Raw genomic sequence first — 115,343 nt, 5'->3', positions numbered from 1 at the left:
TAAACAGCACCGCAGAAACCGTCACCCATGCGGTATATCCAGTAGAAGAAAGCCGTAAAATTGAGCTGTTTGAGCAACTGTTAACAGAAGAGAACTGGTTTCAGGTATTGGTGTTTACCAGTACCAAAGAGCAGGCCGACCGTTTATTAGCAGGGTTGAAAAAGAGTAAAATTGACGCCGCTGTCTGCCATGGTGATAAAAGCCAAGGCTCGCGTCGCCGTGCTATTGCCGATTTTAAGTCTGCTAAAATACAGGTATTAATTGCCACCGAAGTGGCCGCTCGCGGTCTTGATATTCAAGGCCTTGATTATGTGGTGAACTTTAATTTGCCCTATTTGCCTGAAGATTATGTGCATCGTATTGGCCGTACCGGCCGGGCAGGTGCCAGAGGTACCGCCATCTCATTTGTAAGCCGCGAAGAAGAACAAGCTCTAGAGCGCATTCAAAAGTTAATTGGCAGCCAAGTTGAGCGTATTATTAAGCCGGGCTTTGAAGTGACTAGCCGAGGCTCGTTATTAAAAAGCTTGTCACGTAAGGTGATTACTGGGCGCTCAAACCGTGCCAGCGAAACCGTAATAGACTTAGATAACACGGGCGATAGACCCAAAGGTAAGCCGCGCCGAGCTAAAACGGCGGATGAGTCGAGCCATAGCACAACCGCCAGAGCGCCGCGCTTGAAAAAGACCAATAATACCAAAGCGGCAGGGCCGAAAAAGAAAACCTTACGGGGTAAACGCGCTAAGCAATATTCACGCTAACGCACTGATTTTTCTTATCCTATGACCCCATTTGGCGGGCTCGGTATTATGCCGAGCCCGCCTTAGTTTACGGGTAAGCTGATAGCGGCGAGAACCCAATAATATGACGATAAATTGTCAAATCTACTTAGCAGGTTACCTGTGAAAACACCTAAACGCTTACAGCCGCTCGTTGATGACGGCTTAATTGATGAAGTACTCAGCCGCCTTATGAGTGGCAAAGAGGCAGATGTATTTGTGGTGCGCTGCGGTGAACATATTCGCTGTGCCAAAGTTTATAAAGACGCAGTAAAACGCAGCTTTAAAAAGGCGGCGCAATATAATGAAGGCCGTAAAATGCGCAATGGTCGCCAAGCCAGAGCCATAGAAAAACGCTCTAATTATGGCCGCCAGCAACAAGAACAAATGTGGCAAAACGCCGAAGTGAATGCCCTAGCAAGTTTAGCGGCAGCAGGGGTACGGGTACCCAATACCTTTGGCTGTGTAGACGGTGTTTTGCTAATGGAGTTAGTCACCGACGACGAAGGTGATGTGGCACCACAACTGGGCGAAGTCTTAATGTCGTCTGAGCAGGCCATTGAAGATCATGCGCTTATGATGCACTACATTAAATTGATGCTGTGTGCCGGCATTATTCACGGTGATTTATCAGAATTTAATGTGTTGGTCGATGACGATGGCCCTGTGGTGATTGATCTGCCTCAAGCGGTGAATGCCGCGGCTAATAATAGTGCCCAAGCCATGCTGGCGCGCGATATCAACAATATGCGCCGTTATTATGGCAGCTTTGCCCCCGAGTTATTACAGACTCAATATGCCAAAGAAATGTGGGCGCTGTTTAAAGACGGCGAGCTAACACCACATTCTGTATTAACCGGGCAGTTTGCAGATGATAGCGCAGGAGCGGATGTCGACTCGGTATTAGACGAGATTAACGCCGCCATGGAAGAAGAATACGAGCGCCGCGAGCGTATTCGCGATGCCAATGACGGCGTTTAATGCCGTACACTATTTTAGCTTAGGGCTCTGTGCCTTCGTGACTTTCATCACTCACGCGGTGAGCCTTAGTAGCCGGTTGTACCCCAGGAAAACGAGCCGAGGCATAGCGCACCACCAATACGGCTAAGGCCAGCAATAAAATGGCACCAGAAATATATAATACGCCCATATCAGGGTCATTATGGTGAGAAATATCGGAGATCATCATGCGTGTGAGAGCGGTAATGGCCACATAAATCAAAAAACGCACCGGCATATGATTGGTTTTAAAGTAAATGCCCACCATGGCACCCAATTCTAAATAGATAAAAAGCAGCAAAATGTCATCAATAGATGCGGCTCCTTTTTCAAACATCTCTAACGCGGCGATGGTGCCAGCCCACACCGTCATGCCGCCAATCGCAAATAAAGCAAGATAGTGGAACACCTCTCCTAACAGGTTGCCGGTAGCCTCTGCGTGGTGATGTATACTGGTGCGCAATGTGCCCGTTTTACGTTTTTTCACTATCAATGCTCCTTTGAACGACGATTCGAGCATAGCAAAGCTTATTTTTAGAACAAGTCTGTGCTAATTTTTTTGGTGTTTATATCACAGGAACAATGATAGTTACTCTATTTAAATCAGAGGAGTTGCTTTATCAAGAGCAATATATTTAAAAACTTGCCTACTGACTTAACGGATGAGCATTTTCAAGATTTGCTGAAAACCCCTAATGTGCGTATCGAGCGAGTTGTATCCCACGGAAATAACTCACCCACTGTAGGTTGGTATGACCAAAATGAAGATGAATGGGTGATGGTGTTACAAGGTGAGGGGTGGCTAGAGTTTACCGGCGGCCGAGAAGTTCGCTTACAGGTAGGCGACTTTATACATATACCTGCGCATACCCAACATAAGGTGAGTCACACGCAAGCAGATGGTATAACAGTGTGGCTGGCGGTATTTTTCAGTTAGCCTTAAGTGCAGCCGTTACTATTTGCAGGGTGAATCCTGCTTGATGTGGGTGTTTATCAAGATACTATTAATGTAAAAACGTGATCGGGCTATTGGCTTGATTAACCACAGTCATTTAACACTACGAGGCCGCAACTGCTCTTAGTATTAGTACATTGAGTATGTTGGCGGGCATATAATGAAGACAAGCATAACCGCATTATTATTGATGACGCTGATGGGATGCAGCAACTATGCCCCACAAAACCAAGACTCAATAGAAACATCACCTTCCGTTTCTTCAGCAAACTCAACAGTTAAAGTGAAAACGGTCACGGTAGAACCAGAAAAAGTAGATTGTATTGGGGTAGGACCGATGCAGTGTTTAGTGGTAGACGGGAATTTATTTTATGATGGTATTCAAGGTTTTAACTTTGAGTCCGGCTACGAGTATCGGCTCACTATTGAACAGCGTAGACGTGTTAACGCACATACTACTCCAGCCGATGCCAACCTGTATGAGTATCATCTGGTAGAGGTTTTGAGTAAAACTAAGCACCAATAGTTAAGATAGGCAGGGCTATTAGGCTCTGTCTTTATATTGTGCCCAGAATAAACTGAGGTGTAAGCGTATTTTACGAAATCGTTTTTGAGGTGATTTATGGTTAAACATCTGTGAATAGGTAGTTATAAATGGATATTTTTTGGGAAGCACTAGTCTATGGCATACCCAGTGAGCGAGAGCTGGCGCATGTGTTAATGCGCTTATTAGCGGCGGCCGTGCTGGGGGCCATTATTGGCGTACAGCGAGAAAAAGCAGGTAAGCCCGCAGGGTTGCGTACGCATATTTTGGTGTGTATTGGCACGGCTGTATTTATTTTAGCCTGCTCTGGGGTGGGCATGACATTGGATGCACTGTCGCGGGTAATACAAGGTGTGGTCACGGGGATTGGCTTTATTGGTGCCGGCACTATTTTAAAGCTAGACAACCAACAAGCGGTAAAAGGCCTAACAACGGCTGCAAGTGTGTGGATGACAGCGGCCATTGGTGTTGCCGTGGGGCTAGGTAGCTTGGGGGTCGCTTTATTAGGCACGTTATTTACCCTAATTATTTTGGCACTAGCCGCCCCCTTTGAACGACGAGCAGAACAAAAGCGTAAAGTAAAAGAGGAGCGTACCTAAGCGCTATTAAAAAAGCCGAGATAAAATAAGCCGCATTCTTGTGCTACGAATGCGGCTTATGAGTGAGCTACATAACTGAGTGCTGCAAGACACCCTTAATGGTATGGTTTACGCATGCTCTTTAACGATGTGCGTGCCTGCAGTACCCGCTAATAACGCTAAGGCATCAGACAAGCGACCTATGGCACTAAAACCACCTGACTCGGCAAAGTTACACGCGGCATTTATTTTGGGGCCCATAGAGCCGGCAGGCAAATTCATGGCATGACTTTCTGCCACGGTTAAAGTGTGCAAAGGTTTTGCTTCTGGCGTGCCAAAGCCGTGGTATACCGCTTCAACATCGGTGAGCAACACCATGGCATCTGCGCCTAATTGCTTGGCTAAAAATGCAGTGGAAAGATCTTTATCAATTACAGCTTCAATGCCTTGCAAGTTATTATCACCATCGCGCACCACGGGAATACCGCCGCCACCGTTACAAATAACCACCACGTTTTGCTCAACGAGAGACTTAATGACTTGTAAGTCAGGTATTTCTGTCGGCTTGGGCGAAGCAACCACGCGACGCCATTTATCGCCGTCTTGTGCAATTTGCCAACCGGCTTTTTCTGCTTTTTCGTGGGCTTCTTCTTTGCTATAAACCGGGCCGATAAATTTAGTCGGGTTCTGAAAAGCAGTGTCTTCTTTATCTACCACAACCTGAGTAAGCAAAGTGGCAATGGGCAGCTCGTTTTTTAGAACATTTCCCAGCTCTTGCTCTACCAAGTAACCAATCATACCCGCTGTTTGCGAGCCCAATACATCCATAGGATGATGGTCGTTTGGACTAAAGGCGGCGCATTGTAAAGCCAATTGACCTACCTGAGGGCCATTACCATGGGTGATCACCAGCTGGTGTCCGGCTTTGACTATGTCGGCCAAAGCGCGGGCGGCAACTTTGACGTTGTCGCGCTGTACTTGTGCTGTTTGCGGTTCGCCGCGCTGTAATAAGGCATTTCCGCCTAATGCTGCTACAACTAACATAATTAAGCTCTTTACGTTGCGCGTAATACATCAAGGTATCACGCAGACGAATTTAGCTTGAGAAAGGCTGATTTACCGTTTCTCAAACGTCTTTTATGTAATTTTTAGTGCACCCGTATAGTGCTAATTTGGCTATTTATGATGACAGACGTGGGGATGGAAGTACGCAGAGCATCATAAATCAAGCAGCACATAGTACGCATTTACTGGCTAAAATACAGCAGTTAGTCTGCACTTTTATGAGAAAAATGTGCGCTGTATCGCCAGTCTAAGTGAGTTGTTCGTGGCTAACCCAATAGCGTCTTAAGATACATTTTTGGTAAGAAGTGGTTAATTTTTTTGATCTGTTATTGATGTTCAATACTTTGATTATCCACTTATTTTACGTTTAGCCGTGCCTGATGAAGCAAAATACGAGAATTATTTTTGTATAAATTGTGACTTTTAGCTCAACTTTTGGCTGAGCTGCCGATAAAGTGTCGTCTTTTTATGAGCCTCGTCGTCAGTCAGTGGCAGCCTCTTATTGTTGACATATACTTCTTGTTCATCTGCCATTTTTAGTGTTTTACATCATATTGGGTTTTGGGAGCTGCCATGCAGAGATTTAAATTAGGTACGGTTTTTATTGCGTTTGTCGCCTTGGCGCTGGCGTTACTCACCTTAGTGTCAACCCTTATCAATGTGAACCAATTTTCTAATTTGTACTACGGTCAAACAGAGCAAGAGTATTTGCCTAATAGCGTGGGTCTGACGGCCGAGCAAGTAAGAGCTGAGCTGATGCCTGCCATTACCTTGTCTGATGATATGTCAAAAAATAGCATGCTGCATGACTGGATGAACCGAGGTGAAGCGGCCAGTAGTCAGCATAATCAAGTATTGCGTTACTTTAAAAAGCAGCGCGAGAATACCGGGGCATCTACGCTATTTTGGGTATCGGGCTTAACCAACACCTACTATACCGATGAGGGTTTTTTTAAAGCCATCTCACCCACAGGTGAGCGTGATAATTGGTACTACAACTTTATTAAAAGCTCAGCGAAGCAAGCATTATCGATTGACCCCGATGAGCGTAGCGGTAAGCTCACGCTATTTGTGAATACGTTGGTCGAGATTAACGGCGAACGCGTGGGGGCGGCAGGCCTAGGTTATGATGTGTCTGCTGTGGTGGATTTAATCTCAAACTACAAGCTGGGTGAAAACGGCTTTATGTTTTTGGTGGATCAACATGGCATGGTGGCAGTGCACCCCGAGTTATCACTAACGCGCCAAAATGTGGATAGCATTGAGAAGTATGGTCCTGTTAACCAGTTATTGAATAAGCAGCAATCTGGTTTTTCTTTTGAAAGAACCGAGCTTGAAGGCGAGGATGTGTACCTTGCGGTGCAAGATGTGCGGGATACCGGCTTAAAGTTAGTCGCGGTATTGCCGTCTGATGAAATTAGTGGGGCTATTAACTCTGTGATCTCATCGTCCGTTTGGGTCAGCATTGCGCTAACGGCGGCCTTTATTGCACTCACCGTCTTATTTGCCAACTCACTCAGTAAGTCGATTCGCAAAGTAGGGGATGATTTGCTGAGCATGTCGAGTAATGGCGGGGACTTAACCACGCGCCTCGATGACAGCCATGACAACGAACTGGGTCATTTGGCCAAAGGTTTTAATGCCATTATTGGCAAGATTCGTGAATTAGTGGCCGAAATAAAAGAAACCGAAACCGCAATGAAAAACGGCATTGAACAACTCGCTCAATTAGCCAATGACACCTTTACCTCTACCGAGATGCAACGCGGCCAGACCGATCAAGTTGCCACGGCTATTACTGAAATGGGACAAACGGTGACCGAGGTGTCGGGTATTGCGCACCGCACCGCAGAAGATACCGAAAGTGCGGTACAAGATACCCACTCTACCAACGACAATATGGCGCTAACCGCACAAACCATGCAAGAGCTTAATTTGGTGATGACAGATATTGAAAAAACCATCATCAACTTTGCCGAACAAGCCGGTGATATTAACTCTGTGGTAGAAGTGATTAGCGGTATTTCGGAGCAAACCAACTTACTTGCACTCAACGCAGCCATTGAAGCAGCCCGCGCCGGTGAGCAAGGGCGAGGTTTTGCGGTGGTGGCCGATGAAGTGCGTAATTTGGCACAGCGGACTCAAGAGTCAACGTTAGAAATTCGCGACCAAATTACGCAATTACAACAAACCGCGGAAGAATCAACGAAAGCCATTCACCAAGGAACGATTAGCAGCCAGCAGGTGACGGCGAATACAGAGCAGTCTGCCGCGGCATTGCAAAGTATTAAGCAGAAGTTTGAGGCCATTAGCTCGGGTAACCATCAAGTGGCGGCGGCCACAGAAGAGCAAGGGGCGGTTGCTGAGCATATTAACCAGTCGGCACATTTAATTTCTGATAGTGCGGCCAGCATCCACCATAATGCAGAGCAACAGCTAGAAGCCATTCAGATGCTGCAACAGCGTGCCGAACACTTACGCGCCTTGGTGACTCAGTTTAAAGTGTAATAAAGGTACTCAATAATGTCTATTAAACACCCTCATGCGTTGTATGAGGGTGTTTTTTTATACAAAGATCTGTGCTCAGCAACTAAGCTTACCTAGTCGTGTTAATATAAGCCTACATCAGCTAGGACGCTGATATTCCCTTTGATAGCAGGAGTTGAGCTTGTATAACGAGTTTATTATTGGCGAAGGCGTGGAGTTTAACTCAGAATTAAATGTGCCCTTTGTACCCACTGATGAAGTGATAGTAGAAAGTATGCTTGATTTGGCAGGCGTAAATGCACAAGACTTACTCTACGACTTAGGCTCAGGTGACGGGCGTATTGTGGTAGGGGCTGCCATGGGGCGAGAAACGCGTGCGGTGGGGGTAGACATGGACCCGCAACGCTTAGAAGAGGGACAAGAATTTGCCACATCTATGGGCATGGATCATTTGGTTGAGTTTATTGAAGACGACTTTTTTGATGTAAACTTAAGCGATGCCACTGTGGTCACTATGTATTTATTACAAAGTATTAATTTGTTGCTTCGACCTAAACTGCTCACCGAGCTTAAGCCGGGCACGCGTATTGTTTCTCACTCGTTTGATATGGGGGAGTGGCAGCCCGATGATAAATGTTTTGCCGCCGGCTCAGATATTTTTAAGTGGGTGGTGCCGGCTAATGTGGCGGGAGTTTGGGCATGGCAGGCAGGGGGTGCGCACCGCTTTAAAATGGCATTAACCCAAAAGTTTCAACGACTAGGTGGGCGAGTGTGGTTGAATGAAGCCCCCATTAAAGTAACATCCGCTATCTTGTCCGGTACTCAGGTTACGCTTACGCTATTAGAAGACGATGGGGAAACCGAGCATCGTTTTAACTGGCGACTAAAAGACAACCAGTTACAAACATTAGACGATACCAAGGCGTATTCTCATGCGATCCGCGCCTGATCCCTCATTCATTATTTTCTGGCTTTACCAAACGTAACCAGTGCCACACCGGTACCAATCAGTAGGGCGCCGATTAGCAAGCCCTGAGGCGGCGCTTCACCTTGCAAGTAAACAGCAACAGGCACACCCACTACCGCACCCACGGCCCCCAGCAAGCTAAGCATGACGGGGCCACCGTGCTTTTGCAGAATAAATAACAATAAAAACTGCCCAGCAAAGACTAAAGCCTGAACGGCAATCAGTAACACGGGCAGAGTGCGGGTGGGAACCGTTAATGAGAAACCGGGCAGCAGACTGGCGCTGAATAACATTATAGCTGCTGCCACTAACATGCCTGGCGCCAATACATCAGCCGATACCCCTATTGGCCAGCGCAAGGTTCGATATAAATTACCAATCGCTAACAATACAGGCCCTAATAAGGCTAGTAAAATCCATAATATATTGGCATTAGGGGCGGCCAGTTTATTGGCTGCCAATACACCTGCGCCCATTAGCGCGGCAACAATCCCTAACGCGCGAGCGACATTAAACTTTTCAATACCAAGCAATAATGCTCCCCCATAGGTCAACAGAGGAGGCAAAGAGATAATAAGCGCCACAAATCCCGCGCCAACATGGGGCACGGCTGAAAAGAAAATTAAGTTTGAACCGGCAACACCTACTAACGCCGATACGCCATAGTATTCTAAGGTGCGACCGGTAATTGGTGGCCACTTACCGCGTATGCCAGCTAACACCAGTAATATAACGGCAGCACAGCCAATCGACCAGCTTAAAAAGGCCAAGGGAGATAATTGCAGCTCACCCGCCAACTTCGCTAAATTAGTAGATAAGCCCAAGAGTGCACCACCCAATATCAAGCATGTTAGTGCAATGAATCCTGTTTCATTGTTAGTTATTGCTTTATTTGTGTGTGCCATGAGCGCGCCAATATCGTTAATAAAAGTAAGCTTACCATGGCTTAATTAGCCAGGCCAAACTCTGTGCTTAACCTCGTTATACGGGGAATACGTCAGTAAAAATAAAACCGTTACGACGCACATTGTCACCAATTTTAATATCGATAGGCTGTTTAAATAAAGGGCAATCAAAGACAAAGGTATGAAACTCACCGTTTTCTCCGCAAGGGTCGACCTCACTTGGGAGGCGGGCTAACAGCTCGGGGGTAAGCTCTTTACCGGCACAGGCAATGGGCACTTTGTTAGGATCTAAACAGGTGATAATGGTGCGCAAGCCCTCAGCAAACATCTGGTTAGGAAGTTGCTTAGTGTCTGTGCCCCAAATAGGGAATATCGCCTCTATATTGACACTTTTAAGCTGATTTTCTCGATAAGTTCGCACATCTTCTAGCAGTAAATCACCAAACGCCATAGCGCTCACCCCTTGCGCTTTTGCTTGTTGGATAAATTGCGCCATGCGCTGGTTATACACTTCATTGGTACAGGGGTTAGGCAAACTAATGATGCTAAGCGGTAAGCCAATCGCCGCCGCTTGTTGGCGCAATAATGTGGTGCGCACCCCATGCATAGCAACCCTGTCAAACTCTTCACTGATGGTGGTAAATAACCCCACTACCTTATAGCGCGAGTCGGCCAACAATTGCTGCAATGCCCAAGCGCTGTCTTTGCCACTGCTCCACGACATTAAAACGTTTAACTTCATTTATCTTCTCTTTAGTCTGGTCTGTCCAGTGAAACTGGCTAAGGCTGTCAGTATTTATAAGGCAAGGGGTCAACAGCGAGCCGTATTGTGCTTATTAGGTTGACGCCACTGTCAAGAAACCTGCTTGATTTTATATGGTTAGCAACCATACTCAAAATATGTATCCCATATGAACAAATAGGATTCATTATGACGCCTACTATAGCACTTTTGCTTATTATTACGTTCTTGCTGTCAACTGTGGGCTTACTGTTATTGATTTGGTCTATTGCCACCAATCAATTCAGCCAAAGCCAAGCTGCGGCTCGTACTATTTTCTCGCCCGGTGAAGAAGGGCACAGTGAAGACCCCGCCCTAGAGGGAGCGCCCCCGTATGTGGTGGATAAAAAAATTGATGATGAGGCGGTTAATGCGCGCTGGCTGGCCGACCACTCCTCTAAACCTGCAGTATTAACCTGGCTAACGTCAGCCGTTATTTGGTTATTAATCGGCTCTATGTATGGGCTTTTTTCATCCATTAAAATGCACTATCCCGAGTTTTTAGCCGACAGTGCCTGGTGGACCTTTGGTCGTATTCGCCCCATGCACCTTAATGCGGTGACTTATGGCTGGGCGTCTATGGCAGGCATAGGGGTAATATTATTTTTAATTCCTCGGTTATTTAAAACCCCTTTATATGGCACTAAATATGCCATTACGGGGGCGGTAATCTGGAATATTGGCATGCTGTTTGGGCTAGGGGCCATTAATCTCGGGCTGTCGGATGGTCAAGAGTGGCTGGAGTTTCCTTGGCAAATAGACACCTTGTTTGTGGTGGCGGGGGCTTTGTGTGCCATACCTTTACTTATTACCTGCGCAAAACGTACCGAGCCCCATTTATATGTGTCTAGCTGGTACTTTTTAGCCGCGTTAGTTTGGTTTCCTTTTTTATTTTTTATTGCCAATGCGCCTTATCTTTTCCCCGGTGCCACTGGGGCCACGGTAAATTGGTGGTTTGCGCATAATGTGCTGGGCTTGTGGGTCACGCCCATTGGTATTGGTACCGCGTATTATTTGATTCCTAAAATATTGGGCCGGCCGATTATTTCTTATAAGTTATCACTGATTGGTTTTTGGTCGTTGGCTTTATTTTATAGCCAAGTGGGGATTCACCACATTATTGGTGGGCCCATTCCAACTTGGTTGGTCACGCTCTCTATTGTGCACAGTGTGATGATGTCGGTACCGGTTATTACAGTGGCCATTAACCACCACGGTACTATGTGGGGGCATTTTTCGATGCTAAAAGACTCACCGACTTTGCGCTTTGTTTGGATTGGTGCCTTGATGTATACCGCCTCTTCATTACAAGGTTCAATGGAAGCCTTGCGCAGTATTAACGTAATCACCCACTTTACCCACTACACAGTGGCTCATGCCCACTTAGGTATGTATGCCTTTTTAAGCTTTATTTTATTTGGGGCAGTGTACTTTATTATGCCGCGTTTAACCGATTGGGAATGGCCATGGCGTCGGATGATCAGCCTGCATTTTTGGTTAGTGGCCAGTGGTATTTTAATTTATTTTGTATCGCTCACCACCGCAGGCTGGTTGCAAGGGGTTGCCTTGCTTGATGCGAAAACGCCTTTTCTTGAAATTGTACAAATGACAATCCCGTATCTACAAGGTCGTACCTTAGGCGGCAGTTTAATGACCCTAGGTCACATTGTGTTTGCGGTGCACTTTATTGCCATGTTGAAACGTAGCGGTACGGCAAAAAATGAGCCCACCCTGTTCCGTGTTAGCGCCAAGGAGGTTTCATAATGAAACGTGCTCTCGCCATTATGGTAGGTGCTGCATTTATTTTGCTGCTTGCCACCTTAACGCTGGTTGTATTGCCTTATATCCAAATGTCGACCGAGGCGGTGCCACCGGATCTTAAACCTTATACCGAGCAAGAGCTGGCGGGTCGTCAATCTTATATTGCCAATGGATGTGTCTATTGCCACAGCCAGCAGCCCCGAGACCCAAGCTTTGCAACCGGTGACAGAGACCGCGGTTGGGGCCGCCCTGGGGTGCCGGGGGATTATGCCTATGATAAGCCGCATTTATTAGGCACCATGCGCACTGGGCCTGACTTGTTCAATATAGGGGCGCGTCAGCCCAGTGAAGATTGGCATTTAATTCACTTATATAACCCGCAAGCGGTAATGAAAGGCAGCATAATGCCGCCTTATCGCTTTTTGTTTAAAGAAGTGGATAAAGCCGGTGTCAATGATCGAGTGGTGAATATTCCGCCGCCTTATGGGCCTGAATCAGGGCAAGTGGTGGCCACCGATGAAGCTAAGGCCTTAGTGGCGTATTTATTGGCGCTCGATCATACCTACCCTGCGCCTACGCTACCCAAAGCAGAGCCCACCTCTGACACAGATAAGGAGTAAATGATGAGTCAAAATGAACATCGAGCGCAACGACGCGAAGCTCCAGAGCCAGAAGAAGGGGCTCGCGGAGTACCTAAAATTGTTATCGCTTGGATACTGGTGTTATTAGTATGGGGTGTTGGTTATTACAGCTGGCAGATAGGCAAGCCCATGTTAGGCGGCGACAGTCGCAGTGCGCCTGAGCAGGTGGTGGCTAACACTGAATCCGGTGGCAGCGGCATTGATGGTGGCGCTATTTACAATGCGCAGTGTAGTGCTTGTCACCAAGCTACGGGGCAGGGGATACCGGGGGCATTTCCGCCGTTGGCCGAAAGTGAATGGCTGTTAGCGGATCCTAAAATAGCGGTGTCTATTGTGCATGATGGCTTACAAGGCCCGATTGAAGTGCACGGCGCAACCTTTGCCGGTGTGATGCCGCCCTTTGGTGGTAACTTGTCTAATGCAGAAATTGCAGCGGTGCTCACTCATGTAAGAAGTGAATGGGGCAATGATGCCAGTAGCGTTGACGTTGACTTGGTTGAGGCCCATGAAGCCGAGTACGGGCAGCGTGGCCCTTGGACAGCTGAGGAGTTAACGGCAGAGTTTGGGGCGCCTTAATATGCAATCTAGCGCCACATGCCCAGACCTTATTGATGAGTGTGCCCAAGTTGAGTCGGGCACACCTGATAACAGCGCTGTTTTTATGGTGCAGGGAATGCGATGTGGTAGCTGTGCAATTGCCATAGAGGCGGTATTAAAAAAACAAGCCAATGTGAGTGATGCAGCGGTGAACTTTTCCGCCGACATCGCCATGATCCATTGGCAACAACATAAACCAGATATCACCTTACTTAAGCGTGCCGTGGCACGCTTAGGTTATGAGTTACACACCTCTACCAATCCAGAACGCAGTGCCCAACACGCCCACAAAATGCGCTTGCAGTTACAACTGCGCTTAGCCGTGGCTGTGGTGTTAGGCATGTGGAGCATGATGCCTGCTATTTTGCTGTATCTTGCCCCTTTTGGGGCGGTAGAGCCCGAATATCAATGGGCACTTGCTTTGGCCAATGGCCTGTTTGCTATCCCGGTTATTTTATATTCAGGTAGCCATTTTTATCGGGTGGGTTGGCGTACTTTATTGGCCGGCGCGCCCGGGCTTGATAGTTTAATTACGTTGGCGGTCATCGCCGCCTGCGGCATTTCAATATGGCAACTAAATGCCGGATCACATCATGTGTATTTTGACGCCGCGGTAATGCTAATTACCTTTCAACTGATTGCCCGATTGCTCGACAGTAGCGTACGCAGGCGCGCATCTGAGGTGGTGCACCGTTATTTTCAGGCCATACCAGACACTGTGACGGTGAAAAATGACGCGGGTGAATGGGTAGAGCAGTCTGCGGATATGATAAAGCCTGGGCAGAGTGTAGCCTTGCATGCAGGGCAACAGCTGGCGCTAGATGGCGTGGTTAAATCTGGCAGTGGCCAGGCTGATTTATCACTGTTAACCGGCGAGCATGCCCCACAAGTCATGACCGCAGGCGATGAACTGTTAGCCGGTTGCACTGTGTTAGAAGGTGAGCTCGAGCTGATTATTACGGCAAGTGTCGGAGAACGGCGCATTGACCGTTTATCGCACTCTATTAGTGATGTGTTGAGCCGCAAAACTGCCTTACAGCAGTTAACCGATCGTATTGCCCGCGCTTTAATCCCCATTATTATGGTCGCCGCAGTATTTGCTGTGTTGCTCGCGTTATGGCAAGGCATGCCGGTGGCCGAGTCTATTGCCCGTGGCGTGGCGGTGCTGATTGTTAGTTGCCCCTGCGCCTTAAGTTTGGCGATTCCGTTAGTGGTTACCATGGGACATAGCAGTATGTTGCAACAAGGCATAGTGCTGCGTGATCCGAGTGCATTAGAGTCGGCGGCCAATATTAAGGTGGTGGTGTTTGATAAAACCGGCACCCTCACCACAGCTGAGCCCAGTGTGCAGAGCGTGCAGCCTGCATCTGGGGTAAGTGAAAATGAGCTGTTGCAACTGGCAACTCATATTTTGCATGAGGCGGTGCACCCTACGGCAAAAGGATTGCAGGCCTTGCTGGGAGATAAGTTTGTATCTGAACTGCCAGGCATGCGAGAAAGCATTGTTGGTGAAGGCACGCGTTGGCACAGCGGCCAAGGTGTGGCATTAGCAGGGCGGGCGAGCTGGTTAATTGAACAAGGTGTCGCCTTGCCGCCACTCATTCATAGCGGCATGCAGTTACACCTAGCAAGCCAAGGGCACTATAAGGGCAGTATTTATTTTCACGAAACCGTCAGAGAGGGCGTGGCAGAGACCATTCATACTTTGCGCCAGCGAGGGGTAGCGGTATATCTTTTAAGTGGAGACACTCAGCAGGCGTGTTCTGAACTCGCCGCACGAGTAGGCATAGAGCCCAGTCAGGTATTGTTTGAGCGCACGCCTGAACAAAAGCACCGCTTTATTGAAGCACTAGAGAAAAAAGCTCAGGTGGCGTTTGTGGGTGATGGTCTTAACGATGGTCTGGCATTAGCCGGAGCAGGCTTAGGTATTGCTGTGGGACAGGCTTCATCTGCAACCGGTATGGCAGCGGCCATTTATTTGTCTGAAGGCGTTACTCGCGTACCAGTAACACTTGAGTTGGCATATCAGTCGCGCACCTTAATGTATCAAAACCTCTTTTGGGCGTTGGCCTATAATGCACTCGTGATCCCCCTAGCCCTATGGGGCTGGATACATCCGGTGATTGCCGCTATCGCCATGTCGTTAAGCAGCGTATGCGTATTATTTAATAGTGTAAGAGCGGCTAAGAAATAGCTTTCAGCTTTCAGCGTTCAGCTATCAGTTTAAACCCTGAACACGGTTTTGTTTTTTCGTAGGGTCGAATTCATTCGACCAAAAGAGCCGTCAGCTTTCAGTTTAAAAACTAACCCTAAACATCTATGTAGAGGCCGCTTCAGCTGGTCGATGGCGCGTAGCGGCATTTCTTAGCAGAGTTGTCAGCTTTCAGTTAAATAAAAAACCAACCTAAACACCCATGTAGAGGTGCACCACAATGCTACAAAAAGCTGTGTTTGTCTTTAACTGACAGCTTACGGCTGACAGCTATCAGCTAAAAACATCGGTTTTGTTTTTTCGTACAGCGGCCAGCGTAAGGCTTTCAGCTAAAAAAGAAACGGCCAACCCTAGGGTTGGCCGTTTATTGTGCTTATTGTAACTTGTCTATGTTAACCAGTCAGGCAACAATTAGAAGTTGTAACCCATACCTACTGTGTAGTCCCAGCTACCGTTAGAGGAGTTGTCTTTAGCGCTACTTCCGCTGTCAAACAAGAAGCTATATTCTGCACGGGCCTGTACGAAAGTTGAAGGCAACACATAGTACTTAGCACCTAATTCTAGGCCTGCAGTACCGGTGTTTTTTGCGTGGTTATAGTATTTAACGCCTAAGTTAGCACCAACAAATGGACGGAACTGGTTTTGACCAAACTGGTAGTCGATATAACCTTTAGTGGTACCTGCCCAGTCGTCACTGCCATTATCTACTGAACCCCAAGCTACACCTTGACGAACACCGGCGATGACTTGATCGGTTAAGTACCAGCCCATTTCACCTGATAGGCCCATGGCACCGTTATCGAATTCTTTGTCACTGGTACCCGCACCACTGATAGTGAACTCACGGTCGCCGGCTTGTGGGCCAAAAGTTTGATTGGCAGTTTGAGCGTGAGAAAGAGCGGGGAGCAATAAAGCGCTTGTGCATACTGCTAGTGATACTTTTTTGAATGCTTTCATGAAAAATCCCTCACATATATGTTTTGGTTTTTATCGTAAAAATAAGCTGTATAGCAGATTGAAAGAATCACAAAACTTAGTTCCTTAAGTTGTGATTCACCATACGCGCTGTGCTGAGCTCCATTCAAGTTAATTCACACTCTATGTTTAGCGATCGAGAGGGGCAATGTCAAATATCATTACAACAGAAACTTCAGTGTGAAAAAGTAGGTTGCTTTACACTGACTTTTTTGATGGGCGTTATCATGCAAATCGATTAATAAATAAGTAGTTAAGTTGAAAGATGAGCGTAATGCCGCTGTTTATGGGGGTTGTAGAGTATATGATGGGCTGAATGATCATCAGTACAGAACGATTTTAAGCATAAAATAGGATGGAAATTAGGACTCAAATGGTATCTTGGTTGGTTGTTAAATACTCAGCTTAGTCGCGACGCAAAATGACGCGCTCTTTTTTTAGTAGCCAAAATACAACTAAAAAATTGTAAACTCTGAGCAAATAAAATTCACTTTTTGTTGTAAAGCAACGATAAAAAGAGCACATCAACCACTGGTAGATCAAATAATGAGCAACAAAGTAATGAAGAAAAGAGTGGTTCATAAAGTAATGGGCATACTGTTAGTAATCCCTTTAGTGGTGTGGGCATTCAGTGGGGCGATTTTTTTTATAAAACCGGGCTATCAAGCCGCTTTTGCTCCGTTAATGGTAAAAACTTATCCACTTGACGCCGACTTATCAATTACGCCAGATCCGCAGTGGCAAGAATTACGACTGCTAAAAACGGTATTGGGCGAGCATTTGTTGGTAACAACAGCAAGCGGGCCTTTGCATGTAAATGCTCATACTCTTTTACCTATGCCCGTTCCCAGTTTAGAGCAGTTACACTTATTATTAAGTGATGCTATTGCCCAACGCCCGATGCGTTATGGTGAGCTAACCACGCTTGAAGGTGGTGAAACCAGCCACGGCTATACCAGTACCGGCGTTAAACTGACGCTTAATTGGCCGCGTTTACAGTTACAACAAGCGGGCACAGACACACGAGTGATTAATGGGGTGTATCGGCTGCATTACTTACAATGGACACCCTATGAAAGGGTTAATCAGATACTGGGGTTTGTGGGGCTGGCGCTGTTATTGGGACTGGCCTTGAGCGGTGTTGTCTTGTTATTGCGATCGTCACCAGAAAAATAACACAGGTCGCTATATTATTAGCGGTCGTCAACATACTAATATTGACGATAAAACAAGGATGTATTTATGGCGACATTAAGCGTTTCTCAATTATGGGAACAATTATGGACACAGTTTGAGCGAAGCATTGAAGAGACCACGCATGCCCTAGGGATGAAAGGGCTGCATTGGCAAGAGCTGTTGGTGGCCATGGTTGGCCAGCTGCTGGTGTCTGCAATGATACTGCTGTTATTTGTCGCCCTCTACTGGATGCTGGCTAATGTACTTAAATTGCTCTTAGGGCGCTGGCGTTATGGAGCAAAGCCCTTTATAGCGGCCAGAATGGTACTGCGCTACTTATTGGGGTTGGCTTTTATTGTTGGTCTATTTGCACAATACGGAGCCCCCGAAAATGTATTAAAAGGCAGTGCTCGTGCAGGGTTAATGGCGTTGTCGTTTTACGTGGTTTGGTTATTACTGTCTCGTGCGCTCACCTCTAATTTATCACGTCATCATATTGATTCTTCACTTGAGCAGTTATGTAAAAACACCTTATCGGTGGCGCTTATTGCCATGGGAAGCATTACGGTATTGGCTCAGTTTGGGTTTGATGTGTTGTCAATTATTGCCGGCTTAGGCATTGTGGGTATTGCCGTTGGCTTTGCTGCGCAGTCGACCTTGGCAAACTTTATTGCGGGCATTACCCTGCTTATCGAGCGGCCATTTCGTATAGGTGACTGGGTTAAAATTCACGGGGAAGAAGGCCGCGTGGTACGGATTGCATTTCGTACGACTTGGCTGCGCACCCGCGATAATATTTTTACCATGATCCCGAATGAAAGTGTGGCTACATCAGATATCGTTAACTTTAGTGTTGAGGGCTCAACACGTATTCGTATTCCGCTAGGTATTGGCTATAAAGAATCGGTTGCCGAGGTACGTGCCCTTATTATGCCTATTCTGAAGGCGCACCCTTTAGTGGTGTGTAACCAAGAGCTAAAACCCCGTGTGCAAATGCGTGAAATTGGCGAGTCGGCGTTAATCTTGAGTGCGCAAGTGTGGGTACAGGCTAAAGATGTAGAAATAAAAGGCCGAATTTCGTGTGAGCTGCTCGAAAGTCTACAACAAGCGTTAGAAGATGCAGGCATTGAGCTGCCTTATCAGAATGTTCAATTGCATTTAGATGAAGCCAAAGCGCTGGCTCCTTGGCTTGAGCCCAAAGAGACGCAAGAGCCTGATGTTAAAAACAACCCCAAAGATTAGCGCGGATAAAGATGAGAGCTTAGTTAAAGAGTGTGCTTCGCCTGCATATATTGCTGTAGGCGAGCGATTTGTTGCTCATTAAAGCTGAGCCCTAGTTTAGTTCGACGCCATAAAATATCGTTTGCGTTATAGGCCCACTCTTGGCGCATTAAATAATCCACTTCTGCTTGATATAAACCACAACCAAAATGTTCCCCCAATGCTTGATAGCCTGGTTTAGTGTGATTTGAGTGTTGAGTTTTTGGCAAAAACTCAACACATAAGCGGCCATAGCTGCGCACCCAGCGTTGCAACTCTGAGTGATTTAACCAAGGGTAATGCTGGCGCAACTGGGCAATTAATGCCGGCTGCGAGCTAAAGTCTCCGCCTGGCAGAGTGGCGTCTTTTGTCCAAGGCGCGCTTATGTGTGCAAAATAAGGGCTAATAGCATTAACTGCGTCTTCGCTCAGTAAACGATAAGTGGTGAGCTTACCCCCAAATACCGACAATAAAGGCGCGCCGCCTTGGGGAGCATCGACAGTAAAGCGGTAATCTCGTGAGGCCGTTTGGGCTTGTTGGCCTGCAGCTTGGCCGGCTTCAATAAGAGGGCGCACCCCCGCATAACTCCATACCACGTCTTTGGCACTAATCTGTTGGCTAAAATGATCGTTGGCAACCTGACACAAATAGTCTATTTCGTCGGTACTAATGGCCACTTGAGCCGGATCACCTTGGTAGTCTACATCTGTTGTGCCAATCAGAGAAAAGTGCTGTTCATAGGGGATCACAAACACAATACGATGATCGATGTGTTGCAAAATATACGCCTGAGGCTGACTGTGTAACTGAGGTACCACTATATGACTGCCTTTTACTAATCTCAGCTGTTGCGGCGCGGCCTGTTCAATCACCTTATCAAATACAGAGCTTGCCCACGGGCCGGCGGCATTAATCAGTACTTTAGCGCGATAATGTTGCTGGGTGTGGGTATCGGCATTTTCCAATATGACCTGCCATACGCCTTGTGTTCGTTGTGCGCTAATGCAGGCGGTTCTGGGTTTAATTTCGGCTCCGTGCTGCTGTGCCGCCATGGCACACAACACCACCAAACGGGCGTCATCTACCCAGCCATCTGAATATTCAAAGCCTTTGGTAAAACTGCTTTTTAATGGGCTATTGGTACTAAAGCGTACACTGTGTGACGAGGGTAATTGGCTGCGTTTGGCAAGATGATCGTACAAATATAAGCCAAGGCGCAGCATCCAAGCTGGGCGAAGTGCGCCTTGGTGGGGCAGACGAAAGCGCAGTGGCCACATAATATGCGGAGCATTGGCTAATAAAACTTCACGCTCAGCAAGGGCTTTTTTGACTAAGGCAAATTCATAGTGCTCTAAATAGCGCAGCCCGCCATGAATAAGCTTGCTGCTATTAGAAGAAGTGGCAGAGGCTAAATCGTGCATTTCACATAAGGCGACCTTAAGCCCACGGCCTGCGCCATCCATGGCAATGCCCACGCCATTGACGCCGCCACCAATTACCAATACATCTACATCAGTCACGTTTGTAGGCATTATGTTTCCTCGGGTCTGTCAGCGGTATTTTCCCAGTGTTGAGAGCGAGTTACGGCTTTTTTCCAGCCTTGATAGAGCGTCTCGCGTTGCGATTGACGCATGGCAGGGGTAAAGCGTTGACCTTGGATTAACATTTGGCTGAGTTGTTCAGTATTTTGCCATATCCCCACGGCTAAACCGGCTAAAAAAGCAGCTCCTAAGGCGGTGGTTTCAAGCAGCGTTGGGCGAACCACGTCAATATCACTGATATCTGCTTGAAACTGCATCAATATATCGTTGGCCACGGCACCGCCATCTACTTTTAATGCCGATAAAGCAATGCCTGCATCTTGTTGCATGGCGTGTAATACATCTTGGCTTTGATAAGCAATGGCCTCGAGGGCTGCCCGAATAATATGATTGCGATTGGCTCCTCGACTCAAGCCCATTAAGGTGCCGCGAGCATAAGGGTCCCAGTAGGGCGCGCCTAAGCCAACAAAGGCCGGCACTAAATAGACACCATTAGTGTGACTGACCTTGCCGGCAAAATACTCGGTATCTTCTGCAGAGCGTATTAAGCCCAGTTCATCGCGCAGCCATTGAATAATAGCGCCGCCCATAAATACCGAACCTTCTAAGGCGTAATTAACCTCGCCCTGTGCGCCAATGGCTAAGGTGGTGAGCAGGCCAAACTGTGAACGTACCTTTTGCAGCCCTGTATTCATTAATAAAAAGCAGCCAGTGCCATAGGTATTTTTAGCCATGCCTTTATTTACGCATAGTTGACCAAACAGCGCGGCTTGTTGATCCCCTGCCACACCGGCAATGGCGACTTTGCCGCCGTTATTGCTTATCTCTTTATCGGCTAAGCCAATGCCACTGCCGCCTAAATAGGCATAGCCAAATATCTCCCCTGAGGCTTTTACCTCAGGCAAAAGTGAACGAGGAATAGCGAGCGCCTTTAGCAGTTTATCGTCCCAGGTAAGGGTGTTGATATTAAATAGCATGGTGCGTGATGCATTGGTGTAATCGGTTGCATGCACACGGCCTTCGGTTAGCTTCCAAATCAGCCAAGTGTCTATGGTGCCAAATAATAATTCACCACGCTCGGCTTGCTCGCGGGCACCTTCTACATTATCTAGTAGCCATTTTATCTTTGTGCCCGAAAAATAAGCATCAATCACTAAACCTGTTTGCTCTTGCACATAGTCACTGAGTCCGTCTGCTGTTAACTGCTCACATATCTCTGCCGTGCGCCGACATTGCCAGACAATGGCGTTATAAATAGGGCGCCCAGTATGCTTATTCCAAATAACCGTGGTTTCACGCTGATTGGTAATGCCGATGGCTGAAATATCGGTGGGCGACATGCCGGTTTTTGCTAATACCTCGGTTAGGGTTGCTCGTTGGCTGGCCCAAATTTCCATGGCGTCGTGCTCTACCCAACCCGTCTGAGGGTAAATTTGGGCAAACTCCCGCTGGGCACAGCCCTGTATTTGTGCTCGATCATCAAAAATAATGGCGCGCGACGAAGTCGTGCCTTGATCAAGGGCAATCACATATTGAGGGGAGGATGGCATAAGGGACTCCTTATTAAACAGCGCAGTATTAATACACTTTTAAGCATAACAAGATAAATCGGTCACTGTATTACTTGACCCAGCCTTGGCATTGTTTTGGTAGCGTAGGGCGATAAGGTTTGCGCTTTCCACCACTGCTTAAGCGTCCGTCTTTATCATTAATCCAACTGGCCAGCTCACTGCCGCACCCTGTGCCTGGGGTCACGGGTGCTTGTGGTTCGCAGTGGCTATCCCCCGTTGGGCAATGCAACCTCACATGAATATGTTTAGAGTGACCAAACCAAGGGCGTAAGCGACTTAACCAAGGGGCGTCACCATAGGCTTTGCACATGGCTTGTTTAATTAAAGGGTGAACAAAAATTCGGCTCACCTTTGGGTCTTGTGCGGCTAAAGCAATCAGTAAACGCTGCTGATCTTTAAAATGAGGGCTAAGAGTATAGTGGCTATGGTTGACCATATCTTGTGCTGACAGTGTTTCTAGTTGTCGGCTATCAATGGTGTGGGGCGGGGTACGCAGCCAAATATCGGCGTCTAGGCCCGACTGATGGCTACGGTGGCCATAAGCAAAAGGCCCACCGCGCTCTTTTGCCATATCGGCCACTAACATGGCAGGAAATTGCGCCTGATCGAGCTTATTGCCTAAATTTTGCAAATACTCAATTAAGGAGCTTTGACCGTAATACCGCTCGCGGCTGGCGCGAAGCACATAAAATCCGGGGCCAAACGGTGGCAAGGCTTGGGCGTTAAATTGGCATCCTGCAGCATAGCCACCCACGGCTTGTGCCACTACGGTATTGGGCAGTAAAGCAGAGAAAACGATTAAGCCTAACAGGCGGATCCATTGCTTCATTTGGCGCGCTCCTTGCTTATTTTGTTATTGAATTCTAAGTCTATTATCCGATTGTTTTGCTATGTTAGCACCGCCTTAGCGCTGTTATTTATAAAGAACGGTTTTTTTGTTAATCTAGGGCACTTTTTGGTTAATTGGAATACTCATGACAGTGCAACGCATGTCGTTAACGTCGCTGCTCGCACAGCCGTTAGACTTTGTATTAACCCCTCCTGCTTTTCGCTTTTATATGACCCACGGACTCGCGTTATTGGCAAGTCTTGGGGTGGTAATTTGGACCATATGGGATGCCCAAGGCGGTTTTGAGCTGATTCACTGGGTGGGGGTGCTATTTGGCGGTGCTGTGTTACTAATGAGCCTATGGCCGGCCAGTTGGAACCGCCAACGTTTTATTAACTTAGCCTTTGATGAACAGCATCTTTATTTAGTCAACGGGAACAATGATGAGGCGGTTGCTGTACCCAGAGAGCGGGTATGTGCGGTAAATAAAGATAAATTACCCGGCCACGATGGGGCCATTATTGCGTTTAGTATCGATTTATCATTAAACGAAGCTGAACTTGCGCAGGTGCAAGACACCCTAGATGCCAAAGTAGAAGAGCGCTTTCAATTAGGTGATGAGCGTTATCGCTTTGGTTTTGTTGCTAACTGGCAAAGGCGCCGTCAACTACTGACCGCTGTGTCAGTGTTGGCCCCCATAGTCGTCGAGCCTGAGGTAATTGAAGAAGATTGGGATTAAACCACCGCATTACAATAATGCGGTAGTGGGTTTTGGGCCTTACTTTTGTACTTTACTTTTGCACTACCTGTAAGGTGATATCATCAGCAAGCTGTTCCCAGCTCTGTCCTAGCGCACGTACTAGAGCAGGGTAGCCGTCTTTCTCTAGTGGGGTACTAATACTAAAACCTTGCTGGTTTAGTAGCTGACCGCTGCCGTTTAATAATTGCCACTGGCCGGTTAATAGCGCATCGCCTGCTGTTAGCCCTTGAAAACGGGTGACCTGTACTCGTACATCGCGCACGGGTAACTCGGCTTGTAAGGGCTGGCCTTTGCTTACTACTTGCGATTGCGGCAGGTTAAGCGCCAAACGTTGTTGCAGTTGTTGCTGTAGTTGCTGGCTAATACCCTCTGCCCATAAGTGCTGGCGTGCTTGATACACTTCAATATCATTTAACTGCATAACAATGCCGTCGCTGTCTAGGTGACCGGCAATACGCACCGGTGACACTGTAATGGCCATTTGCTGCTGATACTGCTGAGTAGGAGTACTACTGGGTAGCATATAAGTCGTAGGAGTAACCGTTTTGCTTGAACAGCCGCTTAGCCCCAGCAAGGCAGCCCCCACCAAGAGGGCACAGGCTGATTGACTAAAGCGCTGAGTGGGGTGCCATAGACGTGTGATCATTATTTAGCCCTCGGTTGTGGATCTTCGGTTAACTTTTTATCAAAAATAAGTGCATTGGGTTGGTCACTTAAGGTGCGCACTACAGGCTGTATGTCTCGCATGAGTTTTTCTAGGCGCGACAAGGTTTGAGTGAGTTCGTTATACCCCTGAGAGTCAGGCGCAAAGCCTTGTAGGGTATCGCGTAGCTGGCGCATAGTATTGTTAACGTTGGCCGGTAACTGCCCAGTAGCGGGATCGGCCATTAAGGCATCCACTGAGGCGGCAATATCATTGACCTTACGCATGGTCTGCTCGGTACTGGCCAAGGTGCTATTAAGTGTGTCTAACACAGGCTCAATTTTTAAGCCGTTAAGTTTATCAAGTAGGTTAGATACTTTTTGCTCTATTTGCGCAAAGCTGCCCGAGGTGGTGGGAAACACTGGCTTATTGGCAAAGGTCATCTCTTGGTGAGCAGGGGTGTCTTTATGAAAGTTTAAATCCACAAACAGCGCCCCCGTTAATAGGTTGCCGGCTTTAAGTGAGGCTCGTAGTCCGTGATTAAACATATTATTTAATCGAGTTTGCCACTGTTCAAGATCAACCTCGTCTTGGGTCTCGTCAAAACGTTGGGGCTCGATGCGGATCAGCACAGGTATAGCAAAGCGACTGAGTGAGTCGGGTTGTTGAGCACTAAAATTCCACGGCACACTCATGACGGTGCCAATGCGTACCCCTCTATATTCTACAGGTGCATTCGCGCTAAGGCCGCGTACTGTATCGTCTACAAGCAATACATATTCTAAATAATCGTTATAGCGGCCTTCTTTGGCGCTAGCTTCATCACTAAAGAGCACATAGGTGCTGTTTGCTACGGCTTGAGTGCCTTGGCCGGCATTATTAGGAATGCCAAAGGTAATGCCGCCCCCAACTAAGGATTCTAATGAGCCAACATTAACGCGAAAGCCTTCTGAGTCGAGGCGAATATCTAGGCCTGATACCGTCCAAAAACGCGAGGTGGTACTGACCAATACTTCAAAGGGAGATTGAATGTAGAGACGGTGGCGCATTTTACGCTGTTCGGGGTCAAAATCGCTGCTTTCTACACGGCCCACCGTATAGCCTTGATAAGTAATAGGATCACCAGTGGTAATGGCATTACCCACATCGCTTATCAAGGTAATACGCAACCCTGGGGCATCTGCTGGAGCGACGGGGGGTTGCTCCAGTACCTCAAATGTTTCTTGCGTTACTTCACTATTACCGGGCTGTAGTTGAATATAAGCCCCAGACAGTACTGTGCTTAAGCCGCTCACGCCTTCTCGGCCAATACGGGGTTTAACCACCCAAAACTGGGTGTCTTGGTTAAGCATATTGGCCGCTTGTGGGCTCATGCGCGCCACAATTTCAGCGTGGCTTCTGTCGTCTGATAAGCTAACTTTCTCAACTTTCCCCACTTCTACGTTGCGAGTTTTGATGAGGGTTTTACCGGCCTCTATGCCCTCGGCATTTTCCATTATCAGGGTTACAGAGGGGCCTAAACGGCTGATATTGTCATAAATCATCCAAGCACCAATAAGAAGGGCTACCAGCGGAACTATCCACACCGGAGATAAAGAGCGTTGCGTCCGGCGCGTGGCGTGTTGAGCTTCAGACATGGGGATCTTCCTTGGATAATGAGGTATGAAGAGAAGAGCTATTGACTGTTGTGGTGCGTGCCGATAACCAAATAGCCCTTGGGTCAAACATAATGGCCGCCAGCATGGTGAGTACCACCACCACAGTAAAGGATAAGGCCCCAGCACCGGGCTCAACCGACATAAGGGAGCCATTACGAATAAGCGCGACTAAAATGGCCACCACAAATACATCTACCATAGACCAGCGGCCAATAAATTCGGTAATGCGATATAAGCGCACCCGAGCCAATGGACTAAGAGCAGAGGCGGGCTGCTTTACTATATAGCACAGCCATAATAGCGCGAGCATTTTACTGACAGGCACAATAATACTGGCGGTTAAAATAATGATGGCAATGGGCCAATCCCCATTTTTAAAAAACAGTAATACCCCACCTAAAATAGTCGAGGCTTGGCTGTCCCCCAGAGAGGTAGTGATCATAATGGGATAGAGGTTAGCCGGAAAGTACATAATGGCGGCCGCGGCCAGTAGTGCCAGCGTGGTTTGATTATTGATGGTATTAAATGGATGCAGCGGTTCGTTGCAGCGTAAACAGCGATAAGGATGTTTGCGAACCGTACAAGTGGCCTCAGATAGACGGTTGACTAAGCCACAAGTGTGACAGCCCGCTAAGCCTTGCGCCGAGGCAGATTGACCTATTTGTACACTGTTAGGCGCTTTGGGTGCTGAGTTAAGCGCAAGCCATAACCAATCGCGATCAATAGATTGTGTGGTAAGCAGTAATAATAAGGCGTAGGTGCAAAAGGTCCAAAATGATAAGCCCAGCTCAATATCGGCCATGCCAACAATTTTAATTAAACTCACTAAGGTGCCAATAACAAAAACATCGGCCATCATCCAAGGGGTAACATAACCTAAAGTGCGGGCTATAAGCTGGCTATTGGGTAAAGGTTTGCCTCGGGTAATACCAATACATAGCCACAACAGGCTTAATAAGTACACTGTGGGCAAAATTATCACGGTTAGCAGTACCGATAAGGCCACCAGTGGTTGATGTAAGCTAATAAGAGTAGAGGCGGTTTCGGTGAGCTCTATACGATTACCAATGCCGCTAATATTAAAGCTTAGAAACGGAAAAGCCACCGAGAGCGCTAAGGCGATAAGAGTGGCCACCGCCAACGCCAGGCTGCGCTCGGCCGGATTAGATTGTCGGCGCACTAATGTGTGTTTGCAGCGCGGACATTCGGCTTTTTCACCGGTTTTTAAGGGGGGCAGGGCAAGCAATAAATCACACTCGCTGCAGACCCTTAGTCGCCTGCGAGACACGCGATTTATGGGCTTAGGTATAACGGTTTCAAACAATGAAAGCTCAACTATTAAGGCATTTGTTAGTAAATAATACCAATGAGTGCTTGATAATACGAACGTTTTAACTGAGCCTAAACTCATTCTGGGTTAGGCTAGCTAGATAGTAATGCGCGACAATTCTCATTTACCAACAAAGTTATTGCCAAACCATTTTAAAAGTTAACATTTTCTTTATAATAAACAGTTAAATCTCATTTGGAACTTAAACAATGACACAGGCGAATGCTATCACTTTGCTCTTGGTGGACGACAGCCGCGTGGCCCGTCTCAGTTTAATGCGTCAAATAAAAAGCTTAACGGCTGAATTTGATATTTTGCAGGCCGCCTCAGCAGATGAAGCTCAGCAACTACTTACTGAGCAAGATGCTGACATTGCGCTAATTGACTTTAATATGCCTGGGCGCGACGGGCTGGTACTGGCTGCTGAGTTACGTGAAAGCCATCCTAATATGAGAATGGCGCTGGTTACCGCGAACATTCAACAACCATTAGTTGAGCGCGCTAAAGAGTTAGGCATGGCTTTTATGGGTAAACCAACCAATGTCGATGACTTGGCCAGCTTTCTTAGGGTGACTCCATGAAAACCCTGTTGTCTAGTGATGAGCATGAGTTAGTGGTTGAGCTAATGAACATTGGCATTGGCCGTGCCGCTAATGCGCTCTCACAAATGGTGCAAGACGAGGTGCTATTATCGGTGCCTGATTTGCAGTTTTTGCATCCTACTGAAGCCAGTGGCAGTTTTTGTCATTATATGCCCGGTGCCTTGGCCGGTGTAATGCAAGATTTTAGCGGCTTTATGTCGGGCCGAGCGGCGCTGTTATTTCCTGAAGAACGCAGCCTTGAGTTAGTGCGCGCAATCTTAGGCGAAGACATGTCAGTGGGTGAAATTTCGGAGTTAGAGCAAGAGACACTCTCAGAGCTGGGTAACATTTTACTGAACAACTGTTTGGCCACTTTAGCGAATCTGCTTAATCAACAAGTGCAAACTGAAATTCCTCAAGTGTTTAATATTGAGACGCCGAATTTATTAAGTCAGTTAACCTTAGATGGCGAGCAAGATAGTGCATCTGTTATTATGTTGGTGCAGATTAAATTTAGTCTGCGTGAGCGAGATTTAGAAGGTTATCTCGCTTTTGTTATTGATGTGCACTCGGCAGATAAATTTATTGCCGCATTACAACAATATTTATCTGAGTTAATTGAATGACACAATGTCCTGCTAGACAAAGCGTATTACCTGAATTAAGCCAGAAAGCATTAGATGAAATAGAAAATGGTATTATACTGCTTGATAAGCAACAGAATGTACTGTTTTGGAATAAATGGTTAGAGCGATATAGTGGTGTTAGTGCGCAGTTAGCACTGGGTAAGCGGCTTGAGCTATTATTTGATCAAGCCTTACCAGAGGTATTACTAACGGCTGTTGAAGAGGCGTGTGAACAGCGCTTGTCTCGTTTGTTGTCTCATCAATTACACCCTAAGTTATTGCCGTTACTTAACCGCCATGCACCTGTGCATCAAACGGCCATACATCATTCTATTACCCTTAGGTCGCTACGCCATAAGGAAGTGGTGTTAGTACATATTAATAATATTACTACTGCTATTCATCGTGAACGCCATTTACGAGATAAAGAGCAGGCGCTGCGCAAGGTGCATCAGGCGCAGTCTGCAGAAAAAAAATTCATTGATACTATTTTAGAAACCATGAGTGCCTTGGTGGTGGTAACGGATCCCAGCGGTTGCATTGTCAATTTGAACCATAGTGTGGAGCTGCATACCGGTTTTACCCAGCAACAATTACAAGGCCAGCCGTTTAAAATGTTATTGGGGTTAGATGGCTTAAAGTATCTGCCCAGCGCTGAACAGTCGGCGACTAAGTTTAGTGTCTTTACTTGTCGTATGAGTAATGCCCATGGCGATCCGCTACATATTCGTTGGACGGTAAAACAAGTAAAAGAAGAAGGGCAGCCCACACGTTATCTGATTTACACTGGCCAAGATATAACGGTGCAAGACCGTGCCGATGCTTTGTTGCGTTTAGAGCGCGAAATGTTGGAAATGGCAACCAGTAATGAGTCGGCAGAGCGTATTTTTGATCATACCTGCTTGTCGTTAGAGCGCCAGCTAGAGTCTTGTCGCGTTGCTGTGGTAAAAATTAGTGCCGAGCAGCATTTACAGGTGTGCAATGGCCCCAGTTTGCCGGATTCATTTTGCCAGCAGTTGTATGCACTACAAACTGATCGCCTATTAAAAACCTTAAAGGCTAAACTAGAGCTAGGGGGCTTGCAGGCCTTTTCTGCAGAGTCAAAAGGTGAGCATTGGCATGAATGGCAGGCACTGGCCAAGCAATATAAAATGTTGGGCTGTTGGTTAATGCCGATTCAAGTAAACCCGCAAATATCGCAAAGTTTTTTAGCGATATTTCCGCGCTACCAAAGTATACCGAACGATCACGAACAAATGGTAGTAGAGCGTATTGGTCACTTGGCCGCGCTTATATTAGATCGCCAGCAGCAGCAAGAGCAAATTGCACATTTAGCCTTGTATGATTCATTAACTGGGCTGGCCAATCGTAGCTTATTGAATGAGCAGCTGGTGCGCAGCATTCACCGTGCTCAACGCGAGCCTCAGCATTTTGCATTATTGTTTATCGATTTAGATGGCTTTAAGGCGATTAACGATACTCATGGCCATAATGCAGGGGATGCATTTTTAAGAGAGCTGGGCTTGCGTTTACAGCAGCGCTTTCGCTCTACTGATTGCTGCGCCCGTATTGGCGGAGACGAGTTTGTTATTCTGTTAGAAGAGATTAGTGATGAAACAGCCGCGTTTAAGGTGGCTCAGTCCTTATTAACACTGATTGCCCAGCCTATTGAGTGGGGGGATTATCAATTGCAGGTTGGTGCTTCTATTGGGGTGGTGCTATATCCAGAAGACGGTGACAGCGCCGCTACCTTGTTAACTCGCGCCGATAATGCCATGTATCAAGCTAAGGCGAAAAGCAGAACAATAAACGATGGTAAAGGCCAAGTCGTTCGTTTAACAGACTAAAGAGCTTAGGCCATATAGCAAAAACACAGAGCCTTGGCTCTGTGTTTTTTATTGTGCGCTTAGCTATTGTTAGTATTAAATAACCGCGGCGATGGCGTCACATAAAGCATCGATGTTTGACTTGGTGATGCCTGCCACGCTAATGCGGCCAGAGCCGACAATGTAGATACCAAATTCGTCTTTTAGGCGTTCAACCTGTGGTTTAGTTAACCCCGAAAACGAAAACATACCGTTTTGGCGAGCAATAAAGCTAAAGTCTTTACTGACGCCACGGCTGGCCAGCTTTTCTACAAACAAGGTACGCATTTCTTGAATGCGATCACGCATTTCAGCCAACTCGACTAACCAGTCTGCATATAGCGCTTCGTCTTCGGCAATCATGGCGATAACGTTGGCACCGTGCGCTGGTGGGTTAGAGTAAATGGCACGAATAATGGTTTTAACTTGGCTGAACGAGGCATTGGCCGCATCGGCATTGTTGGCCACTAATGTGAAAGCACCCACACGCTCGTTATACATACCAAAGTTTTTCGAGAATGAGCTGGCAATCAGCAATTCGGTGTTGTGCTCTGCAAAAACACGCAGGCCATAGGCATCTTCATCTATGCCTTTACCAAAACCTTGATAAGCGAAGTCAAACAAAGGCAACCAGCCTTTTTCAGCAGAGAGTTTAGCCAATTGTTGCCATTGCTCAGGTGTAGGATCTATGCCGGTGGGGTTGTGGCAACAACCGTGTAATAACACCACGTCGCCAGCTTTGGCATGCGCTAAGTCAGCCAGCATGGCATCAAAGTCTAAGTCTTTGGTCTCGGCATTGTAGTAACCGTACTCTTTGATTTCTAAACCAGAAGCGGCAAACACAGCTTTGTGGTTGGCCCAGGTAGGGTTAGAAATCCAAATAGTATTGCTATTAAGTTGGCGCGCAATAAATTCACCGGCAATGCGCAGTGCGCCTGTACCACCCGGTGATTGTGCGGTGCGAGCGCGTTGCTCTTGAATAATGGCGGCATTGTCACCAAACAAGAGCTTTTGTACTACGCCGGCATAGGCGGCAACCCCTTCAATGGCGAGGTAGTTTTTGGTGGTTTGCTCTTCAACCAAGCGCGCTTCTGCTTTTTTAACACAACGCAAAACCGGGGTGTCGCCGGCTTCGTTTTTGTAGATGCCTACGCCCAAGTTTATTTTATTGGTACGAGGATCGTTACGAAAAGTGTCAGTCAGCCCTAGAATAGGGTCGGCCGGTGCAGCGGTGACTTTCTCAAACATAATATATTCAATCCTTGTGAGTAAGAGGGTTAAGTAACGCCTTTCGATAATAGCATAAAAAGTGCGTGATTCCGTTAGTTAAAATGCGGTGATCACTCAATGTATGCGGTGTTTTTTTAACGGATGAGCAGGCTAGGTGATAAATTAGCGTTTGCAATAAATATGTAGCCGAGGGATCAGCGGCTCGTCTTTGGTGGTGGCTGCGCGGCGCTTGCGTACCTGAGCTGGCGGGTAGCTTTCTAGTGCGGTAATGGCGGGTGGCTCATCTTGGCAGAGTAGCAATGGCAGGTGCGCTTTCACTTGCTGCTGGCGCGGGTGTATTTCTTCGCGCCAGCGCACATTCACCATAGGGTGCGTTTTAACCGGGCGGCGCAGTCGTAACTCGGCGGTGTTAGATACGCGTTTAACGTCGTAAATTTCTCTCTCTACCGACTGTAACCAGGTTTGTGCATCTACCAGAGCAGGAGGAGATAAGCGTGCATCGGTAAGTTGTTTAATGAGCGCGTCTTTATCTACCTTTTGAATAATTTGCTTATTTGCCCAAGTAAAGCCTAACCGAGACACCGCATGAGGTAAAAGTACTAAATGGCGATACACCTGCAAGGTGATTAAACCGGGTAGGGTATCGTGTACCAGTGCAAACTTTTGGTCTCGATTACCTGCCTCTTGTACTTGGGCTTTAAATTGGCTTTTTAGTTGATTAATGTGCTCAATTAGCTGATGCAATTGTGGCTTTACTGTGCTGGGTAAAATGAGGTAGCCAGGTAGACGAAAGCTGGCCTTCGTTGAACAATTTGGTTGCATAAACCATTGTTTAAAGCCACTTAGCGCCGCGGCTATGGCTGGGTCACCGTCTAGACTATTGACTGGTATATGCGACACCGTCTCATGTTCATCGCCGCTCGCCACCGCAGGCAGTGTAAAACAGGCAGCCTGAATAGACTGGGTTTGGCCAGTTTCGTTAATAAGCTGAGTCAATGCAGCCATGGCGGCTTCTAACTCACTAAAAGTTTGTGTTAAACGAGCAGCTGAAGTAAACATTTGTTATGCCAACATACATAAGAGTATTGGTAAACTAACAGCCAAGCCAAACAACCGCAAGTCTTCGTTTATAAAGAGCAGAACAGGCTTATTCTTGGTAGCCCTAATACGCCATCACATCACCTATTATTTTTAACCCCATGTACTCCCCCTTAGCATAAGTATGGGCACCGCTAACGCGTATATGTATATGGTGTGCACCGTATTGTGCATTGGTTTTAAGGTGTACTAATGTATTGTGGCCGTAATAGGTGGTGTCAATTACTTGCCCTGCAAGCTGTTGCTCGGTGTGGCAGCAGGGCACAAACTGCTCGGGGCGGATCATAATAATGGCATCTGTTTGCTCATTCGTGCAAACGGGCGCTAAAGGCAGCTTGCCAAAGCTGCAATCAGCTTGGCCCGCTTTAAGTGTGGCTGCTAGGGTTATGGCTTCCCCTACAAAATGAGCGACATCCAAATCTGCAGGGTATTGATAAAGAGTAACTGGATCCGCCACCTGTATGCACTGACCTTGACGCATTACTGCCACTGAGTCTGCCATGGATAAGGCTTCTTCTTGATCGTGTGTGACTAAAATTGCCGTGGCGCCAATTTGACGTAAAGTGGCTTTTACTTCTTCTCGTAGGCTGGCTCTTAATCCGGCATCTAAAGCGGAAAAAGGCTCATCCAGTAATACCAACGAGGGGGCAGGGGCCAATGCCCGTGCCAAGGCGATTCTTTGCTGTTGGCCGCCCGACAACTCATGGGGCATTCGATGCCCTAATCCGTCCATGCCCACCAGTTGTAGCATGTCGTTAACACGCGCCTCTTTTTTGGCTTTGTGTTGATAGTGAGTGTTAGGTAAGCCAAAAGCGATATTATTCGCCACCGTTAAGTGAGGAAATAACACCCCGTGTTGTGGTACATAGCCTATTTTTCTGTGCTCGGGCTTAATGTTGGTCTGCGGGCTAAATAGCGTCTGATCATTAATCATAATGCGCCCAGCATTGGGGGTTTCAAAGCCAGCGATAGAGCGCAGTAAGGTTGTTTTACCACAGCCAGAAGGGCCTAAAACGGCCAGCATTTTTCCTTCATCAAGCGCAAGGCTCACATTGTGTAAGGCGTGTACCTCGCCAAATTGCTTAGACACATTCTGGATGATTAGCTTTTTCATCAATATTGGCCTTGGTAATAGAAAGAGAGGGATTAAGTTGGCGTGGTTGGTTTTGGGTAAAGGTACGCATGGTTAATAAGTATACTGGCAGACCAGACACCAATATTAACAAAGCGGCATAAGGAGCTGAGGCGCCAAACTCGGCATTCGCCGTATGCTCCCACACCTTGGTTGCTAAGGTTTCTACGCCTGTTGGCCTAAGTAATAAAGTAGCAGTCAGCTCTTTCATGATTTGTAAAAACACCAAGGCTAACCCTGCTCCAACGCCTGGGGTGATCAGGGGTAAGGTGATGCGCATAAATACGGTGAGCGGGCCTTTACCTAATGAGCGCGCCACTTCTTCGAGTTGTTGTGAAACTTGCACCAGTGCTGCGCGAATAGAGGACTGTGCCAAGGGTAAATAGAGCATGGCGTAGCCAATTAATAAGAGCAGCGTCGTTTGATAAAACGGATAGGCATAACGAATAGCAAAAAAGACCAGCGTAAGGCCAATGACCAGCCCAGGTAAACTGTGAATAAAATAAGGTAATCGCTCTGCTAGCATGGCCAACTTACCTTGATAGCGCACCGTTAAAAATACCAATGGCAGCGCAAAGCTAATGGCCATTACAGCGCCACCCGCTCCTAGGGTGAGGGTGGTTGATAATGCATTCAGTACCTCACTGATAGACAAGGCGCTTGAGGTTCCCGTTATTAACCAGTAGCTAATAATGCCTAAGGGAACACCGGCGGCGAGCAATATCAGTAGCATTAAGCCAAACATTGCCACTGGCTGCATGGCGCCTAAGGGGATGCAGTCTAGCTGACCAGGGGCACCTTTGCGGGCAATGGCGTATTTCGCTTTGCCACGTACCAGTAGCTCTAATGCTAATAACCCTAAGCACAACAGCAGTAGTACCAAGGTCAGCATGGCAGCGGAGGAGCCGTCGAAGGCTACGTAGTATTGATCAAAAATGGCGGTGGTAAAGGTTTCGTAGTTTAAAAAGGATAAGGCACCAAACTCCCCCAACATATGCAAGGCAATAAGAATCGCGCCACCTAATAAAGACGGCCGTAGTTGGGGTAAAATGACTTTAAAGAAGGTGTGTCTGCGATTAAATCCTAACGAGCGCGAGGTTTCTTCTAATGCAGGATCCATGCCCCTTAGTGCGGCAGCGACCGGCAAATGCACCAGAGGATAATTACATAAAGTGAGAACTAAAATCGCGCCACCAAACCCTTCTAAGCTCGGAAAAATAGACACCCAGCTATAACTACTAATAAAGGCCGGCACGGCAAAGGGCAGGGTGATTAAGGCATTCCACAGCTGGCGCTTAGGCAAGTCGGTGCGCTCAATTAACCAAGCGGTGGTTACGCCAATGACACTGCTGAGCAGTGTGACCACAGTGACCAGCTTTAGGGTATTAAGTAATAAGTCATACACACGGGTGCGAAAGATCAAGCTCAGTGCGCTATCTAGTCCCGCCTCTTGTGCTCGCAAGGCAATATAGAGCAGCGGTAGGCTGGTGAGTAACACCAGCAAAACCACGGGAAAAATTAGGCCCAATGGAATAGCTTGAGTGCGCTTGTTATAAGCGATGGGGTGAGACATGACAGCTCTCAATGTTTATCGGATTTAAAAACCGGATGCTGGGCGTTAATAAACAAGCATGGCCAGAGGCTGCTTATTATACCTCTGGCCAATACGGTGCATTTGCGTAGCACGCTTTATAGCAGACCGACTTCTTGCAGAAGCTCAATGGCCGCTTTACCGTCGCTGTATTCGCCTAAGTCTAATGTATCATTAGGGGGCGTCAGCTCAGAGAAGGGCTTTAGACCATGGGTGTCTACGTCGGTATTCAACGGATATTGTGCACTTTTGTCCGTTAATATTTGCTGACCTTCTTTGCTTGTCGCAAACGCCATAAACTGCTGAGCTTCGTCTTTGTTTTGACTTGAGGCCACAATAGCGGCACCGGAAACCGTCACCAAATCACCTAGATCCTGCGTCCCCATAAAGTACAAGGCAGAATGTAGGTTATCGGCGCCTTTTTCACGGGCCATATTGTCCCAGTAGTAATTATTAATTAATGCAAACGCAATATCGCCGCGCTCTACCGCATCCAGTGCTGCTTTGTTATGGCGATACACCTTGCCGTTTTTACTTAACCCCTCTAACCAAGCGGTGGCTTTTTCTTTACCGTCGAGCTTAATCATGGCTGAAAGTTGTTTTTGAAATGCGCCGCTGGTTTTAACGAAGGCAAATTGATCTTTCCACTTGTCATTCGTTAAGTCGTGCACAGAGGTGGGGAGTTGATCTGGGCTAATATTATCTTTGTTATAGGCAATAACGCGCGACCGAGCAAGCAAGCCCACCCATTTGCCATCAGGATCACGATATTCGGCCGGTATATTGCTTAGCGCTTTGGCATCAATGCTGGTTAGTAAACCTTTATTGGCCAACATAATAAGCGGAGTCGACTCTTCGGTGTAAATAATATCTGCGGGCGAGCGATGTCCTTCTTCTACAATTTGGTGCGCTAACTCGTTGCTTGACCCTTGGCGTGATACCACTTCAATATCGGTTTTGGCACTAAAAGCATCAATTAAGGCAAGGGTGGCGGTTTTATGCTGGCCATTATAAATGGTTAAGGCGGCATTCGCGCTAAGCGGGCTTAGTAGCATCAGTGTGGAGAGAGCAATCGCACTGACTTTTGTGCGGCGAGAAATAGAATTAGGCATGAACAAACATCCTTACTGAGTAGGTAGGGAAGCGCAGGTGACTGTGGATATCAGCATAAATCAGTTAATAAGTGAGTTTTACTGTCGAGTTCCGTGCGGTGAGTTTGCGTCCATGGCAAAATATCGAGTCTTTGATGTGGCTTTACGCTTGCATAATTGGTGTTGATAATAACAATAGTTATCAACACCATAAAAATTTATCATAGTTCGCGCCTGTGTCAAGCATCTTGGGTACTGTTCTTTCGGCGTTATTACTTTTCAGTAGTAAGGGGAGTGCAGGGGTAGGGGATTGTTTGGCTTGTACTTAACATAATGCTGGGCTTGGCGAAGTGAGCCTTTTGTTCGGCCATCAGCCACTGAGTCGCCTGCTAACCCCGTTCACAGGCGGCTTCGCGGCATAGGGGACCATCACATGACAGGGATGTCATGTACTGAGCGCCACAGGGAGGAGCTTGCAGCGTGTCGGTGGAGTAGACCCTTTGTTCGACTTTTTATACAAATAAAAACAGACTAGTTACTTTTCCAGATTGGTATAAACCTGTGATATTTCAGGCTGGTATTACACCAAGCGACAAAAAGCCCCGATATACACGTTTGTATCTCGGGGCTTTTTAGTACTAGTTTGCTGCTGGGCGCTTACTTAACTGTATGTCGTGCTTGCAGCTTGGCAATGACATCACTGAGCTGCAGTTCTTCTTGCTGTAATAACACGGTAAGGTGATAGAGCAAGTCGGCGGACTCGTTGATTAGCTCATTGTGATCGTGCACGGTGGCGGCCAGCGCAGTTTCTACGCCTTCTTCGCCAACTTTTTGCGCAATACGCTTGGTGCCGCTGGCATACAAACTCGCGGTATAGCTTGATGTGGCATCCGCGCCTTTGCGATCAGCAATCACTTGCTCAAGCTCAGACAAAAACACCAAATCGGGCAGGGTTTGCTGGTTAAAGCACGAGGTGTGACCTAAATGGCAGGTTGGGCCTATGGGCTCAACCAATGCCAGCAAGGTGTCGTTATCGCAGTCGGTGCTAATATCGGTAAGCTGTAAGAAATGGCCCGAGCTTTCGCCTTTGGTCCACAAGCGATTTTTAGTGCGACTATAAAACGTGACCTGCTTGCTTGCTAACGTTTGGGCGAGGGCATCTTGATTCATATAACCCAGCATCAGTACACGGCCGCTATGGCAGTCTTGCACAACAACGGGCATCAGGCCGTCAACTTTTTCCCAATCTAGCTGCGCTGGGTTGAACTTGTTAGTGTGATCAGTCACGAATTACGATTCCTTGTTCTCTTAAATACTGCTTCAGTTCATCAATATTAATGATGTTCTTGTGAAATACCGAGGCGGCAAGGGCGCCGTCTACATCGGCTTTTAAGAAGGCATCGCTAAAGTGCAACATTTCGCCGGCACCGCCGGAGGCAATCAATGGCACTTTACAAATTGCGCGCACTTTTTGCAGTTGCTCTAAATCGTAACCCTGGCGTACACCGTCTTGGTTCATCACGTTGAGCACAATTTCACCGGCGCCGCGGCGCTGCACTTCTTCTACCCAGTCGAGGGTGCTCCACTTGGTCACCTGAGTACGGCTTTCGTCACCGGTAAACTGGTGTACTTGATATTGGCCAGTGGTTTCATCAAAGTAAGAGTCAATACCCACCACCACGCACTGCACGCCAAAGGTGTCGGCCAGCTCGGTGATTAAAGCCGGATTGCTGAGAGCGGGAGAGTTGATGGAAATTTTATCAGCACCAAATTCTAAAATTTGTGCCGCATCAGCCACCGACTTTATTCCACCTGCTACGCAAAAAGGAATGTCGATCACTTCTGCCACACGGCTCACCCAGCTTTTATCCACCACGCGGTCTTGGCTGCTGGCGGTAATATCATAAAATACCAGCTCGTCTGCGCCTTCTGCCGCATAACGTTGCGCCAGTGGCACTATGTCGCCAATGATCTCGTGATTGCGAAACTTAACGCCTTTTACCACTAACCCATCTTTAACGTCTAAACAGGGAATTATGCGCTTTGCCAGCATGCGATTGCCTCTTTTACAGTGAATTTACCCTCTAATAGCGAACGACCTAAGATAACACCTGCCACGCCGGTATTGGTGAGGGCCTGAATGTCATCTATATTGCCAATGCCGCCAGAAGCCTGCCACAAAATAGTGGGGTAGCGCGCGGCAAGCTCACGATAAAGCGCCACGTTTGAGCCAGTTAAGGTGCCGTCTTTAGAAATATCGGTACATAACACATGGCACAAACCAGCAGGCAAATAATGCTCAAGCAGGGCTTCTATGGTGATACCGCTGTCTTCTTGCCAACCGGCAATGGCGATTTTCTTTTCGCCGTCGGCAGTAATATTAATATCTAGTGCTAGCACAATGCGGTCGGGGCCGTATTGCTTGATCCAACTGGCCACTAATTCAGGATCTTTCACCGCCGTTGAACCAATCACGACTCGCTGCACGCCTATATCGAGTAGGTCTTTAACGTCTTGTTCGCTACGAATACCACCGCCAATTTGTACTGGAACGGCGGTGTTTTTCACTAAGTCTTTAATGATATCTAGTTGGCGTTGGCTACTGTCTTTGGCACCATCAAGATCAACCAAATGCAATTGAGTCGCGCCTTCTGCCACATACAGGTCAAATTGCTGCTGTGCCGAGGCGGTATACTCGGTTTTTTGCTGGTAATCGCCTTGATATAAGCGCACTACCTTACCGCCAATTAAGTCGATAGCAGGAATGATCATTTTTACAGCTCCAAGAAGTTTTTCAATAATTGTGCGCCCGCCGCCCCAGAGCGTTCGGGGTGAAATTGCACACCAAAGAAATTGGCTTGTGCAATGGCCGCACTAAAGGCTGTGCCGTGATGGCTGGTCGCTAGGGTGTAATCGCCCACGGGAACGGCATAAGAGTGCACAAAGTAGAAAAAGCTACCCTCGGGAATATCTTTAAATAAGGGATGATTAGGCATAGGAGTAATGCTGTTCCAGCCCATGTGTGGTAAACGAATCCCTTCGCTGGCTTCAAGGTGTTGGCATTGTGCGCCAATTAAGCCTAAGCCATCTACATCGCCTTCGTCAGAATGTTGCACCAGCATTTGCATGCCTAAGCAAATGCCCAATACTGGCTGGTGTAGCTGACCGATTAGCTCAATTAAGTTGCGCTCAGCCAGATTTTTCATGGCCTCGCGGGCGCTGCCGACACCGGGCAAGAGCAGTTTATCTGCGTCCAGTAATACCTGATGATCACGACTGACGGTCACCGAGTAGCCTAAGCGCTCTATTGCATAGCGCACCGAGGACAGATTGGCGCAGCCGGTATCAATAATGGCGACCTTTAAGGGGTTGCTCATAATACCCCCTTGCTGGAGGGCAGTTCATTGCCTTCCACTTTAAGCGCTTGGCGCAAGGCGCGGCCAAAGCTCTTAAAGGTGCTTTCTACCATATGGTGGGTATTTTGGCCGGTCACTTTTAGGTGAATATTGCAGGCTAAGCTGTCACTGAGTGAGCGAAAGAAGTGCGGCACCATCTCTACTGACATATCGCCAACCTTGTCTTGGCGAAATTCACCTTCAAAAGACATATAAGGGCGACCGGATAAGTCGAGTGTGACGGCGGCTTCACATTCATCCATGGGCAGCACAAAACCAAACCGACCTATGCCACGTTTATTGCCTAGGGCTTTGCGCATGGCTTCGCCCAGCGCGAGGGCGGTGTCTTCTACCGTGTGGTGATCGTCTATATGTAAATCGCCATCTACTTGCACATTTAGCTGAAAGCCGCCGTGAGTGGCAATTTGATCTAGCATATGATCAAAAAAGTGTAAGCCGGTATTAAGCTGGCTGCCACCTTGGGTATCGAGATCTAGAGAAATCTTAATATCGGTTTCTTTGGTGGTACGAATAACAGCGGCGGTGCGGCCACGGCTTAACAGTTGCGCCACTATTTGTGGCCAACCCAGCCCGTTGTGCCCGTAATGTAAGCCAGGTAAGCCCATGTTTTCGGCTAATTGAATATCGGTTTGCCGATCGCCAATCACCCAAGAGTCGGTAAAGTCGATGCGCCCAGCTTGTAAATAGTCTTTTACTAAGCCTAAGCGTGGCTTGCGACAGGCACAATCATCTTCTTGAAAGTGCGGGCACACTAATACATCTTGAAAGTTCACCCCTTGCGAGGTGAGAATTTGCATCATTAAATTATGCGGGGCATCAAAATCGGCTTGGGGGAAGCTGTTGGTGCCTAAGCCGTCTTGGTTGGTCACCATCACCAGCTTATAGCCACTTTCTTGTAGCTTAAGCAGGGCGGGGATCACGCCGGGTAAAAACGCTAACTTGTCGAGGCGGTCTAACTGCTTATCAACGGCGGGCTCTTCTACCATGGTGCCGTCGCGATCGATAAATAAAATACGTTCCTTAGTCACTTATTGCTCCTGTTGCAGTACCTCAAGTACCGCGTCCATCTCGGTTTGAGTGCCGATGGTGATCCGAATGCAGTCTGCCAAACCAGGTCTGTTGGCAAAGTCACGCAATATAATACCCGCCTTAGCCATGCGTGCAAATAATGCCGCGCCTTGGCTAAAGCGCACTAATAAATAGTTGCCATTAGCGGCAAACACATCTTGTACCTGTGGGTGGGCGCGCAAGTGCTCCCCCAGCGTGTGTTTAAGCTGATTAATTTCAGCCACGCGAGTGTGCATCAGCGCAAGCCCTTGCTCATTTAACGCTTGAGCAGCAATTTGTGCGACCGGCTCAGGAATAGGATAGGGCGGAATAACCTTTAACAATAAGCCAATCACTTCAGGCGTCGCCAAGGTAAAACCACAACGCAAGCCTGCTAAACCAAATGCTTTGGAAAGCGTGCGAATAATCACCAGCTGCGGGTAGTCTGCCAATAAGCGAGCTTGGCTAAACTCAGGGCAAAACTCAATATAAGCTTCATCCACCACCACTAAGGCGCGATCGCGTGCGGCGTCGAGTAAGCGGCATAAATCGCTGCTATCAACCAAGTCGCCGGTGGGGTTATTGGGTGAGCATAAGAAGATGAGCTTAGTGTTATCGAGCTTATCGATAATAGCGTCAACATCAGGTTGACGTTTAGCGTTAAGTGGCACATCAATAATGCCCACGCCATTGGTCTCGGCACTAATGGCGTACATGCCATAGGTGGGCGAGCAGATCACAATATTATCTTGGCCAGGCTCACAAAAGGTACGGATCAGCAGTTCAATCCCTTCATCTCCACCTCGAGTCACTAATAACTGCTCGGGGCTAACGCCGGCATACGCAGCATAAGCATTCACCACCTGTGGTGGCTGACACTCGGGGTAGCGATTAAGGCGTGTGCAATCAAGCTCATAGGTGCCGCACTCAGCAGCTTCGTTGGCATTTAGCCAAATATGACCTTGCCCGCCAATACGGCGAGCAGACTGATAAGGGGTGAGAGCTTGCACTTGTTTGCGAGCTAACAGTGTGATGCTCATGCTGTTGACTTCTCCAGTTTGGCGAGCCGCAGGCTAACCGCATTTTTGTGGGCATCCAGTGTTTCGGTTGCCGCTAATAACTCCACCGCCGAGCCAATGGCTTGTAATCCAGCTGGGGTCAGCTCTTGTACGGTGAAGCGACGTTGGTAATCGGCAATGCCCAAGCTTGAATAGGTACGAGAGTAGCCATAGGTTGGCAGGGTGTGATTTGTGCCACTGGCATAGTCGCCCACCGACTCTGGCGTCCATGCGCCTAAGAATACCGAGCCGGCATTTTTAAGGCGGGGTAATAAGGCGCGCGGATCGGCAGTTTGTACAATTAAGTGCTCGGGTGCATAGGCGTTAGAAATGATGGCCGCTTGCGCTAAGTCGGTACAAATAAAAGTACGGCTTTCAGCCAAGGCTTGGCGCGCAATATCTGAGCGTGATAATTGAGCTAACTGTGCCTCTAATGCCAGGTTCACTTTATCGGCCAGAGGCTGACTGGGGGTCACTAAAATGACTTGTGAGTCGGCACCGTGCTCGGCTTGAGAGAGCAAGTCGGCGGCCACAAAATCGGCGTCGGCATCGGCGTCGGCAATCACTAACACTTCAGAAGGCCCCGCAGGCATATCAATGGCGGCACCATCAACGCTTGATGACACTTGGCGTTTGGCCTCTGTTACCCAGGTATTACCGGGGCCAAAAATCTTATCAACCTTGGTAATGCTCTCGCTACCATAAGCCATGGCCGCCACCGCTTGGGCTCCGCCTAAGGTGTAAATGGCATCCACGCCACAGCGGCGGGCGGTGTAAACAATGGCGTCGTTAATGGGCGGTGGAGAGCAAAGCACAACGCGCTCGCAGCCGGCGAGTCGTGCTGGAATAGCCAGCATCATCACGGTGGAAACCAAAGGTGCTGTGCCACCGGGTACATATAAACCTACTTTTTCTAGGGGCTGAAAATGCAGCTCGCATTGCACCCCTGGGCTGGTTTCTTGGCTAATAGGCGTAGGTAACTGGGCGCGGTGAAAGGTGTCTATATTAGTGATTGCCAGCTCAATGGCCGCTTTTAGCTCGTCGCTAACGCGACTGGCGGCGTTGGCAATTTCTTGTTCCGATAATTGTAAGCTGCTGCGCTCGCATTTATCTAAATTGCGAGTAAGCTCTATTAGGGTGTTATCACCGCCGTGGCGTACTTTATCTATAATGTCTGCCACTTGACCTGCACGACCGCTGTCGGCAAGGGCAGGGCGGCGTAAGGCCGCCGTTTGTTCAGACTCGCTAAGCTGGTTCCAATCAAGAATATTCATGGCTTACTCCATCATCTTCTCGATAGGCAGCACCAAGATAGAGGATGCGCCTAACGCTTTTAAGCCTTCCATGGTTTCCCAGAACATGTCTTCGCTGCTTACCATGTGAATGGCTACCTGATTGCTTTCCCCTGCTAATGACATAATGGTGGGGCGCTCGGCACCGGGCAGTAAATCAATCACTTCTTCTAGGCGATCTTTAGGGGCGTGCAGCATAATATACTTGCTTTCGCGCGCTTGTTGTAAGCCTTGAATACGCGGCAATAGGGTGTCGACCACCGCTTGCTTGCTAGCAGGCAGCGCATTGGCGCTTTGAATAAGGGCGGCTTTAGAGCGGAAGATAACATCAGTTTCAACCAAGCCATTGGCTTCTAAGGTAGCACCGGTAGAAACAAGGTCACAAATGGCCTCGGCGACACCGGCGCGCGGCGCCACTTCAACCGAACCATTGAGCATAACGCTTTTAAATTTTACGCCTTGGCTGTCCATGTAGCGCTTTAATAACCAAGGGTAGGAGGTTGCAATGCGCTTGCCTTCTAAGCTTTTCACGCCTTGATAGTCCAACTCTTGCGCCACGGCTAAGGATAAGCGGCAACCGCCAAAATCGAGGCGTTTTAACACATTATATTCGGCCGCATCGCCTTGGGCTTGGCGTTCCATCACGGTTTCTTCTAGCACGTTTTCACCGACTACGCCCAAATCAACCACACCGTCCATCACTAAGCCAGGAATATCGTCATCACGCACTAATAATAAGTCGATGGGCATGTTTTCGGCGTGGGCAATCAGGCGCTGTTCGCGCAAGTTAAGCTTGACACCACAGCCTTTCAGCATCTTTTGGCACTCTTTACTTAAACGGCCAGATTTTTGAATTGCGATACGTAAACGAGTTTGATCCAGAGTCATGGTGCGATAGTCCTTGTGTGTTACGTGTTAATACAGATAGATAAAAATTTATAATGCCAATAATACGAAAAAACCCTCGGAGCAAAGCTTCCGAGGGTAATATCTTTTATCCTGCTGGAAGCCGCCAAGCGAAAGCCTTCCAGAATATTATTCTGAAAGTCTAATCAATATGATGATGGTGCTTGGTGCTTTGCAGGAAATTCATAAAATAGTGTGGCCTGTCTCTCTAATAGGTCTAGGTCCACATTAACAAGCCCAACCTTATTTGCCAACCCCAGAACCCAATAAAGTTAGTGCGAAGCAGCAGATAATGCTACTGGGATGGCAACTTGAGTGCGGGTTTCATGGTGCTATGTGTGGTTGGTGTTTTATTTTTTAGTGAATAGTCAATGAGTTTTGCTAGCGGGTAGATACTTATTCTTTATGTGAGGGCGCCTGTAGTGTGTTGTACAAGGCGCCTTTGTTTGACCTTTATCGCGAACAAAAATAAAAACAATAACACCTACTTGGTTTTATTGGCGTTTAATATCAGCAAAAGAGGATAAGTCGCCACGCTTGCGGGTGACGACTTGAAAGACCTCGGGATAAAGTTGGCCAATAAAAGCGATATTTTCAACAGCTTGCTCAGCAAAAGCGCCTTTGCCTTGTAGGGCGTTAACCGCAGATACATTCACCGTCATGCCAAGATCCATCTTGCCTTCTCTTAAACTATGCAGGTTTTCTATCGAGGCTTGGGTGGCCACATTGGTAAAGTTAACGCTAGGAAGTTGTTCATTCCAGCGGGTGGTTAATTCACCGCCCAGTGGATAATAGGTGCCTCCTTGGCTACCGGTACCAAAAATAAATTCTTGCTTTGCTCCTGCGGCACTTAATTGGGCAACGGGCAGAGTGACGGTTAACCCTTGCTCTTCATAAAAGCGTTTGGCACCGGGGTGAATCGGGAGGTGACTGCCACCATCAAGTGCATATTTTAAACTTAAAAAGTGAGATTGAGCATGGGGTAAGGGTGCCAAAGTGGCATTATACATAATACGTGCTAGCTGGTAGCCCATTTGGTCATTAATCGTCTGGGTGTTAGCCATTAATACCGCGTAGGCGGTTAATGTTGACACCTCTTTGGTTAAAAACTGATAGCTACTTGTGGGAATAGTAAAGCGTTGATAATCACTGTGTTGTTCAATATCGGCGATAACTTCCTCGGGTAAGCTGAGTAAAGTGACATCGCCAGTGGCGGCTTGTAAGCTTTTAATACCATTGGTGGGTAAGCCTAAAAATGACATAGATATGTCTATACTGCCATCTTGTAGCCCCTTTAAGGCCTTATCAAAGGGTAAAAAATGTGCATTATAGTCATCGTTATTTACCCCATAACTATTCAATACTTGCTGAGACAATTGTTGCGTGGTGCTCGCGTCAGGCCCAAGAGCAATATTGATATTGTTGTTCGGGGTATCGCAGCCACTGAGGCCTAACAGTATGAATATAAAAGCGCTCAGCCTGCGTTGTTGTGTGTTCAACATCTAACCTATCCCTATTTGTTGAAGCGAGTCGGCATGTAACCGACGGTAAGTTACCAACCATAAATGATAAGCCGCCATCACTTAGGCATGGGTGATGGCGGCACGGTTGCTTGTTAAGAATACAAGGTCCGGTATAAGCCATCTTGCGCTAATAGCTCATAATGGGTACCAGATTGGCTGATCTTACCGTCTTCAAATACCAATACCCGATCGGCTTGGCGCACCGAGCTTAAGCGATGTGCCACAATTAACGTGGTTCTCCCTTGGAGAAAGCGAGATAAAGCGACGTGTAATTTGCTTTCTGTGTCTGTATCGAGTGCTGAAGTGGCTTCATCTAAAATAACAATGGCCGGATTTTTAAGTACCATGCGCGCAATGGCCAACCGCTGTTTTTGCCCACCGGATAATTTAATGCCTCGTCGACCTACTTGGGTATTGAGCCCTTGGTCCATATTGGCGACGACATCATCTAATTGAGCCACGGTTAATGCTTGCCATAAGGCGGTGTCGTCATGTTCATCGCCCAAGCTTAAATTAGCCGCGATAGTGTCATTAAATAAAACGGGGTCTTGTAATACGCAGGAGATATGCTCACGTATGGTAGGAAAGCCAATTTCATGACTACTAATACCACCAAAGCGGATAATACCGTCATCAACGGGATACAAGCCCAGTAACAGTTGAATAAAAGTCGATTTGCCACCGCCACTGGCACCGACTAAGGCCACTTTTTCGCCTGCCTTAATGTGTAAACTCACATTATCCAAAATTTTGCGCTCACCGTTATAAGAAAAACTGACGTTTTCTACTGTGATCGGCAAGGTAGTCGCATCGACAAAAGGATCTCTCGTGCCTTGTTGTTCGGGCTCGTCACCTAGAGATAACATGGTGTTGACGCGTTTGAGCGCAGCAGTGGCGGCATAAAAGGAATATTGCATATTGAGCAAGTCTTGTACCGGGCCCATCATAAACCAAAGATAGCTAAACACGGCAAAAATTTGGCCAACGGTCAGCTCGGTATATAATACCATTATCATGCCGGTGGCTCGAAATAGCTCTACTCCCGATAAAAACAGTAAAAAGCTGGCCCGCCCCGCGGCTTCACTCTTCCAAGCATAATCAATGGCACTGTCACGAACGCCACGGGCGCGATCCGTTACCCGCAGTAGATAGTGACGCTCGCGATTAGCGGCGCGTATTTCGTGAATACCATCTAGGGTTTCTATTAAGGCTTGTTGAAACAGTTCAAAGGCGCTGTTTTCGTTGCGTTTTAAATGTTTAACCTTGGCCCCTAATCGGCTCGAAAAATACACCACCACTGGGTTAAGCAGCAAAATAAATAACCCCAGCTGCCAGCTAAGTAATAATAGAACGATGGCGGTCCCTATGACGCTTAGCAAACTAATGAGTAAGCGACTTAAGGTTTCCCCTAAAAATTTATCTAAGGTTTCTACATCGGTCACAAAGTGAGAGCTGACACTGCCTGCGCCTACAGACTCAAAAGAACGTAGCGGAGTACGAGAGAGCTGACGCGCCAATAATTGTCTGATCTGAAACGTCAACTGCTTGGCAACGCGAGCAAATTGGCGCCCCTGAATAATATTAAAGACTAATGATAAAAAGCGAAGCAAGAGAGTGATCACTAATACGGCTAAAATAAAGCCGACACCGGTTTGCCAGCTTGAAGGCAACAACCAGCTTAAGCCTTCAAGCAAGCGCCCAGGACTATCGAGTAAAACTTCATCAACGAGCAATGGCATTAATAAAGGCACAGGAACAGACAGTAATACGCCGCATAACGCAAAAATATGGGCATAAATGAGTGCTGAACGGCGTTTTTGCATCATTTTTATTATGTCAGACCACTGTAAAATGGGCGTCTGTTGATTTTTTTTATCCATCAATCACCATCATCGGGTTTTCATTTGGAGAAAGGGCAGGTAAGTTAAGCAAAAAACAATGATATGTTAGAGTTATGACTGAAAAAACTGCATTTTACCAAAGCCTTACTGCCCAAGCGCAAGCATTGTGCGAAGGCGAAACCAATCGCATTGCTAAACTGGCTAATTTATCTGCACTCCTTAACTTGGCGTTAGCAGATATTAACTGGGTTGGCTTTTATCTGTGTGAGCCTAATAGCTTAGTATTGGGGCCATTTCAGGGGAAGCCGGCTTGTGTTCGTATTCCGCTAGGACAAGGGGTTTGTGGTACGGCCGCCTCAACTGGCCAAGTTCAGCGTGTGGCTAATGTACATGAATTTTCTGGTCATATCGCCTGCGATGGTGCCAGTAATGCCGAAATAGTCTTGCCACTTAGTGACGGTGACACTGTTTGGGGGGTATTAGATATAGATAGTCCTCAATTTGGGCGTTTTGACGAAGAAGATGAAGCAGGTCTTACGCAATGGGTGGCAGCAGTGCAGCCCTTGTTGTAAGGTTTGGGTCGCTTTTGTCTGTATGCTCTTTATAATATGCGTGTATTAATGTGGGCGATGCGCCCTTAGGTCTTAAACCAAGGTATTTCATGGAAAACTCGGAAAAATTGAAAAACAGTAAAGAAGTTATTGCCTACTTGGCTGAACGCTTCCCTCAGTGCTTTATCTCTGCTGGTGAAGCTAAGCCGCTTAAAATTGGCATATTTCAGGATTTAGCGGCTCGCTTGGGTGATGATCCTAAGGTGTCTAAAACCTTATTGCGTACGGCATTGCGTCAGTACACATCTAGCTGGCGCTATTTGCACGGTTTAAAAGCGGGACAAAGCCGAGTTGACTTAGATGGGCAAGCCTGTGGCGAGCTGACTCAAGAGCATGTTGATCATGCCAAAGGCGCATTAAAAGAAAGCAAAGAAAAAGTATTTGGCGCACGCAAAGATAAGCCTGCGGCTAAAAAAGCCAAGCCTAAAGCTAAGCCACAGGCTAAAGTGCAGTCTAAAGCTAAACCTGATGCACAACCCGCTATAAAGGAAGAGTACCAAAAAGCGGATCCGACTACTTTGGTGGTCTCACAAGATATACGAGTCTTACTGGGTAAGTCGCCGGTCGCTGCTACCATTAAAGAAATTACCCGTGATGATGTGCAGGTTGAGTTAAAAACCGGTATGTCGGTGCGTGTTAAATTCGAGCATCTTATCCTTTAAGGAGTTGGGTTTGAACAGTCACAAAATTCGTTTGTCTTTGGTCGCCGTTGGTATGATGGCGGCAGGTGTTGCTTGGGCGGTACCACCCACTACTGATGCCTCCGCTATTCCACTTTTGGCGCCAGAAAGCCAGCACGCGGCTGCGAGCAAGCGGGTTAGCTCACTGTTTACCCGTTCTCATTATCGGAAATTTCAATTAGATGACGCTTTTTCACAGCTCATATTCGATCGCTATATTGATAGCCTAGATTACGGCAAAAATATTTTTACCCAAGCCGATATTATGCGTTTTAAGCGTCATCAAAACAGTTTTGATGATGCTTTTAAAACAGGGCAACTTGATATTGCCTTTGAAATGTATAACGAAAGCCTTCGGTTGCGCTATCAGCGTTTGGTGTATGCACTGTCGTTACTCGATACGCCCATGACTTTTGATGGTGATGACGAGTATCAATATGATAGGCGCGAAGCCGACTGGCCAGCAGATCAAGCTGAGCTAGATGCGTTGTGGCAGAAAAGAGTCAAATACGATGCCCTAAGTTTAGCGTTAACCGATAAAGACTGGGATGAAATTAGCGAAACCTTGGGCAAGCGTTATAACAATGCCATTAAGCGTTTGGTACAAAGTGAAAGTGAAGATGCATTTCAAAGCTTTGCCAATGCGTTTGCCCGTACCATTGAGCCTCACACCAGTTATTTAAGCCCACGTAATGCCGAGCGTTTCGAAACCGAAATGAACTTGTCTCTTGAAGGTATAGGAGCGGTATTACAGGCAGAAGACGATTACACAGTGATCCGCTCGCTAGTGCCAGGTGGCCCTGCGGGCAAGTCGGGTGAACTTCAACCTGACGATCGTATTATTGGCGTAGGCCAAAGTAGCGAAAAAATTGTCGATGTCATTGGCTGGCGCTTAGATGAAGTGGTGGACTTGATCAAAGGCAAAAAAGGCACTCGGGTTTGGCTACAAATTCAACGAGGTAAAGCCGCCACCATAACGCCTAAAGTGGTTGAATTAACCCGTGACACGGTGCGTTTAGAAGACAGAGCCGCAAATGGTAAAATTATTACGGTAGGTGATAAGAATATTGGGGTGATTGAAATCCCAAGCTTCTATGTCAATTTAAGTGGTGATGTCACTAAAGAAATCAACAAGCTTAAGAAAGAGCAAATTGATGGCTTAGTGATCGACCTGCGTGGTAATGGTGGTGGGGCGCTAACTGAAGCATCAAACTTAACGGGGCTATTTATAGACAGTGGCCCTGTGGTGCAAATACGTGATGGTTTAGGTCGTATTTCGGTTAATGGCGATGATGATGATATGACGGTTTACGATGGCCCAATGACGGTGATGATTGACCGTTATTCAGCCTCTGCGTCCGAAATTTTTGCTGCCGCTTTAAAAGACTATGGTCGTGCGGTTATTTTAGGTGAAAATACCTTTGGTAAAGGCACGGTGCAACAGCATCGTAGCTTATCGCGCATTTATGATTTACATGAACACCCCATGGGATTTGTGCAGTTCACTATTGCGAAATTTTACCGTATTAATGGTGGCAGCACGCAAAATAAAGGGGTTAAGCCAGATATTCCTTTTCCAAGTGCTGTAGTGGCCGATGAAACCGGTGAAAGCTTAGAAGAGAATGCACTGCCCTGGGATCAAATAGATAGTTTGCATTTTGATGCCTTGGGTGACTTTACGTCAGTACTAACTGAGTTACGCCAGCGTCACCAAGCAAGAATAGAGCAAGATCCTGAGTTTGTTTATGTGTTTGAAGATATTAAAGAATACAAAAAGCGAAAAGATAAACACTCAATATCATTAAATTTGGCCAGCCGAAAAGCTGAAATGGAAGAGCAAGACGCCAAGGCTTTGGCACGCTTAAATGACAGACTACACCGTGCAGGATTAGAGGAAGTCGCATCATTAGATGATACACCAAAAGACTTTGAGCCTGAAGACAGTTATTTGGAAGAAGCGGCGCGCATTACCGCTGATCTTACCCAGTTAATTCACTGACCCCTTTGCCCAGTTGGTGCCTTGCCAGCTGGGTTTTTTCGATAAAGCCCGTGCCCCTTTTTACGCCTTTTCTATGACGTGAGCGAGACTTCCCCATGACTCAAACAACTCCACAAGTACAATACCGAGAAGACTATCAAGCCCCCCATTATTGGATTGATACCCTAGACTTAGATGTACAACTGCACGATAGCGCGACCGAAGTGGTGGCGATCAGCCGCGTGCGACGCAATGGCGAGCACGATGAGCCTTTAGTGCTAGACGGTGAACAGCTAACGCTGTTACAAGTTGCGATTAATGGCATTGATATTACGCAATATCAGCAAACCGACAATAGCTTGATCTTGTCACAGCTGCCAGAAGTGTTTGTTCTTACCATTAAAACGAGACTTAATCCCGAAGCTAACACCGCTCTTGAAGGCTTATATAAATCAGGTTCTGCGTTTTGTACGCAGTGTGAAGCCCAAGGGTTTCGCCGCATTACCTTCTATTTAGACCGCCCCGATGTATTGGCGCGCTTTAGCACCCGTATTACAGCGGATGCCACTGCGTATCCTTATTTATTATCTAATGGTAACCGTATCGACCAAGGGCAACTTGACGATGGTCGTCACTGGGTGCAGTGGCAAGATCCTTTCCCAAAACCGGCATACTTATTTGCCTTGGTCGCTGGGGACTTTGACGTACTGCGCGATACTTTTACCACCCAAAGTGGCAGAGAAGTGGCGCTAGAAATCTTTGTTAATCAAGGTAACTTGCACCGTGCAGGACATGCCATGGACAGCCTAAAAGCGGCCATGGCGTGGGACGAGCAGCGCTGCCAGTTAGAGTACGATCTTGATATTTACATGATAGTGGCGGTTGATTTTTTTAATATGGGGGCCATGGAAAATAAAGGCCTGAACGTGTTTAACGACAAGTTTGTTTTGGCCGACCCCCATACTGCGACTGATAATGATTATTTAGACGTAGAGCGCGTCATTGGTCATGAATACTTTCATAACTGGACCGGTAACCGTGTCACTTGTCGAGACTGGTTTCAGTTGTCTTTAAAAGAAGGGTTAACGGTTTTTCGTGATCAAGAGTTTTCGTCAGACTTAGGTTCACGCACCGTTAATCGGATTCAAAACGTGCGTATTATGCGTGGCCCACAGTTTGCTGAAGATGCGGGCCCAATGGCGCACTCTATTCGCCCCGATGCGGTGATAGAAATGAATAATTTTTATACCGTTACCTTATATGAAAAAGGCTCAGAAGTGATCCGTATGCTGCATACCTTGCTAGGCGAGCCGGTATTTCAACAAGGTCTAGCCTTGTATTTACAGCGTTTCGATGGCCAAGCGGCCACTTGTGATGACTTTGTGAGCGTAATGAGTGAGGCCAGTGGCCGGGATTTAAGCCGTTTTACGCGTTGGTACAGTCAAGCGGGCACCCCAGTGCTCAGCGTTACTGATGAGTACGACGCCGTGCAACAGCGCTACACCTTAACGGTACGCCAGTATACGCCGCCCACGCCGGGGCAATCACAAAAGTTACCCTTACATATACCGCTCAGTGTTGCATTGTATAGTGCCCAAGGTGAGCCACTGACCTTAACTATGGAAGGAGTGGAAGTAGGACCAGTATTAGATGTGCTGGAAGCCGAGCAGCAGTTTGTGTTTGAGCAAGTTCCTTCACAGCCTACACCGGCATTATTGCAAAGTTTTTCTGCGCCGGTAAAATTAGATTACCCCTACACCGATGAACAGCTGACTTTATTGGCTAAACACAGCATTGATGAATTTGTGCGTTGGGATGCGGTGCAAATGCTGATTAATAACGCAGTGCGCGACAATGTTGCTCAGTTACAACGCCAGCAGCAAACTGTGGTGCCTCGCCCGTTGTTAGATGTGTTTCGTGCAACCCTTGAAGACCCCTTGCTTGATAAAGCCTTGCAAGCACAGATGCTGACACTGCCTGATATTGGGAGTTTGCTCGAGTTATTTGAGCAGGTGGATATTGATCAGCTAGGCCAAGTGCACGAACAGCTACATAAAGAACTAGCGGTGGCATTACAGCCATTATGGTTACAGGCTTACCAACAAAATCTAACGCCACAATATCAGGTTGAGCATCAAGATATTGCTAAACGCGCCATTAAAAATGTCGCCTTGGGGTATTTGGCGCTAGCAGGCGAGACAAGCTTAATACAGCAGCAATATCGCGATGCAGACAATATGACGGATACCTTGGCTGCGTTAAAAGCCGGTGTAAAAGCAGAGTTATCGCAAGTGACGCCGCTGCTGGCTGACTTTGAGCAAAAATGGCAACAAGATGGCTTAGTGTTAGATAATTGGTTTCGTCTGCAAGCCACAGCACCCGGCGAAGATGCCGTGGTGCGCGTGCAACAACTGATGACGCACCCCACTTTTAGCATTAATAATCCTAATCGTGTTCGCGCTGTAGTAGGGGCCTTTATTATGGGTAACCCGCTGCAGTTCCATCGTTTAGATGGTGGGGGTTATGACTTATTAACCTCGGTATTAACGGAGTTAAATACGAGTAACCCTCAGGTGGCGGCACGTATGATCACGCCTTTGATCCAGTTTGCTCGTTTAGATGATGCCCGCCAGCTCTTAATTAAAGCGCGTTTACAGCAGCTTATGGCTTTACCTAATTTGTCACGCGATTTGTTTGAAAAGATCAGTAAGGCGTTAGCCTAATGAAAAAGCTGCGTTTTCGTCTTGCTATCTCACGAGCGCAGCTGTTGCAGTATTATCAAGGGCGAACTGGCTTGTTATCGGTAACCACAGAGCAAGGTTTGCGCCTACAAGTTGCTTTGCATCACTTTCGCTCTTTTGTGAGCCACAACGGCCTACATGGTCGTTATGAAATTGAGCTAAGCTCAGATAATAAATTGCAACGTATTACTCGATTGTCTTAACGCCGTGTAAATAACATAAACGGATATTTTATGTTTATTTACTCTCTAGCCTGCACTACGTCTGTGATGCAGGCTTTTTTTATGGCTTTAGAGATATATTCAAGCGGCTAGAGAGGTATCTTTATTAGGGAGTGGGGAATAAAGCACCATATTTATACTTTTTGTTCGGCTTTGCTCGCATAAAAAATAAGGCAGGCCTACACTGACTGAAAATTGTTAAAGCTAGATACTTCACTTATTAGCTATTGTCGGTATCTGAGGAAGATAACATCATGATATTAAAAGACACAACACGATCTGTACTGCTTGAAAATGTGTATCAATTAGTGGCAAAAAAATATCCTGAGCCAACGGCCGCTTTGGTTAATGCATTTGTTAGTAAGCTCTACAGCACCATTACGCATGATGACCTACATCATCGCAACGAGAGCGATATGTATGGCGCAACGATCAGCTTATGGAATGCCTTTAAAGCGCGTAACAATGGCGCACCTCACGTGCGGGTGTACAACCCCGAGCTTGCGCGTGATGGTTGGCAATCTCCTCATACTATCGTTGAAATTATAACCCAAGATGCCCCTTTTCTCGTTGACTCAGTGCGTATGACACTGACACGTATGGGGATTACGGCTCATTTTATGTTGCATCAACCTATGCATCTTGTTCGAGGTCAGCACGGCGATATAGAGCAAGTTCTTACCGGCTTTGAGTCAGCAGAAGAGCAGAGTGTAGAAACAACATTTTTGATTGAAATTGACAGCTTAACTGATGCCGATACCCGCAAGGTACTAAGTGAAGAGCTATGTTCTGTAGTGAATGAAGTATTACTGGTGGTCGCCGACTGGCAGCCGATGTCACAGCAGCTACACCGTATTATTGATGAACTGCCACAGCAAACCCTGCAGGCTCACCCTGATAATTTGCAAGAAACCTTAGACTTTTTAAATTGGGTGGCAGAAGACAGGTTCACCTTACTTGGTTACCGTCGTTATCACCTGTCTGAGAAGAATAACGACTATGAGCTGTTAGCTGACACCGATACTAGTTTAGGCCTGATGCGTAATGCTCCTCTTGGTGAAGCCTTGAAGCTCAGCAGCATGACCCCAACGGCACGCGAGGCTGCACTAAATAGCAAAGTGTTGATACTGACTAAAACCAACCATCAATCTCGAGTGCATAAGCCTTATTATATTGACTATATTGGTATTAAACGCTTTAACGAGCAGGGTAAAGTGATCGGTGAAGATCGTTTTATCGGTTTATATGCCTCTAATATTTATAACACTAGCGCCTTAGATATCCCCCTAATTGGCGCTAAATTAACCCGTATTCTTGAAGGCGCTAACTTAGAGCCTGGTGCTCATGCGTTTAAAGCCTTATCTAATATTTTAGAAACCTACCCCAGAGATGAATTAATTCAGGCCAGTGAGCAAGAATTAACGGATATTGGTATGGGGGTATTGGCCATGCAAGAGCGTGATCAAACCCGATTATTTGTTCGTAAAGATGTGTTTGGTCGCTTTTTTTCTTGCATGGTGTATGTCACTAAAGAACGCTATAGCACCGAACTTCGAGAAAAAACTCAGTATATTTTACAAGATTACTTTGGCTCAGAAGAAGAAGTGGAATTTAACACTTATTTTTCTGAAGGCACATTAGCTCGCACCCATTATTTAATTCGAGTAGCCAACAACGCGATGGATATTGATGTGAACGAAATTCAAGCAAACCTAAGTGAAGCAGCGCGTAGCTGGAAAGACAAGCTAACACAGGCGCTCACAGCCGGAGTTGGAGAAGCCGAGGGTAAACGGTTATCGGGTAAATATGCTGATGCCTTTCCGCCGGCTTACTCAGCCAAAGTGTTACCCGGTGCCGCAATGGCCGATATCGAGAAGTTAGAGTCACTAAATGACGATAATCCGCTAGGCATGTTGTTTTATCGTGCTCAAGAAGAGCCTGCAGACTCTAATCGAGTCCGGTTAAAGCTCTATCATAGAGCAGAGCCCATTCACTTATCTGATGTGCTGCCTATGCTGGAAAACTTAGGGTTGCGCGTAATTGGTGAAACGCCGCATAAAATTGAGTGCGCCAACGAAACCTTATGGTTACTCGATTTCTCTATGTATTACACAGGTTCACCGTTAAATTTAGATAATTGTCGGCAGCGTTTTCAACAAGCCTTTGCTCAAGTGTGGAATAATCAGCTTGAAAACGACGGCTTTAACCGCTTAGTGCTGGCCACTGAGATGAGTGGACGCGAGGTCAGTGTATTGCGTGGTTACGCCAAGTATATGCGCCAAACCGGTGTGACGTTTGGCCAACGCTATATAGAAGAGACCTTGTCGCGTTACCCAGCGCTTGCCGAATTGTTATTCTCGCTATTTGAGCAACGCTTCTCGCTGGCCATTCAGCAAGATGAAGAGCAGCAACAAACACTGCACCAGCAGCTGGTGGCAGGCTTAGATAAAGTTGCGAACTTGGATGACGATCGTATTATTCGTCGTTATCTAGAGATGATTGAAGCGACGACGCGCACTAACTTTTATCAGCCAACAACAGATGGCATGCCAAAAGATTATATCGCGTTTAAATTGGCGCCAGAAACCATCAGTGATATGCCGCTGCCCTTACCCAAGTATGAGATTTTTGTGTACTCGCCTCGAGTAGAGGGGGTGCATTTGCGTTGGGGTAAAGTGGCACGCGGGGGCTTGCGTTGGTCTGATCGCCGTGAAGACTTTCGTACCGAAGTGCTGGGCTTAGTAAAAGCACAGCAAGTGAAAAACACCGTGATTGTACCGGTAGGAGCCAAAGGCGGCTTTGTGTGTAAACAGCTGCCTGAAGGAGATCGTGAGGCCTTTTTAGCAGAAGGTAAAAACTGTTACCGCTTGTTTATTCGTGCTTTATTAGATGTAACCGATAATATTATTGATGGCCAAGTGATCCCGGCTAAAGACGTCGTACGCCACGATGAAGACGATTACTACTTAGTGGTGGCCGCAGACAAAGGCACCGCGACTTTTTCTGATATTGCCAACGAAATTAGTGCCGAATTTGGTCATTGGTTAGGGGACGCCTTTGCCTCGGGCGGCTCTGTGGGCTACGACCATAAAAAAATGGGCATTACCGCTCGCGGCGGTTGGGAGTCGGTAAAGCGCCATTTCCGTGAAATGGACATAGACTGTCAAACCACAGACTTTACCGTGGTTGGCATTGGCGACATGGGCGGCGATGTATTTGGTAACGGCATGTTGCGCTCTAAGCATACCCGCTTAGTGGGTGCCTTTAACCACTTACATATTTTTATTGATCCTACGCCCGATGCGGCCAGCACTTACCAAGAACGTGAGCGCTTATTTAATACGCCGGGTTTAAGTTGGGCTGATTTTGATCAGGATCTTATTTCTGAAGGCGGCGGTGTATTTGAGCGTTCGGCTAAGTCGATTACGCTGAGCCCGCAAATGAAAACCTTATTAGATACCACAGCCGACAGTTTGGCGCCGGCAGAAGTGATTCGACACTTATTAATGGCACAAGTGGATCTTATTTGGAACGGTGGCATCGGCACCTATGTGAAATCAGCCAGCGAAACCGATACCGGTGTTGGCGATCGTGCTAATGATACCGTGCGAGTTAATGGGGCTCAGGTGCGCGCTCGCATCGTGGGTGAGGGCGGTAACTTAGGTTGCACCCAGTTAGGCCGTATTGAATATGCTCGCCAAGGTGGGCGCATTAATGCCGACTTTATCGATAACGTGGGTGGTGTGGATTGCTCAGATAACGAAGTTAATATCAAAATATTATTAAACAGCTTGGTGGATAAGGGAGACTTAACCATGAAGCATCGCAATCAACTGCTGTTTGATATGACAGACACCGTGACCGAGATTGTACTCACCGATGCCTATCGCCAATCGCAAACCATATCCATTACTCAGCATCGCGGTGCAGGCCCATTAAAAGAGCATCAGCATTTTATTCAGTGGCTAGAGCGAGAAGGTAAGCTAAACCGTCAGTTAGAGTTCTTACCCAGTGACGAAGACATTGCTGAGCGTATGGCGGCAGGTCAAGGTTTAACGCGCCCCGAACTCGCGGTATTGATGGCTTATGGCAAAATGGTGTTAAAAGACATGCTTAATATCAGTGAGCTGACTGATAACGACTATATTGCGCGTTTATTACCCATGAGCATGCCTAAAAAATTAGTAGATGAGTGCGGTGATGCGCTAGCACAACACCCTTTGCGCAGTGAAATCATTGCCACTCGTTTAGCCAATATGATGGTCAACGACATGGGCTTTAATTTTGCCAAGCGCCTGCAAGATGAAACCGGTGCCAGCATTGCTGATATTGCCATTAGCTTTTTGATTGCCCGTGATGTGTTTAGCATGGACAGCCTCTATCGCGATATTGAAGCCTTAGATAATAAAGTCGCGGCCAAGGTGCAGTTAGATATGTTTTATCAGGTGCGACGCCTAGTGCGCCGTGCCACGCGTTGGTTCTTGCGCTCTCGTCAGCGCACTATAAGCATTGATCAACATATTGAACAGTTTAAACCTGTGTACAATGCCGTTTCTGAACACTTATATCGCTCATTGGTTGCCTCAGAGGCGGATGAGATAAAGCAAGAGGTGACGGCGTTAGAAGCCGAGCAGGTGCCAACCTCTGTCGCAGAGCGAGTGGCTAAGATGAGCAGTGCTTTTTCGGCACTGGATGTAGCACAAGTTGCCAAAGAGCAAGATCGTGATATTAGTGTGGTGGCCGAGTTATATTTCCACTTGGGTCATGAGCTTGAGCTGCATTGGTTTTTAGAGCAAATAACCCTGCAAAAAGTAAATAACCATTGGCAAGCATTAGCCCGTGCCGCATTTAGAGAAGACTTAGATTTTCAACAACGTAGTCTAACGGCTGTGGTACTGAAACACTGTAAAGAAAAGCAAGAATGCGCTAATATGCTCGCCCTATGGCTGGATGAGCACGAACAGTTGCTAAATCGTTGGCGCCATTTGTTGGCCGAGTTTAAAGCATCGAGCAGCCATGAGTTTGCTCAATTTTCGGTAGCACTGCGCGAGCTGAACCTGCTCCATCTTAATTGTATGAACGCCGCTTAATATAAAAGTGGTTTACATAAAAGCCCCAGTCAATACTGGGGCTTTTTTATAAGGACGAATAACGTGTATTCTTTGGCTAAATCTCTTTTTTTTCAATGCGATGCAGAACGGGCCCACGAATTTGCTATTAAAGGGCTAGCCAAAACGCAGCATACGCCATTAGCAGCTTTGTATCGTCGCCCCCAAATAATGAACCCAGTAGAATCCATGGGGCTTACCTTTGATAACCCGGTGGGCTTAGCCGCTGGGCTGGATAAAAACGGGGATTGTATTGATGCTTTTGCTGCCATGGGGTTTGGCTTTATTGAAATTGGCACAGTGACGCCTCGCGCACAAGATGGCAATGAAAAGCCGCGTTTATTTCGTATTAAAGAAGCCGACGCCATTTTAAACCGCATGGGCTTTAATAATAACGGCATTGATTACTTAATTGAAAACGTAAAACAGTCGCGCTATCAGGGTGTGCTGGGTATTAATATTGGCAAAAATAAAGACACGCCCATCGAGCAGGGTAAAGATGACTACCTGATCTGCATGGAGAAAGCCTATCAACATGCGGGATACATTACGGTCAATATCTCGTCGCCCAATACTCCAGGGCTACGTAGCTTGCAATACGGTGAAGCATTAGATGACTTATTAGCGTCGCTAAAAGAAAAGCAGGCTCAGCTGGCGCTACAACACCGTAAAAATGTACCGCTATTAGTGAAAATTGCGCCGGATTTATCCATGGCTGAAATTGAGCAAGTGGCAGATAGCTTGGTGCGCTATAACATTGATGGTGTGATTGCGACCAATACCACTCTCGATAGAGATCTGGTATTTGACTTGCCTCATGCCCACGAAATGGGTGGGCTGAGTGGCCGCCCGGTGCAACATAAAAGTACTGTGGTTATTAAAGAGCTATCCCGTTATTTAGATAATCGCTTACCTATTATTGGGGTAGGGGGGATTGATTCATTAACGGCAGGGCGTGAAAAAATGGCGGCTGGTGCCAGTTTAGTGCAAGTGTATTCTGGCTTTATTTATCATGGCCCAGCACTTATACAGCAATTAGCGCGCCATCTTTAAGATAATAATGTACTAATTATTCATAATGCGCTATAAATTAACTTATTAAAGAAGAAATTTATTATTAGTGTCTATTATATATAAGGTGTGACTAGGATGTTGCTTCAACCAAATGATCAGTGGCGCTGGTTTGTGGGCGAAGATAGTCACCTCATGTTGGAGTTAGGGGATGATATGCTTTTTTGCACCCCCTATCTTAAAAAGCATTTGGTGCGCGCAGAGCAGCTTGATCAGTGTTTTTCGGTAGAAGACACTGGGCTGTATTATAATTTTATTGATAAATTATCTTCGTTTGGCTCTTCAGCCCAACGAGTGCAAGCGGCATTAAACGGTGTCGCTGTGGCCCGTTTTTATAAACCCTTGATGCCACAAAGTTGGTTTTTTGAACCTCAGGCTGATTATCATCAGCCTGAGCTGGGTGAATTAATCACGCTAGATATTACTACTGAATTGCTGACACTTATGGTGGTTGAAACTTCACCGTCCGCGTCTGTGTGTATTTCTTTGTCTAATGAAAAGCTGCTATCGAACAGTAAACAACTGATTACCTTTGGCGCGATTAAAGTGATGAACGACAGAATCATCAGTTCAGATACGCACAGTCATGAACAACCGATCCGTCAAGTAGGCTAGGCTTAGTAATGTTGAATGTTGAATAGCGGAGCTGGTCATCCTGAACTTGTTTCAGGATTTGGCTAAATAATGCTGACTGTTATAGATTTACTATTGAGTAGTGGGTTTTTTAAACGTAACAGATTTACAAAAAGGTGTTAATTGAAAGGTGATAATAAGAATAGGGGAGAGATATAAGGCGCGCTACAAAAAGTAGGCTTTAAACGAATTGGTTGCGGGAGCTGGATTTGAACCAACGACCTTCGGGTTATGAGCCCGACGAGCTACCAAACTGCTCCATCCCGCGTCCATAAATAACGCATATAACATATTACTGTGTGACTGATATGACTTTATTGAAACACTAAATGGTTGCGGGAGCCGGATTTGAACCAACGACCTTCGGGTTATGAGCCCGACGAGCTACCAGACTGCTCCATCCCGCGACAATAAGGTGTACTAAACAATAAAATTATATCTTATCACTACATTCGTAATAACACTTTTATTTGATACCGACTTAAGTTGGTTGCGGGAGCTGGATTTGAACCAACGACCTTCGGGTTATGAGCCCGACGAGCTACCAAACTGCTCCATCCCGCGTCCATGACTTAACTGGTACTGCTTAAAAGGTATTACTTTTCATTTAAATTGGTTGCGGGAGCCGGATTTGAACCAACGACCTTCGGGTTATGAGCCCGACGAGCTACCAAACTGCTCCATCCCGCGTCCATAAATAAACGCTACTGCTTTGCTTGTATGAGAACCTTAATAACCCATATTTCTGATTAAAACTTAATCTTCAATATTGGTTGCGGGAGCTGGATTTGAACCAACGACCTTCGGGTTATGAGCCCGACGAGCTACCAAACTGCTCCATCCCGCGTCCTCAGGTTGTGCATAGTAGAGAGATGACCGACTGAATGCAAGGGCTTATCTGGAATTTTATGCCGCCTGACGGATAAAACCGCAATTTGCACATTTTGCAGCCAATAAGTGGCAAATTTTACAGTCTTGCGTTGGTTTAGGGTATAATGTCGGCCTCTTTTTATTAGACAAGCCTGACTATGCTGCCGTTTTTTGCTACTTGCCCCAAGGGCCTAGAATCCTTACTTAATGATGAACTCAAAGCCTTAGGCGCTACCGATCTTCAAGAAACGGTGGCGGGCATTGCCTTTAGAGGCGAATTGTCTACCGCCTATCGAGCCTGTATGTGGTCGCGGCTTGCGTCGCGTATTATGCTGCAGTTGGCTGAATTTACCATGCGCACCGATATGGACCTGTACTTAGGTGCCGCCAATGTGGAGTGGGAGCAGCATATTCAACCAGGTCAAACCTTTGCGGTAGACTTTTCGGGTGCGAATGAGGCGATCACTAATACCCAATATGGTGCGCTAAAAATTAAAGACGCCATTGTGGATCGCCTCACCAAACGCCACGGTGAACGTCCTAATGTTGATAAGCGTACCCCCGACATCCGTATTTTGGCGCATTTAAAGCGCAATAATCAGTTAAGTATTACCCTCGATTTATCGGGGCCTGCGCTGCATCAACGTGGTTATCGCCAGCAAGCCGGCGAAGCACCATTAAAAGAAAACTTAGCGGTCGCTATTTTATTGCGCAGCGGCTGGGATATAACCAAGCCTTTGGTTGATCCCATGTGCGGCTCGGGCACCTTATTAATAGAAGCGGCATTAATGGCCACCGATCATGCACCGGGTTTATTGCGGGTGCGCTTTGGCTTTATGGCTTGGAGCGGCCATAACCGTGAATTGTGGCAAGAGATTAGCGCCGAGGCCACATTGCGTGCCACTCGTGGCATTAAGCAAGGTAATACTGAGCTTTATGGCTTTGACCAAGACAAGCGCGTATTAGACTTTGCCCAAGAGAACGCCGAAGCGGCAGGCGTGGCCGCCTTTATCCGTTTTAAAACCGGTGGCGTAAACACGCTAACAAATCCTGCAGATGAAGCGGGTTGGGTGATTTCTAATCCACCTTATGGTGAGCGCTTAAGTGAATTTCCGTCTTTATTAGGCCTACATCAGCAGCTAGGTGATAAGTTACGTGAACAATTTAAAGGCTGGCACGTTAGTTTGATTTCTAGCTCTCCAGAATTACTGAGCTGCTTGCGACTGCGCCCAGAAAAAACCTATAAGTTATTCAATGGCGCACTCGCCTGTGATCTGCGCAACTATTTGATTGCCGAAGATGCTAAAGCCGCACGGCCTTTAGCGGAAGACTTTGCTAATCGTCTAAAGAAAAATATAAAAGGCTTAGAAAAATGGGCTAAAAAAGAGCAAATCGATTGTTATCGCTTATACGATGCCGACTTGCCTGAATACAACGCGGCCATTGACCGATACCAAGACTACTTGGTGATTCAAGAGTACGCAGCCCCTAAAACCATAGCCCAACATAAAGCGCGCGGGCGTTTTTATGACTTAGTACAAGCCACCCAAGCTGTAACAGGAGTGGATGGGCGCAAGGTGATTTTAAAGGTGCGGGCGCGCCAGCAAGGTCGTGAGCAATATGAAAAATTAGACCGTCGTGATCAGTGGATGCAAGTACAAGAGCATAACGCGCAGTTACTCGTTAACTTATACGATTACCTAGACACGGGATTATTTTTAGACCACAGACCGATTCGTAAACAACTGGGCGAGATGGCCAAGGGTAAAGACTTTCTTAACCTTTTTGCTTATACCGGCAGCGCCAGCGTGCACGCTGGGTTAGGCGGTGCTAAATCAACCACTACGGTTGATATGTCGAAGACCTATTTAGCTTGGGCCGAGCGTAATATGGCGTTGAATGGCTTAACAGGGCGTCGTCATCAGTTTATTCAAGCCGATTGCCTGAACTGGCTGCGTAAGCCCGGTGAAGATTACGATTTAATTTTTGTCGATCCCCCGACCTTTTCTAATTCTAAGCGCATGGATGCGGAGTTTGATATTCAGCGGGATCATATTGAACTGCTGAGCTTGCTCAGTAAGCGCTTGCGCCAAGATGGTGTGCTGATATTTTCGAATAACAAGCGCCATTTTAAAATGGACATAGAGGCGCTGACCGAATTAGGTTTAGTCGCCAAAGACATAACTAAGGGCAGTTTGCCAAAAGATTTTGTCCGCAATCCCCATATTCATAACTGTTGGGAAATTCGCTGGAGTTAATGATGAGCTTAACGCTGTTTTCAACCGATGGTTGCCACTTGTGTGAACAAGCTTGGGCGCTGTTGGCACAAACCGGTTTACAAAGCCAAACCCAGATAAGCGATATTATAGATAACGAACAGTGGTTGGCTGCGTACTCAGTACGTATTCCGGTACTGCGTCGCCCCGATGGGGCTGAGCTGGACTGGCCGTTTAGTGCCGCTGACATTCTTGAATTTAATCGAGTGATTTAATGAGTTTATTGACCCTGCAAAACGCCCAGTTGGCGTTTGGTGATGCGCCATTATTAGATGGCATAGAATTAAATATACAAGCCGGTGAACGGGTATGTATTGTTGGCCGCAATGGCGCGGGCAAGTCGACCTTAATGAAGGTTATTGCCAATGAATTACAACTTGATGACGGCCGCCGCCAATTACAACAAGGCGTTAATATTGCCCGTTTAGAGCAAGATCCGCCCCAAGTTGATGACGATCAAACCGTGTTTGACTATGTGGCCGGCGGTTTAGCAGAAACCGGCGCCTTGTTGGCCAAGTATCATCATCAATTAGAATTAGTGGCGCACGATTGCTCAGAAAAAGTGATGAATGAGTTAATGCGCTTGCAAGAACAAGTAGAAGTGGCCGACGGTTGGCAGTTTGAAACACGCATTAACCAAAGCCTGACTTTGCTTGAGTTGGATGGCGATACTCGCTTAAATGACTTATCTGGGGGCTGGCTACGTAAAGTGGCTTTGGCCCGTGCGCTAACCAATGAACCTGAGATTTTGTTGCTTGATGAGCCAACCAACCACTTAGATATTGATGCCATTGCCTGGTTAGAAAGCTTCTTGCTCGATTTTAAAGGCGCCATTGTGTTTGTGAGTCACGACCGTGCCTTTATTCGTAAAATGGCTACACGTATTGTTGATCTTGACCGTGGCAAGTTATCTAGCTGGCCGGGTAATTACGATGAATACTTGGTGAATAAAGAAGAAGCCTTGCGCGTAGAGTCTGAGCAAAATGCGTTATTTGATAAGCGTTTAGCACAAGAAGAAGCCTGGATCCGCCAAGGGGTGAAGGCGCGTCGTACCCGTAACGAAGGCCGAGTGCGCGCCCTTAAAGCCTTGCGCGTTGAGCGTAGCCAACGTCGCGAAAGTGTGGGTAAGGTGAACGTCACTTTAGATGATGTTCGCCGTTCAGGTAAGATAGTATTTGAGGCAGAAAACCTAAACTTTGCTTATGAGAACAAGCCGTTACTGAAAAACTTCTCTACCCTTATTCAGCGTGGCGACAAAATTGCCCTAGTCGGGCCGAATGGTTGCGGTAAAAGTACCCTCATTAAGTTGCTGCTAGGTCGAATTGAAGCCGACTCTGGCACCTTAAAGTGCGGTACCAAGTTAGAAGTGGCTTATTTTGACCAATATCGTGAGCAGTTAGATCCTGAGCGCACCGTTATGGACAACTTGGCCGAAGGGAAACAAGAAGTAGAAGTTAACGGTCGCAGCCGCCATGTATTGGGTTACTTACAAGACTTTTTGTTTGAGCCCAAGCGTGCCCGTACCCCAGTTAAAGCCTTGTCGGGCGGCGAAAAAAATCGTTTGCTACTGGCGCGTTTATTCTTAAAACCCAGTAACCTTTTGGTGCTCGATGAGCCGACTAACGACTTGGACGTTGAAACCTTAGAGCTGTTAGAAGAGTTATTGGCCGACTATAAAGGCACCTTATTATTAGTGAGCCACGACCGTGACTTTATTGATAATACCGCCACTCATTGTTGGTTATTTGAAGGCGAGGGCAAGGTTAGCGAATTTGTGGGTGGCTATTTAGATATGCAGCACCAATTATCCTTTCAAACGCCAGCACCTGCAGCCAAACCCAAAGCAAACAAAGCGGTTGCCCCCGCTGAGCCCAAAGCTAAGCCGGTGGTAGAGGCCAACAAAGCCACTAAAAAGAAGCTTTCTTATAAAGAGCAGCAAGAGCTAAATGGCTTACCTGCCAAGCTTGAACAACTTGAGCAAGCAATAGAAGACTTGCAAGCGACAGTGAATGCGCCTGACTTTTTTACTCAAAGTGACGAGCAGACTCAAAGCATCTTGCAAGAGTTAGCCAATACCGAAGCCGAGTTTGAAATCGCCTTCACCCGCTGGGAATCTTTAGAAGAACAAAGCTAACCCTACTTAGCTGTCAGCTGTCAGCGATCAGTCAACACAACCCCTAGTAGTTTTTTTTTAACTGACAGCTGACAGCTTACTGCTTACAGCTGTCTTTTAGCTATACGCTATACGAAAAACGGTGAGGAGTAAGGGGTAAGGAGAACATCTTGTCACCCTCACTCCTTACTGGTTTTTCTTAGCCCGTCCGCTTTACCGTACTTTAAATAATCTTGACTTTTTATAAAAGGCGAGTTATTAGTAAAGGGCTGCTGCACGTTATTTAGCCAGTAAACCTTGGCTGAATGGTAACGATTTAGCAGTGATTGTTTAGCATTTTTGATATTTGTTGACACACTTTGTTCAAAACATGAGGTTAGTACCTATGAAGAGACAAAAACGTGACCGTTTGGAAAGGGCCCGTACTCGCGGTTACCAAGCAGGCGTAAGTGGACGATCAAAAGACAATTGCCCCCACCAAGACTTTGATGCCAAAGGAGAATGGTTAGGGGGATGGCGAGAAGCCATGGAAGATAAAGGCGCAGGCCTTTTCTTACGTTAAACAATTCCAATAAAAAGGCCCCGACACGTCGGGGCCTTTTTGATCATTAAACCACAGCGTGATTAAAACGAAGAGGTATCGGTAAACAAGCCGACTTTTAAATCTTTGGCTTCATAGATCACACGGCCATCCACTTCTACCGTGCCATCGGCAATCCCCATAATCAGCTTGCGCCAAATAACACGCTTAAGCGTAATACGATAGGTTACTTTTTTGGCTGTAGGAACAATTTGACCACTAAATTTAACTTCACCCACACCCAGCGCACGCCCTTTACCTGGGCCGCCTTTCCAGCCTAAGAAAAAGCCAACCAGCTGCCACATGGCATCTAGGCCTAGGCAGCCTGGCATCACAGGGTCACCTGGAAAGTGGCAGTCAAAAAACCACAAGTCTGGGTTAATATCTAATTCGGCAACAATTTCGCCTTTGCCGTGCTCACCACCTTCATCACAAATATGATTAATGCGGTCCATCATCAGCATATTAGGTGCAGGTAGTTGGCTATTACCTGGGCCAAATAGTTCACCTTGGCTACATGCCAAGAGTTCTTCTCTGGTAAAGGCGTGTTTGCCCAGTTCTTTTTGCGAAGGGATATCTTGTGAAGGCATAGTTTCACTATTCCATTATGTTCAGGCCTGAGCCTATATTGTAAATTGGCGTCACTTTAGCGAACACTTGTTCGCTAGACAAGTCCGATCACTTTAACGTCGGAATAAACGCCGTAAAAAGCTGGTTTCTATTGAGTGACCATTAAGATCATCCAGCCGTTCTCTAATACGACCAAACAGAGTATCTGCTTGCTCAACATCACCGGCCACACTGCCAGTAAGCAGCTCAATGGCCTGAGTTACATGGGCCACAGGGTAAATATGAAATTGGCCGCTTGTGATTGCTTCAACCACTTCATCTGACAAGTTTAATTGCAGTTGGTTGCTCGCCGGCAAAATAACCCCTTGCTGACCCGTTAACCCCTGAATTTTACACAAGCGGTAAAATCCTTCTATTTTTTCGTTAACGCCTCCCACCGGCTGCACATTACCAAATTGATCGACTGCCCCTGTAATCGCAAAATGTTGATAAATTGGCTCTTTTGCTAATGCCGACAACAGAGCACATAAGCCTGCTAATGAGGCGCTATCGCCGTCTATTTCATGATAAGACTGCTCAAAGACTAAAGTAGCAGAGAGTGGGGAGGGATGCTCTGCACCAAACACATTGGCCAGATACCCTTGAATAATCATCATGGCTTTGGCGTGGATATGGCCGGCAAGTTCCGATTTTCTTTCAATATCAGAGATATCCCCATCCCCTAAGTGCACGGTGGCGGTTAAGCGGACCGGCTCGCCAAAGTCATAGGGGTGCCCGGTAATTTGTAATACCGACAAACCGTTAATTTGCCCCACGGTTTGCCCTTGGGTTTGTAATAAATACTGGCCATCGCGCACACCTAAGTCAGACTGCTCGAGTAAATAGCTTAAGCGATAGTCTTGCTCTTGCTCTGCACTGATCAGGTGAGCTGCGCTCACTTCTTCACTGTGCTCGCGCCGAGCAGCCACATCGGCTAATTGCATAATGGCGACTAATTCGGTTTCAACCAAAGATACTTTATGTTGATGCTCGGTCATTTTACTGGCGTAACGGCATAAGCGAGCAATAGCACTGGCATCAAAATCTAATAGTTGATGCTTATGGCGCAAGTGCGACAGAAACCCTAAGTAGTGAGGGAAAATTTGGCTAAGATCCCATTCAGGAATAATATCTGCGCGCAAAAAAGCCAAGGTATCCAGTTCATGATCAAGCATAGACAACTCGGCCACCGCTAAGCGATCACCCACCAACACTAAATGAATATCTAAGGGCGTTGGCTCAGGCTGAAAGTAAAACGTTGCTATTTCTGCCGGCCGACTCCATTCAATTTGGCGTGTTTGCAGGGCGTTTTTTAGCTTAAACCACAAGGAGGGTTGTGCGAGTAGTTCATTAATAGACAGTACTAAATAGCCGCCATTGGCCTGGTGTAATAAGCCAGGCTCGAGTAAATGATGGTGACTAAACACAGAGCCTTGCTCAGTTTGAACGTGTACGGCGCCAAATAGCTGCTCTGGGGTACATTGGCGCGCATGCACAATGGGCATAGTGTTATCGTGGCGATGTACCATTAAATTAATCAGTACCGGGTGGCTAAAGCCTTGGCCTGCTGCCACATGCTGCGAGAGCAAAGATAAATAGTCCGCCACTTTAGGGTCGTTATCTTGTTTTTTTAAAATACGCTGTACTATGTGCTCAGCTTCTAAGTGGCGAGAAGATAACTCCAGTAATTGCCCCACCAACTCGCAAAATACTAATCCGGTACCGGCTTTTAATTTAAGCCAAATGGGCTTTTGTGGATGGTTTAAATTTTCCGCATAACAAAGATCAAATAAGTCGGCGTGATTAGCATGCTTTTTTATTAAGCTATCAACCAGCTCTTCATAATCAATACCCGAAAAGCCATTAAGCAATAACAGTGGGTTAACGGCATTTAATGCAGACAAAGTCGCAAACGCCGAGTCTGCGCGCGCTTGTAAAGCACTTAGCTCTGTTGCGGGCACGTCACTGAGCCTCGCGATATCTTCAGGCAAATTAACAGTAGGGTTTAGTTCGACTAGACTCAGAGGTTGCACTCAAATACTCATTCATATTGATAAATTGCGCTCAGTATACCCACGCCAGTCTTGGGGTCGATAACTTGATGGCAAAAAGCTGTAAAAAACGCCATTAATCGGCATTTATATGGCGCTGCGGTGATAATTTAACCATAACCTGCGCCCGTGACTAAGCCGTGAGGGTTAAACGTGCAATAGATAAAAATGCCGAGCCAAACTCGGCATTTTTATGAGTAATATCATTTTGAGCAAGTACAAAGGCCTCTATTTTTTATAATCCGAAAAATTAACGACATTACTAGGAAGCTTAGGTGCCGGGTAGGGGCATGGAAAGTCCCCCACCTTGGTATTAGGGTAAGCGTTTACCGATAGCCCAGAGCCAAAGCGGAATAAGGCATCGTCTAACAAGCGCACTATGGGGCGAAAACGGCCTTTACTGCCGCCTACTTTTTTATATAACTGATTGATATGTCGAGCTAAACCATAACAAGTATCCCCGTCTAAGTAGTGTCTATCTTCGTCAATTAAGGCTTGCATAAACCAAGCTCTAGCATCGCTAATATGCCCGTTGATACTGGCGTCGTAATTATTGACCCATAGTATGTCATTATGTTGGTGGCTAAAATTATCCACCATTAGTGGCAGTTCATTATCAGTGATCGCGCCGCTTTCTATTGCCAGGTGCAAGGCTTCATTTCCCCACCGCTCTAGTAAGGTCTGTTCAAGCTCTGCTTGGCTGGGAGGAGTCGCAAAAGGGAGAAACATCACATAGCGGCTATAGGCTTCCATGGCCACCACAGTATGATAAGGGTTAGATGCTGGACCGTGCTCCAGTAAATGGCATTGCCAAGCGAGCTGGTTGAAATTGGTGGTGAGGGCTTGTGTTCCTATGCGTTTGCCATCGGCACTGGGTAACCGTGGCAGTGACAGTGAAAGCCAGCGCGCTACTGCATTGCTGACAGAAATAGTGATGTCCATACAACTCCATGGCGAAATATAAGGGGCATTATAAAAAAGTAGAGCATATTGCAGATACTTGCCGTTATAATAGCCGTTATTATTACCGTATTACAGGCAAGCTAAGTGAAGAGCATGCTAAGTACACTCATTTAACTTGCAGTACACCAAGGAGAGGTTTCAAGGTTTATTGAGCTTTTTGTATCACACAGGCTTCTCGGCTTAACTGTGAGCAAGGTTTTATTATGAAAGAGCAATAAACTTAGGGTGTTTTTAAGATCTACACTTAACACACCCACCTGCTTAACCTAGGTCATGACTCATGAGAAAAAACCTCCCTATTACCGATACCGAAAAGCTATTTACCGGTAATGATAAACTCATTACCGTGACGGATACGCAAGGTAATATTACTGAATGCAATGATGCATTTGTAGCAATGAGCGGCTTTTCTCGAGAAGAGCTCATAGGTCAACCCCACAACATTGTACGCCACCCAGATATGCCCACCGCGGCATTTAAAGTGTTGTGGGCGCATATTAAAGAGGGTAAACCTTGGATGGGGATAATTAAAAACCGCCGTAAAGACGGCGGTTTTTATTGGGTGAATGCTTACGTTACTCCTATTACACGCGATGGCAAGATAGTGGGGTATGAGTCGGTGCGCTCGGCGCCCAAAAAAGAAGATGTGGCCCGAACGCAGCAACTTTATGCCAACATACAAAAAAGACGCAAAGCCTCAACCTTATCTTCTTTGATTAAGGCTGTTAAAGCCGCGCCTCATCAGCTGTTTTTAGCGCTGGCGCTATTGGTATGGGCGGGCTTATTATTAACAGCAAACCATAATATTGCACAGGTCATGCTTGCCTGTGCCGTGGTTATCTATGCATGTTGGGCTCATCAGCGTAAAAAGTCGGTGATCCGCTCTTTAAATGGCTTGTTAAGAACGGCCTTTTCACATCCATTAGCGGTACAAAGTTATACCGATGATGTGGGGGAAGTGGGTAAGCTTAAAGTGGCTATTTTAAGTGAGCTGGCACACCTTGATACTGTGTTAACTCGTATTGAGAATGCATCAAAAAATGTCGCCAATGAGACAGATTCTGGCTTAACACTGACCCAGAGTACACGCTCAGAAATTGAATGTCAGCAAGCTGAAACCCAGCAAGTAGCCACCGCCATGAATCAAATGAGCGCCACTATTACTGAAGTATCTCAGCATGTAAGCGAGACGGCGGCATCGGCTGATACTGCCAATGATTTGGTCACGCAAGGTGCGGCGATTGCTGATGTCACAAAAGAGTCGATTGAAACACTGCGAGATACCGTTTCTGATATTAGCCAGTCGGTGAGCGCTGTGTCTGAGCAAACAGAGAATATTGCCAGTGCCGCGCAAATGATTGAACAAATTGCTGAACAAACCAACTTGCTGGCGCTGAATGCGGCTATTGAAGCAGCACGCGCCGGTGAGCAAGGACGAGGTTTTGCGGTGGTGGCCGATGAAGTACGAAATTTAGCACAGCGTACTCAAGCGTCTACCCAAGAAATTTATAGCATAGTGAAAGAGTTAACGACTCGCGCTAACAGTGCCGTTGCCGTGGCTGAGCAAGGCGCTACCCATGCCGAAACAGGCGTGAGCCGGGTTCAAGAAAGCGGCGTTATGCTCAATGGTATCGCTGATGCGGTGGCAAATATTGCCAATATGTCGACGCAAATGGCGGCGGCGGTTGAAGAGCAAGCTCATGTAGCCGAAGACATTAACCGTCAGGTAGTTAATATTGCCGGCTTGGCTGACTCCAGCGCCGACAGTGCGAATAAGGCCTCGGGATCATTGAGCCATTTAAAAGGTATTTCTGGCGATTTACATGAGCTAGTGGTGAGATTTAGACAGGGCTAAAATAGCAGCAAGCTCAAAGACAATGCTTGAAGTTTGGTCATTGCAAAGATGCGTACTCCACGGCACAAATAGCCTTACGCTTGACGCTGAACGTGGTACGAACAACCCAAATCGCTTCTGTTGTTTAACCTAAGGCGGTCAGCGTAAGGCGTAGCGCTTGTTTAGCCTTGTTCGCTTTTTTGGCTGACAAACACTAAGGCTTTAAGGCCTGATTCTGGGTCTATATCAGCAAACTCAGCTGGGTTATCTAATCGCTCGACAAACTGCAAGCTGGGCGCATGCTCGGCCATGCTGTCGATTAAAAATTGGCTGGCTATTGCTGGCGCATTTACACATGCCAACACCTTGCCACCAGCCGTTAGCAGCTCCGGCAAACGGCGTAATATTTTGTGATAATCTTGAGTGAGTGCAAAGCTGCCTTTTTGAAACGAAGGCGGGTCAATAATTACCAGCTCATAGGGCCCCATTTTGCGCAATCGTCCCCAAGATTTAAACACATCGTAGCCTAAGAAGGTGACCGCTCTTACATCTTGCTGATTTAGCCTATGGTTATCACGGCCACGGCTAAGCATGCCCTTAGCCATATCCAGGTTTACTACCTGCTTAGCGCCGCCCGCCATAGCCGCCACCGAAAAACCACAGGTATAGGCAAATAAGTTTAATACCTTTTTATCGGCGGCTTGTTGTCGTACCCACTCGCGCCCTAAGCGCATATCAAGAAACAAGCCATGATTTTGATTACGGCCTAACACTAACTGATAGCGCAGTCCTTGCTCAGTTACTACTGGCTCGGGCGCAAGCTCTCCCCAAATCACTTCAATAGGCGAGCCTGGTTGACCTCGGTGTTGCATTAATATGGAGCGGGCACTGCTTTTTTGCCATATCTCTTGCTCAACAAAGGTTAATAAAGTGTCGGTTAGCGCCGCAATAAAATCGGGCTCGGGTGCTTTAAACAAAGACACCAATAACTGATCACCCAGCCAATCAACCGTGACTTGTTCAAGGCCTGGCCAGCAGCGGCCTCTGCCATGAAATAAACGGCGTAACTCTTGCGGGTGTTGGGCTTGATGTTCACGAAAGCGGGCGTTTAGCTCGCTGTAAAATAAGGGCAGGGCAGTGATGTCCATTAAGGCTCTCAATTTATACAGAATAAAAATAAATAGGGTGCCATTCTACCACAAAGCCCATACTCCCATAGAATAGGGCAATTTTGTTAATGGCTACCTTTATCGTATTTGCTGGCAGGGCTTTTATTTATTCGAGCGACGATTATTCATGCGACGACGGTTGGCCTTTTTATCCCGCACTGGCCGCTTTCGCTCACCACTGGCAGGCTTGTCGGTGACCGCAAAGCCTTCTAGGTGCTCTAATGCAAGCTTTGCTCCCGTTAATTCACGAATAGCCGCTAACGCCGGCATTTCACCGTGACAGACCAATGAAATAGCCACGCCATTCATGCCTGCACGGGCAGTGCGGCCCACTCGGTGTACATACACAGGCGCACTGGGCGGCAAGTCTAGGTTAATTACCACTGGCAGCGCCGAAATATCTATGCCCCGTGCCAGTAAATCGGTGGCCACTAATACGCGTACTTCGCCTTTTTTAAAGGCGAGCAAGGCTTGTTCACGCTCAGCATGATCTTTTTCGCCATGCAGCGCCCGCGCCACAATACCGGCCTTATTTAACTTTTTAGCGAGAGCATCGGCACTGTCTCTGGCGTTGATAAACACCAGTGCGGGCTGCTGGGGGAATGTTTCTTTAAGTAAGGCGATAAGCGCTTGTGCTTTGCTGCCTTTATTTACCAAATAACAACGTTGCTCAATGGCATCCACTAGCTGATTCTGCTCGCCTACCTCAATGCGCTGTGCATTAGGCATCAGTAAGCTGACTTTTTCTGCTAACTCGCCAGCCAAAGTGGCAGAAAATAATAGTCGTTGCTGTTGTGCTGGCATAGCTTGCACAATACGTTGTAAATCGGGCCAAAAGCCCATTTCTAGCAAACGGTCTGCTTCATCTAATACCAAATGCTTAACCTGATTCACTGAGATAAGCCGCTGGGTGATTAAGTCCAATAACCGCCCTGGCGTGGCAATTAATAACCGAGGAGGTGCCTGTTCAAGCATCGCGACTTGCTCATTTAGACCTATGCCGCCACACACCATGGCCTGAGCAATATTAAGGGCCTTTGATAAGGGCGCTAAAACGTCATTAATTTGTGCCGCTAACTCGCGGGTAGGCACTATCACCACAGCTGTTAACTTCGCCAGGCTTATAGCGTCTTCTGATGATAAGGCAAGCTGCTGTAACAGCCCCAAGCCAAAGGCTAAGGTTTTACCGCTGCCCGTTTGTGCCAAGGCCAATACATCTTGCCCGCGAAGCATGGCCGGTATTGCCTGTTGTTGAATAGGGGTGGGCGCGTGATACTGACTTGGCAAAGCCGCCAACACAGCAGGGGACAAGGAAAGATCACGAAAAGACATTATCAGGCTCGTTAGACAGGCGTAAAAAAGAGATAAACAGTGTAAACAGCCCCATCGTTTAAGTAAACACTATTGGAAATAACTCATTTTGCAGGATAAAAAACTATTTTCAGTTATATGGCCTCGGAGAATTTTGCGACCAGGTAGCATAAAGCTCTGTTTGGTGCTTATTATGAAGCGGCTAATCACTGACAAAAACTTAAGCGCCATATCCATACACAGCTACATAATGACAGCTTGTACCGCCTAGCACCCACAAATGCCAAATAAAGTGACCAAAGGGCAGATGGTCGTCTAATACAAAGAAAATCACCCCTAAAGTGTAACTAACCCCGCCAGCGACTAGCCAATAAATGCCCGCTATGGGCATAGCAGCCAGCAGCGGCTTAAACGCCACCACAATTACCCAGCCCATTAAAAGGTACAGGCTGGTTGAAAAAGCCATCGGCAAATGCTGTGCAAAAATTTTAAGTAACACCCCGGTGATTGCCAGCGCCCATACCAGAGCAAATAAACTCCACCCCCAAGGGCCGTTTAACACGCCTAGTAGCAGGGGAGTGTAAGTGCCGGCAATAAGTACGAAAATAGCGCAATGCTCTAACACTCTAAAGGCATGTTTAGGCTTACCCTGCGGTAAAAAGTGATAAATGCTGGAGGTTAAATACATAAAAATAATAGCGGCGGCAAACAAGCTGGCGCCCACGACAAAGAAGGCATCGCCGGTGTGCATGGCTTGTATAACCAAAAAAGGCGTACCGATAAGGGCTGCTAACAACCCCAAACCATGGCTAAGCGTATTAGCTATTTCTTCAGCCTTAGTTTGCTCGCGTGAATATCCGTTGCGATGAAACATAATCAGCCTTTACTATAAAGTGATGTGTTATTAAACACAGAAATAAAGCAAAGGTTCAAGCACACTAAGTTATGCCAACATACTTGTTTTTGATTAAACTAACCCATATCTTAACCTTAACACTAACTTTAATAACGAGAGATCAATATGGACAACAAACAAGAGTATTTAGCGTATTTACAGACAACATTCAGAGATTACTTTGCAGATGCCAGCCACACCGCCATTGAGCGTGAGCAGTCAAAAAGCTTTATTAATGGCTTAATGGTGGCGGGCAAGATTTTTGGTGTGACCTCTGAAGAGTTACAGCAGGTGTTATCTCGTGAACAAAGCCACAGAGTGGGTGATAGCAGTAAAGTGGCAATAACCGGCCAAGATGCATTGGAAGTTCCTGCCTATATTCGGTTTGCTAAGCAAGAATTTAAACAGTAAACAGCAAGCCTTATAACTGGTCTGTACAGGCCGAGTTAGTTGCTTATTGGCAACCAATGCTAGGTGTAGAGTTGGCGGCTTGGAATGTGCGAAAAATGAAAACAAAGTGGGGCAGTTGTAACCCCAGTAGCCGGCGCATTTTACTGAACCTAGAGTTAGTAAAAAAGCCACCCGAGTGTTTAGAATATATAGTGGTACATGAATTAGTGCATTTGTTAGAACGACACCATAATGCGCGGTTTCGTCATTTGATGGATAAACATCTGCATGACTGGCCAGAGCGACGTCGGCAACTTAACGCCGGGCCATTAGTCTATGAACAATGGACTTACTAGATAACAAATATAATTTTGATGGCTTGCTCATAGTTTTAGCTTATGTATATAGTTTTTCATTTACCTAATGCTAATATATAAGTGTTCGTTGTTAGCCACTTGCTAGTAGGAAGCATATGACATCATTTTTAAAGCACTTTTCAACAAAAAATATCATTCTCCTTAATTTCTGCACTATAAGCATCGCGATTGTCGCGCCTATTGCTTTTTCCTCATACTTTTTATGGCTAAGTCACGAGCCTAGCCTTGTTCAATTATCACTTATGAACTCAGTTACAATAATATTGTTGGCATGGTTTTTTATTGCACAGCTTCTTTATGCCCATAAGCGATACACACAATACCAACTTTATTATCAAGCAGCTGAGAAAAAAGCGAATGAGCTAGACATGGCGCTGAACGCCCATGCTCTGGTTGCAATAACAGATGCTCGGGGTGTGATTATTGAGGTGAATGATAATTTTTGTAATATCTCGCAATATTCACGTGAAGAGCTAACTGGACAAACCCACAGAATTATTAATTCAGGGTATCACCCTAAGGCTTTTTTTAAAGACTTATGGCAGACCATTGCCCGCAATGAGGTTTGGAGCGGGGATATCTGTAATCGGGCAAAAGATGGCTCTTTATATTGGGTGCAGTCAACCATGGTTCCCTTGGTGGGTAAAAATGGAAAGCCTGAACGTTATATCGCGATACGTGCCGATATCACTTCAAAAAAGGATGCTGAGGCCACAACACGGCACATAGCACTGCATGATGCATTAACCGGGTTGCCAAATCGTCGATTGATGACGAAGAGACTTAAAAGTGCGATATCGATTAAAGAGCAGCAGCCTGGTTATGGTGCCTTATTATTAATGGACCTTGATTACTTCAAGGAAGTGAATGATATGCTCGGCCATGATGTAGGGGATGAGTTGCTTCAACAAACAGCGTTGCGTTTATCTCGAAGTGTACGAGATACAGACACAGTGGCGCGCTTTGGTGGAGATGAGTTTGTTATTATTTTAGATAACTTAGGGGTTAATATTGATATTGCTACCTCTAATGCTAAAAGCATAGGTGAGGGGGTTCGCATGGCAGTAACGGATCCTTACCATTTAGGTCATCATCAGTTAGAGGTAACCCCCAGTGTAGGCGTGGTTCTATTTAATAATGAAAATGAAGATTCGCAAGAGTTGCTTAAGCAAGCTGACATAGCACTGTATGCAGCAAAGGAAGCGGGGCGGAACCAACTACTTTTCTTCGAACCAGCATTACAAATAGAAACGATTAAACGTACCTTGTTAGCTCAAGACTTGCGACAAGCAATAGATAAAAAAGAGTTGGTATTATTTTATCAGCCAATTGTTAACGCGCAACATCAGATTCAAGGTGTTGAGGCATTATTACGGTGGCTTCACCCACAGCATGGATTAGTCACTCCTGATACGTTTATATTACTAGCTGAAGAGCAAGGCTTAATTGTACCCATTGGCGAATGGGTATTAGAAACCGCATGCAAGCAACTGGCTATTTGGCAACAAGATCCTAAACATAAAGCACTCACTATGGCTGTGAATATCAGCGTACGACAGCTAAACCAAACTAATTTTGTGGATATGGTTAAGCAGACATTAGCCAGAACCGGGGCTTGTAGTAAGCAGCTAATGCTTGAAATTACAGAGAGTATTTTTCAAGATAATGTGAGCTCTGCCATTGCTAAAATGAATGCCTTACGTGAAGAAGGTATTAGATTTTCTTTAGATGATTTTGGTACAGGCTACTCATCGCTCACTTTTTTAAAGCGCTTACCCATAGATAACCTAAAAATTGATAAGTCTTTTGTTGATGATATTTTGGATGACTCTAGGAGCTTAGCCATCGCTCTTGCTCTTATTAGTTTAGCTAAAGATCTCAAGATACAAGTGATTGCTGAAGGCATAGAAACCCCTGAACAAATGAAGTGGTTGCAGCGCAATGGCTGTGACTTCTTTCAAGGTTACTTATTTAGTAAGGCACTACATCCGTCTGATCTTCACAAGGTGTTAGAAAATACCGCGTTACCGTGAGCATCAGTGGCTCAATAAATGCAGTGTGCCGCTTTAGCTGGCACACTGCATAAGGCAGATAACCGAGCTACCTCACACTTCGCATAATGTATATTATGTTAAATAGAGTTTATGGATCATCAAAGAATGCCCAATATAAGCCCTTATACTTGTGTGGTGCCTTGCTCATGCTCTCACCTGCCATTAGTCACTCAGCCTGTTTAGTTTTTTACGTTCAGCACTTTGATGACGTTCTATTTTTCCGGTATGTAAATATTGTGATGTGGTGTCTATGCTGTCGTGCCCCGCATCGGCTTGTACGTGAGATAATGGCCGGCCGTTTAAATTTATGTCGTGGGTAATGCCGGTATGACGAATGCTGTGCACGGTTAGGCTACGCATTTCTGCGCCATCGTGTTCAAAGCCATCGTTTATCGCATTATTTGCCGCGGCGTCTATTAACTCATTTAGCAAATCCCGTAACTGGCGAATGCCTAAATTGGCATTTAATTGCCCTTGATCACGGCCTCGCCCAGCAGCTTTATGGCGAATAAACAGTGGTGTTGTTTCGTTTGGCGCCGGTAATGGCGATAACTTTAAACTCTGCCGATATTGTTTAAGCGCCTCAAGTAGCTCTTTAGACACCGCAACAGTACGCTTTTTGCCACCTTTACTGATTGGAATATGAAAACTCCAAATCCCAGTGTGACTATCTCGACGAAATTGACTCATTACCGGTGAAAAGCCCGGTCTGGCAGCCACTTCTGAAATACGTAAGTAGCAGCCATACATCAGTGAGATTAAAAATAAGGTACGTTGGTGGCGCTCAGGCGCTTGCTCTGCAAGATCTTGAGCGGTGCTCATCATATAAGACCATTGTAAATCGCTGAATACTCTTACTTCGTCTTCGGCGTCTAGCCCGACAGCCACCCTAGGGCTAGATGCAAAGCGGCTATGGCGCATCCACATCACAGCAGGATTACGCTCGGTGATTTCTTCGTTGATTAAGTAGCCATAAAAAGACGATAAAATCGCTATTTTAGTTTTAAGCGCTTTATCGCTGAGTTGATATGCTTGGATCACACCATTTTGCTTCTTACCTAAAAATGGCCGCCACTGGGGATTGGGATGTCGCTCGGCCCACTCTTTATTAAGGGTGAATTGAGCAACATTATGATAGGCAATCAACTCAGGGGGCGGCGCCGAGCAATACTCAACGTAGCGGTTGATGGCACGGCGATCAAGCACGGTAGGCGATGCCTGCTCAACATCAAAACACCAGTGTAAAAAGGTGGTGAGCTCACTGCGGTAGGTTTTGTAGTTGTTTTCGCTGTACCGGCTTTCTAGTAACCAATCTAGCGCATGTTCATAGATAAAGGCGGCATCTTGCACGACATTAAGGGTAATATCGGCGATATGTTGGTTAATAACGCTATTTCCCTCTTCTATATATTGAGGGGCATCAAACAGCGGTAATACAGGCGTAGACATAAAATGGCACTAAAAGTTATCTGTGTATTTATACAGTATAGCGCATCAAGCACCTTCAAAGCAGCCCCATTAAGTTAATGCCGATAAATACAGTTATCGGCATTAACGGCAGCATTCAGCCATAAGCTGTCAGTTAAAGACAAAATAGACAAATAATAATAAACACCGCTTACAGACAAACCGAGATCCTGATGTTCATCAGGAAGACGGCAAAAGCCAAAAAACGGGGTTGCTCTTTAGCTGATCGCTTACGGCTGACCGCTTAAAGCTGCGGTTAACGTTTTACTTCAAATAAAAATTTGAACGGCTGGGTCTCCCCTTGGTGTTCAATATCGAGCACCCACGCCCATACCATACTACTTTCTGTACAGGCGCCCACTAAGGCTTGCCCTTTCCAAACCCCCGGCGCTTGCTGCTTGATAAGCGCCGGTAGGGTTCCCATATACATGCTATGCCCTTCTAGTCGGCTATTTAGTACAGTCGCATTAGAATCAGATAGCGTTATATTAAGCTGAAAAGGAGATTCAGGCTGTAGCTTATCAGCAGTTAATTGTGCCGTTGCCCTTAATTCCCCCTGCTGCGTTACACATTTATTGTGACCAATATCACAATAAACTGCATTGCTAGAGGCCAGCTCTGCCCCGCTTTTATCATTTTTTGCGGTTCTAAACCAAAAAGCAGCCACTAATATCACTAATACAAAGATGATCTGCCCAAGTTTTGCTGTCGTTAACTTGTCTTTCATGCTCATTTTTCCCTTATTTTGCACCCAATTTATCGCCCTGCTTGATCTTGATCAAGGTAGTTTTTTATTGCCTGATGAGCCGACCAAAGTGGTAATCATATTACTGTTTATACTGTTATTTTTGCTGTCAGTCATTTATCATCTGTATCGCAGTCAGCCTTCTTGGCCTCTTATTTTCCGCTTTGTTAGCTTTGTTAACAAAGACTTAACAATAAAGGCGTCATCTAAGGGAACAAGAAAGCCGTGCTGCAAACAAAAGAAAGCGGTTGTCTTCAAATCTTCCGAGGTGTTCGCATTGTGTGAGCACAAACCTGATAACAGCAGTGGAAGCGGAACTATAACGATGAGTCAAACTAATAATCAACCAAACTACAATTATACTGTAGTTCGCCAGTTTACAGTCATGACTGTAATCTGGGGCATTGTGGGTATGTCGGTAGGCGTGCTAATTGCAGCACAACTTATCTGGCCTGCTCTCAACTTCGAAACACCCTGGCTAACCTATAGCCGTTTGCGCCCTTTACATACTAACGCGGTTATTTTTGCGTTTGGTGTAAGTGCGCTAATGGGTACCTCCTTCTATGTCGTGCAGCGCACGTGTCAAGTTCGCCTCTTTGGTGGCAAATTGGCATCGTTCGTGTTCTGGGGCTGGCAGCTTATAATTCTTTCGGCGATTATTTCTTTGCCTTTAGGTTATACCTCCTCCAAAGAATACGCCGAGCTAGAGTGGCCTATTGATGTTGCCATTGCCGTAGTCTGGGTGGCGTACGCTACAGTGTTCTTTGGAACCCTGTATAAGCGTGCAACCTCTCATATCTATGTAGCAAACTGGTTCTACGGCGGGTTTATTTTAACCATTGCCGTATTACACATTGTAAACAGCTTAGCCATTCCTGTAAGTGGCATGAAGTCTTACTCTGTGTATGCCGGTGCAGCCGATGCCATGGTTCAGTGGTGGTATGGTCATAACGCCGTTGGCTTCCTGCTTACTGCAGGTTTCTTGGGCATGATGTACTACTTTGTTCCTAAGCAGTCTGGACGTCCGGTTTACTCTTACCGTTTGTCTATTGTGCACTTTTGGGCACTGATCACCCTGTATATTTGGGCCGGTTCTCACCACTTACACTACACAGCGCTACCTGACTGGGCTCAGTCTTTAGGTATGGTAATGTCACTTATCTTATTCGTTCCTTCTTGGGGCGGTATGATTAACGGTATTATGACGCTGTCTGGTGCTTGGCATAAATTACGCTATGACCCCATTTTGCGCTTCTTAATCGTATCCCTGTCGTTTTACGGCATGTCTACGTTTGAAGGCCCAATGATGGCGATCAAAACCGTTAACGCCTTATCTCACTACACTGACTGGACCGTAGGTCACGTTCACTCTGGCGCATTAGGCTGGGTGGCCATGATCTCAATTGGTGCTGTGTATCACTTAATTCCTAACTTGTTTGGCCAAGGCCGCATGTACAGCATTAAGTTGATTAACACCCACTTCTGGTTAGCAACGATTGGTACTGTGCTTTACATCGTATCTATGTGGATTAGTGGTGTTATGCAGGGTCTAATGTGGCGTGCAGTGAACGACGACGGCACTTTGACTTACAGCTTTGTTGAAAGTCTACAAGCCTCGTATCCGTTCTACTTTGTACGTTTCTTGGGCGGCTGTTTCTTCTTGTTTGGTATGTTACTGATGGCGTATAACGCTTACCGTACCATCAATGCGCCAAAAGGCTCATTGCAAGCCATTCCACAACCGGCATAAGGAGACTTGTGAATGAAAAACACTAAAAACCGTCACGAGTTTCTCGAAACCAAGACCACTTGGCTGATCATCTTTACTGTGATTGCAATCAGCTTTGGCGGTATGGTCGAGATAATTCCCCTGCTCTTCCAACAGCAGACTAATGAACCTGTTGAGGGCTTGCGCCCATATACAGCATTAGAAATGGAAGGTCGTGATCTGTATATCCGTGACGGGTGCCATGTGTGCCACAGTCAAATGATTCGTCCATTCCGTGCTGAAACTGAGCGTTATGGTAAGTACTCTTTAGCCGGTGAACAGGTATGGGAACACCCATTCTTGTGGGGCTCTAAGCGTACCGGTCCTGATTTGGCTCGTGTAGGCGGTCGTTACTCAGATGAGTGGCATCGTGTGCACTTAATTAATCCACGTAACGTGGTACCTGAGTCAAATATGCCTGCTTTCCCTTGGTTAGAAACCAATGTGTTAGACGGTAAAGACACAGCCGCTAAGTTAAGACTGTTCCGCGATAGTTTCGGTGTTCCTTACACCGATGCAGATATTGAAGGTGCTGAAGAAGCCGTTAAGGGTAAAACCGAAATGGACGCTATCATCGCTTATCTGCAATCGCTGGGTCACGCCCTTAAATAACCGGAGTCGATTATGGATTTCAGTACCCTAGAAGCATTAAAACCTACTATTATTAGCTTTCAAACTTTGCTGTTGTTTGTGATGTTTATTGGTCTGGTCATTTGGGCTTATAGTAAACGTCGCAAACATAAGTTTGATGCGATTGCCAACTCCATTTTTGATGATGAAGACTTGGCGGGTAGCGCCTCTCAGGGCACTGGGCAGGATCGCGCAGGAGCTAATAAAGAATGAATACTTTTTTAAGTGTATTTGTCACCGTTATCAGCCTAGGCACCATTTTTGGTTGTTTAGCACTGTTGATTTGGTGTTCACGTGACAAAATGGGCATGGAGGATGGTGCGCCTACCGGCCACACCTACGATGGTATTTCTGAGCTAAATAACCCACTGCCTAAGTGGTGGAGTTATTTGTTCGTATTCATGGTGGTGTTTTCACTTGCCTACCTGGCGTTATACCCAGGCTTGGGTAACTTTAAAGGCCTATTAGGCTGGACGAGTTCTAACCAAGATGTACGCTCACTTGAGGAATATAACGCCGCTGCAGAAAAAGCGCGTACCGATGAGCTGTTCGTACAGTATGACCGTGAAATGATCAAAGCCGATGAAGTCTTTGGCGCTAAATTTCGTGAATTGACCTATCAAGCAGACGGTGAGACGTATCTCCCGATTGCTGAAATAGCTCAAAATGAAGAAGCGACCCAAGTAGGCCAGCGTTTGTTCTTACAAAACTGTGCCCAATGTCATGGCTCTGATGCTCGTGGTGCCCGTGGTTTCCCTAACCTGACTGATAACGATTGGTTATACGGTGGTGAGCCCGCACAGATTAAGAAAACCATCATGGATGGTCGTCAAGGTGTGATGGCATCCTGGGAAGCCATGTTAGGTGATGAGGGTGTTCGCGAAGTGACCTCTTATGTACTGAGCTTGTCTGGCCGTAAGGTTGATGCCGTAGAAGCACAAAAAGGTAAAGCGCGCTTTGCTGTTTGTGCTGCATGTCATGGACCAGAAGGTAAAGGGCAAATTGCTATGGGTGCACCTAACTTAACCGATAATATTTGGTTATATGGTGGTTCTCGCGCCGCGGTTGAAGATACTATTCGTCACGGCCGTCACGGTGTGATGCCCGCTTGGAAAGACATTTTAGGCGAAGACAAAATTCAATTGTTGTCTGCCTATGTGTACAGCCTAAGCAATAATAAGTAAGCCCTTTGGGGTTTAGGTGAGAAAGCCCCGCTTGCCGGGGCTTTTTTTGTTATATTACCCCTTACTAAATTCTCCTTTTTTGTAGTAGGAATTTGTTATGCAACGTCATTGGTATCAGCATTTTTGGCCTTGGTTTTTGATTGTATTACCTTTATGCGCAGTCGCCGCCAGCCTTTATACTTTCTACTTGGCAAGCTCGGGCGCCGATAGCATGGTAGTTGATGACTACTACAAAAAAGGCCGAGCTTATAATAAAGATTTAACAGAGCTTAAGCGGGCCGTAGAAATGAAAATGATGGCTAAGCTCAGCTATCAAGACGAACAGGTCGCTATTTCTTTGGTTGGTGCGCAAAAGGCCGGTGAAGCCATTAAAGTTAGCTTCACCCACCCTACCCTAGAAAAAGAAGATCACTTGTTAATTATGACCGCAGATGGCTCAGGCATGTATCGCCAACGCTTAGATGTGCCACTGATTAAAGGTAACTGGAACCTACAAATTGAAGCCATGGACGGTAACTGGCGGATCCAAAGACGCATTAGCTTGCCCATTAAAGATCAACTGCTTATTCGCGCGGAGAGTTAAAGATGGATGGCTGTTTTCACTGCGGTGAAGCTGTACCTTCCGGCAACCGCTTTGTGTTAGAAGTAGAGGGCAGCGAACAGGCGTTTTGTTGCCCGGGTTGCTTGGCGGTGGCTGAAACCATTATCGACTGCGGTTTAGCCAGCTATTACCAACACAGAACCGCCCCTGCCCCAAAGGCGGATGCGGTGCCCGATGAACTTAAACAGCTACAGCATTACGACTTGGCTGAAATACAGCAAGACTTTGTTACAGACAAAGATAACCTTAAAGAGGTTCAGCTCTCTATTTCGGGGTTAAGTTGTGCCGCTTGCGCCTGGCTGATTGAACGACATTTAACGCGCATACCCGGTGTGGTACTGATCCAAGTGAACACCACCACAGAGCGAGCTCGATTACGCTGGGATGAAAAAACCGCCTCACTTAGTCAGTTATTGGCAGCCTTTGCCGACATTGGCTATCAAGCACGGCCTTTTCAACCTCATCAGCAAGAGCAAGAATATAATAAAGAAGTAAAATCCTATTTGTTGCGCATGGGGGTGGCAGGCATTGCCAGCATGCAAGTGATGATGGTGGCGATTGCCTTATATGATGATTTATTTCCTAACACTGATGCCGGCTTGGTAGAGTACTTTCGTTGGGTCAGTCTCTGGTTGAGTGTGCCAGTAATGGGCTACTCTGCCCTGCCTTTTTATCAAAATGCCTGGCGTGGGTTAAAAAACCGCGCGCTCAATATGGACTTGCCCGTCTCTTTGGCGATGATTTTTGCCTTTGTGGCGTCTGTATACGCCACCGTAACGCAAACCGGAGATGTCTATTATGAATGCGTCTCTATGTTTGCCTTTTTATTGTTGACCGGGCGCTTTTTAGAAATGCGCGCTAAGCGGCGTGCTTCAGAAACCACCGCTAACCTCACCTTATTAGTACCCATGTTGGCCCGAGTTGAAACGCCAGAAGGTGAGCAAGAAGTGGCCGCTAAAACCCTACAAGCAGAGCAAATAGTCTTGGTCGCCCCAGGCAGTCAAATTCCGGCAGATGCTGAGATTATTGAAGGGAGCAGCAGCATTGATGAGTCTATGCTAACCGGTGAACATTTACCGGTGATCCGCCACAGCGGCGATGCGGTGTTTGCGGGTAGTACTAACGTAGAGTCACCACTGCGCTTAAAGGTGCTCCGCCCGCTTGGTGAAGCCAGAGTGTCAGAAATTTTACGGGCCCAAGATGATGCTTTATTAGAAAAACCCAAAGTGGCAGTGTTGGCGGATCAACTGTCGCGCTATTTTGTTGCCGCCCTATTATTAGTGACCTTAGCCACCTACTTGGTGTGGTTACAGTTAGATGCGGGCAAAGCTTTTTGGGTAATGTTGTCGGTATTAGTGGCCACCTGCCCTTGTGCCCTATCTTTGGCCACCCCCACCGCATTAACGGTTGCAACTTCACGCTTAAGCCGCTCTGGTGTATTAGTGCGTCGGGCTCATGTATTAGATACCCTACCCAAAATTAATCGCGTGGTATTTGATAAAACCGGCACCTTAACCCGTGGCGAAATTAGCCTGAGTAACACTCAAACCTATAGTCGCCTTAATCAGGCAGATGCTTTGGCGATTGCCGCTGCGCTAGAGGCACAGTCGGAGCACCCTATTGCCAGAGCATTTGCCAAATTTCGCCAGCAAGAAATGCCAGTACTCAACCGCAATAACCAAGTTGGCCGTGGGGTAACCGGCAGTATTAATGGTGTTTTTTATCGCTTAGGCAGTGGCGCTTGGTTGGCCCCTGAGCAACAAACGTCAGATTTAAGTGTCTATTTGGCCGATGATGAAGGCCTAGTGGCGCGCTTTAGTTTATCTGATCCCCTGCGAGACGAAGCGGCGGATTTAATTAAAGCCTGCGCTAAGCAAGGTATTGCTACCACTATTTTAACTGGCGATAGTTCAGGTCAAGCAGAAAAAGTGGCCGAGCAACTTGGGGTTGATACCTTAGTAAAACATGCCAGCCCCGACGATAAACTGGCCTACTTGAATGAGCGCGACCAAGCCGGTGACATCTGCCTAATGGTGGGTGACGGCATTAATGATGCGCCGGTGTTAGCCGGTGCCCATGTCTCTTTTGCCATGGCTGGCGGCACAGATATTGCTAAAAACAGTGCCGATGCCATTATGCTGGCCGACGATTTACGCCATATTTTAACGGCTCGTCATGTGGCAAGTCGGTGTCGGGCGATAATTAAGCAAAACTTTAGCTGGGCACTGGGTTATAACGCTATTATTTTACCCATGGCGGCCACTGGCCATGTATCACCTTGGTTTGCCATGGTGGGCATGTCAGTGAGCTCGCTTATTGTGATGACCAATTCTTTGAGGCTTTCACGCTTATGACAGATAACGTAGATGTTTGGTATTTTATGATCCCCATTGCCATGGTGTTTGTAGGGCTGGCACTGGTGTTGTTTTTTTGGTCAGTTAAAAGCGATCAGTTTGAAGACTTAGATCGTCACGGCAGCAGTATTTTGTTTGATGACGATAAAAGCTCACACCAAGAAGCCCAAACTCACCCTGAGCAAAAGGCGGCTAGCCAACTCTCCCAGAATAAGGATGACCATGACCACTCAGCTTGATGCTTGGGCGGCCTTGCTTATTGGCTTTTTAGGCGCTGGGCATTGTATTGCTATGTGCGGCGGTGTGGCGGCAGCCTTTTCTATGGCTATCCCTAAAGAACAACAGCGTTGGCAGTGGCTATATTTGCTCAGCTATAACGCCGGCCGTATTTTAAGTTACAGCATAGCTGGCGCGCTAGTGGGTGGCATTTTTGCAAGTCTTGCTGAAGTGAGTGCCGGAAAACATGCCTTAGTGTATTTTCGGCTGCTAACTGGCGTAATGATGATTTTGCTAGGCTTATACTTAGCGCGCTGGTGGTTTTTTCTATTACATCTCGAAAAATTAGGCGCCGGTATTTGGCGGCATATTAAGCCATTAGCCAGTCGCTTTATTCCTTTTAAAAGCCCATTAGCAGCCTTTCCTTTTGGTATGGTTTGGGGCTGGTTGCCCTGTGGCTTGGTCTACTCGGCACTTACCTGGAGTGCGGTGTCGGGCGGCGCATTAGAAGGCGCACGGGTAATGGCCTTGTTTGGCCTAGGTACCCTACCCACTTTATTAGCGCTAGGGGGCTTGGCTGGGCAACTTCGTCATTGGTTAAATCACCCTAAATTTCGCCAAGTATCAGGTATCTTATTGATTTGTTATGGTTTGTTTACGCTTTATCAAGCACTACCACTCTTGTAAGCAGCTATTAAGCGGTTATTTTTGGTGCTATGATTAGTTATTGATACCACAAAAGTATTGAGCTATGGGAAATCAAAAAAACATTATTAAAACAGCCGCTGCAAGCAGTCGCTCCATTCACTGCCAAGATTGTAGCATTAGTCAATTGTGTATTCCGCTTGGGCTTAACTCTGATGAGTTAGATGAGCTGGATAATATTATTGAGCGTAAAAAGCCGATTCAAAAAGGCCAAGAGCTGTTTAAAGCAGGTGAAGAGCTGAAGTCTTTGTATGCCATTCGTGCTGGTACTATTAAGTCTTACACTATTACCGAGCAAGGTGATGAACAAATTACTGCTTTTCACTTAGCCGGTGATCTTATCGGCTTTGATGCGATTAATAATGGCAGCCACCCTTCTTTTGCTCAAGCGCTAGAAACCGCCATGGTTTGCGAAATCCCGTATGAAGTGCTAGACGATCTGGCAGGTACAATGCCGCGCTTACGACAGCAAATAATGCGCTTAATGAGTAGCGAGATTAATGGCGATCAACAAATGATCTTACTGCTATCTAAAAAGACTGCTGAAGAGCGTTTAGCTTCCTTTTTGCATGGCTTATCTACGCGTTTCTCTGAGCGAGGCTTTTCGCCAAAAGAGTTTAGGTTAACCATGACTCGTGGCGATATTGGCAACTATTTAGGCCTGACCGTAGAAACCGTCAGTCGATTGTTAGGTCGTTTTCAAAAAAATAATATGATTGAAGTCGATGGCAAGTATATTCGAATTATCGATTTGCCGGAGCTGGCCTGCTTAGCCGGCACGCCTAGGTCCCATTCACCGTCAGCGTGAAGTTTACTTTCATAAAGAGGGATACCTTATGATTAAGTATCAACATATATTAGTGGTTATCGATCCGGTTGCCGAAACACAACCGGCCTTGCATCGTGCTGTGTCTGTAGCCGCATTGCAAGAGCAAGCCGATATCACCCTCTTCATGCCTATTTATGATTTTTCTTATGAAATGACGTCTATTTTGTCGAGCACCGAGCGTGATGAAATGCGTGAAGGGGTACTGCAAGGACGTGAAGAATGGTTAAAAACCTTATTAACCCCCTATGCCAATAGTAAGATAAAATTTAATTTAAAAGTGGTGTGGCACAGCCGCCCCTTTGAAGCCATTATTCAACAGGTTGAAGAAGCTCAACACGACTTAGTGGTGAAAAGCACCCACAAACATACACTTATTCAATCTTTTATTTTTACTCCCACAGATTGGCATTTATTACGCAAATGCCCGTGCCCCGTATTGTTAGTAAAAGAGCAAGACTGGCGTATGGGCGGTAATGTATTAGCGGCGGTTAACTGTAGCAGTGATGAAGAAGAACAAGCGTCACTTAACAGTAAAATTATCACTGAAAGCGCTGAAGTAGCACGGCTACTTTCTGCTAACTTGCACTTGGTGAACGCCTACCCTGTTACACCGGTGAACATGGCGCTGGAGCTGCCAGACTTTGATCCTAGCGTGTATAAAGCAGCGGTAAAAAAACATCACGAAAGAACCTTGTATGAATACGCCGTACGCTTTGATGTAGCGTCAGATCATTTGCATTTAGAAGAAGGTTTAGCTGAAGAAGTGATCCCTGAGTGTGCCGAGAAAACCCAGGCCAGTTTAGTAATTTTAGGCTCCGTAGGCCGCACCGGTTTTTCTGCGGCCCTCTTGGGTAATACCGCCGAGCATGTCGTTGATAAGTTAGCTTGTGATGTATTAGTACTCAGACCCGACAGCAGTGAATCATAATTTAATCTCTCTCACTTGCTTGCCCTCAAGCCGCTAGTCTCTATAATAGCCCCAGTATTTTTGCTGGGGTTATCATGTCTGTTTCTACTGATTCTGTTTCAATGACGTCTATTTCAAACACATCCAATTCAAGCCAATCAACGCCGCCTGCTACACAAACTGCTAGCTTCAATAAAGTACAAAAACGGCTGCGTCGACATGTAGGTCAGGCTATTAATGATTTTAATATGATTGAAGATGGCGATCGTATTATGGTGTGTTTGTCGGGGGGTAAAGACAGTTATGCCATGCTCGATATACTGTTGCATTTAAAAGCCCACGCGCCAATTCAGTTTGATATTGTAGCGGTGAACTTAGATCAAAAGCAGCCCGGCTTTCCCGAACATGTGCTACCTCAGTACTTAGATGAGTTAGGTGTTGAGTATAAAATTGTGGAAGAAGATACCTACTCTATTGTGATGGATAAAATTCCTGAGGGTAAAACCACCTGCTCTTTATGCTCTCGGTTAAGACGCGGTATTTTATATCGCACAGCCAGCGAGTTAGGGGCGACTAAAATTGCCTTGGGTCATCACAGAGATGATATTTTAGAAACCTTAATGCTGAATATGTTTTATGGTGGCACCATGAAGTCGATGCCGCCTAAATTAGTCAGTGATAATGGCAAGCATGTTGTGATCCGTCCATTGGCATATTGTCATGAAAAAGACATTGTCAGTTTTGCACAAGCCAAGGCTTTCCCTATTATTCCCTGCAACTTATGTGGCTCACAAGAAAACCTACAGCGACAAAATATTAAAGCCATGCTTGAAGATTGGGATGCACGTTTTCCGGGCCGTATCGCCAGCATGTTTAGCGCCATACAAAATGTGGTTCCTTCTCACTTACTTGATCATCAGCAGTTTGACTTTAAAAATATTAATAGCCTGTCGGGCGTAATAGATGGCGGCGATATTGGTTTTGATAAACCCGATGTGGCATCGCGCTTTGTTGATGAAAATGAAAGTGTGTCCGCTGCTGCCTTAGGCGAGAGACTCACCATCACAGAATTGAAATAAATCAGAAACAGCTGTCAGTTTTAAGCGGTCAGATAAACATAAGAGCTAGATTGTCGCCATAGGCTTTACGCCTTAAGCTGTACGTTAAAAAACTGGTTTAGTTTTTCGTATAGCGGTCAGCGTAAAGCGTATGACTGTCTGTTTAAAACCAAGGGGTAATTCTTACCGCTGGTAAGTTGAAGCTGCCCTCTTCTGCTAATTGTGCTTGGCTTAATTTAAGCTGAGATTGTCCGTTAATATCTTGCCCTGGCATGGCCGGTGTTAGAGTAATGCCTTGTAACTCAGGTACAAAATACTTACCTGGCCAACCTGCCATTTTTTGTAATAACACATACATATCTTGCTCAACGGCGCGTAAATCTGTGTGCGTTACGTCACCACCCTCAAGGTTAGACTGAATTTGAATAGAAATATCACATTCAGTGGTCCCAGCCATTTCTAACGCTACTATTGCTTTGTCGAGATCCAAGTCTTTATCTTTAGGAAGCAAAAATTGTTGATGAGGCAACACCTCAACCTCGCCTCGTATTTCGTCATCAACCGTTACCACACCTGACTCAATCTGACACAAGCCTTGACCATCGGTGCGGCTTAAATAAAACCCCAGATCGGCATGCTCAACCTTCGACTTTTTCACCTTCGCCATGTATTTAAAAAAACCACTGTAGCCCAGCTCTAACGGTGCCGCCTGTAACTGACTGCTAGGTAGTGCGAGTAACATCGCAATAATAAAAGAATGTTTCATGCGTCAAAATGATCCTTGGTCGAATGTAAAGAAGGCGTGTCTTCGTTTGAACTAGGCGTGTTACCTTCTACCCCACAGGCTTCGCGATAGATAATGCCTTTTACGGTAAGGTACATAGGTACTACCCAAATTAGTCCAATACCCAGCGTAAATACGGCGACCATAAATAATAACGCCAGTAGTAAGTGTACTGATAGCAAAGGCAGCCATTGGCGAGCAAACAAGCGCAGCGAAGTGGTAATCGCTTGTATTGGGGTAAAGCCTTTTTCTAAAATAAGTGGAAAGGTGAACATTAACGCCATACTTAAAATAAGGGTAGGCAGCAAAGAAAATGCCGCTGGCAAGCCTAACAATTGACCAAGTGGTAAAAATAAACTACTAATCAGTCCCATTAATAAGCTGGCAACCGCAAGCGGCAGCAAAAAACGAAAGTAATCAAAAATTTGATTCGGCCTAATCGATCGATCAACGGCACGGTGAACCCCCATCATATCGAGAGATGCACTCATGGGTGCCATTACCATCGAAACCACTAGGCCAAGCAGGCTGGTTTGCCAAGACATTTCTTCACTGTCTCCGCCAACACTGACCAGTAATTGATTAAGCACTAACCAGCAACCGGTTACACCAATGGCTGCCAGTAACATCGGCATTTTTGCGCCCATAATGCGCTGCCATGCCTCTTGAAAAATAGCTTTGGGCGAAAGCGTAAAACCTTGTTGCAACGACTGATGCAAGCGTGAAAATGGCGGTTTATTCATTTAAAAGTAATCTCTTATGTGACGTTGATTCATTAAAATCTCTTATACTTACAATATATTATACTTAACTGAACATAAGTGTTGGTTGATCAGTCGAGGTTTTTCAGTCTGTATCAGAATTAGCTGTTGAGTAACTCTTCAACGTATTCTACTACTTTTTCCGTTGCTGGCCCGTAGCGATGTTCGGCAAAATGATTTTTTCCTTCGCTCGGCTCTAAATTAATTTCTACAGTATGAGCATTATGCATAGCAGCTTCGTGCACGAAGCCGGCGGCGGGATACACATTGCCCGACGTACCAATAGAAATAAAAATACTGGCTTCACTTAATGCCTGATAAATGCGGTCCAGTAATAACGGCATTTCACCAAACCACACCACATGGGGGCGCAACTGCTCCGGAAACTGACAACACTGACAGAGGTCGCCAATATTAAGATCTCCAGGCCAGTCAATGGCTTGCTGACTGTGTGGACAACGCGCTTTTAATAATTCGCCGTGCAGATGTAATACATTGTCACTGCCGGCTCTTTCATGCAGATCGTCAATATTCTGCGTTACTAAAGTCACGGTGGCCGGCCATTGTGCGGTTAATTTTGCGAGCGCTAAATGAGCCGCGTTCGGTTCTACTTCATGCAGAAGCTGGCGGCGACCATTATAAAATTGCTGCACTAGCTCAGGATTTCGTTGATAGCCTTCAGGCGTGGCAACATCTTCTAGCTTATGTTGCTCCCATAAGCCATCCTCGGCTCTAAAGGTACTTATCCCTGACTCTGCAGAGATACCCGCCCCAGTGAGAATAACTATATTACCTTTATGCACTGGCTGCTTCCCTCTTTTTGGTGTCATTGAACCCTGTGCGTTAGGCTAACAGTGATTTTATATTAACGCTAATCTCTAATACCCAACTGCTAAGAAAAAGCCAGGCACTATGCCTGGCTTAATTTTATTTTGTTGCAGCGTCTGACTCATCAGGCGGTGATAAATGTTCCACTCTGGCTTTTAGCTTTTGCCCAGGCTTAAAGGTCACCACTCGGCGTGCAGAAATCGGAATATCTTCTCCGGTTTTAGGGTTACGCCCTGGGCGCTCCCCTTTGTTACGTAACTCAAAGTTACCGAAACCGGATATTTTAACCTGTTCGCCTTGCTCAAGTGATAAGCGTATTTCTTCAAAGAAAGCCTCTACCATCTCTTTAGAATCACGCTTAGATAGCCCAAGCTCAGTAAACAGCTGCTCTGCTAAATCGGCTTTGGTTAATGCCATATCAGTCCCTCAAGGAAGCATCAAACTCGTCAGAAAGCGCCGTTACAATACGGGTTACCGTATCGGCAATTTCTTTCTCTTCCAAAGTGCGGTGAGCATCTTGTAATATCAAGCTAAGCGCCAAGCTCTTCTTGCCATCACTAATACCCTGACCTTGGTATACATCAAATAAGTTTAAGCCAACTAACTGACTTCCGCCAACTTTCCTAACTAAATCAAGGATATCGCCTGCAGCAATATCTTGCGCTACCACTAAGGCTAAGTCGCGACGATTGGCCGGAAAGCGAGAAACGGAGCCAGCTTCAGGCACAAAGCGTTGTGTAAGCGGACTCAATTCAATCTCAAACACATAAGCTTGAGATTTTAAGCCGAGCTTTCGTAATAAGCTTGGGTGTATAGCACCTAAGGTACCCACTTCGCGACCTTGATAAACCAGTGCCGCAGACTGACCAGGATGTAGTGCACTAATATTGGCACGGGTAACGGAAAATTCCAGTGGCTGGCCGGTTAAACCTAGCAGGCTTTCAACGTCCCCTTTTACATCAAAGAAATCAACCGCTTTATCGGTCATGCCCCAGTGTTCACCCACCACAGAGCCCATCACTAACCCGGCTAATACAGGGGTTTGACGCACACCATTTTCAGCGTTTTCATCGGGGATAAAGGTTAAGCCTTGCTCAAACAGACGCAGTCTTGGCTGCTGACGATTTTGATTATATACCGCTGCTTGAATCAGTCCTGGCCACAGTGAGACCCGCATTTCGGACATATCAGCCGAAATAGGATGTGGCAACACCATGGTTTTTATCTCAGGAAACATCAAGGTTTGATGTTTAGGATCAACAAAGCTGTAGGTAATGGCTTCTTGATAACCTAAATCAACCAAGGCATCTTTTATGCGATTAAGTGGCAGCTTAGCTTCACTGTGCTGTGACATGGTTAAGCCTGCCACTGGCGCTTGATCGGGAATATTGTTGTAGCCGTAAATGCGGGCTACTTCTTCAATCAAGTCTTCTTCAATGCTAATGTCAAAGCGATAGCTAGGTACTTGTACCTGCCAACCTTCAGCCGTGGTGGTCACTGCTAGCCCCAAACGGGTCAGCATATCACTCACTTGTTCGGCGCCAATTTCAATACCAATTAAGCGATTTAACGTGCTATGGCGTAGGCTAACTGTGTTGGCCTTGGGTAAGTGTTCTTCTGCTACGGCTTCCACTACAGCGCCTGCTTCACCACCACAAATATCCAGTAATAGTGCCGTTGCGCGCTCCATCACTTTATGTTGCAGCTGATAATCGACACCCCGCTCAAAACGGTGTGAAGAGTCGGTATGCAAACCATAATGGCGAGCACGACCAGTGATTGATAACGGATTAAAGAAGGCGCACTCCAGTAATACATCACGGGTTTGTTCGGTAACCCCTGTGGCTTCACCGCCAAAAATACCCGCCATGGCAATCGCCTGCTTACTGTCGGCAATCACTAAGGTATCTGGCTGTAATGTAACTTCATTGCCGTCAAGCAAAGTTAGCTTTTCGCCAGACTCAGCCATGCGCACCTGAATGTCACCCTTTAGGGTGGCCAGATCAAAGGCATGCATGGGCTGGCCCCACTCCAACAACACAAAGTTGGTAATATCTACCACCGCATCTATGCTGCGAATACCACTGCGGCGTAGCTTTTCTTGCATCCATAATGGGGTGGGTGCTGACACATCTAGGTTTTTAACCACGCGCCCTAAATAACGCGGGCAAGCGTCGGGGGCGGCTAAATTAATGTTAACCGAGTCGTCAATGGTAGCGGCAACCGCAGGAATTTCAGGCCAGTTAACGTCTTGCTGATTTAACACTCCCACTTCACGAGCAACACCGGCAATACTTAAACAGTCTGCTCGATTTGGGGTGAGATCGATTTCGATAATATCATCATTAAGCTGTAAATATTCTCGTATGCAGCTGCCAATGGGGGCATCTGCTGGCAGCTCAATAATACCGCTTGAGTCTAAATCTATGCCTATTTCGCTGTAAGAACACAGCATGCCATGAGAAGCTTGGCCTCGTAGCTTGGCTTTTTTAATCTTAAAGTCACCAGGTAATACAGCCCCAACCACGGCCACCACGACTTTTAGCCCTTGGCGACAGTTAGGTGCACCACAAACGATGTCGAGGAGCTCATCCCCGCCTACGTTTACTTTAGTGACTTGTAATTTATCGGCATCTGGGTGTAGGCCACACTCGACCACTTCGCCCACAACAACCTGGCTAAAGTCCCCTGCTGCTGGCTCTACGCCGTCAACTTCAAGGCCTGCCATGGTAATTTGCTCGGCAAGCGCCTCTGTATTTAGGCCGGTGTTCACCCACTCTTCCAGCCATAATTTTGAAAATTTCATTATTGCTCCAGCCGCTTAACCAAATTGCTTAAGAAAACGCAGATCATTTTCGAAAAATGCGCGTAAGTCGTTTACGCCGTAGCGCAACATGGTTAAACGCTCAACGCCCATACCAAAGGCAAAACCACTGTAACGCTCGGGGTCAATACCGACTGAACGCAATACGTTAGGGTGCACCATGCCACAGCCTAATACTTCTAGCCATTTGCCATTTTTACCCATCACATCCACTTCGGCACTGGGCTCAGTAAAGGGGAAGTAAGAAGGACGAAAACGAATTTGCAGGTCTTCTTCAAAAAAGTTATTCAAGAAGTCGTGCAATACGCCTTTTAATTGCGCAAAGCTAACATTTTCATCAACCAGCAAACCTTCTACCTGATGAAACATAGGGGTATGAGTTTGATCGTAATCGTTACGATATACGCGGCCCGGCGAAATAATACGGATCGGTGGCGCTTGGTGCTCCATGGTACGAATTTGTACGCCAGAGGTTTGCGTACGCAGCATCAGCTTAGGATTAAAGTAAAAAGTGTCATGATCGGCGCGTGCAGGATGGTGGGCCGGAATATTGAGCGCATCAAAGTTATGGAAGTCGTCTTCAATTTCAGGTCCTTCAGCGACCTGAAAACCCAGCTCACCAAAAAATGACTCAATACGTTTAATGGTGCGCGTTACTGGGTGCAAACCACCCACGGCTTGTTGACGGCCTGGCAGACTAATATCTAATGTCTCTGAGGCTAGCTTTTCGTTTAACTCCGCTAATTGTAGCGCTTCACGCTTACTATTAATGGCGTCGTTCACCGCTTTTTTGGCTTTGTTGATCACTTGTCCGGCAGCGGGACGCTCTTCGGCTGATAATTTACCTAGGGCTTTAGATTGTTCGGTAAAAAAACCTTTTTTACCCATGTAATGCACCCGGATTTCATCTAGTTCACCGGCGTTGCTGGCCGCCAGGATCTCCGCCTGTGCTTTGACGATTACGTCTTGCAGCTGATCCATGTATTCCTCGTCACTTGCCCGCGTACGCAGACACTAAAAAATTTGAAGGTCTTGATAATAAAGGATTTGTGGTTTTTCTGCCACTATAGAACTTAATTGCAGACAACAAAAAAGGAGGCCTAAGCCTCCTTTTCTTATGTTATCGACTTAACGACTTATGCCAGCGCTTCTTTTGCTTTAGAAACTAAAGCGGTAAAGGTGGTTTTGTCGTGTACTGCGATATCAGCCAGGATCTTACGGTCGATTTCAACAGAAGCTTTTTTCAAGCCATTGATGAAGCGGCTGTATGAAAGACCGTTCTGACGGCTTGCAGCGTTAATACGCGCAATCCACAGTTGACGGAACTGACGTTTTTTGGTGCGACGGTCACGGTATGCATATTGACCGGCTTTAGTTACTGCTTGTACTGCTACGCGATAGACACGTGAACGAGCACCGTAATAACCTTTAGCTTGCTTTAATACTTTTTTGTGACGCGCGCGAGCGGTCACACCACGTTTAACTCTTGCCATTTTTTAGAATCCTCTTAAGCGTAAGGCAACATTGAAGCAATTTGAGCAACATCAGCTGCTTCTACCAAGTTAGTACCGCGCAATTGGCGCTTACGCTTGGTGCTCTTCTTTGTGAGGATATGGCTGGTGTGTGATTGCTTACACTTAAAGCCACCCGCGGTTTTCTTAAAGCGCTTTGCAGCACCTTTATTCGATTTCATTTTCGGCATAATAACTCCGCATTGTTAATAATAACAAACAGACAAGGTGAGCTGAGTAAGATTACCCAGCTACTTGTTGAACCTTACTGTTTTTTCTTTGGGGCTAGCACCATAACAGCTTGACGTCCTTCCATTTTTGGAAAGGCTTCAACTACGGCCAATTCGTCCAAATCCGCTTTTATACGGTTGAGCAAATCGAAACCGAGGTCTTGGTGCGCCATTTCACGACCACGAAAACGCAGGGTGATTTTGGCTTTGTTGCCCTCTTCTAAAAAGCGAACCAGGTTGCGTAGCTTTACCTGATAGTCGCCATCGTCAGTACCGGGACGGAATTTAATTTCCTTCACCTGTATCTGTTTCTGCTTTTTCTTTTGTTCTTTGCTCGCCTTGCTCTTCTCGTAGAGGAACTTGCCGTAATCCATTAAACGGCAAACGGGCGGCTCGGCATTGGGGCTGATTTCAACCAAGTCTACACCAGCAGTGGCTGCAGTCTCCAATGCTTCAGCAATAGGAACCACACCCAAAGGATCGCCTTCGAGGCCGACTAAGCGAACTTCTGGTAGTCGGATCTCTTCATTCAGTCGATTTCGTGGAGCTGGTTTGCTCCCTCTTTTAGCGCCTTTTATAACCTATCCTCCACTGTTTTCTTTCCGCGAGTGCGAACTTCTTGCTGTAATAGCAAGCTCAGCTCTTCAATATCGAAGGTGCCTAAGTCCTGTCCTTTCCGGGTACGTACTGCTACCTTGCCGGCTTCAACTTCTTTGTCGCCACAAACCAGCATAAAAGGTACCCGCTTCAGAGTATGTTCACGGATTTTAAAGCCTATTTTCTCATTTCTCAAGTCTGCTTTGGCTCTAATACCAAGATTATTCAGATTTTTTGTGAGATTGAGTGCGTAATCGGCCTGATTATCGGTAATATTGAGCACCACTGCTTGAGTGGGAGCCAGCCAAGTTGGAAACAGGCCCGCATACTCTTCTATTAAAATACCAATAAAACGCTCGATTGACCCTAGGATAGCACGGTGAATCATAACCGGCACATGCCGTTCGTTATCTTCACCTACATAACTGGCTCCTAAGCGGCCAGGTAGTGCGAAATCAAGTTGTATTGTACCACACTGCCAAGCACGATTCAGGCAATCATGCAGCGTAAACTCAATTTTAGGACCATAAAAAGCCCCTTCGCCGGGCTGTAATTCATATTCAATGTTAGCGGCAGTAAGCGCATCTTGTAATGCAAGCTCGGCTTGATCCCAAGCTTCATCACTGCCAATACGCTCTTCTGGGCGCGTAGACAGTTTAACCACTATGTCATTAAAGCCAAACGTTTGGTATGTGTCATACACCAGCTTAATACAATCCGATACTTCAGACTGTATTTGCTCTTCGGTACAGAATATATGGGCGTCGTCTTGGGTAAAGCCCCGTACGCGCATTAAGCCATGTAAAGCCCCGCTTGGTTCGTTACGGTGACAGCTACCAAACTCCCCCATACGTAGGGGTAAGTCGCGATAAGACTTTAAGCCTTGGTTAAAAATTTGCACGTGCCCTGGGCAGTTCATTGGCTTAATCGCATAATCACGATTTTCTGAACTGGTGGTAAACATGTAATCGGCGTATTTTTCCCAGTGCCCAGAACGTTCCCACATCAGGCGATCCATCATTAATGGACCTTTTACTTCTTCATAGTCGTATTCACGTAGCTTATCGCGCACAAACTGCTCAAGCTCACGGAAAATGGTCCAGCCGTCGTTGTGCCAAAACACCATGCCCGGTGCTTCTTCTTGCATATGGTACAAGTCGAGTTGTTTACCAATTTTACGGTGATCACGCTTGGCCGCTTCTTCTAATTGCAGTAAGTGGCCCTTAAGGGCTTTTTTATCGGCCCACGCGGTGCCGTAAATGCGCTGCAACATTTTGTTTTTTGAATCGCCACGCCAGTACGCGCCTGAGGTCTTTTGCAGTTTAAAGTGCTGACAAAACTTCATGCTGGGCACATGAGGGCCACGACACATATCTACGTATTCTTCGTGATAGTAAAGACCTGGGCGGTCATCTTGGCTTACGTTTTGATCTAAGATCTCTATTTTGTAAGGTTCATGCCGCTCAGCAAAGAGGTCACGGGCTTCTTGCCAGCTCACTTTTTTCTTAATAACCGAATAGTTAGTTTTTACTAACTCTTGCATACGCTTTTCAAGCTTAGCGATATCTTCTTCGGTTAGGGTATGGTCTAGGTCAACATCATAATAGAAACCGTTATCGATAACGGGACCAATCGCCATTTTGGTTTGTGGCCAAAGTTGCTTAATGGCATGACCCAACAGGTGAGCACAAGAGTGGCGCAGTATTTCTAAGCCTTCTTGGTCTTTCGCGGTAATAATGGCAAGTTGTGCATCTGCTTCAATTAATTCGCAAGCATCAACCAGCTGACCATCGATACGCCCAGCAATACAGGCTTTGGCTAAACCTGGGCCAATATCTAACGCCACATCCATAACAGAAACGGCATGATCAAAGTGGCGTTGGCTACCATCGGGAAGAGTAATTGTCGGCATGAATTGTCCTTAACAGTGGTGCACCCTACCAAAGCGCACGTGTAGTAGATGAAAATGAACCCAGATTATGTACAAGCTTCATTGCGTTCAATCACGCTGGCGTACGTGGCCAGAGTGGCACATCTTTTATATATGATAAAAGCGGCACAGATTGAGGGAGCGCATATTATCAGAATCACCCAGTGGCTACCAGATCTGCGCATGACGTCTGGGTACTCTTACACCGCTAAGCTTATTTCGATATACCTGCCTTATCTTGTGCCTGTTGTTTTAGCCAAATAAAGCGACTATGAGGCACATATAATAACTCGGCAACTTGGCGGATCACCCCTTCTTCTTCAGGGTCTAATGTGCCGTCACTAAACGCCAGCGCCCATAAGCTATAGAGAATGTCTTCGCGTTCTGCAATGGGTAAGCTTTTTAACTGAGAAGTAAACTCATAAAGCGACACCACATTATCTCGCTGTGCGCGACTTTGCGCTAATAACTGCTGTATTACATCTGGCGTTTGCTGCGTGAGCTTGGTCACTAAACGTTCAAGCTGTTGTTGCTCTAGGGGGCTAATTTCGCCATCGGCCAGCATTACCTGACTTAATAAAGCGGTAATAGCCATGTCTTTGTTAGCCGCGTTATGCGTATCTGCAGCACTATCGTCCATCGCAAACCATTGTTTAAGTTGTTCTAGCATTTACACTCCTAGCCTATTCGGCGACGGTTTAGGTATTTGGGTTACGCTGTTAAGCTAACCGACAATGTCGCAATCTCTGTGTGAGTATCTTACAAACACTATGGGCTCTTTGTTAACAAATCAATTGAGCTGTACGACTAAAATCGACTTTCAGTTATCACCGCTAGGAGAATTCATGTCTGCCCCTGTGATATTGGTGACCGGTGCCGCTAAGCGCATAGGCGCCGAAATAAGCCGCCACTTGCACCAATTGGGTTATCGATTAGTGCTGCACTATTATAAGAGCGAAACTGCAGCACAGGCCCTGCAACAAGAGCTGAATGCGCGAACACCAGATAGCGTACTGTTAATCTGCCAAGATTTAGTGCAGCTAGAGCAACTCCCCTCCATGGCTGAACGTGCCGTTAATTGTTTTGGGCAATTAGATGGGGTAATTAATAATGCCTCCAGTTTTTATCCAACCCCATTCGCGTCTAGCACCCCTGCACAATGGCAAGATTTAATGAGCACCAATGCCGCTGCGCCCTACTTTTTAAGCCAAGCCTTATTGCCTGCGCTGCGTTCATCGCAGGGGTCCATTGTCAATATAGTGGATATTCATGCTGAAAAAGGCTTACAAGATCATTTGTTATATAGCATGGCGAAAAATGCCCTAGCCACCCTCACCCGAGGGTTGGCTAATGAGCTGGCCCCCAATATTCGAGTTAATGGCATTGCGCCAGGCGCTATTCTCTGGCCTGCACATAATCTTAGTGAGCAACAAAAGCAGCATGTATTAAGCAGCATTCCTATGGGTCGCTTAGGACAAGCCCACGAAATTGCCGAAACCGTGGCCTTTTTACTGGCGGGTCCGACTTATTTAACCGGACAAATTATTGCTCTAGACGGCGGGCGATCGTGTCGAGGCTTAAGTGAAGCGTGAGGCGGCAATTGTTTGCTAGTATATAACGACAGGCTGATTGTTTAGGAGGGATCGTCCTTGAAAGACTTCTTTGAGAAAACCATTCAATGCCCTTATTGCGCAGAGCATATTAGCGTAACACTGGATGCCAGCGCGGGAGATCAAGATTATATTGAAGATTGCAGTGTCTGCTGCCATCCCATGCACTTAGTTTTGACTTGTAATGAACAAACCGATGAAGTTGAACTGAGCGTGAGTGCTGATGATGAGCAGATATTTTAATTTAGTGTGATTATATCAATATAACTTATGTATGTTGGCATAACTTAATATATTAAAGCTAACGCTCTAGTGAGTACGCTTTATGCGACGCTCACTAGAGCAAGAGCAAAGATTATTTTTGTGCTAATACTCGCTCAACCGTATCAACAATGGCTTGGGTTTGTGGATCAACTTCAATATTCACCTGAACACCTGGCGTAATACGCCCTAAATTTGTGCGTTCAAGGGTTTCTGGGATCAAATGCACGGCAAAGCGGTCTGCTTGTACTTCGCCTACTGTTAAGCTAATGCCGTCTATACCAATGTAACCTTTAGTAAACACATATTTAGCCAGTGATTCAGGCAAAGCAAACCACAAAGTGGTGTTGGTGTCCGTAACCTGCTGCTCCAGTAAGGCGCTCATGCCCATAATATGGCCAGACATAGCATGGCCACCTATATCATCACCAAAGCGTGCCGCTCTTTCTAAATTAACCCGATCCCCCACCTTAAGCGTACCTAGGTTAGTCACCCGCAAGGTTTCTTGCATCAGGTCAAAGCTTACCGCCTCGCCTTCTATGGCGGTCACCGTTAAACAGCAGCCGTTATGTGCAACAGAGGCACCCAGTTCAAGGCCGGGTAATAATGCGGGGGGCAATTGTACTATGTGAGTACGAAAATCCGCTTTTTCGATAATGTCTAACACTGCGCCTTGGCCTTGTACGATTCCGGTAAACATGCTGCTTCCTTTACAATAATTATTTAAAAACAAGTGAAAATAGTGGGAAATGCACTGCGGCAAGGTTATATTCCCAGCCAATGGTAAACTCTCAATACTTTACCATTAAAGACGCCCCCTCTTCGCGTCAATATCGCTTTTAGCTTCTGTGAGAAAAACCATGCGCTTTATGCCCTATTTGCTTGAAATTCCTCGTTTAATGCGTCTGTGCGCCCCTATTTTAGTGGCGCAGGTAGCACAAACTTCCATGAGCTTTGTCGATACCATTATGGCCGGCCAAGTCAGTGCCACCGACTTAGCCGCCGTGGCGGTGGCCACCAGCTTTTGGTTGCCACTTATTTTACTGGTACAAGGCGTTATTATGGCGCTAACGCCCATAATATCGCAATTAAATGGCGCGCGTCGCCAAAGTGAAGTCGCAGGGGCTGTGCATCAGGGCTTTTGGCTCACTGTATTGGTCACTCTGCCCGCTATGTTAGTCTTATATTATTCGCCACTGGCATTGCATTGGATGAATGTAGAGCCATTACTGGCAGAAAAAACCGCCGGCTATCTGCACGCCATTTTATGGGGCATGCCCGCTTATGCCTTATACCAAGTATTGCGTAACTTTAGCGAAGGGCTGTCTTTTACACTGCCCACTATGATTATCGGATTTATTGGCTTAATGGTGAACATACCGGCCAACTATATATTGATCCATGGCAAATTAGGCTTGCCTCAATTAGGGGCAGTGGGCTGCGGTTATGCCTCGGCCTTGGTATTTTGGGTTATGCTATTGGGCATGATTATTTACACCCATAAGTCCCCCTTATTGCAGCCATTTAATGTACTTTCTCGGTTAACACCTCCCAACTGGCCACAAATAGGCCGATTATGTCGACTGGGTTTTCCTATCGCTATGGCCATTTTTTGTGAAGTAACGCTGTTTACCGTGGTGGCCTTATTGTTAGCACCATTAGGCACTGAAATTGTGGCCGGTCATCAAATAGCCATTAACTTTTCTAGCATTATTTTTATGATCCCTCTTAGCTTAGGCATGGCAGTGACCATTCGCATTGGCCATACCTTAGGCGAGTATCAAGCAGAGCGTGCTAAGGTCATCAGTATTGTTGGCATCATCTTTGGCTGCTTTATTGCATTACTGTGTGCCATTTCCACCGTGGCTGGTCGCTATTGGATTGGTAGCATTTATACCGATAACAGCGAAGTGTTAACCTTAGCCGCCAGTTTGTTATTATTGGCGTCTTTATATCAGATATCAGACTCGGCACAGGTGATTGCAGCAGCAGCCTTACGGGGTTATAAAGATACGCAAACTATCTTTTATATTACCTTCTCATCCTTCTGGTTATGCGGTTTACCTATTGGTATGGTACTGGGTATGACAGACTGGCTAGTGCCCCCCATGGGGCCTCACGGGTTTTGGGTGGGCTTTTTAATTGCGTTATCCATCGCAGCTTTCTCATTAATTTGGCGATTACGGGTGATTTATGCGAGGGTCGAACATAATCGTCGGGCTAACCTGCCTTTGGTTGATGGCATGTAGCCCTAACAATGATCTAGAAAGTCACTTTCAAACTTATTTAACGCGCCTCGCACATGTATTAAAGGTGGATGCGCCCAGCTTAACGCCTGTGCCCACACTGCCTGATTTACCCAGCCAACGCTTGCTGGTCGCGCATCAAGAACAGATTAGCAGTGGTGTGTTAGATGCCCTGCAACTGGGGCAATGCGAGGGGTTATTTGAGTTGGTGGCCGAGCATAACGGTCCGGTCGGCAAAAGCCAAAGTGCGGCGGGGCAGCTATTATATCATCTGCAATTTCAATACGGCTTACATGCCTGCCAAACTGAACATTCAGATCCTAAGTTACAGGCTTGGTTGGCAAACATTAGTCAGCAAAAACAGCCATTATTACCCCGCTTTTTCTGGAATATGATGATAGCCGAGCCAGAGCTTAGAGCCGCCCTGGCTCCGCGACGACAAACCCTACCCTTTGAACAACAGGCGGGCTATCACAGTACGCTGCACGCGCTGAGCCTATTTAACGATCTATATCAGCAAGCACAAGGTAACAGACCTTTGCAGCCCATAAGTAACGAATTACTGAGTGAGGCGCTGGCAGGCTTATATCAAAATCACTACTTAGGGCGCTTGTTTTATTCCCTGCACAGTGGGGCTCATTATCTTGAGCAGAGTATTCAATTTTTACAGCAACTCAAGCAGCTTGATTGTCGCCGAGCAGAGCGAACAGACGCCAAGCGTTTACGTAATGCCATGCAGCATTATTATATTAAAGACATTCAGCGCTATTTAGGCCAAATTGATCGCCAGTTTGTGCAGTTAGCGCCTTTGCTCAGCACAAGTCTTACGCCGCCGGAAGAAAAAGACGCACTTATGCACGCTTATCGCCAACAAGTGGCGCAAGGGCTAAATAGTCAGGTGTATGTGCGTTATCGCCACCTCACCCTTAAACATGCTAAGGTTTGGCAGCAATTTTTAAAGCGGTGTGAACTTTCACCACTTTGACCATAAGTCAGGCAGTTGTACGGCATCAGCAGCTATAGTCACAAAAAAGGCTTGCCTACTACTCATGCCTTGGCTACTATTGCGCTCGCTTAATACGGAATACGCCCTTAGCTCAGTTGGTTAGAGCGCTACCTTGACATGGTAGAGGTCGGTGGTTCGAATCCACTAGGGCGTACCAATTATAATAGCGCTGCGTCCTTAGCTCAGTTGGTTAGAGCACTACCTTGACATGGTAGGGGTCGGTGGTTCGAATCCACTAGGACGCACCACACATTAAAAAGCCCGCTCAATGAGCGGGCTTTTTGCATTTTAGTCATTTCAGTAATAAATAATCAGTTATACCAAATACACTAAATATTTGTCTGTGAAGCTGCTAACAGGTGACTCAGTAGCTGATGGCCGTATAAAGGGAGTGACTCCACCGGCCATCACATGACAGGGATGTCATGTGCTGAGCGCCACAGGGAAGTGCTTGCAGCGTGTCGGTGGAGTCACCCCTTTGTTCGGCTTTTGCAGCAAGTAAAGCTGACTATTTCTTTAATATGGTTGGTATTATAAGGCGCAATACCTTGTATTGTGCCTCATAAACTACAACCCTTACTTGGCTTTCATCGCCATAACAGTGGCGATGTTTTTGGCATTAAAGATCAGGTTATCTTTAGCACCGGCAAAAGCTTCTTGCAGCGTCATCACGCTTGGCATAATAGAGAACACCGCATCAATCCCGTGCTCGGTCACCACACCCACATCTGAGCTTAGGCTACCGGCAATACCAATCACGGGAATATCGTACAGCTTGGCAGTTTTGGCTACACCAATGGGCGTTTTACCATAAATAGTTTGGCTGTCGAGGCGACCTTCGCCGGTGATCACTAAATCCGCCCCTTTCACCACTTCTTTGAGGTTAGTGGCTTCAACCACAATTTCAATACCTGGCTTAAAGGTAGCTTTCATAAAGGTCATCATACCAAAGCCCATGCCACCGGCAGCACCTGCGCCCTGCTGCTCACGCTGATCGCTAAAGCCATTTTCTACCAATACATCGGCTAGGTGCGTTAACGACTTTTCTAATGTGGCAAGTGCCTGCTTGTCTGCCCCTTTTTGTGGACCAAAGATGGCGGTTGCCCCTCTTTCGCCTAACAAGGGATTATCGACATCACAAGCAACTTCAAAGGTACATTCAGCCATAGCAGGGTGCAGTTCGCTGGCGTCAATGTGTTTAACATCGATTAAGGCCGCACCGCCATCCGCCACTACATTGCCTTGGGCATCGGTGAACTTCACACCCAACGAGGCTAACATGCCCATGCCGGCATCATTGGTGGCACTGCCGCCCAAGCCCACAATAATATGGCGTACACCGGCATCAAGTGCATGGCGAATAAGCTCACCTGTGCCCCGAGAGGTAGCCGTGCACGGGTCGCGATCATCTTGGGCAACGTGATGTAAACCAGAAGCCGACGCCATTTCAATTACGGCAGTTTTACCGTCACCTAAGAGGCCATAATGCGCCTCAACCTGAGTGCCTGCCGGGCCCGTAACTTGAGTATGCACGGTTTTACCGTCGGTGACGGCCACCAAAGCCTCTACTGTGCCTTCACCGCCATCGGCCATTGGAACTAAGCAGTACTCAGCATCAGGATAAACCGAAGAAAAACCCTGTTTGACCGCTTCGGCTACTTCCAGTGCCGTTAAGCTTTCTTTAAAAGAGTCAGGAGCAATAACAATCTTTTTCATGTTGAGTACCTTCAATGGTTTCTGCAAAGTGAGTCATAGTATCGATGCTTTGCATACAAAATGCCATGTGCATTTGCACAATATAAGGCCAAGTTTTCTGTGCAATCAGCGTTAACGGTGTTATTCGTTGTTAATCAAGAATAATATTCCCCAAATAAAGCCTAAATAGCTGATCTAACTTTTTATAATCCACCCCCGTTATCTGCTCTATTTTATCTAGGCGATTACGCAGGGTATTGCGATGAATATTTAAGCGATGCGCACAGGTGCTCATATCTACTGACGATGATATTAAGGTGCGCAACGTCAGTCGCAAGGTGCCATGGGGGTCTTGATTAACCAAGGCTCGATATTCTTTAGTCAGCTCATCTTTACGCCAGCCGCTTACCTCGGATGAAATAATAATTTTTTCTTTATGAGCTTCATAACAATATACAGCGGCGCTAAGGTCAGTTGTTTGTGCTTGACCAAACGCCATAGCCGCGGCGGCACTGGCGTAAGAAAGAGCGAGCTGTTCGATTGAATCTACGCTTGCTCCTACCCCTATGGTCAACGGGTGGGGCAACATTGGGGCAATTTTGGCAAGGCTGGTCTTTTTCTCTTCTTTGGCATCTAGCACCACCGTTAAGCCTGATTCTTGACTAAAGAAAAACCACCCCTTAACGGCCAAGGCTAACATTGGAGTGAGGGCAAGCTTTTGTTGATAGTCTAAAAGGGTATTGTCAGGCTTAAAAATCACGCAACGCGCGGGAAAGCGGCGGCTTAAGTGCACTTTTTTTAATGCCGCCACCGCTTGTGTGCTATCCAACTGACCGGTAACTAACTGTTTTAAGAAATTTTCTTTTTCGATGCCTAATAATAGCGCCGCGTCTTTTTCTCGACTTTGTTCAACTAATAGCTCGGCGGTCATTTTTAATAACGCGCCTAACTCACACACTTGCTCTGGTTCGCCTGTAATGCCCACCACGCCAATGCAATGGCCTTGATAGGCAATGGGCAGGTTCACACCCGGCTTGGCGCCAGCTAAATAACGGGTATCGGCATGCGCCACTATCATAGTTTCTTGATGCTCAATAACCCAGCTCGCCCCCGAGTGCGCCAGCCCCATACGAGTAGCATCGGTGGAAGCCACCACTATGCCCTGCTTGTTCATCACATTAATGTCGTAGGGGATCAAGCCTTTGGTGCGCGCAATAATCTTTTCTGCGATCCGTTCTTCAATTTCCATTCTTAATCTTATGGTTGCGTGATAATTAATGTCTCAGCCATTATGTATGTTGGCATAACTAAATGTGACCTCAGTATTAAACCCCGTCGCCCACGAACGATAACGAAAGTAAGCCGGTATCGGAGAAGTAAACTGCACCACAAAGTCGCCTTCTTGAGTTACCACCGCATGTTGGCTTAACTGAGACATATTCCATTCCTTTACAGAGGCATAAGCAAAACGAGTTGATAGTATCAACACATCCCTTACGTTAACGTAAGTGTCTATATTTAGGTGTGGGAGGGATAAAAAAGAACCCTCGCAAGCGAGGGCAAAATAAACGGAAACGTGCTTAAACAGAGCTACACATCATAGTAGTCCATTAACCTTTTAAGCCGATTAACGGACTAACCTGCAATGTGTTTTCAATCTAACCGTAGCGAAATGTGAAGTCAACGTTAAAAAAGCGAGTAAAAACTATTTAGATAAAAAATTAACCAACCACTCCCCTAACGTTAAGGGAAGTTTAATAGCACAAATAAGCCGATACCATAGCCCTGCACCGCCACTTAGCGGCAAACCTAGCCGTTTAGACCTCCCCTTACCCGCTTTAAAAATCAATGACAGCCCACGACTTCACAAAAACTTTGATATTTCTGACAGTTACACAAGCGCAATAGCAAATTTGTGTCTAATCTTTCATCAGGGAAGAACGACATGTGCGCAACACATAGGCTAATAAAGAGTGCGTTAGCCATGTTTAGCGCTAGGGAGAGAGTACTATGGGTATTTTTGAGCATTTTCAAACACGTTACGAAAAAGCGCAGGAAGAAGAATATAGCTTGCAAACATTCTTAGATATGTGTCGAGAAGACAAAGCTTGTTATGCGTCGGCAGCAGAACGCTTACTGATGGCCATTGGTCAACCCGAGATGATAGATACCGCACAAGACCCCAGATTAAGCCGACTGTTTTCTAATCGCGTCATCGCCCGCTATCCGGCCTTTACCGAATTTTATGGTATGGAAGACAGCATTGAACAAATTGTCTCTTACCTCAAACATGCCGCACAAGGGCTGGAAGAAAAAAAGCAAATTTTGTACTTATTAGGTCCGGTAGGGGGCGGTAAGTCATCATTAGCCGAATGCATTAAAGCCTTAATGCAAAAAATGCCCATTTATCGCATTAAAGGATCACCGGTCAACGACCATCCGTTTTGTTTGTTTGATGCCACAGAAGACGGCGCCGTATTAGAGCAAGAGTATGGCATTCCTAAGCGATATCTCCGCGCCATTATGTCGCCTTGGGCGGTCAAACGTCTGCACGAATACGGGGGCGACATTAGCCGCTTTAAAGTAGAAAAGGTCTACCCCTCAATTCTTGACCAAATTGCCATCGCTAAAACCGAGCCCGGTGATGATAACAACCAAGATATTTCATCTTTAGTGGGTAAGGTCGATATTCGACAACTTGAGCATTTCTCTCAAGATGATGCCGATGCCTATTCTTACTCGGGGGCTTTATGTAAGGCTAATCAGGGACTAATGGAATTTGTCGAGATGTTTAAGGCACCTATTAAGGTATTACACCCCTTATTAACGGCCACGCAAGAGGGAAACTACAACAGTACCGAGGGGCTGTCTGCCCTGCCCTTTGAAGGCATTATTTTAGCTCACTCTAATGAGTCAGAATGGCAGCACTTTAGAAACAACCGCAATAACGAGGCGTTTTTAGACCGTGTTTATATCGTTAAAGTGCCTTACTGCTTACGGATCAGCGAAGAAATTGAGATTTACCAAAAACTGCTGCATAACAGTGAGCTTGCTAACGCTAAGTGCGCGCCTGGCACCTTAGAAACCTTGGCACAGTTTAGTGTGCTGTCACGCATGAAAGAAACGGAAAACTCTAATCTTTACTCCAAAATGCGTGTTTACGACGGTGAAAGCCTAAAAGACACCGACCCTAAAGCCAAGTCTTACCAAGAGTACCGCGATTACGCCGGTGTCGATGAAGGCATGCAAGGGTTATCGACCCGTTTTGCCTTTAAGATATTATCGCGGGTGTTTAACTTTGACCATGCCGAGGTGGCCGCTAACCCGGTACATCTTTTCTATGTACTCGAGCAGCAAATAGAGCGGGAGCAATTTCCACAAGAGGTACAAGAGCGCTACCTTGAGTTTATTAAAGGTTACCTTATTCCTAAGTATGTTGAATTTATCGGCAAAGAAATTCAAACCGCGTATTTAGAGTCTTATTCTGAATACGGGCAGAATATTTTTGACCGCTATGTCGTCTACGCCGACTTTTGGATTCAAGACCAAGAGTACCGAGATCCAGACACCGGGCAGCTGTTTGATCGCGCCGCCCTCAATGCCGAGCTAGAAAAAATAGAAAAACCAGCAGGGATCAGCAACCCCAAAGACTTCCGTAATGAAATCGTCAACTTCGTATTAAGAGCCCGCGCCAATAATGCCGGTAAAAACCCCAACTGGACCAGTTACGAAAAGTTAAGAACCGTCATCGAGAAAAAAATGTTCTCTAATACCGAAGAGCTACTGCCGGTTATCTCCTTTAATGCCAAAACCAGTGCCGATGAGCAGAAAAAGCACGATGACTTTGTGGAGCGCATGATGGAAAAAGGCTATACCCGCAAGCAAGTGAGGTTGTTATCTGAATGGTACTTACGCGTGCGTAAGTCCAGTTAATTAGCCAAGGATGGGAACACTATGGCGCATTTTATCGATAGACGACTAAATGGCCGCAATAAAAGCGCTGTTAATCGGCAGCGCTTTATCCGCCGCTACCAACAACAACTCAAAAAGGCGGTATCAGATGCGGTACTTAAGCGCAGTATTCAAGACATAGACAAGGGTGAGAGTGTCTCTATTCCGGCCCGGGATATTTCTGAGCCTATTTTTCATCAAGGCAAAGGCGGTGTCAGAGAGCAAGTTCACCCCGGTAACGACCAGTTTGTTAAAGGAGATAAAATAGAGCGGCCTCCCGGTGGAGCGAGCGGAGGCAGCGGCCAAGGGGAGGCGAGTGACCAAGGAGAAGGACAAGACGAGTTTGTGTTTAATATCTCAAAAGAGGAGTATTTAGATTTATTATTTGATGATTTAGCACTGCCTAATCTTGAAAAAAACAAACTGAATAAAATCAGTGAAATGAAAACCTTTCGTGCCGGCTATTCCACAGATGGCGTACCCGGTAATATCAATATTGTGCGCTCATTGCGCCAGTCACTAGCAAGACGCATGGCGCTACAAGCGAGCAAAAAGAAAACCTTAGCCGAGCTTGAACAAGAGCTAGTTGAGCTTAGTCGCCACCCCGCGCAACACTATGAGCGCATACAGGCCATAGAGCAGCATATTATTGAGCTTAAACGCCGCATTGCTGCCGTTCCTTTTATTGATACCTTTGATTTGCGTTTTAACAATTTTGTGCAACGCCCCATTCCCTCCACTCAAGCGGTCATGTTTTGTCTTATGGACGTGTCGGGATCGATGGATCAGGCGACCAAAGACATGGCCAAGCGTTTTTATTTATTATTGTATTTGTTTTTAACCCGCACCTATAAAAACGTGGAAGTGGTCTATATTCGCCACCACACCCAAGCCAAAGAAGTTGACGAACAAGAGTTTTTTTACTCCCAAGAAACCGGCGGCACCATAGTATCCAGTGCTTTAAAATTAATGAAAAAAGTCATTGATGAACGGTACCCCCCAGAGCAGTGGAATATTTATGCCGCTCAAGCCTCCGACGGCGATAACTGGGCCGATGATTCACCTCAGTGTAAAACGTTAATGGAAGACGACATTATGTCCTTGGTGCGCTATTACGCCTACATTGAAATAACCACGCGCGCGCACCAAAGCTTGTGGCAAGAATATCAAGCCATTGCCCGTCGTTTTCCCAATTTTGCTATGGAGCATATTCGCTCTCCAGCAGACATTTATCCGGTCTTTAGAGCCTTGTTTAAAAAGCAGGTGGCGTGAGGTAACTATGATTGAATTCCAAACTTGCACTCAACCATTAAGTGACGGCCCAGATTGGACCTTTGAGCTACTTGAAGCCTATCACAGTGAAATTGCTCGTATTGCCGCACATTATGGGCTGAGTACTTACCCTAATCAGATAGAGATTATTATGGGTGAGCAAATGATGGATGCTTATTCCAGCATTGGCATGCCCATTGGCTACCATCATTGGTCGTACGGTAAAAAGTTTATTCAAACTGAGCAAACGTACAAACGCGGACAAATGGGCCTCGCTTATGAAATTGTCATTAACTCTAATCCCTGTATTGCCTACTTAATGGAAGAAAATACCCTGCCCATGCAGGCACTGGTGATCGCCCATGCCAGTTATGGGCATAACTCTTTTTTTAAAAATAACTATTTATTTAAAGCCTGGACCGATGCCGAGTCCATTATTGACTACCTACTGTTTGCCAAACACTACATTAGTGAATGTGAAGAAAAACACGGTGTATTAGCCGTTGAAGCCTTGCTCGACAGTTGCCACGCGCTAATGAATTATGGCGTTGATCGTTATAAACGCCCACAGCAGTTATCGTTAGCCGAAGAAAAACGCCGCCAAAAAGCACGAGAAGCTTATCTGCAAACTCAAGTCAACGAGCTGTGGAAAACCTTACCCCGCGCCGCAGAGGAGCAGGCTGCCCCCAAGCCGCGTTATCCCGCGGAGCCAGAAGAAAACTTACTGTACTTTATCGAGAAAAACGCGCCCTTACTCAAGCCATGGCAGCGAGAGATAGTGCGTATTGTCCGTAAAATAAGCCAATATTTTTATCCGCAAAAACAAACTCAGGTTATGAATGAGGGCTGGGCGACCTTTTGGCATTACACCATTACTCAACATCTGTATGACGAGGGCTTAGTTACCGACAGCTTTATGTTGGAGATACTGCATAACCATACCAATGTTATCTACCAACCTCCCTATAACAGCCCCCACTACTCAGGTATTAACCCTTACGCGCTGGGGTTTGCAATGTTTGTCGACTTACGCCGTATTTGTGAGCACCCCACTGCTGAAGATAAAGCCTGGTTTCCGGATATAGCCGGCTCCGATTGGGTGAAAACATTACACTTTGCCATGGAGAACTTTAAAGATGAGAGTTTTATTAGTCAGTTTTTATCGCCCAAGGTAATGCGCGATCTGCATTTGTTTGCGGTGTCAGACGACGACACCCTAAGTTACCTTGAAATATCTGCCATTCACGATGAACAAGGCTATAAAGCGCTGCGCCAAACACTGTCAGATCAGTATAACTTGGCTAATTTAGAGCCCAACATTCAAGTGCATAACGTAGAGATAAAAGGCGATCGTTCACTGACCTTGCGCTATGTGCCGCACAACCGTATTCCACTGGCCGACTCCCACTGCGAAATGCTCAAGCATATTCATCAACTCTGGGGCTTTAATGTTATTTTAGAGCAAGAAAACACCGAGGGCAGCGCCAATATTATTGGCCGCTGCCCCCCGTTAAAAGAGTCATAAGGAGTAAAAGCGAGGCGTTAGTTTTCAATAAAATCTGCAGGAACATTTTCACGCATCTCGAGCCACAACAAGCCCGACGCCTTGCCGTAGTCTCGAACCCGCTCACTGACTAGATTAAGTGAGCCCTGCTCTGCCAGCGCCGCTAAATCTCGGTAATACTTGGCGGCCAGCTGGCGGGTACTTGGCTGTGAAAAGTAGTAACTGCCTACACGGCAATATAAACCTTTAAAACCATTTAAAATTAAACCATAAATAGGATTACCCGAGGCAAAGGCCAGCTGCTGGTGCAACTCATAGTCAAAGGTCGCGTAGGCGTCGGCCTCATCAGGCAAGGCATCTAATTCAGCAACCGCTTCTTTAAGCTTATCGGGGTTATTTTTAATGGCTGCCCGAATAAAAATACTGCTAATGTGGGTACGCGCCGATAATAAATGATCAATCAGCTCGGGCATTTTATCTGCATCGAGTCGCGCGAGGGTTTCTAAAATATTTAAACTGGAAGTTTGCCAAAAGTTATTCACTTTGGTGGGTTTACCATGTTGAATGGTCAGCCAACCATCACGAGACAAGCGCTGTAGCACCTCGCGTAACGTGGTTCGGGTCACCCCAATTAACTCAGATAACTCACGCTCGGCGGGCAAAATAGTGCCGGGGGAAAAGTGACCGTTCCAAATGGATTCTATGATATATTGTTCCGCAAAACTGGCGGGACTTTGTGCCTTAATGACCATGAAACCACTCTATTTATTAATGGGCTTAACGTAAAAAACATTAAAGGCTTTGCATATAAAACCCTAAATGAAATCAAAGAGTGATAGTAACAGAGCAGACCAGTTTTCTACAAGCGCCACTCCCGCGTTCCTGTTTAACATTTATAGGGTTCATCTTATGTTATATGCCTTTTCTCGCTCACGCTTTGCTTGGGCACTGCTCACACTGGGCAGTGCCTTGTTATTCGCCATCGCCCTTTTCTTTCAGTATGGCCAAGGTATGGCCCCTTGTGTGATGTGCGTGTATCAAAGGGCCGCCTTGGCCGGCATTATATTAGCAGGTGCTTTAGGTTGGCTTGCGCCTAAGAGTGCGCTCATCAGCAGTGTGGCGTTACTTGGTTGGCTTGCCAGTGCAATTAAGGGCGTATTACTTGCCAAAGGGCACATTAACTACCAGTTTAACCCCTCCCCCTTTACCCAGTGCTCGACGGTGGCGGAGTTTCCAACTTGGTTGGCCCTCGATCGTTGGCTACCGGCTTTGTTTTACCCCAGTGGGGATTGTGCAGATGTCTCTTGGAGCTGGATGGGGTTAAGCATGCCGCAATGGTTACTAGGCATTTTTGTGATATTAGCGGCCTTGGCAGGCTTGTTTATTTTAGTAAGATTCGTTGGAAGAGCAGCGCCAAGCGCCTAGCACCAAGCGCCCAGCTAAAAATCACATCAAACAAAAAAATCGAACCACTAGGGTTCGATTTTTTGTTAGGCCTTGCTCTTGTCTCTAACTGACCGCTTATAGCTTACGGCTTAAAGCTGTGTTTTGCTGTGTTTTAAGTTCAACTCGACCATGTAATTATATGATCTTCCCATGCGCCCGCTTTAGACTCAGGCACAACCTTGCCTCTCACGGACTGCCCAGCTTTATGCATGGCGCTTTTAGAGCCGGTGCGCAAGGGGTGCCATGAGGGCAATGACTTACCCTCAGACAACAACCGATAAGCGCAGCTTGAGGGCAGCCAAAAATAATCATCTAACTTATCGCGAGTGATCTTCAAACAATCAGGCACAATCGAAAAACGATTCTCATAGTTACTACAGGCACAAGAATGCGTATTCAATAACTCGCACGCCACATTAGTGTGTATTAACTCGTCGGTGTCTTCATCTATCAGTTTATTCAAACAGCACTTGCCACAGCCATCACACAAGGCTTCCCACTCTTTATCTGACATCTGTTCTAACGACTTGGTATACCAAAAATCGGCTTGCATTCTATTATCCTGCTACTTGAGCACTAA

The 115,343-nt window shown here is 46.5% G+C and carries 103 protein-coding genes, 7 tRNA genes, 2 pseudogenes and 1 other annotated feature (2 of these 113 cut by a window edge); of the genes and pseudogenes, 55 read left to right on the top strand and 57 right to left on the bottom strand.

Annotated features, from left to right (window positions below; all coding sequences use genetic code 11):
* Both J3U76_RS07800 and J3U76_RS07795 read left to right on the top strand, forming a co-directional pair.
* Window positions 1–758 carry the 3' portion of a DEAD/DEAH box helicase gene (locus J3U76_RS07800; RefSeq protein ID WP_208005400.1) on the top strand. It extends 634 nt beyond the left edge of the window, so 758 of the gene's 1,392 nt are visible here — the last part of the coding sequence; its start codon lies beyond the left edge, outside the window; it ends in the stop codon at window positions 756–758.
* 141 nt (window positions 759–899) lie between these two features.
* A complete protein-coding gene (locus tag J3U76_RS07795; protein WP_208005399.1) occupies window positions 900–1,757 on the top strand; it encodes a PA4780 family RIO1-like protein kinase in 858 nt (285 codons plus the stop codon).
* A gap of 19 nt (window positions 1,758–1,776) precedes the next feature.
* Here J3U76_RS07795 and J3U76_RS07790 read toward each other — a convergent pair whose 3' ends face one another.
* Window positions 1,777–2,262: a phosphate-starvation-inducible protein PsiE gene (locus J3U76_RS07790; protein ID WP_341534323.1), complete on the bottom strand. Its 486-nt coding sequence runs from the start codon at window positions 2,260–2,262 to the stop codon at window positions 1,777–1,779.
* 156 nt (window positions 2,263–2,418) lie between these two features.
* On the opposite strand from J3U76_RS07790, the gene J3U76_RS07785 reads away from it, so the two are divergent.
* The 3 genes from J3U76_RS07785 to J3U76_RS07775 all read left to right on the top strand — a co-directional run bounded on the left by J3U76_RS07785 (window position 2,419) and on the right by J3U76_RS07775 (window position 3,873).
* The gene (locus J3U76_RS07785; protein ID WP_243454129.1) at window positions 2,419–2,712 is read left to right on the top strand and encodes a cupin domain-containing protein; all 294 of its coding nucleotides are present in this window, start codon (window positions 2,419–2,421) and stop codon (window positions 2,710–2,712) included.
* Window positions 2,713–2,890: 178 nt separating this feature from the next.
* Window positions 2,891–3,256 (top strand): DUF4377 domain-containing protein, encoded by a 366-nt coding sequence (locus J3U76_RS07780; RefSeq protein WP_208005397.1) that lies wholly within the window; start codon window positions 2,891–2,893, stop codon window positions 3,254–3,256.
* 128 nt (window positions 3,257–3,384) lie between these two features.
* The gene (locus J3U76_RS07775) at window positions 3,385–3,873 is read left to right on the top strand and encodes an MgtC/SapB family protein (protein ID WP_208005396.1); all 489 of its coding nucleotides are present in this window, start codon (window positions 3,385–3,387) and stop codon (window positions 3,871–3,873) included.
* Between the two features lie 108 nt (window positions 3,874–3,981).
* On the opposite strand, the gene arcC is transcribed toward J3U76_RS07775, so the two are convergent.
* On the bottom strand, window positions 3,982–4,896 hold the full coding sequence (gene arcC, locus J3U76_RS07770) for a carbamate kinase (RefSeq protein WP_208005395.1): 915 nt from the start codon (window positions 4,894–4,896) through the stop codon (window positions 3,982–3,984).
* A 594-nt stretch (window positions 4,897–5,490) separates the two neighbouring features.
* On the opposite strand from arcC, the gene J3U76_RS07765 reads away from it, so the two are divergent.
* Window positions 5,491–7,425, top strand: coding sequence for a methyl-accepting chemotaxis protein (locus tag J3U76_RS07765; protein ID WP_208005394.1), 1,935 nt, complete (start codon window positions 5,491–5,493; stop codon window positions 7,423–7,425).
* A 160-nt stretch (window positions 7,426–7,585) separates the two neighbouring features.
* Window positions 7,586–8,353 carry a methyltransferase domain-containing protein gene (locus tag J3U76_RS07760; RefSeq protein WP_208005393.1) on the top strand — a complete coding sequence of 256 codons (768 nt, stop codon included), beginning with the start codon at window positions 7,586–7,588 and terminating at the stop codon, window positions 8,351–8,353.
* A gap of 11 nt (window positions 8,354–8,364) precedes the next feature.
* Here J3U76_RS07760 and J3U76_RS07755 read toward each other — a convergent pair whose 3' ends face one another.
* Together J3U76_RS07755 and J3U76_RS07750 are read right to left on the bottom strand one after the other, a co-directional pair.
* A complete protein-coding gene (locus J3U76_RS07755) occupies window positions 8,365–9,276 on the bottom strand; it encodes a DMT family transporter (RefSeq protein WP_208005392.1) in 912 nt (303 codons plus the stop codon).
* Between the two features lie 76 nt (window positions 9,277–9,352).
* Window positions 9,353–10,018 carry an adenine nucleotide alpha hydrolase gene (locus J3U76_RS07750; protein WP_208005391.1) on the bottom strand — a complete coding sequence of 222 codons (666 nt, stop codon included), beginning with the start codon at window positions 10,016–10,018 and terminating at the stop codon, window positions 9,353–9,355.
* A 189-nt stretch (window positions 10,019–10,207) separates the two neighbouring features.
* On the opposite strand from J3U76_RS07750, the gene J3U76_RS07745 reads away from it, so the two are divergent.
* The 4 genes from J3U76_RS07745 to J3U76_RS07730 are packed head-to-tail and all read left to right on the top strand — an operon-like array spanning window position 10,208 to window position 15,250.
* Window positions 10,208–11,821 (top strand): cbb3-type cytochrome c oxidase subunit I, encoded by a 1,614-nt coding sequence (locus tag J3U76_RS07745; RefSeq protein WP_208005390.1) that lies wholly within the window; start codon window positions 10,208–10,210, stop codon window positions 11,819–11,821.
* Window positions 11,821–12,438: a cbb3-type cytochrome c oxidase subunit II gene (locus J3U76_RS07740; RefSeq protein ID WP_208005389.1), complete on the top strand. Its 618-nt coding sequence runs from the start codon at window positions 11,821–11,823 to the stop codon at window positions 12,436–12,438. The genes J3U76_RS07745 and J3U76_RS07740 overlap by 1 nt, the downstream gene beginning before the upstream one ends.
* Before the next feature lie 3 nt (window positions 12,439–12,441).
* The gene (locus tag J3U76_RS07735) at window positions 12,442–13,035 is read left to right on the top strand and encodes a c-type cytochrome (protein ID WP_208005388.1); all 594 of its coding nucleotides are present in this window, start codon (window positions 12,442–12,444) and stop codon (window positions 13,033–13,035) included.
* A 1-nt stretch (window position 13,036) separates the two neighbouring features.
* Complete coding sequence (locus J3U76_RS07730) at window positions 13,037–15,250, top strand: heavy metal translocating P-type ATPase (protein ID WP_208005387.1); 2,214 nt, start codon at window positions 13,037–13,039, stop codon at window positions 15,248–15,250.
* A gap of 429 nt (window positions 15,251–15,679) precedes the next feature.
* On the opposite strand, the gene J3U76_RS07725 is transcribed toward J3U76_RS07730, so the two are convergent.
* Window positions 15,680–16,225, bottom strand: a complete 546-nt coding sequence (locus J3U76_RS07725) for an outer membrane beta-barrel protein (protein WP_208005386.1) — start codon at window positions 16,223–16,225, stop codon at window positions 15,680–15,682.
* 564 nt (window positions 16,226–16,789) lie between these two features.
* Between J3U76_RS07725 and J3U76_RS07720 the strand changes: the two genes are divergently transcribed.
* Both J3U76_RS07720 and J3U76_RS07715 read left to right on the top strand, forming a co-directional pair.
* Complete coding sequence (locus J3U76_RS07720; RefSeq protein ID WP_208005385.1) at window positions 16,790–17,419, top strand: PepSY domain-containing protein; 630 nt, start codon at window positions 16,790–16,792, stop codon at window positions 17,417–17,419.
* A 66-nt stretch (window positions 17,420–17,485) separates the two neighbouring features.
* Window positions 17,486–18,661, top strand: coding sequence for a mechanosensitive ion channel family protein (locus J3U76_RS07715; protein WP_208005384.1), 1,176 nt, complete (start codon window positions 17,486–17,488; stop codon window positions 18,659–18,661).
* A gap of 23 nt (window positions 18,662–18,684) precedes the next feature.
* Here the strand turns inward: J3U76_RS07715 and glpD are convergent, their stop codons facing one another.
* The 3 genes from glpD to mepA all read right to left on the bottom strand — a co-directional run bounded on the left by glpD (window position 18,685) and on the right by mepA (window position 22,620).
* Window positions 18,685–20,211 carry a glycerol-3-phosphate dehydrogenase gene (glpD, locus tag J3U76_RS07710; protein ID WP_208005383.1) on the bottom strand — a complete coding sequence of 509 codons (1,527 nt, stop codon included), beginning with the start codon at window positions 20,209–20,211 and terminating at the stop codon, window positions 18,685–18,687.
* Window positions 20,211–21,770 carry a glycerol kinase GlpK gene (gene glpK, locus J3U76_RS07705; protein WP_208005382.1) on the bottom strand — a complete coding sequence of 520 codons (1,560 nt, stop codon included), beginning with the start codon at window positions 21,768–21,770 and terminating at the stop codon, window positions 20,211–20,213. Before glpK ends, glpD begins: the two co-directional genes overlap by 1 nt.
* Before the next feature lie 70 nt (window positions 21,771–21,840).
* Window positions 21,841–22,620 (bottom strand): penicillin-insensitive murein endopeptidase, encoded by a 780-nt coding sequence (gene mepA / locus J3U76_RS07700; RefSeq protein WP_208005381.1) that lies wholly within the window; start codon window positions 22,618–22,620, stop codon window positions 21,841–21,843.
* Window positions 22,621–22,765: 145 nt separating this feature from the next.
* On the opposite strand from mepA, the gene J3U76_RS07695 reads away from it, so the two are divergent.
* Complete coding sequence (locus tag J3U76_RS07695; protein ID WP_208005380.1) at window positions 22,766–23,359, top strand: hypothetical protein; 594 nt, start codon at window positions 22,766–22,768, stop codon at window positions 23,357–23,359.
* A 52-nt stretch (window positions 23,360–23,411) separates the two neighbouring features.
* Here the strand turns inward: J3U76_RS07695 and J3U76_RS07690 are convergent, their stop codons facing one another.
* From J3U76_RS07690 to J3U76_RS07680, 3 genes are read right to left on the bottom strand one after another with little or no spacing between them, the layout of a single operon-like run.
* The gene (locus J3U76_RS07690; RefSeq protein WP_208005379.1) at window positions 23,412–24,026 is read right to left on the bottom strand and encodes a PqiC family protein; all 615 of its coding nucleotides are present in this window, start codon (window positions 24,024–24,026) and stop codon (window positions 23,412–23,414) included.
* The gene (gene pqiB, locus J3U76_RS07685) at window positions 24,026–25,660 is read right to left on the bottom strand and encodes an intermembrane transport protein PqiB (protein ID WP_208005378.1); all 1,635 of its coding nucleotides are present in this window, start codon (window positions 25,658–25,660) and stop codon (window positions 24,026–24,028) included. Before pqiB ends, J3U76_RS07690 begins: the two co-directional genes overlap by 1 nt.
* Entirely contained in the window at window positions 25,653–27,005 is a 1,353-nt protein-coding gene (locus tag J3U76_RS07680) for a paraquat-inducible protein A (RefSeq protein WP_243454128.1), read from the bottom strand. The genes pqiB and J3U76_RS07680 overlap by 8 nt, the downstream gene beginning before the upstream one ends.
* A gap of 215 nt (window positions 27,006–27,220) precedes the next feature.
* Between J3U76_RS07680 and J3U76_RS07675 the strand changes: the two genes are divergently transcribed.
* The 3 genes from J3U76_RS07675 to J3U76_RS07665 are packed head-to-tail and all read left to right on the top strand — an operon-like array spanning window position 27,221 to window position 30,065.
* Window positions 27,221–27,592 (top strand): response regulator transcription factor, encoded by a 372-nt coding sequence (locus J3U76_RS07675; protein WP_208005376.1) that lies wholly within the window; start codon window positions 27,221–27,223, stop codon window positions 27,590–27,592.
* The gene (locus J3U76_RS07670) at window positions 27,589–28,218 is read left to right on the top strand and encodes a chemotaxis protein CheC (RefSeq protein ID WP_208005375.1); all 630 of its coding nucleotides are present in this window, start codon (window positions 27,589–27,591) and stop codon (window positions 28,216–28,218) included. Before J3U76_RS07675 ends, J3U76_RS07670 begins: the two co-directional genes overlap by 4 nt.
* Window positions 28,215–30,065: a diguanylate cyclase domain-containing protein gene (locus tag J3U76_RS07665; protein WP_208005374.1), complete on the top strand. Its 1,851-nt coding sequence runs from the start codon at window positions 28,215–28,217 to the stop codon at window positions 30,063–30,065. Before J3U76_RS07670 ends, J3U76_RS07665 begins: the two co-directional genes overlap by 4 nt.
* A 75-nt stretch (window positions 30,066–30,140) precedes the next feature.
* Here J3U76_RS07665 and J3U76_RS07660 read toward each other — a convergent pair whose 3' ends face one another.
* From J3U76_RS07660 to J3U76_RS07590, 15 genes are all read right to left on the bottom strand, one after another.
* On the bottom strand, window positions 30,141–31,331 hold the full coding sequence (locus J3U76_RS07660) for an amino acid aminotransferase (RefSeq protein WP_208005373.1): 1,191 nt from the start codon (window positions 31,329–31,331) through the stop codon (window positions 30,141–30,143).
* A gap of 144 nt (window positions 31,332–31,475) precedes the next feature.
* Window positions 31,476–32,372 carry a DNA replication terminus site-binding protein gene (locus tag J3U76_RS07655; protein WP_208005372.1) on the bottom strand — a complete coding sequence of 299 codons (897 nt, stop codon included), beginning with the start codon at window positions 32,370–32,372 and terminating at the stop codon, window positions 31,476–31,478.
* A gap of 103 nt (window positions 32,373–32,475) precedes the next feature.
* The gene (locus tag J3U76_RS07650) at window positions 32,476–33,525 is read right to left on the bottom strand and encodes an ABC transporter ATP-binding protein (protein WP_208005371.1); all 1,050 of its coding nucleotides are present in this window, start codon (window positions 33,523–33,525) and stop codon (window positions 32,476–32,478) included.
* A complete protein-coding gene (locus J3U76_RS07645; protein WP_208005370.1) occupies window positions 33,494–35,116 on the bottom strand; it encodes an ABC transporter permease in 1,623 nt (540 codons plus the stop codon). The genes J3U76_RS07650 and J3U76_RS07645 overlap by 32 nt, the downstream gene beginning before the upstream one ends.
* Window positions 35,117–35,232: 116 nt before the next feature.
* Window positions 35,233–36,246 (bottom strand): extracellular solute-binding protein, encoded by a 1,014-nt coding sequence (locus J3U76_RS07640; protein WP_208005369.1) that lies wholly within the window; start codon window positions 36,244–36,246, stop codon window positions 35,233–35,235.
* 636 nt (window positions 36,247–36,882) lie between these two features.
* The gene (gene hisIE / locus J3U76_RS07635; protein ID WP_341534322.1) at window positions 36,883–37,512 is read right to left on the bottom strand and encodes a bifunctional phosphoribosyl-AMP cyclohydrolase/phosphoribosyl-ATP diphosphatase HisIE; all 630 of its coding nucleotides are present in this window, start codon (window positions 37,510–37,512) and stop codon (window positions 36,883–36,885) included.
* On the bottom strand, window positions 37,505–38,278 hold the full coding sequence (hisF, locus tag J3U76_RS07630; RefSeq protein ID WP_208005368.1) for an imidazole glycerol phosphate synthase subunit HisF: 774 nt from the start codon (window positions 38,276–38,278) through the stop codon (window positions 37,505–37,507). The genes hisIE and hisF overlap by 8 nt, the downstream gene beginning before the upstream one ends.
* On the bottom strand, window positions 38,260–38,997 hold the full coding sequence (gene hisA, locus J3U76_RS07625) for a 1-(5-phosphoribosyl)-5-[(5-phosphoribosylamino)methylideneamino]imidazole-4-carboxamide isomerase (protein WP_208005367.1): 738 nt from the start codon (window positions 38,995–38,997) through the stop codon (window positions 38,260–38,262). The genes hisF and hisA overlap by 19 nt, the downstream gene beginning before the upstream one ends.
* A gap of 2 nt (window positions 38,998–38,999) precedes the next feature.
* On the bottom strand, window positions 39,000–39,602 hold the full coding sequence (gene hisH / locus J3U76_RS07620; RefSeq protein ID WP_208005366.1) for an imidazole glycerol phosphate synthase subunit HisH: 603 nt from the start codon (window positions 39,600–39,602) through the stop codon (window positions 39,000–39,002).
* On the bottom strand, window positions 39,599–40,669 hold the full coding sequence (gene hisB, locus J3U76_RS07615; protein ID WP_208005365.1) for a bifunctional histidinol-phosphatase/imidazoleglycerol-phosphate dehydratase HisB: 1,071 nt from the start codon (window positions 40,667–40,669) through the stop codon (window positions 39,599–39,601). Before hisB ends, hisH begins: the two co-directional genes overlap by 4 nt.
* A complete protein-coding gene (gene hisC / locus J3U76_RS07610) occupies window positions 40,670–41,728 on the bottom strand; it encodes a histidinol-phosphate transaminase (protein WP_208005364.1) in 1,059 nt (352 codons plus the stop codon).
* Complete coding sequence (gene hisD / locus J3U76_RS07605; RefSeq protein ID WP_208005363.1) at window positions 41,725–43,020, bottom strand: histidinol dehydrogenase; 1,296 nt, start codon at window positions 43,018–43,020, stop codon at window positions 41,725–41,727. Before hisD ends, hisC begins: the two co-directional genes overlap by 4 nt.
* Window positions 43,021–43,023: 3 nt before the next feature.
* Complete coding sequence (gene hisG / locus J3U76_RS07600; RefSeq protein ID WP_243454138.1) at window positions 43,024–43,920, bottom strand: ATP phosphoribosyltransferase; 897 nt, start codon at window positions 43,918–43,920, stop codon at window positions 43,024–43,026.
* Between the two features lie 70 nt (window positions 43,921–43,990).
* Window positions 43,991–44,111 (bottom strand) — a sequence feature (His leader region).
* Between the two features lie 327 nt (window positions 44,112–44,438).
* A complete protein-coding gene (locus J3U76_RS07595) occupies window positions 44,439–45,446 on the bottom strand; it encodes a TAXI family TRAP transporter solute-binding subunit (protein ID WP_208005361.1) in 1,008 nt (335 codons plus the stop codon).
* A gap of 113 nt (window positions 45,447–45,559) precedes the next feature.
* The gene (locus J3U76_RS07590) at window positions 45,560–47,347 is read right to left on the bottom strand and encodes an ABC transporter ATP-binding protein (RefSeq protein ID WP_208005360.1); all 1,788 of its coding nucleotides are present in this window, start codon (window positions 47,345–47,347) and stop codon (window positions 45,560–45,562) included.
* 74 nt (window positions 47,348–47,421) lie between these two features.
* On the opposite strand from J3U76_RS07590, the gene J3U76_RS07585 reads away from it, so the two are divergent.
* The 8 genes from J3U76_RS07585 to J3U76_RS07550 all read left to right on the top strand — a co-directional run bounded on the left by J3U76_RS07585 (window position 47,422) and on the right by J3U76_RS07550 (window position 60,333).
* Window positions 47,422–47,880, top strand: a complete 459-nt coding sequence (locus J3U76_RS07585) for a GAF domain-containing protein (protein WP_208005359.1) — start codon at window positions 47,422–47,424, stop codon at window positions 47,878–47,880.
* An 89-nt stretch (window positions 47,881–47,969) separates the two neighbouring features.
* Complete coding sequence (proQ, locus tag J3U76_RS07580) at window positions 47,970–48,581, top strand: RNA chaperone ProQ (protein WP_208005358.1); 612 nt, start codon at window positions 47,970–47,972, stop codon at window positions 48,579–48,581.
* Between the two features lie 10 nt (window positions 48,582–48,591).
* A complete protein-coding gene (gene prc, locus J3U76_RS07575) occupies window positions 48,592–50,598 on the top strand; it encodes a carboxy terminal-processing peptidase (protein WP_208005357.1) in 2,007 nt (668 codons plus the stop codon).
* 95 nt (window positions 50,599–50,693) lie between these two features.
* The gene (gene pepN / locus J3U76_RS07570; RefSeq protein WP_208005356.1) at window positions 50,694–53,300 is read left to right on the top strand and encodes an aminopeptidase N; all 2,607 of its coding nucleotides are present in this window, start codon (window positions 50,694–50,696) and stop codon (window positions 53,298–53,300) included.
* Entirely contained in the window at window positions 53,300–53,521 is a 222-nt protein-coding gene (locus J3U76_RS07565) for a DUF2835 family protein (RefSeq protein ID WP_208005355.1), read from the top strand. Before pepN ends, J3U76_RS07565 begins: the two co-directional genes overlap by 1 nt.
* A gap of 272 nt (window positions 53,522–53,793) precedes the next feature.
* On the top strand, window positions 53,794–58,629 hold the full coding sequence (locus tag J3U76_RS07560; RefSeq protein ID WP_208005354.1) for an NAD-glutamate dehydrogenase: 4,836 nt from the start codon (window positions 53,794–53,796) through the stop codon (window positions 58,627–58,629).
* Between the two features lie 63 nt (window positions 58,630–58,692).
* Window positions 58,693–59,700 carry a quinone-dependent dihydroorotate dehydrogenase gene (pyrD, locus tag J3U76_RS07555; RefSeq protein WP_208005353.1) on the top strand — a complete coding sequence of 336 codons (1,008 nt, stop codon included), beginning with the start codon at window positions 58,693–58,695 and terminating at the stop codon, window positions 59,698–59,700.
* A gap of 96 nt (window positions 59,701–59,796) precedes the next feature.
* On the top strand, window positions 59,797–60,333 hold the full coding sequence (locus tag J3U76_RS07550) for a cell division protein ZapC (RefSeq protein ID WP_208005352.1): 537 nt from the start codon (window positions 59,797–59,799) through the stop codon (window positions 60,331–60,333).
* Between the two features lie 209 nt (window positions 60,334–60,542).
* Here J3U76_RS07550 and J3U76_RS07545 read toward each other — a convergent pair.
* From J3U76_RS07545 to J3U76_RS07525, 5 genes are all read right to left on the bottom strand, one after another.
* A tRNA-Met gene (locus tag J3U76_RS07545) sits at window positions 60,543–60,619 on the bottom strand.
* Between the two features lie 62 nt (window positions 60,620–60,681).
* Window positions 60,682–60,758: transfer RNA gene (locus tag J3U76_RS07540), tRNA-Met, on the bottom strand.
* A gap of 80 nt (window positions 60,759–60,838) precedes the next feature.
* Window positions 60,839–60,915 (bottom strand) — tRNA-Met (locus J3U76_RS07535).
* Window positions 60,916–60,964: 49 nt separating this feature from the next.
* Window positions 60,965–61,041: transfer RNA gene (locus J3U76_RS07530), tRNA-Met, on the bottom strand.
* Window positions 61,042–61,121: 80 nt separating this feature from the next.
* A tRNA-Met gene (locus J3U76_RS07525) sits at window positions 61,122–61,198 on the bottom strand.
* Window positions 61,199–61,379: 181 nt separating this feature from the next.
* Here J3U76_RS07525 and rlmKL point away from each other — a divergent pair.
* From rlmKL to rmf, 4 genes are all read left to right on the top strand, one after another.
* Entirely contained in the window at window positions 61,380–63,479 is a 2,100-nt protein-coding gene (gene rlmKL / locus J3U76_RS07520; RefSeq protein ID WP_208005351.1) for a bifunctional 23S rRNA (guanine(2069)-N(7))-methyltransferase RlmK/23S rRNA (guanine(2445)-N(2))-methyltransferase RlmL, read from the top strand.
* 2 nt (window positions 63,480–63,481) lie between these two features.
* Window positions 63,482–63,712: a glutaredoxin family protein gene (locus J3U76_RS07515; protein ID WP_208005350.1), complete on the top strand. Its 231-nt coding sequence runs from the start codon at window positions 63,482–63,484 to the stop codon at window positions 63,710–63,712.
* Window positions 63,712–65,631: an ATP-binding cassette ATPase Uup gene (gene uup / locus J3U76_RS07510; protein WP_208005349.1), complete on the top strand. Its 1,920-nt coding sequence runs from the start codon at window positions 63,712–63,714 to the stop codon at window positions 65,629–65,631. Before J3U76_RS07515 ends, uup begins: the two co-directional genes overlap by 1 nt.
* 364 nt (window positions 65,632–65,995) lie before the next feature.
* Window positions 65,996–66,172 (top strand): ribosome modulation factor, encoded by a 177-nt coding sequence (rmf, locus tag J3U76_RS07505; RefSeq protein WP_208005348.1) that lies wholly within the window; start codon window positions 65,996–65,998, stop codon window positions 66,170–66,172.
* 62 nt (window positions 66,173–66,234) lie between these two features.
* Here rmf and fabA read toward each other — a convergent pair whose 3' ends face one another.
* The 3 genes from fabA to J3U76_RS07490 all read right to left on the bottom strand — a co-directional run bounded on the left by fabA (window position 66,235) and on the right by J3U76_RS07490 (window position 69,792).
* Window positions 66,235–66,780, bottom strand: a complete 546-nt coding sequence (fabA, locus tag J3U76_RS07500; protein ID WP_208005347.1) for a 3-hydroxyacyl-[acyl-carrier-protein] dehydratase FabA — start codon at window positions 66,778–66,780, stop codon at window positions 66,235–66,237.
* A gap of 93 nt (window positions 66,781–66,873) precedes the next feature.
* Window positions 66,874–68,832: an AAA family ATPase gene (locus J3U76_RS07495; RefSeq protein WP_208005346.1), complete on the bottom strand. Its 1,959-nt coding sequence runs from the start codon at window positions 68,830–68,832 to the stop codon at window positions 66,874–66,876.
* Window positions 68,833–69,078: 246 nt separating this feature from the next.
* Complete coding sequence (locus J3U76_RS07490; RefSeq protein ID WP_208005345.1) at window positions 69,079–69,792, bottom strand: hypothetical protein; 714 nt, start codon at window positions 69,790–69,792, stop codon at window positions 69,079–69,081.
* A 301-nt stretch (window positions 69,793–70,093) separates the two neighbouring features.
* Between J3U76_RS07490 and J3U76_RS14720 the strand changes: the two are divergent.
* Together J3U76_RS14720 and J3U76_RS07485 are read left to right on the top strand one after the other, a co-directional pair.
* Window positions 70,094–70,423 (top strand): annotated as a pseudogene (locus J3U76_RS14720) (PAS domain-containing protein); the annotation flags it as partial.
* Window positions 70,424–70,630: 207 nt separating this feature from the next.
* Window positions 70,631–71,668: a methyl-accepting chemotaxis protein gene (locus J3U76_RS07485; protein WP_424022304.1), complete on the top strand. Its 1,038-nt coding sequence runs from the start codon at window positions 70,631–70,633 to the stop codon at window positions 71,666–71,668.
* A 161-nt stretch (window positions 71,669–71,829) separates the two neighbouring features.
* Here J3U76_RS07485 and J3U76_RS07480 read toward each other — a convergent pair whose 3' ends face one another.
* From J3U76_RS07480 to trhA, 3 genes are all read right to left on the bottom strand, one after another.
* Window positions 71,830–72,795, bottom strand: a complete 966-nt coding sequence (locus tag J3U76_RS07480; RefSeq protein ID WP_208005343.1) for a class I SAM-dependent methyltransferase — start codon at window positions 72,793–72,795, stop codon at window positions 71,830–71,832.
* Between the two features lie 123 nt (window positions 72,796–72,918).
* The gene (locus tag J3U76_RS07475; RefSeq protein ID WP_208005342.1) at window positions 72,919–74,148 is read right to left on the bottom strand and encodes a DEAD/DEAH box helicase; all 1,230 of its coding nucleotides are present in this window, start codon (window positions 74,146–74,148) and stop codon (window positions 72,919–72,921) included.
* A 199-nt stretch (window positions 74,149–74,347) separates the two neighbouring features.
* The gene (gene trhA / locus J3U76_RS07470) at window positions 74,348–75,001 is read right to left on the bottom strand and encodes a PAQR family membrane homeostasis protein TrhA (RefSeq protein ID WP_208005341.1); all 654 of its coding nucleotides are present in this window, start codon (window positions 74,999–75,001) and stop codon (window positions 74,348–74,350) included.
* A 147-nt stretch (window positions 75,002–75,148) separates the two neighbouring features.
* Between trhA and J3U76_RS07465 the strand changes: the two genes are divergently transcribed.
* From J3U76_RS07465 to J3U76_RS07455, 3 genes and pseudogenes are all read left to right on the top strand, one after another.
* On the top strand, window positions 75,149–75,433 hold the full coding sequence (locus J3U76_RS07465) for a hypothetical protein (RefSeq protein ID WP_208005340.1): 285 nt from the start codon (window positions 75,149–75,151) through the stop codon (window positions 75,431–75,433).
* Between the two features lie 44 nt (window positions 75,434–75,477).
* Window positions 75,478–75,768: pseudogene (locus J3U76_RS07460) on the top strand (M48 metallopeptidase family protein); the annotation flags it as partial.
* A gap of 389 nt (window positions 75,769–76,157) precedes the next feature.
* Window positions 76,158–77,822, top strand: coding sequence for a putative bifunctional diguanylate cyclase/phosphodiesterase (locus tag J3U76_RS07455; protein ID WP_208005338.1), 1,665 nt, complete (start codon window positions 76,158–76,160; stop codon window positions 77,820–77,822).
* A gap of 183 nt (window positions 77,823–78,005) precedes the next feature.
* Here the strand turns inward: J3U76_RS07455 and J3U76_RS07450 are convergent, their stop codons facing one another.
* Window positions 78,006–79,292: a tyrosine-type recombinase/integrase gene (locus J3U76_RS07450; RefSeq protein ID WP_208005337.1), complete on the bottom strand. Its 1,287-nt coding sequence runs from the start codon at window positions 79,290–79,292 to the stop codon at window positions 78,006–78,008.
* 274 nt (window positions 79,293–79,566) lie between these two features.
* The gene (locus J3U76_RS07445; RefSeq protein WP_208005336.1) at window positions 79,567–80,037 is read right to left on the bottom strand and encodes a hypothetical protein; all 471 of its coding nucleotides are present in this window, start codon (window positions 80,035–80,037) and stop codon (window positions 79,567–79,569) included.
* 343 nt (window positions 80,038–80,380) lie between these two features.
* On the opposite strand from J3U76_RS07445, the gene ccoN reads away from it, so the two are divergent.
* The 11 genes from ccoN to ttcA all read left to right on the top strand — a co-directional run bounded on the left by ccoN (window position 80,381) and on the right by ttcA (window position 90,328).
* Window positions 80,381–81,805 (top strand): cytochrome-c oxidase, cbb3-type subunit I, encoded by a 1,425-nt coding sequence (ccoN, locus tag J3U76_RS07440; RefSeq protein WP_208005335.1) that lies wholly within the window; start codon window positions 80,381–80,383, stop codon window positions 81,803–81,805.
* 12 nt (window positions 81,806–81,817) lie between these two features.
* Complete coding sequence (ccoO, locus tag J3U76_RS07435) at window positions 81,818–82,435, top strand: cytochrome-c oxidase, cbb3-type subunit II (RefSeq protein ID WP_208005334.1); 618 nt, start codon at window positions 81,818–81,820, stop codon at window positions 82,433–82,435.
* A 12-nt stretch (window positions 82,436–82,447) separates the two neighbouring features.
* Entirely contained in the window at window positions 82,448–82,666 is a 219-nt protein-coding gene (locus J3U76_RS07430) for a cbb3-type cytochrome oxidase subunit 3 (RefSeq protein WP_208005333.1), read from the top strand.
* A complete protein-coding gene (gene ccoP / locus J3U76_RS07425; protein WP_208005332.1) occupies window positions 82,663–83,637 on the top strand; it encodes a cytochrome-c oxidase, cbb3-type subunit III in 975 nt (324 codons plus the stop codon). Before J3U76_RS07430 ends, ccoP begins: the two co-directional genes overlap by 4 nt.
* A gap of 97 nt (window positions 83,638–83,734) precedes the next feature.
* Entirely contained in the window at window positions 83,735–84,220 is a 486-nt protein-coding gene (locus J3U76_RS07420; protein ID WP_208005331.1) for a FixH family protein, read from the top strand.
* Between the two features lie 2 nt (window positions 84,221–84,222).
* Window positions 84,223–86,592 (top strand): heavy metal translocating P-type ATPase, encoded by a 2,370-nt coding sequence (locus tag J3U76_RS07415; RefSeq protein WP_208005330.1) that lies wholly within the window; start codon window positions 84,223–84,225, stop codon window positions 86,590–86,592.
* The gene (gene ccoS / locus J3U76_RS07410) at window positions 86,589–86,831 is read left to right on the top strand and encodes a cbb3-type cytochrome oxidase assembly protein CcoS (protein WP_208005329.1); all 243 of its coding nucleotides are present in this window, start codon (window positions 86,589–86,591) and stop codon (window positions 86,829–86,831) included. The genes J3U76_RS07415 and ccoS overlap by 4 nt, the downstream gene beginning before the upstream one ends.
* Window positions 86,815–87,495, top strand: a complete 681-nt coding sequence (locus tag J3U76_RS07405; protein ID WP_208005328.1) for a sulfite exporter TauE/SafE family protein — start codon at window positions 86,815–86,817, stop codon at window positions 87,493–87,495. The genes ccoS and J3U76_RS07405 overlap by 17 nt, the downstream gene beginning before the upstream one ends.
* A 64-nt stretch (window positions 87,496–87,559) precedes the next feature.
* Window positions 87,560–88,321 (top strand): FNR family transcription factor, encoded by a 762-nt coding sequence (locus J3U76_RS07400; RefSeq protein WP_208005327.1) that lies wholly within the window; start codon window positions 87,560–87,562, stop codon window positions 88,319–88,321.
* A gap of 28 nt (window positions 88,322–88,349) precedes the next feature.
* A complete protein-coding gene (gene uspE / locus J3U76_RS07395; RefSeq protein ID WP_208005326.1) occupies window positions 88,350–89,270 on the top strand; it encodes a universal stress protein UspE in 921 nt (306 codons plus the stop codon).
* A 101-nt stretch (window positions 89,271–89,371) separates the two neighbouring features.
* Window positions 89,372–90,328 (top strand): tRNA 2-thiocytidine(32) synthetase TtcA, encoded by a 957-nt coding sequence (gene ttcA / locus J3U76_RS07390; RefSeq protein ID WP_208005432.1) that lies wholly within the window; start codon window positions 89,372–89,374, stop codon window positions 90,326–90,328.
* A gap of 142 nt (window positions 90,329–90,470) precedes the next feature.
* On the opposite strand, the gene J3U76_RS07385 is transcribed toward ttcA, so the two are convergent.
* From J3U76_RS07385 to J3U76_RS07335, 11 genes are all read right to left on the bottom strand, one after another.
* A complete protein-coding gene (locus J3U76_RS07385) occupies window positions 90,471–91,073 on the bottom strand; it encodes a DUF2987 domain-containing protein (protein ID WP_208005325.1) in 603 nt (200 codons plus the stop codon).
* A complete protein-coding gene (locus J3U76_RS07380) occupies window positions 91,070–91,834 on the bottom strand; it encodes a hypothetical protein (protein ID WP_208005324.1) in 765 nt (254 codons plus the stop codon). The genes J3U76_RS07385 and J3U76_RS07380 overlap by 4 nt, the downstream gene beginning before the upstream one ends.
* A gap of 119 nt (window positions 91,835–91,953) precedes the next feature.
* Entirely contained in the window at window positions 91,954–92,655 is a 702-nt protein-coding gene (gene cobB / locus J3U76_RS07375) for a Sir2 family NAD+-dependent deacetylase (RefSeq protein WP_341534320.1), read from the bottom strand.
* Window positions 92,656–92,779: 124 nt separating this feature from the next.
* Complete coding sequence (locus tag J3U76_RS07370; RefSeq protein ID WP_208005322.1) at window positions 92,780–93,097, bottom strand: integration host factor subunit alpha; 318 nt, start codon at window positions 93,095–93,097, stop codon at window positions 92,780–92,782.
* 1 nt (window position 93,098) lies between these two features.
* Window positions 93,099–95,486, bottom strand: coding sequence for a phenylalanine--tRNA ligase subunit beta (gene pheT, locus J3U76_RS07365; RefSeq protein WP_208005321.1), 2,388 nt, complete (start codon window positions 95,484–95,486; stop codon window positions 93,099–93,101).
* A 15-nt stretch (window positions 95,487–95,501) separates the two neighbouring features.
* Window positions 95,502–96,485, bottom strand: coding sequence for a phenylalanine--tRNA ligase subunit alpha (gene pheS, locus J3U76_RS07360; RefSeq protein WP_208005320.1), 984 nt, complete (start codon window positions 96,483–96,485; stop codon window positions 95,502–95,504).
* Window positions 96,486–96,640: 155 nt separating this feature from the next.
* Window positions 96,641–96,997 carry a 50S ribosomal protein L20 gene (gene rplT, locus J3U76_RS07355; protein ID WP_208005319.1) on the bottom strand — a complete coding sequence of 119 codons (357 nt, stop codon included), beginning with the start codon at window positions 96,995–96,997 and terminating at the stop codon, window positions 96,641–96,643.
* Between the two features lie 14 nt (window positions 96,998–97,011).
* Window positions 97,012–97,206 (bottom strand): 50S ribosomal protein L35, encoded by a 195-nt coding sequence (gene rpmI / locus J3U76_RS07350; RefSeq protein ID WP_208005318.1) that lies wholly within the window; start codon window positions 97,204–97,206, stop codon window positions 97,012–97,014.
* Between the two features lie 74 nt (window positions 97,207–97,280).
* On the bottom strand, window positions 97,281–97,778 hold the full coding sequence (gene infC, locus J3U76_RS07345) for a translation initiation factor IF-3 (RefSeq protein ID WP_243454135.1): 498 nt from the start codon (window positions 97,776–97,778) through the stop codon (window positions 97,281–97,283).
* Window positions 97,779–97,819: 41 nt separating this feature from the next.
* Entirely contained in the window at window positions 97,820–99,754 is a 1,935-nt protein-coding gene (gene thrS, locus J3U76_RS07340) for a threonine--tRNA ligase (RefSeq protein ID WP_208005317.1), read from the bottom strand.
* A 232-nt stretch (window positions 99,755–99,986) separates the two neighbouring features.
* Window positions 99,987–100,442, bottom strand: coding sequence for a tellurite resistance TerB family protein (locus tag J3U76_RS07335; RefSeq protein WP_208005316.1), 456 nt, complete (start codon window positions 100,440–100,442; stop codon window positions 99,987–99,989).
* A 175-nt stretch (window positions 100,443–100,617) separates the two neighbouring features.
* Between J3U76_RS07335 and J3U76_RS07330 the strand changes: the two genes are divergently transcribed.
* Together J3U76_RS07330 and J3U76_RS07325 are read left to right on the top strand one after the other, a co-directional pair.
* Window positions 100,618–101,364, top strand: a complete 747-nt coding sequence (locus J3U76_RS07330) for a pteridine reductase (protein ID WP_208005315.1) — start codon at window positions 100,618–100,620, stop codon at window positions 101,362–101,364.
* A gap of 57 nt (window positions 101,365–101,421) precedes the next feature.
* Window positions 101,422–101,625, top strand: a complete 204-nt coding sequence (locus J3U76_RS07325; RefSeq protein WP_208005314.1) for a CPXCG motif-containing cysteine-rich protein — start codon at window positions 101,422–101,424, stop codon at window positions 101,623–101,625.
* Between the two features lie 112 nt (window positions 101,626–101,737).
* Here J3U76_RS07325 and J3U76_RS07320 read toward each other — a convergent pair whose 3' ends face one another.
* The gene (locus tag J3U76_RS07320; protein WP_208005313.1) at window positions 101,738–102,343 is read right to left on the bottom strand and encodes a riboflavin synthase subunit alpha; all 606 of its coding nucleotides are present in this window, start codon (window positions 102,341–102,343) and stop codon (window positions 101,738–101,740) included.
* A gap of 169 nt (window positions 102,344–102,512) precedes the next feature.
* On the opposite strand from J3U76_RS07320, the gene J3U76_RS07315 reads away from it, so the two are divergent.
* The 4 genes from J3U76_RS07315 to J3U76_RS07300 all read left to right on the top strand — a co-directional run bounded on the left by J3U76_RS07315 (window position 102,513) and on the right by J3U76_RS07300 (window position 105,143).
* Window positions 102,513–103,892 (top strand): MATE family efflux transporter, encoded by a 1,380-nt coding sequence (locus tag J3U76_RS07315; RefSeq protein WP_208005430.1) that lies wholly within the window; start codon window positions 102,513–102,515, stop codon window positions 103,890–103,892.
* A complete protein-coding gene (locus J3U76_RS07310) occupies window positions 103,882–104,874 on the top strand; it encodes a DUF3080 family protein (protein WP_243454126.1) in 993 nt (330 codons plus the stop codon). Before J3U76_RS07315 ends, J3U76_RS07310 begins: the two co-directional genes overlap by 11 nt.
* A gap of 101 nt (window positions 104,875–104,975) precedes the next feature.
* Window positions 104,976–105,052 (top strand) — tRNA-Val (locus tag J3U76_RS07305).
* Window positions 105,053–105,066: 14 nt separating this feature from the next.
* Window positions 105,067–105,143, top strand: a tRNA-Val gene (locus tag J3U76_RS07300).
* A gap of 328 nt (window positions 105,144–105,471) precedes the next feature.
* Here J3U76_RS07300 and J3U76_RS07295 read toward each other — a convergent pair.
* From J3U76_RS07295 to J3U76_RS07285, 3 genes are all read right to left on the bottom strand, one after another.
* Window positions 105,472–106,611 carry a glycerate kinase gene (locus J3U76_RS07295; protein WP_208005311.1) on the bottom strand — a complete coding sequence of 380 codons (1,140 nt, stop codon included), beginning with the start codon at window positions 106,609–106,611 and terminating at the stop codon, window positions 105,472–105,474.
* 130 nt (window positions 106,612–106,741) lie between these two features.
* Complete coding sequence (locus J3U76_RS07290) at window positions 106,742–107,839, bottom strand: CdaR family transcriptional regulator (RefSeq protein ID WP_208005310.1); 1,098 nt, start codon at window positions 107,837–107,839, stop codon at window positions 106,742–106,744.
* A 33-nt stretch (window positions 107,840–107,872) separates the two neighbouring features.
* Window positions 107,873–108,028, bottom strand: a complete 156-nt coding sequence (locus tag J3U76_RS07285) for a hypothetical protein (protein ID WP_208005309.1) — start codon at window positions 108,026–108,028, stop codon at window positions 107,873–107,875.
* 572 nt (window positions 108,029–108,600) lie between these two features.
* On the opposite strand from J3U76_RS07285, the gene J3U76_RS07280 reads away from it, so the two are divergent.
* Genes J3U76_RS07280 through J3U76_RS07270 form a run of 3 tightly spaced genes read left to right on the top strand, consistent with a single transcriptional unit; the run spans window position 108,601 to window position 113,338 of the window.
* Complete coding sequence (locus J3U76_RS07280; RefSeq protein WP_208005308.1) at window positions 108,601–110,523, top strand: PrkA family serine protein kinase; 1,923 nt, start codon at window positions 108,601–108,603, stop codon at window positions 110,521–110,523.
* Between the two features lie 21 nt (window positions 110,524–110,544).
* Window positions 110,545–111,813, top strand: coding sequence for a YeaH/YhbH family protein (locus J3U76_RS07275; protein WP_208005307.1), 1,269 nt, complete (start codon window positions 110,545–110,547; stop codon window positions 111,811–111,813).
* A gap of 7 nt (window positions 111,814–111,820) precedes the next feature.
* A complete protein-coding gene (locus J3U76_RS07270) occupies window positions 111,821–113,338 on the top strand; it encodes a SpoVR family protein (protein ID WP_208005306.1) in 1,518 nt (505 codons plus the stop codon).
* A 17-nt stretch (window positions 113,339–113,355) separates the two neighbouring features.
* Here the strand turns inward: J3U76_RS07270 and fadR are convergent, their stop codons facing one another.
* Window positions 113,356–114,069, bottom strand: a complete 714-nt coding sequence (gene fadR, locus J3U76_RS07265) for a fatty acid metabolism transcriptional regulator FadR (RefSeq protein WP_208005305.1) — start codon at window positions 114,067–114,069, stop codon at window positions 113,356–113,358.
* Window positions 114,070–114,226: 157 nt separating this feature from the next.
* On the opposite strand from fadR, the gene dsbB reads away from it, so the two are divergent.
* Window positions 114,227–114,742, top strand: coding sequence for a disulfide bond formation protein DsbB (gene dsbB / locus J3U76_RS07260; RefSeq protein WP_243454125.1), 516 nt, complete (start codon window positions 114,227–114,229; stop codon window positions 114,740–114,742).
* A gap of 139 nt (window positions 114,743–114,881) precedes the next feature.
* Here the strand turns inward: dsbB and J3U76_RS07255 are convergent, their stop codons facing one another.
* Together J3U76_RS07255 and J3U76_RS07250 are read right to left on the bottom strand one after the other, a co-directional pair.
* Entirely contained in the window at window positions 114,882–115,316 is a 435-nt protein-coding gene (locus J3U76_RS07255) for a YcgN family cysteine cluster protein (protein WP_208005303.1), read from the bottom strand.
* A gap of 4 nt (window positions 115,317–115,320) precedes the next feature.
* Window positions 115,321–115,343, bottom strand: partial view of a fumarylacetoacetate hydrolase family protein gene (locus tag J3U76_RS07250; RefSeq protein ID WP_208005302.1) — the 3' end only. It continues 640 nt past the right edge of the window; 23 of the gene's 663 nt are visible here — the last part of the coding sequence; its start codon lies off the right edge, out of view — the gene reads right to left on this strand; it ends in the stop codon at window positions 115,321–115,323.

The organism is Oceanisphaera pacifica (assembly GCF_017498065.1).
Classification (GTDB): Bacteria; Pseudomonadota; Gammaproteobacteria; order Enterobacterales; family Aeromonadaceae; genus Oceanimonas; species Oceanimonas pacifica.
Note: the sequence above shows the minus strand (reverse complement) of the source record. Positions and strands in the feature narration are given on the sequence as shown.

Excerpts from the sequence above, each read along its gene's own strand:
- J3U76_RS07780 (WP_208005397.1), top strand. The coding sequence starts at position 2,891 with ATGAAGACAAGCATAACCGCATTATTATTGATGACGCTGATGGGATGC.
- J3U76_RS07775 (WP_208005396.1), top strand. The coding sequence starts at position 3,385 with ATGGATATTTTTTGGGAAGCACTAGTCTATGGCATACCCAGTGAGCGA.
- arcC (WP_208005395.1), bottom strand. The coding sequence starts at position 4,896 with ATGTTAGTTGTAGCAGCATTAGGCGGAAATGCCTTATTACAGCGCGGC.
- J3U76_RS07765 (WP_208005394.1), top strand. The coding sequence starts at position 5,491 with ATGCAGAGATTTAAATTAGGTACGGTTTTTATTGCGTTTGTCGCCTTG.
- J3U76_RS07755 (WP_208005392.1), bottom strand. The coding sequence starts at position 9,276 with ATGGCACACACAAATAAAGCAATAACTAACAATGAAACAGGATTCATT.
- J3U76_RS07750 (WP_208005391.1), bottom strand. The coding sequence starts at position 10,018 with ATGAAGTTAAACGTTTTAATGTCGTGGAGCAGTGGCAAAGACAGCGCT.
- J3U76_RS07745 (WP_208005390.1), top strand. The coding sequence starts at position 10,208 with ATGACGCCTACTATAGCACTTTTGCTTATTATTACGTTCTTGCTGTCA.
- J3U76_RS07740 (WP_208005389.1), top strand. The coding sequence starts at position 11,821 with ATGAAACGTGCTCTCGCCATTATGGTAGGTGCTGCATTTATTTTGCTG.
- J3U76_RS07735 (WP_208005388.1), top strand. The coding sequence starts at position 12,442 with ATGAGTCAAAATGAACATCGAGCGCAACGACGCGAAGCTCCAGAGCCA.
- J3U76_RS07730 (WP_208005387.1), top strand. The coding sequence starts at position 13,037 with ATGCAATCTAGCGCCACATGCCCAGACCTTATTGATGAGTGTGCCCAA.
- J3U76_RS07725 (WP_208005386.1), bottom strand. The coding sequence starts at position 16,225 with ATGAAAGCATTCAAAAAAGTATCACTAGCAGTATGCACAAGCGCTTTA.
- J3U76_RS07720 (WP_208005385.1), top strand. The coding sequence starts at position 16,790 with ATGAGCAACAAAGTAATGAAGAAAAGAGTGGTTCATAAAGTAATGGGC.
- J3U76_RS07715 (WP_208005384.1), top strand. The coding sequence starts at position 17,486 with ATGGCGACATTAAGCGTTTCTCAATTATGGGAACAATTATGGACACAG.
- glpD (WP_208005383.1), bottom strand. The coding sequence starts at position 20,211 with ATGCCTACAAACGTGACTGATGTAGATGTATTGGTAATTGGTGGCGGC.
- glpK (WP_208005382.1), bottom strand. The coding sequence starts at position 21,770 with ATGCCATCCTCCCCTCAATATGTGATTGCCCTTGATCAAGGCACGACT.
- mepA (WP_208005381.1), bottom strand. The coding sequence starts at position 22,620 with ATGAAGCAATGGATCCGCCTGTTAGGCTTAATCGTTTTCTCTGCTTTA.
- J3U76_RS07695 (WP_208005380.1), top strand. The coding sequence starts at position 22,766 with ATGACAGTGCAACGCATGTCGTTAACGTCGCTGCTCGCACAGCCGTTA.
- J3U76_RS07690 (WP_208005379.1), bottom strand. The coding sequence starts at position 24,026 with ATGATCACACGTCTATGGCACCCCACTCAGCGCTTTAGTCAATCAGCC.
- pqiB (WP_208005378.1), bottom strand. The coding sequence starts at position 25,660 with ATGTCTGAAGCTCAACACGCCACGCGCCGGACGCAACGCTCTTTATCT.
- J3U76_RS07675 (WP_208005376.1), top strand. The coding sequence starts at position 27,221 with ATGACACAGGCGAATGCTATCACTTTGCTCTTGGTGGACGACAGCCGC.
- J3U76_RS07670 (WP_208005375.1), top strand. The coding sequence starts at position 27,589 with ATGAAAACCCTGTTGTCTAGTGATGAGCATGAGTTAGTGGTTGAGCTA.
- J3U76_RS07665 (WP_208005374.1), top strand. The coding sequence starts at position 28,215 with ATGACACAATGTCCTGCTAGACAAAGCGTATTACCTGAATTAAGCCAG.
- J3U76_RS07660 (WP_208005373.1), bottom strand. The coding sequence starts at position 31,331 with ATGTTTGAGAAAGTCACCGCTGCACCGGCCGACCCTATTCTAGGGCTG.
- J3U76_RS07655 (WP_208005372.1), bottom strand. The coding sequence starts at position 32,372 with ATGTTTACTTCAGCTGCTCGTTTAACACAAACTTTTAGTGAGTTAGAA.
- J3U76_RS07650 (WP_208005371.1), bottom strand. The coding sequence starts at position 33,525 with ATGAAAAAGCTAATCATCCAGAATGTGTCTAAGCAATTTGGCGAGGTA.
- J3U76_RS07645 (WP_208005370.1), bottom strand. The coding sequence starts at position 35,116 with ATGTCTCACCCCATCGCTTATAACAAGCGCACTCAAGCTATTCCATTG.
- J3U76_RS07640 (WP_208005369.1), bottom strand. The coding sequence starts at position 36,246 with ATGCCTAATTCTATTTCTCGCCGCACAAAAGTCAGTGCGATTGCTCTC.
- hisF (WP_208005368.1), bottom strand. The coding sequence starts at position 38,278 with ATGCTGGCAAAGCGCATAATTCCCTGTTTAGACGTTAAAGATGGGTTA.
- hisA (WP_208005367.1), bottom strand. The coding sequence starts at position 38,997 with ATGATCATTCCTGCTATCGACTTAATTGGCGGTAAGGTAGTGCGCTTA.
- hisH (WP_208005366.1), bottom strand. The coding sequence starts at position 39,602 with ATGAGCAACCCCTTAAAGGTCGCCATTATTGATACCGGCTGCGCCAAT.
- hisC (WP_208005364.1), bottom strand. The coding sequence starts at position 41,728 with ATGAGCATCACACTGTTAGCTCGCAAACAAGTGCAAGCTCTCACCCCT.
- hisD (WP_208005363.1), bottom strand. The coding sequence starts at position 43,020 with ATGAATATTCTTGATTGGAACCAGCTTAGCGAGTCTGAACAAACGGCG.
- J3U76_RS07595 (WP_208005361.1), bottom strand. The coding sequence starts at position 45,446 with ATGTTGAACACACAACAACGCAGGCTGAGCGCTTTTATATTCATACTG.
- J3U76_RS07590 (WP_208005360.1), bottom strand. The coding sequence starts at position 47,347 with ATGGATAAAAAAAATCAACAGACGCCCATTTTACAGTGGTCTGACATA.
- J3U76_RS07585 (WP_208005359.1), top strand. The coding sequence starts at position 47,422 with ATGACTGAAAAAACTGCATTTTACCAAAGCCTTACTGCCCAAGCGCAA.
- proQ (WP_208005358.1), top strand. The coding sequence starts at position 47,970 with ATGGAAAACTCGGAAAAATTGAAAAACAGTAAAGAAGTTATTGCCTAC.
- pepN (WP_208005356.1), top strand. The coding sequence starts at position 50,694 with ATGACTCAAACAACTCCACAAGTACAATACCGAGAAGACTATCAAGCC.
- J3U76_RS07565 (WP_208005355.1), top strand. The coding sequence starts at position 53,300 with ATGAAAAAGCTGCGTTTTCGTCTTGCTATCTCACGAGCGCAGCTGTTG.
- J3U76_RS07560 (WP_208005354.1), top strand. The coding sequence starts at position 53,794 with ATGATATTAAAAGACACAACACGATCTGTACTGCTTGAAAATGTGTAT.
- J3U76_RS07550 (WP_208005352.1), top strand. The coding sequence starts at position 59,797 with ATGTTGCTTCAACCAAATGATCAGTGGCGCTGGTTTGTGGGCGAAGAT.
- rlmKL (WP_208005351.1), top strand. The coding sequence starts at position 61,380 with ATGCTGCCGTTTTTTGCTACTTGCCCCAAGGGCCTAGAATCCTTACTT.
- J3U76_RS07515 (WP_208005350.1), top strand. The coding sequence starts at position 63,482 with ATGAGCTTAACGCTGTTTTCAACCGATGGTTGCCACTTGTGTGAACAA.
- uup (WP_208005349.1), top strand. The coding sequence starts at position 63,712 with ATGAGTTTATTGACCCTGCAAAACGCCCAGTTGGCGTTTGGTGATGCG.
- rmf (WP_208005348.1), top strand. The coding sequence starts at position 65,996 with ATGAAGAGACAAAAACGTGACCGTTTGGAAAGGGCCCGTACTCGCGGT.
- fabA (WP_208005347.1), bottom strand. The coding sequence starts at position 66,780 with ATGCCTTCACAAGATATCCCTTCGCAAAAAGAACTGGGCAAACACGCC.
- J3U76_RS07490 (WP_208005345.1), bottom strand. The coding sequence starts at position 69,792 with ATGGACATCACTATTTCTGTCAGCAATGCAGTAGCGCGCTGGCTTTCA.
- J3U76_RS07485 (WP_424022304.1), top strand. The coding sequence starts at position 70,631 with ATGCTTGCCTGTGCCGTGGTTATCTATGCATGTTGGGCTCATCAGCGT.
- J3U76_RS07480 (WP_208005343.1), bottom strand. The coding sequence starts at position 72,795 with ATGGACATCACTGCCCTGCCCTTATTTTACAGCGAGCTAAACGCCCGC.
- J3U76_RS07475 (WP_208005342.1), bottom strand. The coding sequence starts at position 74,148 with ATGTCTTTTCGTGATCTTTCCTTGTCCCCTGCTGTGTTGGCGGCTTTG.
- trhA (WP_208005341.1), bottom strand. The coding sequence starts at position 75,001 with ATGTTTCATCGCAACGGATATTCACGCGAGCAAACTAAGGCTGAAGAA.
- J3U76_RS07465 (WP_208005340.1), top strand. The coding sequence starts at position 75,149 with ATGGACAACAAACAAGAGTATTTAGCGTATTTACAGACAACATTCAGA.
- J3U76_RS07455 (WP_208005338.1), top strand. The coding sequence starts at position 76,158 with ATGGCGCTGAACGCCCATGCTCTGGTTGCAATAACAGATGCTCGGGGT.
- J3U76_RS07450 (WP_208005337.1), bottom strand. The coding sequence starts at position 79,292 with ATGTCTACGCCTGTATTACCGCTGTTTGATGCCCCTCAATATATAGAA.
- J3U76_RS07445 (WP_208005336.1), bottom strand. The coding sequence starts at position 80,037 with ATGAAAGACAAGTTAACGACAGCAAAACTTGGGCAGATCATCTTTGTA.
- ccoN (WP_208005335.1), top strand. The coding sequence starts at position 80,381 with ATGAGTCAAACTAATAATCAACCAAACTACAATTATACTGTAGTTCGC.
- ccoO (WP_208005334.1), top strand. The coding sequence starts at position 81,818 with ATGAAAAACACTAAAAACCGTCACGAGTTTCTCGAAACCAAGACCACT.
- J3U76_RS07430 (WP_208005333.1), top strand. The coding sequence starts at position 82,448 with ATGGATTTCAGTACCCTAGAAGCATTAAAACCTACTATTATTAGCTTT.
- ccoP (WP_208005332.1), top strand. The coding sequence starts at position 82,663 with ATGAATACTTTTTTAAGTGTATTTGTCACCGTTATCAGCCTAGGCACC.
- J3U76_RS07420 (WP_208005331.1), top strand. The coding sequence starts at position 83,735 with ATGCAACGTCATTGGTATCAGCATTTTTGGCCTTGGTTTTTGATTGTA.
- J3U76_RS07415 (WP_208005330.1), top strand. The coding sequence starts at position 84,223 with ATGGATGGCTGTTTTCACTGCGGTGAAGCTGTACCTTCCGGCAACCGC.
- ccoS (WP_208005329.1), top strand. The coding sequence starts at position 86,589 with ATGACAGATAACGTAGATGTTTGGTATTTTATGATCCCCATTGCCATG.
- J3U76_RS07405 (WP_208005328.1), top strand. The coding sequence starts at position 86,815 with ATGACCACTCAGCTTGATGCTTGGGCGGCCTTGCTTATTGGCTTTTTA.
- J3U76_RS07400 (WP_208005327.1), top strand. The coding sequence starts at position 87,560 with ATGGGAAATCAAAAAAACATTATTAAAACAGCCGCTGCAAGCAGTCGC.
- uspE (WP_208005326.1), top strand. The coding sequence starts at position 88,350 with ATGATTAAGTATCAACATATATTAGTGGTTATCGATCCGGTTGCCGAA.
- ttcA (WP_208005432.1), top strand. The coding sequence starts at position 89,372 with ATGACGTCTATTTCAAACACATCCAATTCAAGCCAATCAACGCCGCCT.
- J3U76_RS07385 (WP_208005325.1), bottom strand. The coding sequence starts at position 91,073 with ATGAAACATTCTTTTATTATTGCGATGTTACTCGCACTACCTAGCAGT.
- J3U76_RS07380 (WP_208005324.1), bottom strand. The coding sequence starts at position 91,834 with ATGAATAAACCGCCATTTTCACGCTTGCATCAGTCGTTGCAACAAGGT.
- J3U76_RS07370 (WP_208005322.1), bottom strand. The coding sequence starts at position 93,097 with ATGGCATTAACCAAAGCCGATTTAGCAGAGCAGCTGTTTACTGAGCTT.
- pheT (WP_208005321.1), bottom strand. The coding sequence starts at position 95,486 with ATGAAATTTTCAAAATTATGGCTGGAAGAGTGGGTGAACACCGGCCTA.
- pheS (WP_208005320.1), bottom strand. The coding sequence starts at position 96,485 with ATGGATCAGCTGCAAGACGTAATCGTCAAAGCACAGGCGGAGATCCTG.
- rplT (WP_208005319.1), bottom strand. The coding sequence starts at position 96,997 with ATGGCAAGAGTTAAACGTGGTGTGACCGCTCGCGCGCGTCACAAAAAA.
- rpmI (WP_208005318.1), bottom strand. The coding sequence starts at position 97,206 with ATGCCGAAAATGAAATCGAATAAAGGTGCTGCAAAGCGCTTTAAGAAA.
- thrS (WP_208005317.1), bottom strand. The coding sequence starts at position 99,754 with ATGCCGACAATTACTCTTCCCGATGGTAGCCAACGCCACTTTGATCAT.
- J3U76_RS07335 (WP_208005316.1), bottom strand. The coding sequence starts at position 100,442 with ATGCTAGAACAACTTAAACAATGGTTTGCGATGGACGATAGTGCTGCA.
- J3U76_RS07330 (WP_208005315.1), top strand. The coding sequence starts at position 100,618 with ATGTCTGCCCCTGTGATATTGGTGACCGGTGCCGCTAAGCGCATAGGC.
- J3U76_RS07320 (WP_208005313.1), bottom strand. The coding sequence starts at position 102,343 with ATGTTTACCGGAATCGTACAAGGCCAAGGCGCAGTGTTAGACATTATC.
- J3U76_RS07315 (WP_208005430.1), top strand. The coding sequence starts at position 102,513 with ATGCCCTATTTGCTTGAAATTCCTCGTTTAATGCGTCTGTGCGCCCCT.
- J3U76_RS07310 (WP_243454126.1), top strand. The coding sequence starts at position 103,882 with ATGGCATGTAGCCCTAACAATGATCTAGAAAGTCACTTTCAAACTTAT.
- J3U76_RS07295 (WP_208005311.1), bottom strand. The coding sequence starts at position 106,611 with ATGAAAAAGATTGTTATTGCTCCTGACTCTTTTAAAGAAAGCTTAACG.
- J3U76_RS07290 (WP_208005310.1), bottom strand. The coding sequence starts at position 107,839 with ATGGAAATTGAAGAACGGATCGCAGAAAAGATTATTGCGCGCACCAAA.
- J3U76_RS07285 (WP_208005309.1), bottom strand. The coding sequence starts at position 108,028 with ATGTCTCAGTTAAGCCAACATGCGGTGGTAACTCAAGAAGGCGACTTT.
- J3U76_RS07280 (WP_208005308.1), top strand. The coding sequence starts at position 108,601 with ATGGGTATTTTTGAGCATTTTCAAACACGTTACGAAAAAGCGCAGGAA.
- J3U76_RS07275 (WP_208005307.1), top strand. The coding sequence starts at position 110,545 with ATGGCGCATTTTATCGATAGACGACTAAATGGCCGCAATAAAAGCGCT.
- J3U76_RS07270 (WP_208005306.1), top strand. The coding sequence starts at position 111,821 with ATGATTGAATTCCAAACTTGCACTCAACCATTAAGTGACGGCCCAGAT.
- fadR (WP_208005305.1), bottom strand. The coding sequence starts at position 114,069 with ATGGTCATTAAGGCACAAAGTCCCGCCAGTTTTGCGGAACAATATATC.
- dsbB (WP_243454125.1), top strand. The coding sequence starts at position 114,227 with ATGTTATATGCCTTTTCTCGCTCACGCTTTGCTTGGGCACTGCTCACA.
- J3U76_RS07255 (WP_208005303.1), bottom strand. The coding sequence starts at position 115,316 with ATGCAAGCCGATTTTTGGTATACCAAGTCGTTAGAACAGATGTCAGAT.